This is a genomic window from Variimorphobacter sp. HTMS_6 (assembly GCF_059717775.1).
Genome location: NZ_AP046094.1, coordinates 1,592,402 through 1,707,744 on the forward strand (window position 1 = coordinate 1,592,402; position 115,343 = coordinate 1,707,744).

Consider the following 115,343-nt stretch of genomic DNA (forward strand, 5'->3'; position numbering starts at 1 on the left):
AACTAAAAGATTTATCAAAAGAGGAATCGGAATAATCAATGCATTTATTAGTCGAGAGCTTAATTTTACATTGTATTGTAATCCACAATTTTTACAAACAATAGGTTTGTAAAAAAACATACTGGATTTAAAAATTTCTATCCATTTAAACTCACTTGTACATTTTCTGCACTTTTGCATAACAAATATCCCCCTTATCAGAACGGCTAACTTACGTAACAAAGCGTATTATATCTAATTTATCTTAATTCTTGTGACGTTGTTGATAACTATTTCGAGTCAAAAATCTTCTGATTTATGTATCTCCCTAATAAACATAATGGGAAGTTCGTTTTTGCTAACGAATGAGAATTAAATTCATTCTAAGGATTGAAATTCACCTTACTACGGTCAAGCAATAAAAATCCAATTCACTTTTATAAATATCTTTTAACTTATTAACAGTCAGATTGTTTGCTTTGCACTTAATTTTCTTCATAGAAGGGATATCTCCAGAACCTAACCATACGCTCCACAGCTCTAATTCTGGTGATACTTTCATATGGTTCTGAACATATTTGAGTATGACATCTACCGTAGCATCTGAGTAATTCCATTCCAACGCAGTACAATATTGTTTTGTAGTTCCGATATCATCGTAAAAATCGTTTTTATTGATTGAAAAAATGTTTGGGTATTCCATTTGAGTTTCATCCTTACAAAACAGAATGACATTCGGCTTATCCTTATCAAAACCTTTTCCAAACATATCTAAATTGACCTCTACTCCTATATCCAAAGCTTGATTTACAGATAACAGTCTGACATAAGGATTGGGTTGTTCTTCCATAATACTATCACTGGCAAAATAATAAAGTCTACTCATATAAAAGCCTCATTAATTCAAATTTTTGATATATCTTGAGAAATCGTTCTTTCGTTATCGCTACCAACCACGAATTTCTATTACTTAAACTAGCCATCTGCCTTATAATTATAATGAGAAGTTGGATTCTTCGTTTTTGTGAAAGATTGTGTCATAGCTCCATTAGTACAAAACTATTGTCCAAATATAGTATTAAATTCTTCATTTTTACCATCTATAGAAATTAGAATAGTGTTAAATGAGGACTTAGAATTAATCTTATATACGTAATCCTGTCTGCTCCAAACCATAATATTCCTATCTTCATCTAAGCAGAAAAATGTTGAGTCTGGAACTATCCCTTCATTTATAATTTTAACTTCAATGTTCTCGCAATAACATTCAAAGTCATGATAATCTAAACGGCGAATTGCATATGGGATAATTTTTTCTTCAAAGGCATACCATTCATCTAACATCTCCGTAATCTTATATTCAACCGTAGCCTTGACCAATTTCAGTTTCATAATTCCTCCACAAATTCAAATATGTCTATTTCTCTCCTACTTTATTTCATAAATATAATGGGAAGTTTACTATTTTGATATATTGCGAATTGACAATTAATCTATATTGTATTTTGTCCAAAATGGCATTAAAATTCCTATAAGAACTTCATATATAATAAATGCATAAAAAGTAAAATATGATTGAACGTGAAATAAAAGATTTATTATCAACGGAATTGCAATAATCAATGCATTTATTATTCGAAAGCTGATTTTAACATTGTATTGTAATCCACAATTTTTACAAACAAGTGGTTTGTAAGCAAACATAATTGATTTTAAAATTTCTTTCCACTTAAATTCGCTTGTACATTTTCTGCATTTTTGCATACAAATATCCCCTTTATCAGTACTGCCACCTTACTTAACAGAGCGTATTATATCTAATGTAACTTAACTCTTGTGTCGCTGTTGATAACTATTGCAAGTCAAATACCTTCAAATCTATGTATCTCCCTAATAACATAATGGGCAGTCGACTTATTTCTCATTGTGAAAGAGCGTAAAAATCTATTTTGTAGGTAATTTATCCATGGGCAATATTTGATCTAAATCATATTCTTTATGAAAAATCGTTCTATTATAACCCAATAAGTATGTTTTTCCTACCTTGATTAAGTTCCAAACATTTTCATCGTTAACCTTAACTTCTACTTCTTTATTATCATCAGCCCTATAGTATGTTACTGTAATTTTATTATATTTTGTTTTACTCACTACTGTTGCTGGATATGTATAACCTTCAACTTTTATAAAAGATATAGTAAACCATATAGTTGTTAATACTGAGATTACAATTATGAATATTATGAATTTTTTATGATTTCGCATACAATACCCCCATGCTTTATGAATTCAATAATTAGCGATTGTATAGCTATTTATATTTTTACAGCACCGATCATTATAGTAGATAAAATTGAAAGTCAGTTTCCTAATAAATGGGTATCTATCAATTGATTCTGGCATTACTGTAAATGTAAAATAATTCTTGGCTCGGTTTGTATTCTTTTTTAAGCACTTCAAAAGTCTTATCAAATTTTTCTGCTTCTTTTTCATCAAAGCTATATGCAGAACTTTCTTTATAAATCCAACTTTTCCCTTGAAGTATGCCTTCTTTCAGCTCTTTCACAAGTAAAGGAACTGGAAAAACATCCATGTTAATTCCAACTTTATACTTCTTACAGTTTTTAAATCCTCTACTCACATAATTTTCGGGATTTCCAAAAATAACAATTGTATCATAGCCAAGCTTTACCGCCTTATGAAATGAATATTCTAATAACTGTTTACCATATCCATGGCGCTGATATTCAGGCAAAATGCTTAACGGTCCGAAAGTCAGTATCTCCTTTTCATTTCCCTTTTCATCTATCAGTTTGGACTTTACATACATAACATTTCCGATAATACAGTTATTTTCTTCAATAACCAAATCCAATTCCGATACAAAATCCCTATGACTTCTCATAATATGGGCGAGATAATGCTCATTGCATCCAGGAACATTAAGATTCCAAAATGCTTTCTTAGTTAATTCTTCAACTATTCTGTAATCTTCTATTTTCTCATTTCTGATTATTGGCATTCTGTTGTTCCTCCGCTAAAATGAATTACTATTTGTATGTATAACATCACATTCCTATTTGTCTGTTGATTGTTTTAAATAACTCAAATAAATATAATGGGAAGTTGCATTTGCTTTTCATTTTCCATATCCCTCTGTCTAATTAAGGAGAGTATTATTATGGCGCTTGGTACAGTTGAAGTAGCATCGTATGAGTACCAACATTCGTCAGGCACAATATTAGAAGTCTGTAAACATCTCAATGATTTTCTTATCTGCCTCCTTATTAACTAAGCTAACAGTTTTTTATAATGGACGATATTCCAGAAGTAAATAGCGTATCTATCAAATTTAACAATATATCTGAGGGCAAATCTTTTTGCCTGCGCAGCCAAAGACGAAGCAGTGAAAACGAAGTTGATATCTGAAACTCTAATAGATAGGGTGCTGCCGAATTATCTCTTGGGAAACAATCATTCAGCTCATCATTAAAATATTCATGTTTCAACTTTTCTATAAAACGCATATTACCGTATTCGCCTAATAAGGCATCCAAGTATGTCCCTTTTTCTTCAAAAATTAGGAGTAAATCGCGTTGTTTAGAATCAGCGCTCTCTGTATTTTTCAATTTCTCACGTATAAAACTCAATATATCGTTTTCGATAAAGCTAAGTAAATCGTAAACATCAGTAAAATACTGATAAAAAGTACTCCGATTATAGCCGGACTTATTTGCAATTTCCTGCACCGTGATTTTCTCAATGGGTTTTTGGCAATATAATTCACAAAAAATGCTGATAAATGATTGTCTTGTCTTTTCTGTAATTTCAGGCTGCTTTCTCATCTCTTACCTCTTTCATACATAACATATAATCCTACAAATCAAACGATTCTGTTGGTTGATGAATATAATACAAAGTCGTATAATCCATTATACAACACGTTGTCTTATAGTCAAGAAATAAGGAGGATAAGAATGAAAATAGCCATCAGGTATCAATCCATAGGAGGCAATACAAAATCACTCGCAGAAGCGATTGCCATTAAAGCAGGGGTCACAGCAAAGCCGATTACGGAACCACTTAAAGAGCCGGTTGACTTGTTGTTTATAGGCGGTGGTGTCTACGCGCATGGTTTAGACGATTCCCTAAAAAGTTATCTGGAGAGTCTGGATGGTTCAACAGTCAAATCTGTGGCTGCATTTTCCACTGCCGGAGCTATGGATGGAGCAAAAAGAATAGCTTCCATCGTTAATGAGAAAGGGATATCTGTACATGCCGAAACTCTGCCTATAAAACTCGGTGTGCGCAATCATGGTATGTTTGTCCATAAGGGGTCTATTGACTTGACCGACAAGCAACTTTCAGCTGTAAATGTTTTCGTAAAGAAGGTAATTGGGTAAAAGCTTTTGGATCATGACAAGAATTGAATCATTCAATAGGGGTCACGGTTATTCAATCGTGACCTTAATTATTGCCGTTTTCTAAATACTTTATTGTTTATAAACTTTTCAGGTCGCGTAATTTTAAGTACGTCGTTCATTTTATGTCTTAATTCTTTTTCAGAGCATTTTTTCCTGATATAATTTTATCTCCCCAAAACTTTCGATTTCAACCAACAATTAAGTTCACCTTTCAATATAAAAATAAATGTAGTACACATTAATAAACTATTTTGAATCATGTGTTTACTAAAATGTATCTCCCTTATAAATATAATGGGAAGTTCACTATTGCGAAATATTGAGAATCCTTAATAATATTTATTTTGACATATAATAGCCTTTTAAATCTCCGTTTTTAGTGATGACATAATCTCTATAACCCATAACACCACGAACTCGACCGTTAATAGTGACTGCTATTTTAAGACTTATTTCATAGTAGCCTCTGTAGTTCTTAATGCTTACAATGTCATTATTTTTATCAGTATAATTTGTATTGTCAATTAGCCATTCTTTAAAAATACTTAAAGCTTCTTCCTTTGAATTGATTTCCATGAGGTTATTGGTAATAACCTCATCACAATTAGCCATTCTATGCGTCGAAAAGTGGCTATTATTGTTGATGTTAAATAATATGATAATAATTATTAATACAGTAAAGAAAGAACAAAATAAAGACAGTAAGAACTTTCTCATTATATTCCCCCGGACTCTTTTTTGATTCGCAAGCGATAAGTGTTGCGAGTAAAATATCTTCTACTTTATGTATCTCCCTAATAAATAAAATGGGAAGTTCAACCCCTTTGAAAATGGAATTTGGCAAGCTTCATCATATTATGCTTATACTGTACAACTACTGATTACTTTTTTAGCAAAATCAACGGCTATCTTTTTTGAATCATCAGTTTCAAATTTGCTTACACGGTCTCCTGCATCATCTGATACAGCTGCTTTCCCAATATATTCAATTTTGAAATGCTCACAAAATCGCTTAATGCCATCTTCAAAAGGGCTTATGCCATATTCGAGATCGTACCCACATGTAGCAACTATTCCGCACTTTTTTCCTTCCAACAGACTTGGTCCACGTTGTTCCCCGTAATACTTATGTAACCCATAAAATCGGTCAAGCATTGCTTTCATTGGAGCGGTACAATACCAAATAAATATTGGAGTAGCCAAAATAAAACAATCAGCCATTAAAATCTCATCTGATATTTCGTACATATCATCATGGATTGAACAACCATATTCACCCAATCTGTTTTGGCATTGATAGCACTCGATACATGGCGAAATCTTTCTATCATACAGCGAAATTGTTTTAACTTCTATTCCATTATTAACTAATTCTGATAAAAATGGCTTTATAAGAGTTGCTGTATCTCCGTTTTTTCTCGGACTACCCTGAAAAATTATAACTTTCATATTGTTTCCACCTCCTGCACTTTATAAAAATACGTATTTTTTCTTAACAAATAACTTATTTGAACGATGATTAATCGTTCAACCTATCTATTTCCCTAGCATTCTTCCTCTCTTTCAAATACTTAAAACCATTCCACATACAGAGAAAAATTCCCATTAATGTTAATACAATCAAAGTTAATATAAAAACAAACACTGAACATAGAGCTATGTATTTTAAATATGGCACTTTAAATATAATTGCTAAAATGGTAGAACCCAAAAAACATCCCAAAGATACAATCGTTGTTATAGCTAATCGATCAATAATTATATCCTCTCTATCTTTCGTTGATGATATTTGAAAATCAATATTCATCTCCTTTAATTTATTGTTACATTCATTCAAACAATGTTTATACTCTTTTTTATTCTTAATATACAATAACCAAGATAAAATTATCCATACCCATCCTAATACAAAGCCTATTGCATTAAATAAAACAATGCTCTCATTTTCTATCATACAATAGAAAACTGGGCCTAATATTGGTCCCAACGCTACCATCGTACTAAAAATCGGACTGATTAGCGATGGTCGTATTGCATTTACACTTTGCTGCGCTTCTTTTATTAGTTCCATATCCTCTATTACTTGTAAGTCTTCTGAACCTTGCCCTTCTTGATCCATTAATCGTCCACCCCTTGGCTGTTTTCATATTCTTTTCACACTTTTCAATCATCTTTTCAAACGCATAGGAAACACAGACAAAACAAAGGCAAATTCGTTCATTTATTTCCTACACAAACAAAATTCGTTTTAACTTCGTTTATTGCTACAATCTTGTACACCTGTTAAATATAATGGGCATTTCGACCTTGTGGACAATGGTGTATCAAATCCGTTCAACAAGTAAGGACTTATGAACTAAGAATTATGCTAATAACATGCATAAATTACACTCGTTTTTTACTCTCTTTTTTTATGTAAAATAACCTTACAATAGCCCATCCAAATGTGCTTCCGATTGCTCCAGGCAAAATCGACATATCTTGATTTATTCCCAGTTTTTTCATCAAAAGGAACAACGCACAGAAAATAACAAAAAATGCAATGGTTTGCAAAATAAAATTTATGACTTTTTCATATTTCAATTTTATACTACCTCCAATTTTATAAGCAATTTTTAATAGAAATTTCCAACCATCTCTGCAATACAATATAAATCAGTTAGCTATAGCAACCACTGTAAACATTTATACTCCTCTTCCTAATAAACATAATGGGAAGTCCAGATCCATAATGTTAATAAATGTTTGGTATACTTCCAACTATTAAAAATTTAATCTAAGGTCTTCTAGGCGTCAAATCATAGTTAGAACTTAATTCATCAATGCCTTTTACATACCGGTATATTTATCACATGAGATATTTTAACAATTCTATCCTCTATAAGTTGGCATACAGTTCATACCAATATATATTTCTTTCGGTACCGCTGATAGATAAGACAAACCCTCAGCAATTGCCCCTACCGTACACTAAAATCAATTTTCATAACACAGATCAATTATCATAATACTTATTGAACACTCGACTTATAGCATCTATTGTATATTCGAAAAAATTTTAAACTCTTCATAAATATCATGTGTTAATTTAGATAATGGTCGTTTCCCCCAGCTCTCCTTATCAATATAACTCATAAATATTGAATTAAGTATTTCATTTTTTGAGTGAAACAAGCCGGGAAACTGATCAAGTAATTCATTAATTCTACTATCATTGTAAATGACAGCATTTCTAATGATATCTTTTACGTAGTCTTTATGTTGTTTATATAATAACTCAATTTTCAAATACTTATTTATGTTCTCTACCTTATTACCATGCTTTTTATCTTTGTACATTAACTTTATATCAAAATTATTGTTATTTCCTGTCCAATATGAAAAGTCGTAGCCGGCAGAGTATGTTTGAAAGACCACATCGTCTCCAAACTCATCCTGATATGGATAATATAAGTCATTCATTGCTTCGTAAGTATTTAGTGCATGCTTACTAGAATTGCATATGCTACAGCTGGGTACTAGGTTAAATAAAGATACTGATAAATATGAAAATAAGCTTTTAGGAAAGTAGTGATCAAACTGAGGACGGATACCTTCATTTTGAAGAGTAAATGTATATTGCCTGTTGCAATATGGACAAACCCTTACACCTAACTTTTCCAACAGAGATTTTGACCAATTTCTATTTGTGAAATTATTATATAACTTGTCAAACGAATCATTTTTGTCCAGTTTTATTTCTCCAATAACATCAATAATTTTAATTAATTCATCTTTGCTTCCAGTTATTAACATTCTTAGCTTATCCTCATCGAAATCACCTGAAATATCAAATAAATAATCATATAGTTTTTTGTATTTTGCCATCCCCTTTACTTTTACAATAGTGTCCTTAGCTCTTTTCTTAATGTCCATATAATGTTCTATTTTGATGGTTTCCCGAAGATTATCTTCAATTTTAATTTTTATCATTGTGCTTGCCCTCCAAGTCATTAACATGTATTTGGAGTTTTATTATTTGCTTCTTAAGATCCTCAATTGTTTCAGAAATCTGATTCGGTTCTGAGTATTTTGCTAACTTGCTTTTCAATTTTAAGTTTTCATTATACAAATCAGTATAATTTAAAAGAAATTTTTCATTGAACATTTTTATAATTCTGTTTTTTATTAATGGTTCACCAATAGAATTAATAAAATTTAGCCAAATATTTTTTTGTATCTCAGTTATAATTCCAGCATCACTTTCATCAATAAAAGAAATAACTTCCTTTATTTTGTTTGTTGCAAACTCCCCCATTGTGGATGTCATAAAAAATCCGTCTTTTAAAAGAGTGTGGATATTCGCTCCAAAAGTGTTAATCGACTTTTTTACAGGGATACATTGGCCGAAGTCATCTTTCTCTAAATATATAATATTATTAGACGGTATATCGGATAATATAAACGGCGAGTGCGTCGATATTATTATTTGAAATTTCTTTTTATCCTGATTTAGATCTTTTAAAAATAATATTAACTCGTTTATAAAATTTCTTGTAAGCTCAGGATGCATTCTCGCCTCAGGTTCATCAAGCAGAATAATATATTTTTCTTTAGAAGAGGTAAGCAAAGATATTTGTTCATATAATGATGCAAAAAAACCCAAATATGCATTTTCACCATCACTAAGGTTTTCTATTGAATAATTAAAAAAGCCACCAAATACAGTAAACATTTCATTTAAATCACTTGTGACTTTTTCATCAATGGATACGTCAATCATTTTTATAAGTTCATTAATGTTTACCTGTTTTGTTATATTAATATTTATATAATCTTTGGAAAAAGTAATGTTTTTATTTTTAGATAACTCCTCTTCTAAAGCCATATAACATTTAAGAACATGCTGTGTTCCTTCTTTATCACTGAAAAAACAATCGGACAAAACCTTTATAATATTGTAATAATAATTCTTATATCCTTCAAAAGACTTTATTTTAATTTTAATTTTGGATAATTGTCCTTCAATGTTTTTTCTTATCTCATCAGTAGGATGATCATAAATATTCTTAAAATAATATTGCACAAACGCCTCAAGTACTTTACACACTTCTTTTTCTGATCCACTAAGGTCTTTATATGAACAACTCATAAGCAGTTTTTCTTCATTATCTGCATCATCAGATAAAAAGAGACTGTTATAACGAATTTTTAACATATATTTATCATCTTGAAACAAATGCCTTTCGGGTTTTTGTATTTGCCTAAATAACATTTCGACTTTCATAGCTAAGAACTTTGATTGAAATTTTGCGATTCTCCGAGGTACAGAAATTTTGTAATCGTCTTCTGCTTTTGTAGATCTATAGTCATAGTATTTATCATTCAGATTTTCCCGAAGGGATAAAATTACAAGTTTATCCTGCTCGCTTCTGTGGTCACCATAATACCTAAAACCATCTTCATGAGATTCTGTTCTGTATTCTCCAAGACGCGTATTTAAATCAAATTTATGTATTACCTTTCCATTGCTATAATTGCATATAAATGCAAACCAATATTTACTTCTCCAATATTCAATATCTAAGCCAGATCCTTTTTTTATAATATTTTCAAAACTATCAATATCATTCCCCTCAAAACAAAATAAATCTTGGTCATTAGCGTCCTTTCCCATATAATAAATAAAAAAATAAATGGAATTTTTAATTTCAGCCTCAATGTCTTGAGGTATGCGATAACCAAAGCCACTACTCTTTTTTTTATATTTTACTTCGTATTCAGCGTTATTTTTATTTCTATCACCATTTTTAAGTCCTAAAACATCTAATAAATTTGTTTTTCCTACACTATTTTTACCGACAATTGCATTGATATTTGTTATATGCTCTGGATAGATTGATATATAAGATTTACTTGGAGTTAAATCAATAACTTTTTTTGTATAATTATATTTTATGATGAACTTATCGCTAAAATTTAATTCCACCTTTTGATAGTTTCTAAATTTTTCTATCCATGCATAAATCATTTCCATCTTTTATCGCTCCTTCATCATTTACAGTAATTTCTTTATAAAGCCATGCACTATAAAATTTGCATTTATTTTTCCGTTTTTTATTTATACTACTTTCGCATATTTTTAATTTCTTTAATTTGCCGATCTTCTCATTATTGCTATAACCAGCAATCAATTTTCGTAAAGTTTTATATCTTTGTTTTACATTATAATACAAGCATAACCGTAAATCCATATTATTCCTTATGAATTTTATAAAACCCACACAAACCTTTAGCTCTATCAAATTTGCAAACTTTAACACCACTAATCAATAATGAGGTATAACATTAAAGTTTGAATTTATGACATTAAAGTTTATAACCTAGACAGTATTATTAACATTTTACAGATAGTAAACAATTGACATTTATGGTCTAATATGTTAGATTAATATAATAAATCTAATACATTAGACCAAAGGAAGTGAATTTATATGGATATACCTAAAATTTTTGAGAGCGAGTATCGCTTTTGCTTAATTCTATGGGCGAATGAACCGATCAAAAGTAACGATCTAGTTAAATTATGTGCTGAGAGGCTTCAGTGGAAAAAGTCAACTACCTTTACCGTAATAAAGCGGCTTGCCGACCGTGGAGTCTTAAAGAATGAAAATTCAATTGTAACCTCATTGGTATCGAAGAATGACATTCAAACTGCAGAAAGCCATGAGATAGTTGAGAAGACTTTTGATGGTTCCTTGCCACAATTTATCGCAGCCTTTACCAAAGAGAAGACTTTATCACCTGACGAAATTGTTGAAATCAAGCGTATGATTGAGTTATATGAGGAGGAATAATAATGGAAGCTCTTTTTATCAAGTTGATCAATATGAGTATCAATGCCAGTTATCTAATCACAGCTGTGATTATTATCCGCTACTTTTTTAAAAAAGCACCTAAAAATATGGTCTGTTTGCTTTGGGGACTGGTTGCAATCCGATTATTAATCCCTTTTTCATTTGAAAGTACTACAAGCTTATTACCAACCGCAACGACAATACAAGAGGATATTCTGTATCAAGATTCGACGCATATTAATAATGGATTAAGTACTGGTAACAATACCATCGATTCAGAAACTTCTCAATCTCTGAAGCCAAATCAGACAGAGAGTACAAATCCAATACAGGTGATTTTATTTGCTTCATCAATCATTTGGATTATAGGTATGATTGTACTTATATTATATAGCTTTTTTTCAATTATTCAAATAAAGCGTAAGGTGGCTACTGCCGTGCCAATGCAGGATAACATATATCAATGCGATATAATTGGAAGCCCTTTTGTATTTGGATTGTTTCGTCCGCGTATCTATTTACCCTTTTCAATTGAAGTTTCTAGTTTGAATTATGTTCTAGCTCATGAGAAAGCACATATCAAACGACGAGATCATTGGTTTAAAGCCATTGGTTTCATATTACTAACTTTACACTGGTTCAATCCACTCGTTTGGGTTGCTTACATGTTGCTTTGCAGAGATATTGAATTAGCTTGTGATGAAAAAGTGTTAATGCAAATAGGTTCCCAGGAAAAAAAATCATATTCCACTACGTTATTGGCTTGTACATTAAAACGAAGTAGCATTGCTTTATGTCCATTAGCTTTCGGAGAAATTGGTGTAAAGCATAGGGTGAAGAACATCCTTAATTTTAAAAAACCGACCTTATGGATTATGATTGTATCCGTTATTTTATGCATCATTATCATGCTTACATTTTCTTCCAATCCTTTAGGAAAAGGCATTCACATAGACAGAGTTAGATTGGATGTTTATGACTATCCAATAACAGAAGAATGCATTACAAAATTAAATTCGGGATATTTTTCGAAGGATGAGGATCTATATTCGCAACTCACAGAGGAAAAATACGATAAAAATACATCGTATGGCAACTTGATCTGTGTGGTATATATTATATCTATACCTTATTCCGTCTTATATAACTTAGAAGATTGCAATTTTAATTATACCCTAAAAGTGGATGACAACTATAAGAATAATTTCTTTATGAGCCATGGATTTCTAAGTGATGCTGAAGATGGCAAGTCAACGAGGGACTATGTTATAGCCGTTTATGGAATGTCAAAAGATAAAACGAACGATGAGCTTATAAAGATAATAAAAAAAGCTAAGATAGATTTTATCTTACACAATCCGTACAGCGGCCAGAAAATTTCTAAGAATGTTAGTTCAAGATTCGAAGATGTCAAAACAGATCACGTCACCAAACTCGATATTTCAAATAGTGGAGGAACAATTTTTGATAATTAATTTCCATTAACGGCATGAAAAGGAGCTTTTGAAAAAAGCTAACTAGCTATTTTGAAAAAGCTCCTTTTATTGTATGAGTCCATGTGTGTGAATTCTTTCTCTCTTATTCTAACCCTTTAAACATTTGTATCCGTTGCAAAAGCCTCTGTACCCATTGGTGATATTGTTACAAAAAGGCGTAAGACACCTTCACCGGTATTTATAACCTGTAAGCTTTCCTGCCCATCAACCTGCATTAACTCACCCACTTGCAATGGGGTTTCGTTGCCATCTGTGACAATTTTGGCATTACCCTCCATAACTTGTAGGAAAAGGGTTGATTCTAGATGAGTATGTCCTGGTAGTATTTCTCCTTTTGCAATATTTAGAACAAAAGCAATTACATTATCACTTTTAAAAATCATTCGCTTAGCGATTTTTCCCTCTGGCTCATGAAAATAATCATTGAAAGTATACTTGTTCATTGATAAATCCTCCTTTAAGATATGCTTAAACTTTAATATACCCTAATTGGTGCATATAATAACTGAGTTCATTTTACATAATGTTGAAATATAATTTCAACCATTCTCTGGCTGCGGAGGTAAACTGATCCGGTTGCTCAATTTGCAGATTGTGCCCTGCACGGTCAAACACCATATACGACGCTGATGTATAATTCTCAAGAAGCTTAAATTGATCCTGGTAACCGACTTCGGTATCATTTCTTCCAGTTAAAATCAAACAAGGTTTATCAAAGGGCTGATCAAGAGCATCCACATTATATGAAAATGCACCGTCAAGAACCTCATTAAGAAAATAACTATTGTGAAGTGGGAATGAATCATATATATCACTTTTGAATCTTTCCCAAACTGCTTTTGTACGGATTACGGAGATATATTCAAAAGATTTTCTCTCCTCTTCGCTTAACTGAGATAAAAAGATATCATCTGACTCCAATACTTTTAAATCCGGTACTGTACCCTTGCGATATCCTGGAATTATAAGTGGACAGATAAGCAACAGACCTAACACTTGTTCCGGTCTTTGCTTCACCATACCTCGTGAAAGATATCCTCCATAGGATTCTCCGGCTAATATGAATTTTTTATTCGGTATCACAGTATCTATAAACTGTGTTATGATTTCAAGCATATCGTCTGAATTTTTTATGTAATCGTTTACTGTTGATTTACCCATACCCGGCAAATCGATGTATATACGTTGAAAATCATGTAATCCGGATTCAAATACCGGTTCCATGCAGCCGGACATGATTTTGTGATCAACGCCCCATCCATGAATCATAATAACTGGGGTACCGGTTCCGCTAATGTGATAATGCATTTTTGTCCCATTTAAGGATATCTCCATAGTTTCATACCTTAGGATTACATAAGTAATCTGTCCTTTCTTCTAAACCTGGAAAAGTGTGAATATTGATTATTGATTTTACGTTAATCATACCTACGCACTCTCCCGTAAAACTTTTACTATATATTGCTATATTGTAACATATATCAACTTGATATTCCATACATTACCAGACTAAATTAATCTCGGATGCTATTATATCAACCCTTAATCATTAACCTCAATGATCTCCCATAACCACCCCATACAAAAAGCGGCAAAAGCATAATATTCTATACTTTTACCACTTATTCCATTCATTATATTAACTACCGAATCGACTTAAGATATCCAACCAAACGCAATATATTTTTTTCGATTTCATCTATAATATACATAAATTCTTCATCGCTCTTTCCGGTGGGATCATCGAGTCCCCAGTCGAAGCGTTCCTTGCAAGGGAGGTTGGGGCAATTCACATTGCAGCCCATTGTAATGACAACATCGACCGGAGGGATATCCGATAGAAGCTTGGAGTGCTGAGTAGCCTCCATATCGATACCATAATAATGTTTCATAAGTCTAACTGCATCCTGATTGATCTGTGGTTTGGTTTCTGTGCCGGCTGAATAACTTTCGAATATTTTGGAGCCGTAGCGTATTCCAAAGGCTTCGGCGATTTGGCTTCGACATGAATTGTGGACACAGATAAATGCTACTTTTGGCAACATGAGCACATTTCTCCTTTCGGTTCATCAGAGGGGATGCGGCGTTCCATTAACACAGTGTTGCGCCACACTCCGTATTTATCTTTACCTATTCGTTCGCGATATCCTACCATACGGTAGCCGCATTTTTCATGAAGTCGTATACTAGCGATGTTATCCTGCATGATGCCGGATTGTAATGTCCAGTAACCTGCTTTCTCTGATTCTATGGAAAGAGCATTGAGTAAAGCTTCACCAATCCCTTTTCCTCGATGCGTTTCACGGATATAGACACTGACTTCTGCTACACCACCGTAAACACATCGACTGGATACAGAGGATAAGCTACACCATCCGGTAACTACTCCATCCTGTTCCGCAACCAGGCGACAGCTTTTGATATGATTACTATCCCATTCTTCGTAGGTGGGACAATCTGCCTGAAAGGTTGCTAGATTAGTCTTTAGTCCCTCAGAGTAGATACTGGAGACCTGGTTCCAATCCGTTGATTTCATTTCCCTAATAATAAGTTCTGAGTCAATTATAGGCTTCATCTTCCTTACTCCTTGTATAATACTTTGTTTTTAAGAATAATGCAATATTTACCAATACAATCCTAACCGGAAAAACATGATGATAAAGTAAATCAATAATGGGATTGCAATTCTTAATTAGATTAACAGCATCCACTGCTATTGCTAGAACAGTCACAGCTGGGTTCGGTTCCGGTCAGCCATCCTTTTATAATTGCGCTGGCACAACCTACTCCGGGGTTAACTTCCAGCGCATTAAATGGACAATTTTTTACGCAGGCTCCGCATTCTATACAAGAATTCAGTTGCTTTATGAAAGTTTTTTTCTCTTTTATTTCAAATACTTGATGAGGACAAACCTCCACACATCCTCCACAGCCGGTGCAATTTTTTGAAGAAAGCTTAAGTGTAACCACATTTTTAAGGTATTGATGTTTCATGTAAACCTCCATCTGCCAATATTTTGGAATTCTATATCGAGTGATATATACATATCCTAAGTTTTACTTACAGCATAGTAAAACTTTAGAGTGTAACAAATGAATTAATAACTAATACGATGATACCTAAACCAATTGAAATAAGAATAGCAGGTATTGCGGTTTTCATCTCTTTTAGTACTCCTGAGTATGATGTATAGGTAGATGAACCGGTAAAATTCATTGCAAAATATGCGGACACAGAAGGTAATGTAAATAAATATCCGATTCCTCTTAATAGTTCAAAGGAATTGGAGAATGGCCATCCGTTAATCATTACAACAAATATGGTCCACAGTAATCCAAGGATCCAACCCTTCATAGCAAATGCTTTAACCGGAATCAATGGAAGTAAGACAGGTGTTAAAAAGCATCCAGCCATCACGGCACCAGCATAGGCGTAAAAATCAACGATACCGAAGCGGTTAACTGCAATTAAGTTAAGGAGAAACAGCATTCCAAATAAATAGATGGAAGGTTTTAAGGAGGATACCATCTCAATGGGCGTCAAGATAAGTCGATCTTTTGTTGTGAATAATACCTCTCTCATCTTATCATCCGCTTTTAACCCAGAATTGATATAGTCTTTTATATCCTGTGCTCGGACGGGCCCATATACAACCTGAAAGCCAGTTTGTTTCGTTACCTCATGACCAATCACTCCGGGAGCGCCAAGCTGAGGGAGGATGATTTTCTTATGTGAGATTAATTCTGAAAGCCTAGATTTAGTAATACGATTCACTAATTCCTTCGTGCCAAACGTGCCTTTTCCAGCTGCACACCATACATTTACGCCCTTTGTGTCAAGCACTAAGATCCATAAATTCAATCCGGTTAGTTCCTTTCGAAGCGCATCTAGTGTTAGCTTATAATTTGCGGTAACAAGTACATTCGAATTTTCATCGGGGGTGCCAACTGCATAGAGACCTGGATGGATACTATAACTCATTCTACCGATGCCCCATCTCACTTTCCAGGCTCCTATTTTGTCAGACAATAATAGTTTTGTAGAAACCTGCGGAATTGTACCAATCACAGTTTGCAACTCACCAACAATCCAAGGGGCATTTTTATCATATAAAGTAATTGGCTGATCTTCACATGTTGAATCACAACAACAGCAACTATCACCCGTGGTGTTATTGATAATCTTCACTGATTGGGCATTAAGTCTTTGTATACTACGTTTTCTACTAGTACTGTCTGTATCACAACATCCGTCTTGATTCATAACGAACCTCCTATTATTCGCAGCATTCGTCTTCTGCTGCCTGAACGTTATCTATTACCATTGTTAATTGAACAAGTAAATCAATGGCGTTCTGTGAACCCTGTATTGAGATGGAATAATAAGTCCACTTTCCTTCACTACGTGCATTCACTATCCCACTCTGCACAAGAATTTTCATGTGATGTGATAGAGTTGACTGTCCAATGTCTAGTTTTTCAAGTAAAACACAGGCGCATTTTTCACCGCTTTGAAGCAGTTCTAGAATCTGTAATCTATTTTCGTCGCAAAAGGCTTTGAATACCTTAGCGTGATCGATATGTTCTTTTGTCAAATGAATTCACCTCATATCTAAATATTTCGATTTGAATCAATTTTAATTCTCAAATCTAAATTTGTCAATGTGAAAATGCTATAAAATGTAAAAAATAAAAAAGTAGTCTCATAAGGTCTGCTACCTAATGATGACTACTTTTTATAAACTATGGATTGTTTTTGTTAAGGTGATATCACTTCGATACTTTTCATCTTGTTTTCAATAACCACATCCGTAAAATCTCCTCCGCTTTCACCATCGATACACCAGGCAATCGGATTCTTGGAGGTGATTTTGATATTAGACGCAGTAATTAGATGAACGAGATCTTTATCAATCTTGTTTTGCATAAGTTTGGCGAATGTCATCCGTAGAATTGAGGTCTTCTTTGGATTTTCAATTAATAGAACCTCGAACAATCCATCATCCAGGTTGATTTTCTTAGGGTCAAATTTGATTAATCCGGCTAGACTTAGCGTATTCGTGATGGCACCGAAGGCAAAGTTACCATCAATTCGATTACCATCATATTCTAGGGTTAACTCGTAGGAATTATTACGCCAGATACGTTTGATGCCTTCTATGAAATAAGCAAATTTACCAAGTACATTCTTCTTTTTTTGATCTGTAAGGTAAGCAACTTCCGTGAGAAATCCAAACGTGGCTGAATAAATGAAATTCGTGTTCTGAAAAAATCCGATATCAATTGATCGGACCTTTCCGTTTGCAATAATCTCTGCTGCTCTATTTGCATCAGTAGGTATTTTAAGATTCTTTGCAAAATCATTCGTGGTACCAGCCGGAATATATCCGAATTTGGGGCGAACAGCCTCCGGTAATGACATTAATCCAATTACTACCTCATTCAAAGTTCCGTCACCACCCATACAGACGACCAGATCATATTGGGAAGCTAAGCTTTTTGTGATGTTTGTAGCATCTTTACGACATTTTGTAGAAACTACAGTTACATCCATCCCATACTGAGAGAAAACCTTAACCACCTTATTAAAATTATATTGAGCCGCTTTACGTCCGGCTTTGGGATTTATTATCAACAAAGTATGCATACAAACCTCCTCATGTATATATGCGCTTGCTCATGTTACATAGATGCTCCTAATTACATAATACCCCAAAATCGTAATTTCGTATAGTTTTTATTTTAACAATATATGCTTTGTTTGGCAGAATATATGAGGAGCATACGGTTTATGAGCACTCCAGTATCCTACTTAAAACATTCAGTAGAATATTAGCCTGTTCGATTGTCTTACCGGATACAATATAGTTGTCGGATAAAAGTTTCTCTATGGTTAATTTTTGAACATCAACCTCCTGATTTACCCACTCAAGAGTTTCCTTTGTTAAATAATTTGAATGAATTAATAGTGACGTTAAGCTAGGGGTTAACTTCGCTTGTCTATCCTTCCGTTCCATTACACGAACCGATTTATCCAAACCCTTTATTAAATTTGATAAATCACTGTTTAGGGTATGTTTATTTGTTAACCAATCAAGTACAGATTCTTGCTTTGGGATTTGTAATATGATATCGGGGTCAATTATTCCGGTGCCTTGCATAAACAGATTTGTTTGGAGTGTTCCACGGTAATAGGCTACTTTGAATTCTTCTAATTCCTTTAAGGTAAGATGTCTAGCTGGATCTAAGTGTTCTGGGTTAGGTAAACCTTGTTTCCGCAAATCTGTTTTGTTGGAATTAAGTCGTTCAAGAATTCGGTTAATAAAGGATGGGCTTGTCGCAACGATATGAATATTACTACCGTATACTTTTTTAAGTTCCTCTAGGATACCTTCTCTTGAGAATTCACTACACGCTACCACAGGCTTACCATCTGCTCTACTACCCAAGGGTACAGCCATTAATGCCTTTGATTTGTTCTTATCCAGCTGCTGCAAATCAATATGATTAAGCTCTGCTAGGTTTTGAGTTTCATAATAATCTAGCTTACTTTGTGCAGCCAGGGTGCTAAATAGAATGGTTTCATCAATGAAGCCCAGAGCGATTAAGCTCTCACCAAGACGATATCCTATCTTATTCTGATAATAAAGAGCCATCTCCAACTGTTGTGGCTGTATTAATCCCTGCCCTAATAGAAGCCTGCCAAGCTGTTGCTTAGAATCGTTTGGGGCATATCTTCGCTTACCGTCAAATACATAGATCATATCCTCTGCCATGACATAATAGTGTACCACTCTGGAATCATAGATTACTCTTTTGTCCAAATCAATTGCCAGATCAACTAAGCCCTGAAGTGTATGAATATGGATTAAATACTGATTGGTTACCTCTACACTTCCCTCGGTTATCCAATCTTTATATTTACGATGATCAAGCAACAGCTTTGACTGTGATTTGGATTTTATCCGGAATAATATCAAAATACTGATAAGGAGTACAATTAGCATTGCAAACTGAACCAAATGATCATAAAGCATATCATATAGGTTGGTATTGTTTGAGGACTGTAGATTATCTTTGTTCAGGGTGATGTTGCTAGCCAGATCCTGGGTTTTCGATACTGTAAAATTGATCGCCTGTAAGGTGATTGGTAGCTCCTGCGCAAACGACTTCTCAAATGGAATATTATGAATCGTACCGTTTAGTTTGATGTTGGTGATTACGATTAGCTGAAATTGGCTTGTTTGAAACATAATCTCCTGCGCCATCTGAAGTGCCTGATTGTAGGCATTGGTAGGATCAAGATATATCGTTTTTGATGAATAGGACGGATTCTCTGAAGATAATTCAAAGGTTTCTTCAGAAGTCTTATTTAATAAATACGACCAATAAGCCTCGGACTTGTCATTAATCGCCCGAAGCATAATTTGAGAGGATATTATTCCGTGTATCTGAGTATTGCCGATATTATTGGCTGAAATCTTAGGTACGACCGGCATGTAGGGGTTGGAGGCATAGAAATATGCTAGCATCCCCTGTGGAAGGGCAGTTCCACTCGGCCATATCTTTAAGGGAGTTCTGGATATGATCTGATAATCATGGGAAGCTTCTGCCGTTGTCAGGTTCACCTGTGGAGTGGCATTACTTTGTGTTATATCATAATAAGTAATGACCGTAACTGCAATTATTGCCAGTACTAAAATCCCAATCATTAAGTTAATGAATGAATTTTTTGACTTCATAGTTCTCACCTTTACTTTCAAGGCTTAGTATGGCGCTTTTAGTAAGTTAAAATACGGCGAGGTGAGGAAGAAGTGTCTTGAAGCGTGAGGGAATATGTTTTTGTGTTATCGGAAGCGTTAATGGTAAATGAAGTGGTTATAAAATTGAGTTGATTATTAGTTAATCTCATCTGGACATCGATGGACTGACCCGGCATTAAGGATAAGGTTAGTTGTTGTGTAGCAGGTGAGTTTTTTTTAAATACACAGGAGGAAGAGCCGATTTTAATACCGAGATTATAGTTTTTCGTAATACCGAATACCTGAGTCGGGGTCATAATAACATCAATAATCATAACCTGATTTGAATTATTTGTAATGGAGCCAACCTTGTTAAAGCCATTGTTTAATTTGCTGTATTGCGAAGAGTTAAAGCCTTCCAACTTAACAACTGCACTGGAATCACTTGATACTACAGCTGTAGCATTCCTTGATAAATTATTAATGGTAATGGCAGCGCTCTTTGGCAAAGCAATCAAGCCAAAGGTTAAGCTGATAGATAATAAAATCAAAGGTAATTTTCTACTGATCATAGTCGCCTTCTCTCCTTTCCAATGATTTTTCCACGAACACGATGAATGCGACGCTTTGTTATCTTATCCTTTATAGCCTTTAACGGGATCCATTCTTCAAAGCCATGGATATGGTTTAATAGCTTGAACATAAGTTTTAACCACAGTCCTCCGGTGATACCGATTATCATCATAGCTAGGGTTGGCCAAATGCGATGCAGATAGATGACCAGTGGTCTCGGTAAAAAAGCAGGATAATTATAAATTTGAATATAGCCTTGATAGAGACCGGTTTTTTTCACAGGTTTCACCGAGATTATCACGGAGCCTTTAGACCTTGGGGGCAGATATGACGGTGATGATTTTATACTGAGTGGTGTAATTCCTGTTATAACAGGCCATATTGGTATTAATCCGTTATTTTGAATGTTCATGATCAGTTCGCCCGGATGATTCACTTCCACCTGATTTCCTAGGGTTCCTGGATATTCACTCACCAAATATTTTACTTGTGATACTCTTGAGCCTATGAAGATGGTAATTATAATGGATATCATTGCAAACCATACAATGGAGTTATAAACCCGTTTTAATCGTATTCTATGTCGTGGCTTCCTTCGTTTTTTTGTGTTCTTGATAAATAATAGTGACAGTAAGGATAATATTAAAAAAAGAAGTGAGAGATATTTTGCATTAAACCCTACCCCTTCTTTGATATGGGATGGTATATTACCTAAACCCGGAAATAGAATGGGCTGGTTTTGAAAGGTTAGGACCTTTCCCACGATGTGTTGGGGTTTTACCTCGGGCTCTCCAATCATTTGATCCGGATAGGGAGAGTTATCTCCTTGTGTAATGAAGCCATTCTCACCAATCTGAATAATACGATGAGTAATATAGGGTGCCTTTAAAACAACCGGTCGATACATGATAATATCACCTACCTTGGGTCTAGAAACTGGCCATACGATAAAACCATCATTTACTTTAATAAGTGGCTCCATGCTATTTGAATATACATATGTTAAAATCGGAGCACCATTGGAATAGGTGCTTGCCATTAGTATAAAAACAGCGATTACTAAACCCAATAATGCTCCATTTATCAATTTCTTCATAACTGATTCTCCTAATAGTCAACCCAACATAGGTGCTACGGAGAAATTACAATGAACAATTACTTGCCTTCTACACGTAATACTGCACTTAAAGTTTTGTTAGCGGCTTGACCACTTGTGTTAATGGAAAAGTAAAAGTCTGCAGATGATCCAACGCCAATGGTTGAACTACCATTATTTGTAGGAACTAATGACATAGAATTTCCGCTGTTCGCATCATTATTCATTGTAACAGTAATCGGTATATCGGAATTATTCTTTATCTTAATTGCACCGTTTGAGGTTGAACCGATTGAAAATAATGCTTCTGTGTTAAAACCGTTTGTGGTGTTATTGTTGATTGCTTCGTTTAAATCAAATTTGACTTTTCCGCTTGCATCTGTTTTTACAAGGTTTGTGTATTTAGAAATGTTTGTAATCTGTACTGCAACATTTTGATCGGTATCGACCATAATCTGACCTGCATTCACACTACGATTAAAGGTTACGTTGGATAACGCTGCGGAACCCACTGCTGCGATACTTAAAGCTACCAAAAGAAATAAAACACCAAATTTTAATTTGTTCATATTATTCTCCTTCATATTGATTATTATTAGGGTTTTTATAGGCGACAACAAAATTAAATCATATAACGAAAAAATTATTGTTATTAGAAATCATTTGTACTGTAGTGGAATCTCATAGAATGTATAATTTAAGTTTACGACTTGTGTAGAACACATCGCCTGTTTATAATACTACGACTATCTCATGAAAGACAATATTAAAATATTTCCAAAAAGGTGTTACTGGTTACCCCTATGTTAAAAACAAAAGAATATCAAAACATATATTCTTAAGCAACTGTATGAAGTCGTTGGTACTTAGAACATGTGCTTTATGTTCATATGTACCGCTATGTACTTCATTCAAGAGGGAGCGTGTTGCTTTGAAAATATGTTCTGATATTCTTTTGATACTTAAAGCATACATATTTACAATTTTAATTCTTCGAAGGTAGTCTTAACCAGCCAGCTGGTTTTTTGGTTGTTCCTACAACCCAATCCCCATCTTCGTTTTTTAAACTGAACTTTTCTCTTGATTTACCTTTCACATTCTGTTGAATGATTTCAACAAAATCATCTCCTACCAAGGTTACAATACCGACATGTCCATATTTTGAATCAGTAAAAATCATCAAATCATCAGGAAATGGCCTTTCGTCATTACCGTTACGGTACTGCAGTAATCCCCGGTCTTTATTAAGACCTCCTTGAGGGACATCTTTATCAAAAAAATCGATTGCATTTCCGTATAGATTTGGCATCTTATGACCAAGTGCATCTTTATAAAAGCGTTTTACGTATTCAACGCATTGCCACTTTTGACCGTAATAATAACCATCCACACAATAATTTTTTCCATGGCTTTTACTGTAATTATCGCCATTATCATAAACCGGAATATTCTTATAAGAGTCGATTTCTTTGCCGACATCACGGCTTGATGCATCTTGGAACAGCATATAACCAAATACTGATAGAATTGCTGTTATGAATAAGGCGATTAATAATTTTTTCATGGTTATTCGCCTCCTTTGTATTTTAATTTTGATAATATTTTTAATTATATACCATTGTTAGGTCGTAGAAAAGGGAATCTTACCGAATATGACATGAAAAACCATAATAATTGTTGAGAAATAATATATTTGTGACTTAGTCACTTTAGTATACGAAAGTATTGACAGAAGTTACATATGATAAACTATAAACGATTTATATGGAGGTATAGTATGGGTAATTTATTCGGTAATTTTTGTTCAAGTGATAACAGTGGTGGAAGCGGCTCAAATTCAATGATGATGATTTTATTACTACTCTTTTTATGTGGTGGGGGTAACTTTTTAGGAGGTTGTGGTAGCGATAGTAGCTCATGTGGGTGTGGTGATGGAATGAGTGGTATCTTGCCTATTATTTTACTTCTTTGTGTTTGTGGTGGTTCCTTCTAATTGATTGCAGATAGTTCTATCAATGGAAGCATGTTATTACGGTTCAATTGAGAATTGGACATTTGGTAATTAATATGCTTCCGATAGAATTATCATCATCTAGGTTTAAAGCTTTACTCTAGCGTGATATTGTTTGTGGATGATCAATTCTCGACAATAGTGCTATACTTAAAGGGTGGCTGGGTCTGGGTATAATAACCAGAGATTACTTGACTGACCCAATTTTGAAAGATGGATTTCCATTCATTTTTCTCGAAGAAAGTTTTTACCGGGTTAAGTACGGTTGAATCCCATTCGAGACTTAAGAATGGATTAATACCAAAGGACCACATTCCGTTCTTCTCCACTCCGGATTCCCTTATTAGAAGAAGCGGCAAACCAAACTGATATGCCATACCTGTTTGCACGTGTGCAAAAGGACAACCTTCCCATATAGTTTCCGTTGTATTATTAGATACGTTATTATCAGTAATATTTACACATCGCTGTTTTAAGTTTAAGGATACCATTCCATAGCTGGATGTGATTAATCTCCGAATATTATTTAGCGGAGTTATCGGATATTGATCGGTAAATGGTAAGCTTCGACAGAAAAGGTTTGCGCTTTTGATTTGACGAAGCATCTCTTCAATAAAATCCTGCTGCAATTGATTCAATGTGCTGGGATGATTTATAAATATCGGCATATGATACAATGGATTGGAGGATTCCTTTAGGAGGTTAGATGGTTCCAAGGGTAGGGGCTCTTCCTCCTCTTGTTTTGTGTCAATCGCTACCGGCTCATGTTCCGTATATGGAATTCGTGGTTCTGGATAGGATTTAAAGCTATCAATAATCATAATTATACTTCCTCCTTCCCTATATAATATGAAAAGAGAATTTACTAAGTTCTTGTTTGACGACAAAATATATTAAAATTCGATTATGTAACATCAGTACGAAAGATGTTAAAGGTGTTAAATATATCTATTATGCCATATCCCCAGTCACGATTCGGGTACAATAACTGTGGATTACGCCTCGCCCCACGAATTAAGAACTTTTTAATACCGATTGTATCAATATTGGTGTAATTATTCCTTACGATTCCCCATTCTAAAATCAAAGCTGCTATTCCTGTTGTATGAGCCGTTGCTGCACTGGTTCCGGTTAATGTTGTAAAGGTGTTATTAGGCCCCGGACATTGAACATTAACACCTGGAGCTGCCAAATCAGGATTAAGTATATTCGAGGTGGAGTATCCCTTTCCGGAATTGATATAGAGTGTTCCGTTCGCTTGATTATAAGCAACAATTGTCATTGGTACAAAACTATTACCAGGCGAAGTGAGTGTGGTATAAGGATTGGAACGTGTAAAATAGGTATCCTGTGAGATAAAATTCCCGGAAGGAAGCCATGAATGGATTGATCCATTCAAATCTCCTCTTCCAGTGATTTGAAATCGCCAGGTTCCGGGGGTTGGATTTTGAAAACGCATCAAAATTACTTGGTTTCCTGTTTCATTTTCAATTAATATGTAATCTAGATAAATCAGAGTCTGCTCAAAGATAAAGCGTATAGTTCTGGTTTCTTCCAGCTTGCCAAAGATAGTCGGCACATATTCACCCGTCGGAGTTAGTATATCAATGGAATATAGCATTGGAGGCTCACCCCATATTTCCATTGAAAACCCTGGCTCATTCTCTGCCACATTCAATTCAATTGGAACCGGAGGGGAATTTATTTGAACAGCGCTGTAAAAGTGCCTCCTTGCATTTCCTTCATTACCGCCACTTGCTGATGCGCATATTCCGGGAAAATCTCCTACTATGGAAACAGAATTGTTAAGATAACCGGCATTATTATGAGCACCTTGGGAGGTACCGACACCAATACAGATGGATATAGGTCGTCTTAATCTTCTTGCCGTTTCAACTAAATATTGAACGCCCCATATGATATCATTCTCCTGGAAGCAAGGCACTGAAGGAGGGATAAATAAGTAATCTGTTAGATTTCTTTTCGCTTGTTTTAACTTTACTACGATCAGATCGGCATCGGGCGCCACTCCGCTAAAATTATTCGCCCGGTTTTCTGTCCCTGCCGCTATTCCGGCTAACTTGGTTCCATGTCCGTTTTCATCTACCGATGGAACGATTTCATGAGGATTAGGGCTTTTTATAGCCTGGTTTATTTGCTCTTGTGTGTACTCCGTGCCATAATAGGGAGGAAAATCGAGCTTTGGGTATCCATCAATACTATCGATGGTTTGATCCCATATCGACATTATTTTTGTTGTGCCGTCCGCTCTTTGAAAAACCGAATTTGTATAGTCGATTCCGGTATCAATGATTCCCACCAATACACCGTTACCACGCAGATTAAGAGCAGGTGTATTACGAAGTCTTGTAACACCTGATTCGTCTAGGCTTTGGGTGTCTGTTAAGGAATAGCACTTAGGAATTGCGTTGTAGCCATATTCTGAGATTAACCTCGGTGTTATCTGAGCAATTGGGATATAAATAATGGCTAAGCTCACATTCATAATTTGAACAGAATATTGTTCGTATTGTCGAAGAGATTCCGGATTACCATTATAGATAAGTTGGATATCAAAATAATCATTACTTACAATTTTAAATCGGCTTTCTGAAGTCACATCCTCCAACCCCAATCGTCAAAAATTATCCACCACTTCTAATTCTGTCAAATACATTATATGCATCCAATATTCCATAACCCCAATCCGGGTTCGGATATGCAAGATCCGGACTCCTTCTTGCTCCTCGTATCATGAATATTTTAATATCCTGACAAGTCATCTTAGGATAAAATTTATTCACAATACCCCATTCAAATAAAAGAGCTGCGACACCGGCGGTGTGTGCTGCTGCCGCACTGGCTCCGGTTACTTCAACAAAACCCATTTGTAAATCAGGACTTAACACATTGACACCAGGAGCTGCAATCTCCGGTTTTACCACTTGAATTCGGGTGTAGCCTCTGCCGGCATTAATATACAGACTATCATTTTCTACATTATAAGCAGTCGCTGTAATTGGGATTGTTGCACAGCCTAGAGATAATAAGGTAGTATTGGGGTTTGACCTGATGAAATAGGTGTCAGGTAGAATCCAATTATTCATCGGCAACCAGGAATTAAAGGTAATCGGTGGTATTCCTCTCCCATATACATTAAATTTCCATATTCCTTGAGCGGGTTTTGAAAAGCGCAATAGAATCAGTTGGTCACCACTTTGTGATTCCACCAACTGATAATCTACGAATATGATAGTTGGCTCAAAGATAAAGGTAATCTCCCTGGTTTCGTTTAATCTAATATCAATACGGGGGATATACTCTCCGGATGGTGAGGTTATGTCGATACTAAATGCATTTGGACTTGTTCCCCAGATCTCCATGCTAAATCCAGGTTCGTTCGGAGCAACATTCAACTCTATCGCGTCAAATCCTTTTTCCTCATCAATTGATCCGAAATAATGCCTTCTTGCATTCCCTTCATTTCCAACAGTAATTACCATCGCCACACCGGGGATTGCACATTGTAGGGAAAGCCATCCACTTGTTGAGCCCCGCCCATCATGGGCATACTGTGAAGTGTCAATCGTAATACATAGAACAATGGGGCGATTTATCGATGCGGCATAGTTTAGCAAATATTGAAATGCAATAAAAAGATCATTCTCCTGATAGGCGATGGCATTCTCTGGAACTCGAAAAAACTGCTTTAAATATGGTTTTGACTGTTTGACCTTAACGATAACCAGCTCTGACTCCGGGGCAACACCATAAAAATTACTTTCCGGTACTTCATTACCGGCCGCAATTCCGGCTACCATGGTGCCATGGCCGATATCATCTCTGCTTGGTACTATGCTATGTGGATCGGGATTTTGCAATGCTAGATTAATTTGTTCTCTGGAATATTCCGTTCCATAAGGAACTGTATTATTAGGGGAATCATTACGAATGGTCTGATCCCATATAGAGGCAATTCTGGTGGTTCGATCAGCGTATTGAAATACTGGGTTAGTGTATTCGACTCCGGTATCAGCGAAACCGATTAATACCCCATTTCCCTTTAAATCTAAATTGGGGATACTTCTTAATCGTACGATACCCGATGCCTCAAGATTACGATCTTGTGTAAGACCAAGTAAAGAAGGTATAGCACCATAGCCCATCCGTGATATGATATCTTCCGTCATAACACTTAACGGCAGATGTACAATAGCAAAGTAATAATTTACTATATAATATCCATATTGTGCAAAGGGCTGTAAAACGGATAAATCACCATTATATTCTATAAGAAAATCAGCAAAATCATTGCTGTAGATCATATCATTGATATCCGATGTCATGGCATCCTCAATTTACATATTCTTATTCTATTATATTATAGGAAATACAGTTCATAACAACATTTCTTATAATTAATAAAGCGGTATTCGTATATTTGGCAGTACTAGGAATCATAATGTACGGTTGTGAACATTCCGCCGATAGAGGGGGTCATATTATTGCTCATATGGTGTGGTATATGACAGTGAAGTGGCCAGATTCCTTTATTATTTGCATTGAATTCAAAATCCCAGGTTTCTCCAGACGCTACATTTATGGTGTTCTTTTTTACATTGACATAGGAGGATAATTCATTTCCATCTGAAGCAGTTACTTGAAATTGATGTCCGTGTAGATGCATAGGATGGGCATCCATCATTACATTTCCAAAACGGACACGAATCTGTTCGCCGAATTTTACGGGCAATGCTTTTGCTGAAGGAAAGCATTTTCCGTTTATCGTAAAAAAGTTAAATTCGTGAGAGGAAGGATCGAGTTCATACTCTCCTGCTTTTATGGTATCATGAGGGATATCCTTTGCCTTGAATTCCTGAAGCATAAGGAAGAAGTCTTTATCCATTTTGCTATAGGGTTGTTCAATGATAAAGCCGCCCATAAGACCCATCATAATTTGTTTGTGGGATAAGAAGTGGGAATGGTACATATGTGTGCCGGGTGGATTTTTAATTTGAAAGCGATAATCAAAGAAGTATCCTGGTTTGATTTTTGGGGAAGGTTCAATGTCCGGTACGCCGTCCATCATATTAGGGACATCCAGACCGTGCCAATGTACACTGGTTGGTTCCGATAATTTGTTATAAACTCTAATATTTACATAGTCTCCTTGGTTCACTAATATGGTGGGACCCGGGGTGCTTCCATTATAACCCCAGGCCTTAATAAATAATCCGGGCAGAATTTCCTGTTTCACCTCTTCTGCTGTCAATTCAAAATACTTAACGCCTCGAATGGTTTCAAATTTTAATATATCTATATCAGGAGTTATAACCATGATATCCTCCTAAGGTGTTGCTATACTACTAAAATATGTCTGTGATTTGATATTGTTCAATGTAGCGCTAGGATTAAATTGTACTATCATTATTTCTTTGGCAGTTTGGCTCATGTGATACGATGGGAACTTTAAACAATCATAGAACATATGATATCTTGATGTTGCAACTAAGGTATTAAGGTATGTAGTAATGAATCATCCGATTTTTATTGTTTTTGAATCCATATTATTTGCAACAGCATTATCAACGGATGCGCTGATTGCAAGTCTTGCTTATGGAAGCAACAAGATAAAAATTCCGTTTGTATCCGTTCTGGTTATTTCGTTTCTTTGTACCGGAATACTAGCTCTCTCGCTTCTTGTTGGTTCTGTTCTAAAACCTTTCTTATCTACCGAAGTATTGAAAGGAATTTCATTTACAATTCTATTCTTTCTAGGTATCATGCGGCTGTTGGATAATTTGGTGAAGTCATTAATTGACCGATATAGCATAATCAATAAGCAAATTAAATTCAGCATGCTAAACCTCAATTTTATATTAAATATTTATGCTGATCCGCAGGAAGCCGATATTGACGAGTCGAAGGTATTGTCACCACGAGAGGCTTTGTCGCTGGGTATTGCATTATCCATAGACAGTCTGGCAGCAGGTGTCGGTGCAGCGATGGGTAATATTAATGTACTGGTAGTCATATTTTCATCTATCCTATTAAGCATGGGTGCAATTAAATGTGGTGAGATCTTAGGCTATAAATTAAGTGATAAGGTACCTTTTCGTCTTTCTTGGTTAAGTGGCTTTATTTTAATTGCGTTAGCGGTTGTGAGGTTGGTTAATTAAATGATTGGAAAGGTGTACTACACTCACCGAAGAAGTGTTCTGTTCATATAATTAATTGGAGCGATTAATCAATTAGGGATACATTTCTTGAATTGAACTTAGCGATAATCTGTGATACTACATCATGAAAGGATTGAATAGAAATGCATGAAAATAAAAATGTAATCTATACTCCACCTACGGTAGTGGACATTACAAGCCCTGGTTATAATGCGTTGAAAGGACGATATTTTATCGCGCAGACTGGTGAATTAGAGTTTGGCTTTTGTGATAATGCCTGGGGAGGACTGATTAATCCACATCAATCGGGTGTATATGTATATTTTGATATATTCACGATAACAAATTTTTCTGAAACCAGTTATACTGCAGAGATATGGCTTAATGCACCTGCACCCAGAGATTCATTGGTTTCCACAACGGTTACACCATCAAACCAGTCAATTAAGCCTCCGCCGAAACCGAACGCATTTATGAAATATTCGGACAGGATACAAAAGTCTTTCTCGGAAGGTGTTAATATATTTGACCGTATTGTAACACCGAATTCTACATTGGTAAGTGATTCCCACCAAGGTTCCATAATCATTGGTCCCGGAGGAACCTTCTCAGTATTGCTGAAATCGCCCGGTGATATGAAGATTACAGGAACTATCGTATTAACCTGGTGGGAAGAGAAAATTCCTTCTAACTGCTATGAATGATAAGGAGGGGTATTATGAGCAGAATATATCTTCATAATGAAAAAAATCCTCCGGAGGTAATCGTAATGCCGGAGAATGTTTATCAATCAAGTATTGGTAAGTATTTTCTTGGGCAGACAAAAAGTATCTTTTTTGGTCCTGATTCCTATGCCTGGGGTGGATTAGTAAATCCAAGTGGTTCCGGCGTTAATATGTTCTTGAATGCATATACGATATCGAATTTTTCCTCGGAAGCGATAACAGCACAAGGGTGGTTAAGTGCAGATTTGCCGGGAAGAGCGATTACATCACAGCTGGTTGCAGCAGGAAATCAGGCAATCTGCCCTCCCTCTTATCCTAAGGTTTTAATTCAGAGTGTCAGTAACACAAATCGTACACCACAGGGAGGAACCTATACCTTTGTAAGACGGGTAGAGCCCAGTCAAACGCTTACGAAACATGATTTTCAAGGAATGTATATCATACCACCGGGAAGTACCTTTGTATTATTCTTTTTACCTTCCGACAATGAAGAAATTGAAGTGAAGATTGCATTTGGATATTGGGAAGAACCAACTTTCATTAAGAATATACCTTAGTAATAATATTAACAATACGTTCTAAATCCCGATCCGTCATCTTGGTATCACTCGGTAAGCATAAACCTTTGTTATATATATCGTCGGATACTCCGTTGCCGATATAATCGTATTTTTGAAAGAAAGGTTGTAGATGCATCGGTTTCCAGATGGGTCGGGATTCAATTTGATCACTTTCTAGTGCATTGATGATTTTAGCAGGAGTCATCGCACCTCTTAGTTTAATACAACTCAGCCAACAGTTTTGATCCGTTCCTTCATTACTTGGCATCATCATGATGTCGCTATTTTCGCTAAATGATTCTTTATAATAATTATAAATATGTTTTTTCTGATTAATCCTTTGTACTAAAACCGGCAGTTGACCTCTTCCAATTCCGGCTATAATATTACTCATCCGGTAATTATACCCCAATTCATGATGTTCATAGTATGGAACTGGTTCTCGTGACTGGGTTGACCAAAACCGAACTTTTTGAATTCGTTCCTCTTGATTTGAGACCAACATACCCCCTCCTGAAGTGGTGATTATCTTGTTCCCATTGAATGAGAATGTACCATAATCTCCATAGGTACCGGTATATTTCCCTTTGTATAAACTACCCAGACTCTCTGCAGCATCTTCAATAAGGATAGTGTCGTATTTGCGACACACATTTGCAATCTCATCGATATCAGCCGGTATCCCATATAAATGCACTATAACAACCGCCTTTGGCTTGATTCCTAGCGATAAGTATTTGCGAAATGCTTCTTCTAGAAGTTTAGGATCCATATTCCAGGTTTTATAATCACTATCTATAAAAACAGGAACCGCTTTTTGATAAATAATCGGATTCGCTGAGGCTGAGAAGGTAAGTGACTGACAGAATACAAGGTCTCCCTCTCCTACCTCTGCTGCTTTTAATGCCATATGAATGGCTGAGGTGCCGGAATTTAAGGCAACAGCTGCTTTTGTGCCAATTAAGGAACAAATATCATGTTCAAAGCTTGTTACATTCGATCCAAGTGGTGCGATCCAATTCGTATCAAAGGCCTCCTCAATGTATTTCTTCTCATAACCTTCTTCGCTCATATGAGGGGAAGCTAAATAAATTTTTTTACCCATTATGATTCACCTTAATTCCTATTATCATGAATGTTATTTACCTCTTCAGGGCTCTTATAGGTTGGTACTACTTGTTTTAATGCTTCGATAATGTGCCTTTTATCCTTTGTTTTTAATGCGTTTGATAATAATTTGAGTCCTTGATCCAGCTCTTCCTGGCTCAATTCATTTTGTTGTTCTATAAATATCTTTTGATTTATCGTACTAATAAGATTCTCGCTCTTTGTTAAGAGTTCCTCATACAATTTTTCTCCGGGACGAAGGCCTATTTCAACAATCGATATATCAACATATGGAACATACCCGGATAGACGAATCAGGTTTTCTGCCAGATCAAGGATCTTAACCTGTTCCCCCATATCTAGAACATAGATTTCAGAACTGTTCGCCATAGCGCCTGCCTGTAATACTAATTCGGTTGCTTCGTTGATCGTCATAAAAAAACGTACAATACGCTTATCCGTAATGGTGACTGGCCCTCCCTGAGCAATTTGCTTTTGAAACAGAGGAATAACGGAACCATTTGAGCCTAATACATTACCAAAACGAACTGCAACAAATTCGGTCTTACTGGTTCTTTTCTTACTTTGGAGTATCATCTCGCAGAATCTTTTGCTTGCGCCCATAACACTGGTGGGATTGACTGCTTTATCCGTTGAGATAAGTACAAATTTATCAACATCATAGCGCTCTGCTGCTTGAACCACATTATAAGTCCCAAATATATTGTTTAGAATCGCTTCTTCCGGACAATCTTCCATTAATGGGACATGCTTATGCGCTGCAGCATGAAATATAATATTGGGTCGATAGCGCTCAATTAACTGATTAACTTTTGCTTTGTCACGGATGGATGCTATTTCAATCTTTAAATCCAGTTTGTCACCGTAAAACTTAATTAATTCCTGTTGAATTTCATAAGCATTATTTTCGTATATATCAAGAATAATTAATTGTTTTACCGATGCTTTGGAAATCTGTCTGCACAGCTCGGAGCCGATAGAACCGCCTCCTCCAGTAACCATTACAATCTTATCGGATAAAAACTCTTTGATTTCATCCCCCTTAAAATTTACCGTCTCTCTATCCAGAAGCTCTTCGGTGTTGATATCGTGCATCCTTTTTAATAATGTTTCATGTGTTTTGCTTTGAAGAATTGCTAATGTATTCGGTAGAATTTGAATTTTATAGGGAAGCTTGGAACAAAGCTTTAAGACTTCTCTCTGACGATTCGCAGACATAGAAGGAATCGCGATTACTATTTCCTTAACTTCTGAATTTTGTAATAGATTTTCCAAATCAGATATTGGCCCTTTTACTTCAATTCGGTGAATTTTCTTCCCGATTTTTAAGCGATCATCATCTACAAAGAAGAGTACCTTGTATTTATTATTCGGGTTGCTTTCTATTTCTTCATATAATTTTACACCAGCTTCCCCTGCTCCGATAATTACGATCGGAAGGAATGAATTTACACAGGGTTTATGAATATAATTAACATAATGACGATAGCATAACCTCATTAATAGCATTCCTAAAAGAGATATCGTTAGAGTAGAAAAGGCAATCAATATTGGTACTACACTATTTAAGATGACATAGTCAATAATCAAATAAAAGATAAATCCTACCGCTCCTCCTAAAAGCATAGTCAAATATTCTTTAGAACGTGCGTACCTCCATATAATACGGTAGTTTCCGAACAAACATTGCATTATTGTTAGAATAATGATGAATAAAATTATATGTGGTAACAAATAAGGATAGTTTAATTTGCTAGATCTATATATATCAAACATAATGAAATATGTGGAATTAATTGTCATGATTATGATGCTGATATCAAGTAGAAATAATATCATTTTTCGATACAAACGGAACATCTACTGCCCCCTCCTATACCTTAGTGATTCATATTTTTACAAAATCACATGTTAAAAACGTTATAACTTGTCGTTTTATGATTATACTTAGTTTAATATATTCTTACATGCACATTATTGTACCTAGGTTTATGAAATGATTTTTAGGAAGAATTTGTTCGACAAAGCTTAAGATGTTGTTGCCTCAAGCAGGTAAATTTGTTAAAATATTCTATGTGACAAGATTTTGTGTGTCAAATGAACCACGGAGGTCTGAAGATGAAACTAAGATATAAAAAAGCAATCTTATTATCCTTATTAAGTACGTTAGGAATGGGCGTTTTAACCCTGTCAGTCAATCCGAATCATTCTCCAAATGCCAGTACTGTTGCATCTCAAGATATATCAAAAGTTGCTGATAAAGATACAGATAAGGATTCCGATTTAACCCCTTCTCCCGCCGTGACTGAGTTGCCGGCACAGCTGCCTGTTTATGGATTTGAAAAAGATGGTAATGCAAAAATCACTGAATTAATAAATAAGTATTATAATGCAAAGCTCCACAGTGATCGCGACACAATCAAAACATTACTTACAGATACCTCGCAAGTTGCTTCCAAGGAACAATTAAAAAAGAATATTAATTTTATAGAGGGATATAAAAATATTAAATGCTATGTTAAAAAGAGCTTCCGGAAAAATGAATTTATCGTTTTTGTATATCAAAATATAAAGTTTTATAACATTACTACTATGGCTCCGGCGCTAGATGAATTTTATGTTATAAAGGATTCATCCGGCAACATGAAGATATACTCAGATGACTTCGATGAAAAGACAAAACAATACTATCGTGAACGAATCAAGGATGAAGATGTTGTTAAGTTGATAAAAGAAACAAACAATAAGATTAATAACGCAAGAAAAAAAGATAAAAAATTCAAAGGGTTTTATGACGGATTTACAAAGAAAAAAGCATCATAGACACAGAATAGATATACAAAGATAGATGAAAGACTGTTATGAAATAAATAATTTGTTAGGGATATATTTCTTGCCGAATTATTTATTTTACAACAGTCTTTTTTGTTATTTAATCACGATATTTTATCTTAAAACAATAGCTTATATATTTAAAAACTCGGAATATACATTATATAAGGGATCTCTACGTTGGGAGGTATAGAACTTGGAAGATAATTCGAAATTTCATACGGTCCGAGGATATCAATTAATGGAGCAAAATAAGAAGCTCTTAACCCCTGCTATGGAGGATTATTTGGAAATGATTTATCGCAATAGCCTGTTGGATGGGTTTTTGCGCCTTACCACCCTATCTGAGTTACTCAACGTATCGGCTCCCTCGGCCACAAATATGGTACAAAAGTTGAGTTTGGCAGGGCTTTTGGTTTATAAAAAGCATGGAATTATTCGCTTGTCAGAGAATGGGAGGGAAATTGGTAAGTTTCTACTACAACGTCATGAAATTATAGAAGAATTTTTAAAAAATCTGGATGTCAAAGAGAATTTGCTGATTGAAACAGAATTGATTGAACATGTGATATCCCCCTCTACTTTGCAGCGTTTGAGCTTATTTAATCAATTTGTGCAAAGTAATCCAGATGTACTTGAAAAATATAATCAGTTTTCGAATTATCATATCGGGTGAACGATAGCTGTAACATAATTAACCTTTCTGTCATATTGTGAGTTAGAGACTTGATTTAGGCTGGGCTAAATCTCTTAAGTACATAATTCAATTCAATATGATAGTAAAGAGGTGTAAATTGATGTTAGATGAGAATTACGTTCAACCTATCTGCCCAGTAACAGATGAGGGAGTTATACAAAAAGGAAATTCAAAGCAAGGATTTGGCACGTACAATAGACTACAATCGTTATTAAAGTTTTTAGGCCCTGCTTTTATTGTTAGTGTAGCCTACATTGACCCCGGCAACTTTGCAACAAATATCAGCGGAGGGTCAAAATTCAATTATACCCTCTTGTGGGTTATCTTATGGAGTAATTTGATGGCTATCTTCTTGCAGATTATGTCTGCAAAGCTTGGAATTGCTACTGGTCATTCCTTGCCAATGATGTGTGGCAAAGTATTTTCCCGAAAAACAAATTGGTGTTTTTGGATTGTTGCTGAGCTAGGAGCCATGGCAACGAATCTCGCAGAATTTCTCGGCGGAACCCTTGGGTTTTATCTCTTATTTCACATCCCAATGATTTATGCGGGGCTTATCACAGCAATTCTAACTTTTATCATTGTATATGTCGGGAAGTATGGCCAACGTATCGTCGAAATAATCATATCAATTCTAGTCGCTGTTATATGCGTCGCTTATTCCGTTGAATTACTATTATCAAAACCCGAATGGTCTCAGGTGGGCCTTCATGTGTTGCTCCCCTCACTACCAAATGGGGAAGCAGTCTTAATCGCAGTCGGAATGTTGGGTGCCACAGTAATGCCCCATGTGATCTATCTTCACTCCAGTCTGGTACAGGAAAGAAATATTGGATTATCAATCGAGCAAAAAAAGAAACACCTTAAGATGGAACGTTTTGATATCATCATAGCAATGAATATCGCATTCGTAATCAATGCATCCATGGTAATCGTCTCGGCAGCAGTATTTTATAGAAATGGGCTTGCGATTACTTCGATTGAGCAGGCGAAGGAAACATTAACGCCATTATTAGGGGCGGCCTCAGGAGCGGCTTTTGCAATTGCTTTGATTTCATCCGGGCTTTCCTCTTCTGCTGTCGGAACGATGGCGGGTCAAACTATTATGCAGGGATTTGTTGGACTTAAGATCAAAGATAATATAACCAGACTAGTCACAATGCTTCCGGGCATGGTGATTATAGTTATTGGAATTAATCCGATTAAGGCACTTGTCTTTAGTCAGGTAATACTGAGCTTTATTCTCCCTGTAGCAATTATTCCTATGCTGATCATTACCAGCCGCAAAGATTTGATGGGAGCCCTTAAAAATAAAAGAATTACCAATATTGCAGGCTGTCTTATATCCTCGGTGATTATCGCTGCCAATGCTCTCTTACTTTATATGACTTTTACCGGAAATGTATAGAATTAATCACGTAATAATATGAGATAAGATTTGTAATAAGGTAATGATGATTTTAGATAAATATAAAATGAAATAGGTGGCAGGATGAATCCATATTCTGTTTTGATTAATCGGGGAACGCACACCCTAACGCTGATGAAAAATGGCCAATTTGTAAAAAAATATCCGGTAGCTATCGGAAAACCTACTACTCCGACACCTACCGGTAATTATAAAATTGTTAATAAGCTTATGAATCCGGGAGGCCCATACGGCGTCCGTTGGATGGGTCTTAATATACCATATGGTGGATATGGGATCCATGGTACTAACGATCCGAGTTCCATTGGTAAAAGCGTATCACACGGATGTATCCGTATGAATAACAAAGATGTGGTTGAACTGTATCAATTGCTGCCTATCGGTACACCGGTTACAATTGCGTGATGCATGGGCATTATTAGTATTAACCAGGGTATTTATTGAACAGATCAAGTAATGTATTGTAGATGGTTTCTGCCGCGGTATCCTGTTTTGAAGCATTTGTTATCATAGCTAAATCACTGGAATTAGAGATAAAACCTAATTCGATTAGTACTGCGGGAACACTATTTCTTTTTGTCACATAAAGTGCATCTTGCTTTACTCCTCTGTTTGTGGAACCAAGTGTCTTGCAAATATTATTAACAAAGCTAGTGGCCATCATTTTACTTGTTAAACCGGATTTATTCGGTGAATTATTATTGGAGGAATAAAATACTTCGGTTCCCTTCGCACCCGGGGCGTTGATAGCGGAGTTCATATGTAAGCTAACAAATAGATCTGCACCTACTTTCGAGGCAAACGCTGCTCGATCTGCTAATGAGATGTCGTAGTCTGCAGTACGGGTATAATATACCTTTAATTTGGAAGGATCTTGATTAAAGTATTTTTTGCCAACCGTGTAAAGGATTTTGAAATTAATATCTTTCTCATAATACCCTTGATTCTTTGCTCCAACCGCAGCGCCGCCATGGCCGGGGTCTAGGACTACGATATTCTTATATATTTCGCTCGTATTTCCTACATTAATATATAAATTCTTGGTATCAGTAGCTAATTCATATCCTTGGATCTTCGTTGTTGAAAACTTAATCTCGGTATCACCATTGCTGTTTAGTGATATGGTTTTTCCTGATACTGTCTTGGAGCCTTCAGAGATTGAGTGACTCTTGTAAAAGTTTCTATAATCTCCTTCCAATCGAATAACAAAACAGTTTTTATAGTAAATGTCTTCATCGGAAATGCAGGCTATATTCAAATCAGATGATAGGGGAATTACGATTTCATATTTGCTTTTATCCTTAACAACCGGAATATGGGACTTCTGCAATATCAGCTTGAATACTTTGCCCTTTTGCTCGACACGGTAGGTATAGCCGGCTTTCATCGTAAGGAAAATCTGAGTTTTTCCATTAGATGTTGTAGATGAAACTTTGCTAATATACTTTGCATTCTTTATATCGGATGATAGATTTCCGATTCCACTTAAGCAATCTGGTAAATCGATAGTGATCTTTGTACCGGAAGCAGAAACAGATGCATGAATGTTATTGATTGATTCAATTACCATATATTCTGATTCGCTATTTGTACCGATATATCCGGATGCTAATGTGTTGGTATAAACAGTAACCTTTAACGACTTTTTATCAGAGGAAAGGGATAAATCATATTTATAATAATTCTGATGCAAGTTGAGTTCAAAAGTTGAGCTGGAGGTTGATGATTTATATGTAGTTTTAATGGAGCTGATTAGCTTTGAAGAGGTTGTTTTATAATTTTTTGTGTTATTCGAACAGCTGGTATTGGATGCCTGTAGAGTGATTTTCTTATCGGAACTGGAAGAAGAAATCTTACCAAACCCGGTGGAACTTACAAATACAAATGTCTCTTTATTCGGTTTCGTATTAGTGCTACTGAGGTTGATACTAGTTAGCTTTCCAACTTTTTTAATTGTGGAAGAAAGCGAATGAACATCCGAAGGTACGGCATAATTTTTAGTAGAAGCTTTCCATTCTTTTAAGATAATACCTGTATCCGTAACATCGCCATCATCTCCCAACTCTGGTTCCTGATTTGACCCATTGGGTGGTGTTTTTGTGACAATCACCGAGGTACGTGTTGAATTATTCCAGCTATATTTATATCCTAGGCTTGTTGTGGTAAATGTTCCAGGCACTAAAACATAGGATTTTCCGGTTTCTTTATTCGTCAAAAGGACGGGTGCAGTAGGTAGGGATTTCTTCACGTTGTTTACATGGGCTGTCTTACTGCCGATTGTCATCGTGATTACGATTTTGTTCTTTTTAATTGTAATTTTTTTCGTTTTTGAATCATAGCTATAATTTGCTTTGATGGAAGAATCAGCAAAAACTGCTTTTGCACGAAGTAACGCTGTATCATTCATGATGATATTCGGTTGAGTTGTTAAGTTGACGTTTTTCCCATCGATAGTTGTTTTTCCCTGTGTACCGCTGTACTCATATTTTTTTCCGTTGTTTATGGATATCATAATTGTTTTCTTCACAATAACTACAGTGCTTTTTGAACTATACCAGGTGTATTCAAGTCCCAGTTTGGTGGCAACAAATTTGGATGGAACTAAGATTTTAGTCTTGTTTGCAGAGACATATTTGACCTTCATCGGTGCAACTAACATGGATTCTGTTTTCCCGTTAACGGTAGCGGTCTTACTACCGACTTTCATTACAATTTTTTTGCCATACTTTGATATTGTAATAGTATTTTTCTTGGAATCGTAGGAACAGTCAGCAGCAATTCTAGCGCTTTTAAATATGTCATCATATGGCTGCATGGACACACCATTTACTAAGATACCCGGTGTGGAGGTACTACTAATCGTAGTGCCGTTACAGGTTATCTTTACCTTCTTATCGTTGTAGGTGGTTGTCTTATTCGTAGAATAATAATAGATTTTTAATCCTGAGGCTGCTTCAGCACGAGCAGAAGTGATACCGGTGATAATGAAAGCAGTAAATAACATAATACATAACTTTCTAAGAAGCTTTCTATTCGTATTCTCATTCGCTTTTAATATATTGCCCATACAATATTTTATCATTTCGTAAAAACTCCTTCCCTCCATCAAATATCTTATTAAATATTACAATAATGTTAATTCATGTTAAAAATGTGTCATATTAGAAAAAACAACAATAAATCTATAAAAATTTCATTATTTTCTATCTTGAAAATACTTTGGTTTTAGATATAACTAATGACGAATTACGTTTGATACGTAAGTACTACGTTTGTAGATTTTAAATTAAGAACACTAAAATTACATTCTAAAATAGTAGACCAAATATCTTGGGTAAACAAATAATAACCGAGCTAAATGTTACATATATAGAATTTATGTACTACGGCGATAGAACGATTATTTCGAAGATTTCACACATTACTTTTGGTTAAATTTAATTAAACTTCTATTCTACGATAGAGGATTAATAATTGTTTGTAAATCAAGAATGCTGCGCATACTATAACCAAAGGTTTTCACATTTGAAAAAATATGTTATAATGACAAATATTACAGAGCGACGAAAGGTAAGGTAACATTATCATGAAATTACAGCAGTTGCTGAGTTATACTAGAAAAGCGATTGACGAATATAATATGATTCAGGATGGTGATACGATTGCAATCGGTGTATCGGGAGGCAAAGATAGTTTGACTCTTCTATATGCATTATCCGGCTTAAGACGTTTTTATCCAAAGCAATTCGATATTGAGGCAATTACAGTTAGTATGGGATTTCAGGATATGGATTTTACTGCAGTAAAAACACTGTGTCAGGAACTCGAAATAAATTATACAGTTGTAGAAACTGATATTGCAGATATTGTATTCACTCGCAGGAAAGAAAGTAACCCGTGTTCGCTCTGTGCCAAGATGAGAAAAGGAGCTTTTAATACAAAAGCCAAGGAACTAGGATGTAATAAAGCAGCTTACGCACACCATTATGATGATGTAGTTGAGACAATGATGATGTCATTAATCTATGAGGGACGTTTCCACTGCTTCTCTCCTGTTACCTATCTTGAACGTGCTGATATTACATTGCTTCGTCCGATGATATATGTGGAGGAACGAGATATAATAGGCTTTCGTAATATCCACAACCTACCGGTAGTAAAAAATCCTTGTCCGGTGGACGGATATACAAAGCGTGAATATATCAAACAGCTCATAAAGACACTGGGATCAGAAAGTCCGGGACTGAAAGAACGGCTATTTCATGCAATCTCATGCAGTAAGATTGACGGTTGGAAATGTGAGGATGAGAATTCCGAAGTAGAACAATAAATAGTAAAATAAATAGTACAATTTATATAGCGTTGAATATAGTAGCAAATATTGCAAGAAATATAGTAATAAATATAACAATAATTATCTAGCAAATATAGCGGCAAATATTGTAATTAATATAAACATAACTAACATAATAATATTATGTAAACCAAAGTGCGAAATATATATGAACTTATAAACCTTAATAATGAAAACTATAAAAAAGGACAATATTGATAACTTTAAAAATACTATTCAAAACATGTTAATCCAAGAAACAAACCAGGAGGATTTTATGTCAGAGCGAAATTATCATGATCAAATTAATATAGACAATACAGAACGTCTTCGTAACCTACTAGAGGATTTACCTCGCTTTTGCAAGCATTTTTTCAGGGGAATTGAACCAACCACCTCCTCTCGTACCAGAATTGCTTATGCGTATGATTTAAATGTGTTCTTTGAGTTCTTGATGAAGTCAAATCCCACCTTAAATAATACTCGTATACAAGATATTAACATCGAAATCTTAGATCAAATCAAAGCCATCGATATAGAGGAATATCTGGATTACCTCAGCTACTATCGTTCAGAGAATAAGGAACGACTGAATACGGAGAATGGGAAGAAGCGCAAATTAGTATCTCTTCGCAGTTTTTATAATTACTATTTTAAAAAAGAAATGATTAATACAAATCCAGCTTCATTAATCAATGTACCTAAGCTTCATGAAAAAGCGATTGTAAGACTTGAAATTGATGAGGTAGCTAAGCTGTTAGATGAAGTGGAAACGGCTCAGAATATGACGAAGAAGCAACAATCCTTCCATGCTAAAACAAAATTACGTGATTTGGCAATGATGACTCTCCTGCTTGGAACAGGTATTCGTGTATCTGAATGTGTAGGGCTTGATATTAATGATGTGGATTTTGAAAACAATGGTGTAAAAATCAGACGAAAAGGTGGTTATGAGGTAATCGTATACTTCGGAGACGAAGTCAGAGAAGCCTTACTAGATTATCTTGACGAGCGTAATAAAATAATTCCCTGTGAAGGACATACGAATGCATTATTTCTATCCATGCAATTAAAAAGAATCAATGTCCGTTCTGTAGAAAACTTAGTTAAAAAGTACTCTTCTATTGTGACTAAGTTAAAGAATATTACCCCCCATAAGCTCCGCAGTACATATGGTACAAGCCTTTACCGTGAAACCGGTGATATCTACCTCGTCGCAGATGTATTAGGACATAAGGATGTTAACACCACAAAGAAGCACTATGCTGCGATTGAGGATCAACGAAGACGAAGTGCCGCTAAGGTTGTAAGGTTAAGGGAGAAGGAATAAACAGAATTATGTCTTTCCCCAGAAGGGGGAAAAGAAAAATAAATTTCGGAAGATTACATGCGATATTGTTTTATTTATCTTCCTCCACATACTTTGCAACTATGGCATTTCCTGTCTTATTCATATAATTCATTACTTTATTTACAGTATCATAATTCTTATCGGATTCATTTAGATCATGATATAAATCTGGTATTTGAAAAAAGCTTTCATATTCATCTTGGAAGTATATATCACAAGCAGATTTATTATCACATTCTGTGATTATAATAGCATCCATTCGTCCGTCGTTATTTATATCATGAAATGATATTTCCGTAACGGTCTGGTCCTTATTGTAACTATCATAAAAATCAGAAAATTGATATTGTATATTGTTTTTATCATCGGTTAAGAAGAATAATAATTTTCCTTGATAATCTTTACCGGATACAAATCTAAACTTGCCCCACTCTTTTAAATTCACATCAAAGCATTGATTTTCGATTTTTGTAAAATGATATAGTTCACTAATGTTCTTGTACCAATATGTACTTGATATAACACCTGATTTAATGGGTTTAAATCCTTTAAAATCTTCCCATATATTATTTGAAGAAATCATGGATTTTTTAAGATCACTATATTTCATCTCTATCATTGCAAATTCACCTTGAGAATGATCTACATCAACTATAACACCAAGTGAACTTTGTGTGAAATAAAAACTGTGATCATTTAAATAATCCACCGTTAATTCGTTTAGGCTTTGTTTAACTTCATCCATTAGAGTAGGATCATCAGGATCCATAGGCCCCGCATAGGTATAATTTTTCCGAATGCTATCCAATAGGGTCTGATCAACATGAAAAACATCCTTCAGTTTGATTTTCTTACCGGTTTTTATGTTGATATTTAAGCCGTAGTAACAGTAATTGGGATGTGGTGAATCAGGATATTCTTCGAATGCATTTTGTCCAACACTTAGTAAATTGTTACCCTTCCATTGAATTTCATATGAAAGTTCATCAGATTTGATATCCGGTTTCTTTAAAGATGACATAGAATCCTTGCGTATCAAATTATTAATCGTTTTCTGTTTGGAATAATCTTTTAAACCTTTTATTTGCGGATAACCAATTTTAAAATCCATTCCTTTGTTATAACCATCCACTATTATATCATAATCGCTAGGGATAACTTTTATTGAATTATTATTTTGCGGTGATGGAGTTATTTGCTTTGCAATGTTTGCTTTTGTAGGTTCAGGAGAAGGAGTGAGTTTCTGAATGACCATATTGGTCGGCCGGGTTGGAGTTATTGGATTATTGTTTATCGCTTCACTATCCTTTTTACAAGCACTAAGTATTAAAACGGCCATTATATATGGAATAACAAGAATTTTCTTTTTCATTTTTCTCTCCTGATTTATATTATTAATTTCTGGAATATTATAACATCTTAATATACATTATACAATATTCTGAAGTCCCAAAATCTACAAGAAATTAATAAAATCAAGAAAGAACGACTAATAGCATAAAGCTATCGTCGTTCTTTCTCTTGTGTTGAGTTATTAAAATGCCGAATAGTGCAGTAATTAGTATAATGATTTGATTATTTTAAAGCTTCCCATGTCCAGTCAACAACCTCAGGAATATCATCACCGTTTTCACGGATGAAGGAGTGATGTTTAGCAATAGTTGCGTCCATCTCAGCTACGAATGCGTCAGCTTCTTTTGCATATACAACTTCTGCTGCTTCCTTAGCCATGTGGAAACGATCCATCTCACTTAATACTCTCATGTCAAATGGAGTTGTGATGTCACCGTTCTCACGGTATCCATGGATGTATAAATTGTGGTTGTTACGATTAAAGAAGATATCTCTAATCATACCTTCGTAACCGTGGAATGCAAAGATTACTGGCTTATCTTTTGTGAAGAAGGAATCAAATTCCTCGTCTGTTAAGCCTCTTTCATCTACTTTCGGGCTACGTAACTTAAGAAGGTCTACTACGTTGATGAAACGAATCTTTAAGTTAGGGAACTGCTTATTTAAAATGGATACTGCAGCAAGTGCTTCTAAGTTTGGCTCTGTACCAGCAGCAGCGATTACTAAATCAGGCTCACCGGATTTTGCTGTGGATGCCCAGTCAATTACTTTAAGACCCTTGTTAACAAGCTCTTCTGCCTCTGCAATGCTATAGAACTGAGGACGAGGATGTTTACTGGATACAATAACGTTGATCATCTCTTCGCTTGCGAATACTTTTTCAGCAACTGCCATAAGTGAGTTCGCATCTGCAGGAAGGTATTCTCTGATGAATTCAGGTTTTTTCTCAGCTAAGTGAGTTAAGAGACCTGGATCCTGGTGAGTATAACCGTTATGATCCTGCTGGAATACAGTTGAAGTTGCAATAACATTTAATGAAGGATAGTTCTTTCTCCATTTCTGCTCTTTTGCTTTTCTTAACCATTTGAAATGCTGAGTTAACATAGAGTCAACTACTCTTAAAAATGCTTCGTAGCTTGCGAAGAATCCGTGACGGCCTGTTAATACATAACCTTCTAAGAAACCTTCTGCCTGATGCTCAGAAAGCTGGGAGTCGATTACACGACCGGAAGCTGACTGCCATTCATCAAAACGCTCTTTGATTGGGCTTAACCACTGTCTCTTAGTCGCTTCGAATACAGCATTTAAACGGTTGGACTTAGATTCATCTGGTCCAAAGATTCTAAAGTTTTTCGGATTTTCTATAACGAGATCACGAGCATAGTTACCGAATACAGCCATATCCTGTGCAATAACAGCACCTGGAACAGATGTATCTACTGCATATTCATACCAGCTAGGTAAGTTTAATTTTTCAGGATCAATTCCGCCGTTTGTGATCGGATTTGTTGCCATACGTTGGTCACCCTTAGGTGCCATCTCTTTTAATTCAGGAATGATTTTACCATCTTCTGTGAATAATTCCTGAGGTCTGTAAGACATTAACCATTTCTCTAAATCAGGAATAAATTCTGGATGATGTGCGTCTACAGGAATCGGAACCTGGTGAGCTCTAAAGGAAGCCTCGATAGGCTCGCCATCCCACTCTGCAGGACCAGTCCAGCCCTTAGGGGTACGAACGATTAATACTGGCCAGATTGGCATAACTGCTTCTTCTGCGGAGTGCTTTCTAGCTTCTTCCTGGATCGTTTTAATCTTTTCGATTGCTTTATCTAATTGCTCAGCCATTACAGGATGTACTTTATCAGGATCAGTTCCTTCTACAAATATTGGTTCCCAACCCATACCTTCGAAATATTTTGTTAATTCTTCGTTGGTTTTTCTGGATAAGATGGTAGGGTTAGAAATCTTAAATCCATTTAAGTAAAGGATTGGTAAAACAGCACCATCAGTAACAGGGTTGATAAATACATTTGAGAACCAGCCTGCTGCTAAAGGACCTGTTTCCGCTTCGCCGTCACCTACTACAGTTGCAGCGATAACATCAGGATTATCTAAGATAGCGCCTGTTGCATGAGCTAAAGAATAACCTAACTCTCCGCCTTCGTGAATGGAACCTGGTGTTTCAGGAGCTGCATGAGATGCAATACCACCTGGAAAGGAGAATTGTTTATATAATTTTTTAAGACCTTCAATATCTTCTGTAATCTCAGGATAGATTTCAGAGTAGCTACCATCAAGGTAGGAATTAGAAACCATAACCTGACCGCCGTGACCAGGTCCTTCGATATAAAACATATTTAAATCATACTTGTTAATTGCACGATTTAAGTGAGCATATATGAAGTTCTGTCCTGATATGGTACCCCAGTGTCCGATTGGATGCACTTTTAAATCAGTAACTTCTAACGGTCTTTGTAATAACGGATTATCTTTTAAATATAACTGTCCTACGGAAATAAAGTTCGCTGCTCTCCAGAACGCGTCAACTTTTTGTAAGTAGTCTGATGAATCATACATTTCAGATTTGTTCAATAATGAAATCATATTATACCTCCATAATAATGTTAGTTAGTTGTGCTAACAAACTCTTCATAATGTATTTTACATTATTGTGAAAATTCTAACAAGCACAATATTTCGCCGATTTTTCAAAACTTTTGTATAATTTGAATAAAATAAAAAGCAAAAATTCCCTAATAGGATTTTTGCTTTTAAAAAAAACTCTAATTTTATTAACTTTTATCAAATATCTTCTGTTTTCTCCTCAATTTTTGAACAAAATTTTAGGTGTTTTACTTGAAGAAAATTTTTGATATCATTGGCACATGCGCCATGAAGGATTGCTTTTGATCCAAAACTGGAATCCTTTATCATAATATTCCTACTAAAGAAGCTTTGCATAAAGTCTTGGATTTGATTTATCATCGCAGGGATTCTATAAATGATTGGACTGTTAATATATACCACATCAGGTGAATACGAAACTACAATATTATTAATAGCGATAGATAAGTATTTTGACATCTGTGTGCTAAGTGTGGTTGCTATTTTATCGCCTTCATTGTACGCCTGTTGTAACATGTCCGGTGTTGCATTCGCAATACCCGTAAGCTCTTCATATTGCTCTAATATACTTGACTCTGAACAATATAATTCCAAACATCCATGGTTGCCGCATCTGCAAGGCTTCCCATCCGGAAATAAAATAGTATGTCCTATCTCACCGGCCATTCCATTCATTCCGGTATAAAGCTCTCCGTTATTTATGATACCTACACCGATACCGGTATGAATACTTAAGCACACTAGGTTTTTATGTGTTGATGAAAAGGTGTTTTCAGCTAATGCCGTTAAATTAGCTTCATTTTCAATATATATTGGATATTTAAAACGTGCACTGATCTCCTGCTTTAAGTCGATTTTATCCAAATCATATTGTGAGGAAAATATGATTCTATTATGGAGTGTAATACCATGCACTGCAATGGTTATTCCGGTGATTCCATAGACAGAATCTGCTTTTATAGATTCTGCTTCATGTATTACATTTTCAATATGTGACACTGCATTTTGACTATTTATCTCTAGCTCTCTATGAATATTTAGATAAATTCGTGTTCCGTTCATATAAAATAATGAAACCGCGATATATGTAGCTCCAAGGTCGATGCCAATACATAATCCGGCTTTATCATTCATTTGAAGCATAGTTGGCTTTCTGCCGCCTGCACTAGTACTGTTGCCAACCCCTACTTCCTCGATCAATTCGTTATCCAATAACTCTTTGATGATCTCAGAAACAGTTGCTTTATTGATATTGGTAAGCTTAGAAAGTTCTACTCGTGATATAGGTTGGTTACTTATAATCTGCTCAATTATCACAGAACGGTTCTGCTTACGTATCGAATGTTTGTCAATTACCATCTTTGTTCTTAACCCCTCTTTTTCATTCATGTGACGATATTATTCATTCTACAGCACTTTTTAAGTTACATCAACTGAAATTATCTAGATTATACCATATGACAAAAAAGGGCTGCTGCAAAATAATAATTCTATTAATGAACAATGTTATTTGCCTCACTCATAAGTTGAAAGACAGTGATTATGGCAATATAACATTGTTCATACTAGTTATTTATTCTGCTACAGCCTCTCTAGCCTTGGGGATTTGGACTTACAAAATTATGATTAGGATTGATTTCCCCAACCTCTACTCTTTCTGGTGTAAGAATCAAATTGACCTCTGTATCAATAATTTTATTTTCTCCGGAATTATTATAAACACGTAATAATCCACTTGTTGAATTCGTATTTGGTAGCGACAGATAGATAACCTTATCCTCTTGGATCTTATAATCAATTACATTATCTGCAATCTTTTGGATTCTACCGTTTTGATAAAGCATTAACGTATAGATGCTTTTCTCTTTGTTGCTTTTCAATTGCTTGACATTTTTCGCATATAGGAAGCTGTTCGTCTTCTCAAGACGATCCGAGAACCAGGTACATACATCACTATCTACTTTCTTGTCATCGATAAATAGATCACCGGTTAAGCCCTTGTTTTTTGGGTTTTTTAAATATGCAAAATCATCATCTTTAAATGCATTGATGAAACCAATAACATCTTTGGCTTCTAGTTTACTATCAGAAACTTCATCCTTGTCTAATGTTGCATGATAAAGATTACTATTATTTTTTTTCTTATTAAGAATCGTATAAAACAATTCCTTGCCTTTTGTATCAAATGCATACATTTTAAGGTTCTTTTGCTTAATCTTCTTCAAAGCTTCAGATGGATTGCTAACTTGCATTGATTTTCCATCCGAACAGAAGTATACGGACCAATTTTCCTCCAATGACTTCGGAGACGTTTGATAATACATGTCCCCATTCTCAAATACATAAAGGATTAGTGGCTTCTCCTTGGATATCGATATTTTTTCCTGACAGTTTTTAATCTGGAACATCTCATCACCATCCAAATAATAGATCGTATTCAAATCCTTTGACACATATTTGATATCACACTTTTCTGCTAACTTTTTCGCGGCTTTTTTGCTGCTTTTCTCATATAAGGATCCATCGGTTTTGAGATAAATAACCCGATTACATTCTTGATCCGTATAGAACTTGGATACTTCTTGGTCTATCTTTTGTGTTTTACGTGCGTTAGCTATGTATAGATTGTGTTTGGAGATATAATAGAACTTATTGCCCTTTGTATTTGGTGTAAATAAATCAACATCTGAAGCAACTTTATTCTTTTCTTCTGATAAATCATTCAATCTATATTTGAAATAATCTGATTTTTCACCTACTAATGAATAAAATAACCATTTTCCATTAGCGCTTAAGCTTATAGGTTTCGGTGCGCTATTGCGATCTTTATAATAACCTTTTACGATTTCCTTCGGTTTGATTTCATTCAAAGTGGTATAATATAGCGAATCTCCCTTTATGTAAAATACATTTTGTGGTGGATGTACACTGGTGGTCGTGGATTTTTTAACGATAAATCCTACCAATAAAACAGTTGTTATTAATGCAATCGTGGTTATAATTCCATATAAAATTCTAGGTATTATTTTACTGTGGCGTTTTTGATTACTTTCCACCTTTGTTCCACAGAAATAACAAACCTTTGCGTTATCTTTTAATTCAGCACTACAATTATTACAATTCATGATTACCCCCTTTACACGGCACAATTCTATTATAAAAATAGCGAATAATTATGCATGGTAGTATTATCCATTATTAACCACATAAAGTCAATAAAAAATAAAATTTAACAATATTTCTATTAAATACCATCTAGCAAAGAGCCCTGGAAATTGAAAAGATTTGTGCAGATTATCCAACCTTCTATGCTGATTTTACGTTGCTAATATTTGTATTTTTTATATAATATAAACATCTATTATAGAAAACTCGTTGTGATTAAAGTAAAGGAGAAAATTTATGAGTTATAAAAAAATATCATACTTATTATTCGTAATACTAATTGCTACAATCTTTGTTGGATGTTCAAAGCAGGAACCTGAAAGTAAGAATTCCTCGGAGGATGTTACAACATCTCCTACCCCAACTCCGAACAAAGAAACAAAAGCCACACTGACACCAATTCCACAAGAGAGTATCGTAGATCAAGTTAACAAACTTCCGAAGTTTGCGGTTACTTCGGATCAACTCAGGGAGGACGGAAAATGGAGTTCGATTATCAGTTACACTAAGGTTGGAGAAAATAAGTCTCCCCAATTATCCTGGAGCGCATATGATGGTGCATCCTATTATGCTATCTATATGCTTGATCCGAATGCTCAAAATTGGTTACATTGGAGGGTGACGGATTTAACAAAAACAAACCTTAAACTTGGAGAAAACCTTAAAAACAGTGAATACGTTGGACCCTACCCTCCGAGTGGCACTCATACTTATATAATAACGGTGTATGCACTAAAAGAAAAACCTGATTCCTATGGTGGAGCCATGGATTCCACGAATCTAAAAGTAGATCGTATCTTAGAAAGAATGGATACATCAGGTGGAAACCCAGGTAATATCATAGCGAAAGGTGAAATATCAGGAACCTATACTTATGGTGAAAAAGTGAAATAATTAACATCAAAGGTTTAATATATATCCTAAGAATCAAAAAGTGATTGATATTCGTTCGGCGTTTTCCCATATTGTTTCTTAAACGATCGCGAAAAATATCCGACATCGGAATACCCTACTCTCATGGAAACTTCCATTATGGGTATTCCGGTATCCCTTAAAATTCCTGCAGCCAATTGCATACGCATCATAACAAAATATTTCATTACACTTATATTCATCTCTTTTTGAAATTCACTATTGATTTTATTTCGATTGCATGCAAATTCTTTTTCAAGCATCTCTAATGTCATTTTCTTACCAATATTCTGGTTAAGGTAGTGAATTATGGAATAGACTAATGTATTCGTATGTTTCTTGAACGGAACTTCTTCGTTACTAGGCTTTATCGCATCTCTTAATCCCTCAAGATAAAATAGTAGCTCAATAAAGTATGATCTGCTTCGGCAGGGCCAAAATCCGTCCTTTTGAAGTGTTAATTCGGTGTCCATCTTATCTAGAAAACTATGTAAAGCCTTTGAAGATGCAGGATCAATCATGGTGAGAATACGTTTTGAGTCAGATATGTCATAGAATGTGCTAAGTAATGTTGCATCCTGATATAATGTTGTACCACCATAGGAATCATATAATTTTTGATGAATGAATTTATAATCCAGCAAATCATTGAGTGCAATGGGACGGAAAAATAAAACTGTTATATCGAATCCACTATTCTTATCGATTCTAATTCTATCTGTATGATTTAAGCAAATAATTGAGGGGGAAGAAACCTGTAGCATACGGTTATTACACTCAATCAATCCATTTCCATTTGAGACCAAGATTAATTTGCAAGTTTGCGCATCATTCAAATATATATATGTTTCTTCTTTAAGAATCCTCAGATATACAATTCGATTCCACTCAGTATCATAACTTTTTGTATACAAATCTTGTATGTGATTCATAGGTGAAAACTCCTTCTACTCTCCGTTTATTCCATTACAGAAAAGGACAAAATCATGCATTGGTATGCATATTAATTTTGTCCTTTTGTTTATGTGTTCTGATATTTTGTTTAACTTTCGAATCGGATAAGGTCTCGCCAGATTTCAATCTCTTGTTTTGCTACTTCAACAGATTCGGAGCCATGTACTGAATTGGCTTGTACATCATCTCCGTACATATAACGAATGGTTCCGGGTCTGGCCTTTGATGGATTGGTTGCTCCGTTAATTTCTCTTACAATCTCAACAACATTTTCTCCTTCAAGAATTAGTACCTCTACTTCAGAGGATGACATGAAAGCTACCAAGCTCTCAAAGAACTCTTTCCCAATATGTGCAGAGTAATGCTTTTCTAACACTTCTCTGGTCGGTAATACCCTATGTGCGTGAATGATTTCCAGGCGATTATCTTCGTAGATTGATATGATTTTTCCCACTAACTTTTTCTTTACTGCTTCCGGTTTGATAATTACAAGAGTTCTTTCCATATCGATTACACACCTTTCGTACCTTTATTTATAATACTTCTTAATTATTACCATGATTACCAGCGTTTACTATTTTATTATAGAACATTATACTAATTTATTAAAGTGTTAAATTAACAAAAAGAACATAAGCAACGATAGCCTATGTCCTTTCAATAAAATGTGTGGTCATACGATGACTTTATTAAACATAATATACCTTTGCGTTACCAAAGCTTACATTTCCGTGAATGGTAACAACAGGAGAGCCTTCATTTACGTTTTTATTAATGATATCGGTATCGCCACATACTACGTGAACATCATTAATAATGTTCCAGGAACTTGGAATATATAATTTTGCTTCACCAAAGGATACGTCCAGATAGATGTCAGCTTTACCAGAGGGAACCTGTGCGTGATCAAAATACACCTTAGTTGTTCCGAATGAACTCTTTATATCAGCCTTTTGAAAATTTTCAGAGTTTACATATTTAATACATTCGCCGAAACTGGTACTACACTTAACCGTGTCATTATCTGGTTGATTGATTACATTTTTACCAAATGAGCTATCGTGATGGGTATGCCATCTGTGGCCGCCGAACATGTGTGATTTTCGAAAGATTAGCGAAAATCCTACACTAAGGCAGAATGCGGTGAATAATGCAGGCCACGGAGTGAATTGTTCAATATGAAGATCTTTGCTAAATAGGATTGCTATGAATGCAATCGGAAAAAAGATACCCCAAAAATCAATGTAAATCAAACTCTTTAATGTAATACCACCCAGTATTACAGCCGCCACAATTGAAAATGCATTCACATTAGATAGTGCATCTTGGAAAAAACCGAACTGGTTTAGCAAAATCAAAACGGCTGCGATAATAAACAACAAGCCCCAATAGGTTTCTCTTCTTCTCATATACTTTTCCTCTTTTCTTCTAATCTACATTTTAATGATTTATAATATAATCTGGAGACATAAACTTGTTTATGTGTTCCTAAAAACTGTACCTCGCTGGAAGCGGTAAGATTTCTGGAAATCGAATATATTTGATTTACGTTTAATATCGTTGATTTTGAGACTCTCATAAAATATCCGGGCAACTTTTCTTCTAATTCGTATAAGCGATATGTAGTCTCAAAAACATTGCTCACTGTATGTGCACTGATACAGCTATCAGCTGTCTCAAAAAACAGAATATTTTCTAGCGGCATATAATATTCTACATTTCCCTTATATAACATAAGATGCTGGGAGCCCTTTGTAATATCCATCAGGGCATCATAAACCTTCTGAGTCTTATCATCTAATATGTTACTACGAATTATTATCTCATCTTCTTTCAAATTTTCATCGATCTCTACTCTGACTTTCATTTGCTCATCTCCATAATCCTATTATAATTATTATAATGAATATGTAAATAGATATAAACCAAGAGGTAAATTAGTTAATGCAAGAGGTAAGAAATAATTCCTATTGTGTTATCTTTGAGTATCTTATAACTGTATATTCAGCTTTCTTATTGGAAAATGATGATTAAAGCATATTTTATCTCTTTCCATGATTATACATTAATTAAATTGCTTTTCCAAGAATTCTAATTTATAATAAAACTTGGAATAAAAACTCGAAATAAAAAACTTGGGGGTAATAACATGAAAAAGTATTTATCATTTTTTATGGCGGTTTGTTTAATCGCTTCAATCCTAGTATCTCCCTTCTCACCTTATCAGGGGAATACTAAGGTTGCGCAAGCGGCAACGATTTCAATTAAGGCCAGCTTAACAACACTTGAAATCGGATCATCAACAAAGCTTACCGTCAGCGGTACCAAAAAGAAAGTTACCTGGTCTTCTAGCAATAAATCCTATGTTACCGTGGATTCGAAAGGTAAAGTAACTGCTAAAAAGAAGGGTTCTGCAAAAATCTATGCATCGGTCAGCGGTAAAAAATTAAGTAAAACAATAACCGTTGTTGAGCAGACGAAACTGTCAAGCACCACGCTCCTTCTAAATGTAGGAAAAAAGGATTTTATTAAAGTTCTTGGCAAAACAACAGTAGAAACAAAAACAGCGAAATGGACAACCAGCAATGCAAAGGTTGCTACAGTGGACAACACCGGTATTATCACTGCAAATGGCATCGGAACAGCTAATATAACCGCTGCAATTCATGGAAAGAAGTATACCTGTAAGGTAACTGTAAAGGAAAAGATTGCAATCTCTGACTCTTCGATCAAGTTAATATCCGGTCAGACAAAGGCGTTAAACTTCAAAGGTATTACATACAGAGCGGTATGGTTTTCCAGTAATAAGGATGTCGCATATGTATCCTATGATGGTAAAGTAACTGCAGTAGGTAATGGAACTGCAACGATTACCGGTCGTGTGGATGGTACTGATTACAAATGTAATGTAACCGTAACAAAACCGTCAGATATCACACAAAATGCAATCTTAGCAAAAGTCGGTGACAAACCAACAAAACTCACCCTTCCTGTAACAACAACCGATCCAATTACTTGGAAATCATTTAATAATAATATTGTTACCGTTAATGCCGGAACAATAACAGTGAAATCCAAAGGGAATGTTAAAATTACAGCAACTGTAGGTACGAAACAATATTCTTATTTAATTGTTTGTGTGGATGAATTGAATCCTTATTTAAAAAATGCTCCGTTTAAAGCAAAGGAAATCACTTTTGGTAATGTACATATGGTAATGCCGGCTTATTGGAGTATGGACACTACACAGGATGAGAATTTGGGTATGCATGTATCTATGCTCTATCCTGATAATAATACGAGCGGTGTATTATATATTAATTCAAACTCTCAACCCACCGATTTTTACAAATCAAAGATTTCTATGATGAAAGACATGTCAGAAAAAATGATCATTGCATCTTATAAAGAACAATTCGGTGTACATGGTGTGGATTATACTTTTAAAAGCAGTAGCCAGGGGAATTACCTTACCAACATTGGAAACACATTAAAAACACAGCTTTCCTATCGATTGTTCGGTGAGGATTATTATGAAGTACTCTTTTCTGCTGCATTTGATAAATATAATATAATTTTTGATCTAGAAACAGTAGGTTCTTCCACTACATTACAAACACAAATGAATTATGTTATGAATTCAATCTATGTGCAAAATTAATTCATTTAAATAGCCATGTAAAAATAATAATTTGTTCTAATAAATTTTTTGGAGGTAATCATGAAAAAACATATTTCATTTTTCTTATCAGTATTATTGATTGCATCCTTGTTGGTATCACCTATTATGCCTCTACAAGGAAATATAAAAGTGGCGCAGGCCGCTACAATCGCCGTTAAAGCAAAATTAACAACACTTGAAGTGGGATCTACTACTACCCTTACCGTATCAGGTACCAAAAAGAAAGTATCCTGGACTTCCAGCAATAAAAGCTATGTGAGCGTTGATTCTAAGGGTAAAGTAAAAGCAAATAAAATTGGTTCTGCGACTATTACCGCTAAAGTCAACAATAAAAAATATACAAAAAAGATAACTGTAGTAGAACCGACTGCATTAAATACTAATACAGTTACCTTAAATGTTGGTAAAAAAGATTTTATTAAGGTTAGGGGTAAAAATACTGCTCAAACAAAAGTTGCCAAATGGGCTACCAGCAATAAAAAGGTTGCTATCGTAGATAGCACGGGTGTCATATATGCTGCAGGGGTTGGTACTGCTACAATATCAGCCTCCATTCATGGTAAAACTTATTATTGTAAGGTTACTGTAAAGGAAAAAATAGCAATATCAAACACAACTCTTGCACTTCAATCCGGCCAGACCAAACCTTTATCTTTTAAGGGAATCGCTTATCGTGCTGTTTGGAGTTCCAGTAATTCGAATGTTGCATACGTATCCTTTGACGGAAAAGTTACCGGTGTTGGTGAAGGAACAGCCGTAATCACCGGTAGAGTGGATGGTTACGATTACCATTGTACCGTAAAGGTTACAAAGCCTGCCGGTATCACCAAAAGTTGTGCACTTGTATTTGTTGGTGATAAAAAAACAAAATTACCATCTCCTATTACAACAAAGGATCCAATTACTTGGCAGTCGAGTAATACAAAGGTGGTAACTATAACTGATGGAACAATCAATGCACTCGCAGCAGGTAATGTTACGGTTAAAGCAACGGTTGGGACAACTTCTTATACTTATTATGTTGTAGTTATTGATAAATCAAACCCATATCTAAAAAAGGCACCTTTTGCAGCAAAAGAAATTACCTTCGATAAGGTTCATCTTGTTGTACCTGCTTCTTGGGATATTGACAGCTTTGCTGATGATGAAACCTTTTTATACTATATGGGTACAATATCACCATATAAAGGAAGTGATAGCAGTATAGAATTAGACATTGAGAAAACAACAAGAAAAGAGCCGGGATATTATAGAACAAAGAATTTACTAATGAGAGACATATCCGAGCCATTATTAGTCGCTGATTTAATTGACAATCAGAAGGAATATGGAGTGGATTATAAATTCTTAGGTTCTAAGCAATATACTTATACATCCTCTTTCGGTAATATACTAAGATCTGAGGTGGATTATACGTTATACGGTGATACTTATAAAGATGTAAATTATTCATTTGCGATTGATAATTACAATATTAGCTTTGATACCGAAGACATCGGAGATACCCCTAATTTCCAGAAGATTTTAGATTATATTGTTAACTCAGTTTATATTCAATAATTGTAAATTCATTAACTTACAATACAAAGACTTATAATAAAATTGATATACGGTTTAATAGAAAAAGAACCAGCTCATCCGCGAATTTGCACCTTTTTATGAGAAACAGTTTTTAGTATGTAAACTGTTTCTCATAAAGGGAATATAACATCATGGATGAGCTCTTTTTCTGTGTCCATATTAGTAACATATGAATACAATTGTATACCAAATCGATACAAATCATTGATTTTGGTAAAATAATACTTTATAATCAAATATAGTATGGGTGTCCTAGCAGTCGCTAGACAATCCATCCACTATTATATAAAAATCAGAAAATCATATGGGGGTAATAACATGAAGAAGTACATATCATACTTTTTGGCAGTTTGCTTAATCGCAACTTTACTAATCTTCCCTTCCCAGGCAAATTCAAAGGTTGCTGAGGCTGCTACAATCTCGTTAAAAGCAAAGCTTACAACACTTGAGGTGGGATCAACAACGACTCTTTCTGTATCAGGTACCAAAAAGAAAGCATCCTGGTCAAGCAGTAATAAAAGCTATGTTAAAGTTGATTCAAAAGGTAAGGTAACCGCAGTTAAAATAGGATCTGCTACTATTACAGCTTCAGTAAGAGGTAAAAAGTTAAAACGCAAAATTACCGTTGTGGAAAAAACTGCACTGAGTAGCTCATCAATCACACTGAACGTCGCTAAAAGGGACTTTATTCGAGTGAACGGGAAGGATACCGGCACTGTAAAAACAGCAAAGTGGACCTCAAGTGCTCCAAAAGTAGCTTCCGTTGACAAATATGGTATCATAACCGGTATCAAAAAAGGAAAGGCAACAATTACTGCAAGCATTCATGGTAAAAAATACAAATGTAAAGTAACAGTAAATGAAAAAATTGCAATATCTAAAAAAACTCTTACTCTTACACAGGGTCAAACACAAGCGTTATCCTTTAAAGGAGTTAAATATCGTGCGTTATGGTCATCGAATAATAAGAATATAGCTTATGTATCCTATGACGGTAAAGTAACTGCTGTTGGCAAAGGTACCGCATATATCACCGGTAGGATAGATGGAGTTAATTACACATGTAAGGTTACAGTTAACAATTCGCCAAGCATTAATCAAACTTCTCATCTGGTTTATGTCGGAGATAAAACTACAACACTTACTCTTCCAGTAAAAACGACAGCTCCGGTTACATGGACCTCAAATAACCCTACTGCTATTGCTGTTACAAACGGAACATTGAATGTAGTTAAAGCCAGCAAAGCAACAATTACCGCTACCGTAGGTACTACAAAGTATACATATTTTATTGTAGCTGTTAGCTCTTCTAATCCGTTCACAAAGGTTGGCAATGTCGCTGCGGCCGATCAAAGCTTTGGAAAATTACATTTTTCAACTCCAACAAGCTGGGATTATTCAGGGAGCGATTTTGAAGGTTCCTATTTAGGAATGGGGTCTCCATCCGAGAATGGTATGTCATATGTTATGCTTACTATCGAAGATACTGGAAAAAAAGCTCCGGATTATTATACAGTAAAGAAAAAGTTTGAAAAAGAATTTTCACTAGCTGCTATGAAGAAAGAAATGCAAGAATTATACCAAGATTCGGAATTAGATTTAAACGTAACAGTTGGTGATTTTAAACAAGTTATACTTCCTGCTAATATTGGTAACGTATTTCGAACGGACTTTACAGCGAATATGGGAGGATTGAGTATGAAAATGACTGTATACTCATTTGCCTATGATCAATATGAAGTATCTATATTAGTGTTCGATTTAGGTGGTACTCCTATCACTCAAAAATCAGTACTATCCATTGCAGATACTTTTTATGTTCAGAACTAATCTTGAAGTATTAAGGAATATAAGAATTTAGTTGGTTATATCTCTATAAATCCGGAACGTTTATTAGATTGATGCTCTGTCTATTACCAGATCTGAGTACAGGTGATATGCAGCTCTTATACCGTGTATAATCGAGTTTTACAGGCTTCAGTTTAGAAGATGAGAATGCTTGCTTACAATAAGGAGAACAACACACTAATATATAAGCAAAGAAAAGAAACACGTTAAGCGTGTTTCTTTTCTTTTATGCAGTATTAATTCTTTTATCTAGTATTAATTCGAAGCTACTTCTTTATAATAAGGAACAATGATATAATTACCAGCATGGATATCATCACTGGTTAAACCATTGGCCGACTTAATTTCTTTTATGTAGGCATTCATGTCTGCATAGTTATTACTGTAATAATCTGTAGCGATACCCCATAGAGTGTCACCCTTCTTCACTTCCACACTGGTTACTAATTTCACACTCTCCTTGTTGCTCTGAGCGGTTACTGTTTTTGCAATAAATCCAACGGATAATAAAAGTAGAATCATTAATACTACTATAGCCATACTCCAAATTCTCTTCTTATTAGCTTCATAATACTGTTGCCCTTCGGCTGTCCTATATGCTGTTCTATTCATATTACATACCTCCCGATATAATTATCGATAATTGCATCAATCATTTTCATCATTATAATATGGGTCACGGTCATTTGATGTCTCAGTAAAATATATTTTTAAATTTTCGAACGTATGATGCGAACATTTGTTTTGTTACTGCTATTATATGATACGAACATTTGTTTGTCAACAATAAATCGAACATATATTCCTTTTTACAAACATTTTTTCGGTTTTCAGAACATTCGTTTTGCATTTTCTTGGGTGTTATGTTATAATGAAGCAAATAAGGAATGGAGGCCGACATATTTATGGGGTATGGTAGAATAAGTAATAAACAGAAAGAAATACTGGATTATTTAAAATCTCAGATTATTAATAAAGGATATCCGCCGGCTGTACGAGAAATATGTGAAGCAGTAAAGTTAAAATCAACCTCATCAGTGCACTCCCATCTTGAGACTTTGGAGAAGAACGGTTACATTAGAAGAGATCCGTCTAAGCCACGTGCCATAGAGATAATCGACGATGAATTTAATTTAACCAGACGTGAACTAGTAAATGTACCGATTATTGGTACAATTACTGCAGGACAGCCAATTCTTGCTGTTGAGAATGTAGACAGCTACTTCCCGATTCCGTCCGAATATATGCCGAATGAAGATACTTTTATGCTTAAAGTCAAGGGTGAAAGCATGATTAACGCAGGCATTTATAATAGTGATAATATTCTGGTTCAGCGTCAGTCCCATGCGAAGAATGGTGATTATGTTGTTGCACTACTCGGTGAGGAAGTTACGGTTAAGACTTTTTATAAAGAGAATGGCTTTTATCGTCTTCAACCTGAGAATGATACGATGGAACCAATAATCGTATCTGATCTTAAGATTCTTGGTAAGGTTATCGGATTATTCCGTATGTATAACTAGTTTATTACATAAACAGGAATCTCAACAAGTGAATAAGATGTTTGAAGGGATATGAATATCAGTATGATATTCATATCCTTTTTGTTCGAATCGCTATGCAACTATTCTTCAAAATATAAATCTTTATATCTTAGGAGCAAAATTCAAAATTTAATGATTGCTAGACATGCTAAAAAGAGAAAAAATTTAGTTAATATGTATTATATTATGGTTGAATATATATTGAAAATGTAAAAATTATACATTACAATGTAATTGAGCAGTATCATTTGGAGTAATATTTAATATAATAATACTACAAAGGGGTGAATGATATGATAAATATAACCAATATTAAAACGGAAATAGACATTCAATCAAAACATCCGCATGTAAAAACACAAGTGAAGGGGAGTATCAAGACTTACGTTAAGGTAAATATTGAAAACGAACTATATTATCTCAAGAATGGAAAATACCCAGACAATTCGATAGAGTTTAGAATACCGGAAGAGATTAGTGAAAGGGCAATTGAAATTGAAGAAAAATTAATAAAATGAGCGATGACATAAGTTAAAGGAATACTGCTCTCCTTTTATCCCTTACTTGCTTATTACTAAATACGGCACAAAATATTCATGACCCAAATATTTTGCCTTTCATATATAATGGCTCTGCGAAATGTATGAGAATAACAATGGCGTTATTTACATCATTTCACAGAGCCATATTCTATGTCGAAATATGATTAATGTCTGTTATTCGTTATCAAGCTCTTCTTTAGAAACTGATTTACCATCTCTCCAGATACGCTCAAGGTTATAGAATAGGCGGTCTTCTTTTGAGAATACATGAACTACAATATCGCCGTAATCCATAAGAATCCAGCTGGCAGAACGAACACCTTCAATTCGCTTAGGCTCAAAGCCCTCTCTGCTTAACTTTTCCTCTACGGAGCCAACTAATGCATCTACCTGTGAGGAGTTTGTACCATTAGCGATTATGAAATAATCTGCAATAATGGAGATATCCTTGATTTCAATAATTTGAATATCCTCACCCTTCTTTTCGTCCAAGCCTTCATATGCTAATTTAACCATTTTTTTTGAAATATCCATTAATAATATACCTATACCTTTCCTGATTTCTTTGGATCAATCTATCTTTAGACAAATTATATATTTGTTATTAAATTGTTCGATCCAGTTATTCGTAACGGTGTTTATATATTCAATAACTTTTTGTAATACTGATAGGTTTCTATTGTTGTTTGATCAATTATACTTCCGGATTCCTCTAGATACTGTACTATATTCTCTAAAACCAGATACACCGCATAATCCAAATCCTGATAAGCGGTTTTTCTTATCTCCTCAATTCGAGGCAGTGGCTTGCGATACGGTTCGATGTAATCCGATACAAATATGATTTTCTCTAGTATGGTCATGTCAGGTCTTCCGGTTGTGTGGTAGGTAATTGCATCGAGTATCTCTTTCTCTTCTATGCCATACTTTGTTCTGGCATACAGTGCTCCAACCTTCGCATGAAGCAAGAAGGGACATTTGACCTCAACCTCCGTGATTGGAAGCTGATATAAGCGACATTCCTGCAATAGCTCCTCGTCCGATAAATACTTTGCACAATCGTGTAAAATCCCGGCTAGTATCGCCTGGCGCTCATTACAGCCGTATATTACAGCCAAATCATGAGCAACTTCCTCTACTCCTGTGCTGTGTAGATATCTTGAGTTTTTTAGTACACCCTTCAGGTTTTCATGGATTTGTTCCAAGTCCATATTGGCCACCTCCTATATTGCAACGTATAGTTGATGATCAGCAATGTATTGAATTACAGATTGAGGCAAATAATACCGAACCGATTGGGAATTCTCTAAACGCTCCCTGATCTTGGCTGATGCAATATCTAGCATTGGCATCGACATATACTGAATCCTGGCTTGATAAGTCTGTTTCAGATAATCCATATGCTCTGTGATTACATCATAATCCGCATTATCCCTTGCGGCAACCAGTACCGTACAAAATTCAAATACAACCTGAGGATCCTTCCAGTGTTGCATCATGAACAGAGAATCCGTCCCAACAATAAAAAAGTATTCTGTGTCCGGATTCTGCTGATTTAATATACGCAGTGTATCTGCAGTAAAAGTGAGACCCTCACGATGTAATTCCATCGTTGATAATTCAAAATGTGAATTATCTTCAATTGCAAGTTTCACCATATCCACACGCTGCTGTTCCGTCACTCGATCAGGCATTGCTTTATGCGGTGGATTTTTAGAGGGCATAAATAGAACTTTATCTAAACCAGCTTGTTCGTATGCATTTTCAGCGAGAAATAAATGACCAAAATGAATCGGATTAAAGGTTCCGCCCATAATACCAATCTTCTTCATAATAAGCTCCATTCTGTACAAACTTCATCACTTAGTACGTTAGTATTGCGGTTAGTAATTCCGTGAAACAATCATTAACTCAAATTCCCAGTAAACAATACTGCAATACTAATCCTTTGTCATTATAACTTCTTGGACTTCTTCTCTTCCGGAAGAATGATTTTTTTCTTGTCCTTTGATTCTTTATACAGAACGATTTTCTTACCAATCACTTGAACAACCTCGGAATGCGTACGCTCAGATAGTATCTGCGCTAATTGCTTTGGATCATCGATACAGTTTTTTAACACAGAGATTTTGATTAACTCTCTCGCTTCTAATGCCTCTGACACACCCTCTGTAAGTTCCGGTGTAAGTGATGATTTTCCAATTTGATAGATTGGTTCTATTGTCATTGCAAGACCCTTTAAATATGCTCTTTGCTTTGTTGTCATATGTGAACTCCTTTCTTGTACCATATTATTTATAATAATCGAAGCTTAATCCGTACATCCTTACGGTATCGCCTTCCTGAATACCAAGCTCCTCGAGCTTCTCCAGGATACCATTTTCTTTTAAGAACTTTTGGAAGAATTCAAACCCCTTCTCGGAATCGAGATTCGTATATCCAAGCATACGCTCGATACGAGGTCCTTCCACTGCGTAAAGCTTCTCATCTTCCTTCCATACCTCGTATGGTTCATTAGAATTCGCTAGATCATTGTATACAAATTCTTTCTCAAATACGATCGGTGCACTGTCAAGGTTATTCAACATCCCTTTTACATGGTATAACAATTCCTTTACACCTTTACCGCTTACTGCTGAAATCGGCAAAACTGGGATACCCTGTGGCTCAAAAGTTTCTCTTAATTTATTCAGGATAATCTCTTCATCCTCGGCAATCAAAACATCTGTTTTATTTGCTGCGATGACCTGAGGTCTCTTTTCTAAATCAGCATTGTATGCGGTAAGTTCCGCATTAATTAATTTAATATCATCGATCGGATCTCTACCCTCTGTAGCGGCAGCGTCTACAAGATGAATGATTACTTTAGTTCTTTCAATGTGTCTTAAGAATTCATGACCCAAACCAAGACCTTCTGAAGCACCTTCGATAAGTCCAGGAATATCGGCAATTACAAAACCACCGCCCTCGAGATCTACAACTCCAAGATTAGGAGTAAGTGTTGTAAAATGGTAGTTACCGATCTTAGGCTTTGCATTGGTAACACGTGATAAAAAGGTTGACTTACCCACATTCGGGAAGCCTACTAAACCAACATCCGCAATAACCTTAAGCTCAAGGAGTACGTCCATCTCCTGCGCCTTCTGGCCGGGCTGTGCATACTTTGGAACCTGCATTGTTGGAGTTGCGTAATGCTGGTTGCCCTTGCCTCCTCTGCCGCCACGAAGAACTAATTCTTTGATTTGTCCGTTAGACATATCTGCTACAACCTTACCGGTCGTTTTTTCTCTGATAACCGTGCCTGCCGGGACTTTGATGATGATATCATTACCATCCTTACCGTGGCACTTTTTTCTACCACCGTTTTCGCCGTCCTGCGCACTGTACTTTCGAATATATCGAAAATCAGATAATGTATTCAAACCTTCATCAACCACAAAGATCACATCGCCGCCTCTGCCGCCATCACCGCCGTCAGGACCGCCGGCAGGTACAAAGATTTCTTTACGAAAGCTCACATGACCGTCGCCGCCTTTGCCGGATTTGATATGAATTTCCGCTCTATCTGCAAACATAATTTCCTCCATTCTTACTAACTATGTGTTTTCATGTCATTATAAATGGTATATGAATTCAAGTGTTTCATTTATCATTTATAATGACATTATTTATCAGTGATATATTTAAACATGTAAAGCCAATATCTACATCGTATATTATTATTTCCAACTTTACGTTGCTTATTATAAACAAAATAAATGGTAAATACAACCGAGTTATTCTCTCAAATATTTCTAAATGTGCAAAGCAAAAAAGAACCCCAAATTCTTACACTTTAGAATTTGGGGTCAATACCTAATGGTTTATGACTATTTTGCTTCTACAGGGTAAACACTTGCTTGCTTTTTATCTCTACCCTTACGCTCAAATTTAAGAACGCCATCTACTAAAGCAAATAATGTATCATCGCCACCGCGTCCTACGTTAGTTCCTGGATGGATCTTCGTACCGCGCTGTCTGTAAAGAATATTTCCTGCAAGAACAAATTGACCATCTGCTCTTTTAGCGCCCAATCTCTTGGATTCGGAATCTCTACCGTTCTTGGTAGAACCCACACCCTTTTTATGAGCGAAAAATTGAAGGTTCATTCTTAACATGTTCTACACCTCCTAAATTCAATGATATCTCAGATAAATTATTCTATGAATAGATTCATCTATAACAATCTAAAGTTACTGTGAACTCTACTGAGTCAACTTAATGTATTTATCACCATATTCCTCTGCAACATTCATAAGACCGAGTGCTAAGGAACTTAATAATAAATTACCATTACTTGAAACCTCAGAAGTCACATGAAATTCTATAATTCCTTTTTTCTCGTCCTCATCATAAGTGAATTTGTCCGAGGTAAAATTCTCAATAGAATTAATGGTATTGATTACTAAGACTGAAACCGCTGCACATACAATGTCTTTCCCGAATTCGGCAAAGCCTGCATGTCCGGATAGCTTAAAGCCGGTAATCAAATTCTCCGAATTTTTAAAAATAGCTACTTCAACCATATGATTACCTATGCGTTGATCTTTTCAATCTTAACTTTGGTAAATGGCTGTCTGTGACCATTCTTCTTGTGATATCCTGATTTTCTCTTGTATCTGAAAACAATAACTTTTTTGTTTTTGCCTTCTTCAACAACAGTTGCAGAAACATTAGCGTTAGCTACAGTAGGGCTTCCTACTACTAATTCGCCGTTGTTTACAGCGAGTACTTGATCGAAAGTTACAGTTTGACCTGCTTCTACACCAAGCTTCTCTACTTTAATGATATCGCCTTCCGCTACTTTGTACTGTTTTCCACCAGTTGCAATAATTGCGTACATATTGGCACCTCCTATTATCATTACTCGCCAACTATGGTGTTCGAACTCTTCCTTATTTGATTACCAAACAATTCCAATTTCAAAACTTATACCTCGTTGTGCGGCACACTAAAATATAATAATATATATGTCACTGTTTGTCAATGAAAAATTCAATCAATCAAAAAATCACTCTGCGATGTCACATAGAGTTGCATCAATATATTCAATTAACGCTTCTCGCGGGATGGTTAATTGACACCCTCGAATGCCGGCGCTAATCGTGATTTCATCATATAGGATGGCGGTCTCATCCATATAGGTAGGGAATTTCTTCTTCATTCCGATTGGAGAACACCCACCTCGTATGTAGCCTGTTGTTGCCAGCAAATCCTTGACATGAAGCATCTCGATTTTTTTGTCTCCGATGATGGATGCCGCTTTCTTTAAGTTCAATTCAAGATTGACAGGGATACAAAAGACAACGAAGCCTTTTTTCTCACCTTTTGCTACCAGTGTCTTAAAAACCCGCTCTACCGGTATACCGATTTGAGCGGCAACATGTTCACCTGCGAGATTATTCTCGTCCACTTTATATTCAATAGAGTTATAAGAGATTTTGGCTTGGTCTAATAGCCTCATCACATTTGTTTTTATCATACGATCAGTACATGCCTGCCTTTCATGCTAATTTATGCAAAGGATTTTGCTGAAGTAAACTACGGATTTTAATTATAAATTACTTTATTTATTTTTCCTTCGAATTTCTTCTACTTGCTCATGAAGAGGTTTTCTTACTTTTTTTCGTGTGACTTCCACAAGCCCTAAGGCGGTCATATCAACCAAAGTGGTTTTAATTGGATCTTGTTTAAAATAATTCTCAAGCTCGTTCATCAACAATTCGTTATCTTTTTGTAAATCCATATCAATAAAATCAATGATGATAATTCCGGATAAATTACGAAGTCTGATTTGTCTAGCAATCTCTTTTGCAGCTTCGCGGTTTACCTTTAAGAAAGTCTCCTGAACCTTCTTCTTACCTGCAACAGCCTTACCAGTATTGACGTCAATCACGGTTAACGCTTCCGTCGGTTGAATTACGATAGTCCCACCTGATTTTAACCATACCATGGGGCGTACCGCCTCCGTTACTCTATCATGAATGCCGTACAAATTCGATAGAGTTAAGGTTGGGTCCTCATAAAGTCGTAACTTCCCCAAATCCTCTGGTTGATATTGCTCCAGATACTCCTTCATATTATCATACAAATCCTGATTATCTGTAACGAACTCATCTACATTATCCGTGTAACCGTCTCTGATATCACAGATATAATTCGGAGGTGTTTTATATAATAAGGAAAAACGGGATTTATGAATTCCGTAATTGCGAATTTTATCGTAAGCCTCGATTAATTTCTCAATCTCATCTGCAATTTTCTCTTCTGAAATAAATGCGGCATTTGTACGGATAATAAAGCCATACTCACTATTTTGATATTTTCTGGTAATAGATTTCAGCCTCTGACGCTCTTTTTCATCGTTTATCTTTGAGGATACACCGTTCGTGGTTTTACCATAGGTTAACGCAACGTATTTGCCCGTAAAATTAATATTGGAGCTTACGACAGGAGCTTTTGTTTTAACATCCTCTTTGGTCACCTGAACGATAAGCTCATCACCAACCCTGAGTTTGACTTCGGTTGACTTCTGGTTACGATCCTCAGAATTACTTTCGGCCATGATAGGTGATCGATTTTCCCCTAAGGAGTAATAGCACATTTTACCATCGGAGATCTCAACAAAGGCTGCATTGATATTTTTAATAATATTCTTTACTTTACCTAGATATATATTGCCAAGAATCGAGGAGTTTTCGCAAGAATTAAAAGAAACCTGAACCATATCCCTACCTTCAAAAAAAGCAGATATGATTTGGTTTTCTTCTTTCGTAATAATCAATTTATTATCCATGGTTCACTCCTTTGGGGCGTTTTATAATTATCTTTCCAGTTGATCCAGTGCGATTAATTTTCCTTGCTCCGCATCTTTTGTATATACCTCAATACGATGAACCTGCCATGCAAATTTTTCGAAAGGCTGTCCAACGGTATTATAAAATGCCTCCATCACAAGTTCCGGTTTAAGATTCGCTGCACTACCCGTATCTACCTGAAGATATACTTTGATACCGCTTTCATAATGATTAGCTACTGATTCTACAGGAATTGAAAAGCCTGCCACTGGATTCGTGTGAGGCAGATCCTCTTCTGGAATTATAACTTCCTTAAGCTTATTCTTGTATTCTTTTTCTTCATAAGCAACTAATGTAATCATCGGCTTAATATCAACCGATTTCTCACTGTTTTTTGTCTTTTTATCTACAATGATTTCCTTTTGGGACATAAACTTTTCAAATTTATTCTGGAATTCCTCTTGATTAGTGATACCATTTATGGAATAACCGTTTTTTAAAGATACCAGATAGTCTGCAGATCCAACGAGTGACATCGCAGTTACTACTTTCTGATTTTCAATCGGGTCTAATAATGGGTGAAACCCGGTGATTCGAAAACCTTCGGAGGAAGACGCATTTATTCTTTCGACCATCTTTTCGGCAGAATCACTGGATAAAAGCTGTACATCCAGATATTCTCCATCACTGGTAAGACCCACACCAAGCGGTGCAGCGAAGGACATAATCTGGTGAGGGCTATATCCCTTGGAATATTCATTATCAATCTCCGCTCTGCGGAATAATTTTTGAAAATATCTCATAACGTCAAGGTGTCCGATGAACTTCATCGCACCATACTTTTGAAATTTAATTCTTACTTTCATCCTGCACCTCCTCGTTGGTCTGGTTTGTTATCATGGCCGGACATGTGCCGTCTGCGAAAACTTTGGCACCGCAATTATAGCAGGCTTGTCTACAGTTTGGAGTAACATTCTCGCCTTTCGCACGCTGATATTCTTTTAATAAGAACTGTTTTGTTACACCCACGTCAATGAAATCCCAAGGGAAAATCTCATCCTCGGAACGCTCCCTGCTATTATAGAATTCAATATCGATGCCATTCATTTCAAAGGCTTGCATCCATTTTTGATAATCAAAATGTTCACTCCAAGAATCATATAGGCATCCGAGTTGATATGCATCATAAATAACCTTACTGATTCGACGATCACCTCTTGCCATAGCACCTTCTAAAACAGTTAGCTTTGCTTCGTGCCAGTTATATTTTATACTCTTACGATTTAACTGCTCATTCATTCTATCTCGTAGGAAACGTGCTTTCTCAATGAATTCCTCTCCGGTATTCATTCTTGACCATTGGAAAGGTGTGAACGGTTTAGGAACAAAGAAGGAGGTACTGGATACAATACTTACTTTTCCGTTTCTTTCTTCCTTTGGAATCGTATAATATTCTCTTGCTATCTTCTCTGATAAGGTAGCAATTCCTTCAATATCTTCATTTGTCTCAGTCGGAAGGCCAAGCATAAAGTATAATTTTACACGATTCCATCCGCCTTGGAATGCCTTTAGAGCACCACCAAGGATAATTTCTTCGGTTAAGCCTTTATTGATAACATCACGAAGTCGCTGACTTCCCGCCTCCGGCGCAAAGGTTAAACTACTCTTTCTGACATCTTGAACCTTACTCATTACATCAAGTGCAAAGGCATCAATTCGAAGAGAAGGCAAGGAGATATTAACGCCTTTAGAACCAAATTCATCAATCAAAAAATACACGAGTTCTTGAAGATGGGAATAATCACTGGAACTTAAGGAACTTAAGGAAATTTCCTCATGTCCGGTCGATTTTAACATCTCATAAGCGCATTCCTTTAGATATTCTAATTTACGTTCTCTGGTTGGTCGATAAATCATACCCGCCTGACAGAAGCGGCATCCTCTGATACATCCTCTTTGAATTTCAAGAACCACACGATCCTGTGTTGCCTTGATAAATGGCACAACCGGTTTGGTTGGATAATAAGCTTCACTTAGATGCATCTCCACCTGTTTCATAACCTTATCAGGAGCGGATGCATTATTTGGGGTATAGCTTTCAATGGTGCCGTCTTCTTTATATTTTACATCATAAAAAGCAGGCACATACATTCCTTCAATCTGTGCCACTTTTTCTAAAAATTCATATTTAGTTAGACCTAATTTCTTACATTCTTTATAGACATCTAATAGCTTATCGTACGCAGTTTCTCCTTCACCGATATAAAATATATCAAAAAAGTCAGCAATTGGCTCCGGATTATAGCTGCAGGGACCGCCACCGATTACGATTGGATACTCCTCTGTTCTGTCTTTCGCATAAAGCGGTATCTGTGATAATTCAAGTACCTGAAGAATGTTGGTATAACACATCTCATATTGCAATGTGATGCCTAAGAAGTCAAAATCCTTTATGGGGTCTTGACTTTCAAGAGCAAACAGAGGGATATTCTTCTCTCTCATTACCTTGTCCAAATCCACCCAAGGAGAATATACTCTTTCACAATAAGTATCCTCACGACGATTCAGTATATCATATAATATCTGTATTCCCAAGTGAGACATTCCGATTTCATATACATCAGGAAAACACATACAAAAACGAATGTCGACCTTTGATTTGTCTTTTTCTATTGCATTTACTTCGCCACCGATATATCTGGCTGGCTTTTCAACTGTTAATAATGCCTCATCTGATAGTGCTATTTTTCTCATTTTACCTCCATGATGCTGATTGCAGCACCTACATTAGTGCACGAAATATCCCTATAGATATTTCGCCAAACGGAATGTATTCATTCATTTTTCGTATTAATCCGTTTTTTCTATCCGATATATTATAACTGATAACCTTTGAAATTACAACGAACAATAGAATAAGTTATTCTTATTTTAACCATCCGACAATTATATTTTCCAGATCTTTTAAGGCATCATTACCGGTTACGTATTCTTTTATCACCTGATTCGAGACATCACCTACTTTTACATGAAACTTATCAATGGCAAAGATACTTAAAAATAGAATGATTGCACATACACTTCGTATCAATATGGATCGATAAGAGGCTAACTGCTGCTCCGGGTTCTTGGCATTTGTGGCGTTCTCCTGAGAATTATTATGAAATAGATTCATCGCGTTGGATTTTTTATCGCTTAGCTGCTCATTTGGAATATCAGGTTCCATATAATTAATATCATAAGGTTTGCTATAAAGCTGAACATTACTTAATTGGCGGAGACAGGATTCTCTCGCCTGTCTGATATATTCTGCTCTCGATATCATCGGAGATTCGTTTATGTAGTCATTAGAAACCAAAGGAAAATCTTCTGCGTCCTGCTTTGTCACCTTTGCTCTATCCGGTCGAAGCTGGTTTGCATCTTTTCTCGGGATCAATTGATTTGATTCGCTAATTTTACCCGTATGAAACAGATTTTCGTTCATATAATGTAAATTCTCCTCAATTTGCGGAATGGTTGCGGTGTCATCAATCTTACTATTCATATGGCGCCTCCTTTCAGATTGTTACATTGCTTGTTTTAATTCATTATATTGAGACAAAGAGCCAGTTATACCAAATAAAACAGCAAAATTCACGCTCTTTAAAATATCATATGGAACCCAAAATGAATATGTAACGTCAAATTTATATTATATTATAAACGGAAATAAGGAAGAGGATAAAATTGAAGAGATGGATAATCACAAGTCTATTTATTATCTTTACGCTAACTATGGTAATCGTAATAAATAATTCAGAAGAGAAACCTTTAAAAACTTTGGCTTAGTCACAATATATCGTTGATATTTAGTATAAATTTGAGCAGAGCGTAAATTTTGCTCTGCTCTATTGAATCTTTCATTTGGATCGCATTTGTGAAAGAATGCAAACTTACTAAACTTCATTTTTTCATATATCTATCCCTTTGGTTAAAAAACGTCATATCTGCATATCCCGCATATATTTTACCTGAATGTTTAATCCCATTAGGAATGAAATACCTGTCACCCTTTATGTAAGTATTTTTAGCACCATCAATAATCAATTCAATTTTTCCTTCAAGAACTATTCCCCATTGACTTTCGTGGGAATGTTCCAGCAAATCAACATCCTCAGAAAATTCCATGAATATAATTTGATGATTTTCTCCTTGTGAAAGATAAGCGCTTATACCTCTCAGTGGAATATCTGCCTCTGGTAAATTTAATACTGGTTCAGGGAATGTTTTTGACATATTTTCTATCCTCTCAATTACAATAAATACTATTATGGAACAATTGTATCAATATTTTTTCATTAAGCCTACCAATGAATGAAGGTAGTTTATGTAGATTCATAACCTACCCTTTGTTAACATAAAACCTAATTGGATGCATTACACCTCATCAACCATTCGGTACCCAACTCCAACCTCCGTGATGATATACTTCGGCTCGGCGGGATTTGCCTCAATCTTACGTCTGATATTTGCCATATTAACACGAAGAGTTTGATTTTCATTCACGTAAGGACCCCAGATTTCTTTAATCAAAAAATCATGTGTTAAAACCTTACCAACATTTCTGGATAACAGTACGATAATCTTATATTCGATCGGCGTCAGATGTACTTCCTTCTCCTCAACCTTCACAATTCGTTTCTCATAGTCGATACAGAGACCGCCTACTATAACTCTATCCTGCTCCGGCAGTTTGTCCTCCGGTAACTTTTGACTATGCCTAACGGCGGTACGAATTCTAGCTAATAATTCAGAGGTACCAAAAGGCTTGGTGATATAATCATCAGCACCAAGGTCAAGTGCCTCAACCTTTTCTCTTTCATGCCCTCTAGCTGAAACTACTACAACAGGGATACTGCTCCATTCGCGAATATTCTTAAGTACATCAATCCCATCCATATCCGGTAATCCAAGATCAAGCAATATAATATCAGGACAGTGGGAAGATGCTAAAGCCAATGCATCCCTTCCTGTCTCCGCTTTGATAACATTATAACTATTATGAGTAAGTATTGTGGAGATGAAGTTGCTAATCGGCAATTCGTCTTCTACTAACAAAACAACCTGATTCTTATTCATAAACTCCCTCCTTGATCATTTTCTGATTTGCGATTTTTATAAAACATTAGCATTGCTTATTGACAATAAGATTTTGAATTAGTGTTCTTGCTAATCTAATCTACTTTCAACCTTTTTTATTATTTATTGAAAACATCATAACAGTAATTCTAACATTTAACAAGATGGTAATCTTACTGTTACAAACCTACACTAGCGGGAGGGATATGCGAAATATTGCGCCGTTATTCTCACTATTAGATGCTTCGATTTTCCCCTGATGGGCATGGATAATGGACTTACAGATAGAAAGACCAATTCCCATTCCTCTGGAGGAATCCAAGGATCTTTTTCCATTTGGAATATAGCTTTCAAATAAATTCGGAAAATCCTGTTCCGAAATCCCTTCCCCGTTGTCTCTTACTTCAATCACGGCATAATTATCTTCTTTTAATAAGGATACCTCCACTAGGGTTTCGCTGGTGTGCTTAATCGCATTTTCAATCAGGTTGATAATAACCTGTTCGATCAAAGTTGCATCCATAGGAACCATTAATAACTCATCCGGTACGGTAACCTTAATTTTCTGAACGGGAAATCTTTTTCGTATACGACTAATAGCGGCTCCTACGATTTCCTCTGCTGCCTCTGGTGTTTTTGTAACATTAGCGGTATCTTCATTAATTCGAGTTACGGATAAGAGGTTTTCAACCATTCTTATTAACCACTGGGAATCATCCTTAATATGGGATATCAGCTGTTGCTTCGTCGGGGCATCCAAAGAATCCTTATTCTCAAGAATTGCAGAGCTCGCACCAAGGATTGAGGTGAGCGGTGTTCGTAGGTCATGCGATATTGCCCTAAGAAGATTACTTCTCATCTTCTCTTTCTCAGTCTCAACTAGAATAGCCCTTTGTTCGTCGGATAGCCGCTGCCTCTCTAAAGCCATCGCCACCAAAGATGCAATTCTTCTCATGAAAGAACGCCAACCCTGGTCAAATATAAAACCATTTGAGCAGGATATACCTAGAACGCCAAGAACATTTCCCTGAAAGATAAATGGCATATAATATGCCTTGGCACTGGTTAACGTATCTGTACCTGCTCCAGCCCTCTTTTGGTTTACAAATACCCAGTGTGCAACTTCAATTTCTTCCTGGGAATATAAAAAGGTTGCTTCTGCGTCTTCTACGGCATATTTTATAATACCCTCCGCTCCTTGCTCCGGATCTTTGGTATAGAAAACAACGGAACGACCAAAGAGATTAACGATATATTCGTTTGTGAGATCTATGATATTATCGAGCCCTCTTGTAACTAATAACTTCTTATTGATCTCATACAGAACTTCTGTCCTCTGCTCCCTGCTTTGAGCGAATTTAAACTGTGATTTGATTCGTACGGTCATTGTACTGGTAATCAACGCGGTAAGGAACATAACAGTTAACGTAATCGGATAATCATTTTTACCAAAATGAATGATAAATCGTGGTTCCATGAAAAAAAAGTTGTCAATAAATACGCAGAGAATGGAGGTGATAAAGCCATATATATATCCGGTTGTAATTCTTGAAACAATTAATACCGCCAGTATATACAACATAATAATATTCTCATTTTTCAAATTAAACTCAAACAAAATGATTGAGATCAAGGTAAATAAAAGGATGATACCAAACGATTTCATTAAATCCGGAAAAGTGATGGATAAGTTGGTTTTTGAATATAACTTTTGCTTTTTTTTATAATGTTTTGTGCTTGGATTATCCGGGATAATGTGAATTTCAGTATTACTTATCTGGGAAATCAGCTTATCTTCCAGATCTTTATCAAATTTATGAAATAGTTTATTTCTCTTGCTTTTTCCGATAACAATATTTGTGATTCCTGCTAATTTTGCATATTCTGCGATTGTACTAGCAATGTCTTGTCCGCTTAGGGTAGTGATTTCTGCTCCAAGCTGTTCCGCAAGCTCCACATTAGCCTGAAAGCTTTTCTTTTCTTCTTCCGAGAGTGCTTCACTTTCTCTATTCTCAACATAAACAGCAACCCAGGGCGCATGGAAGGCCTCCGCGGTTCGAGCCGTCCAGCGTATGCATCTTGCGGAGGAAGGAGAGCTACTGATACAAACCAATAGCTTCGTGCTTGTAGTCTTGTCCGCCAGTACGCCATCCGAGTTATTGCTTATACGGTCTGCTGCTTTACGCATCGCCAATTCACGCAACAAAACCAGACTTTCCTTTGTCAGAAAGTCAACACTTGAGTTTCGATCTTCCTCTATATACTTCTCTTTCTCAAATTCCAATCGTTTTAATAGTTCGTCTGGTTCAATATCAATTAGCTTTACCTTATCTGCATGATCAAATATATAATCAGGAATAGTCTCCGTCTCCACCGCATGCATAATAACCTGAACCATATCGTTTAAGCTTTCTATACTTTGTAGATTTACCGTAGTGTACACGTCAATCCCTGAATTAAGCAGCTCTTCGATATCCTGATAGCGCTTCTTATTACGAACTCCGAGCTCATTGGAATGAGCAATATCATCCACAATGATCAAATTAGGGTTTCTATTTAATGCCGCATCTAAATCGAATTCGCTTCTTGGGTTTATCGCATCTCCAACTGTTTTCTTTGGTAAAATAGGAATATCTCCAAGTAATTGAATTGTCTCCACACTGGTGGAGTGCTTGATAAAACCTGCGATAACATCTACGCCGTTCTGATATTGCTCTTGAGCATCATCTAGCATCGCATAAGTCTTACCTACGCCCGGTGCATAACCAAAAAATATTTTTAATCGCCCTCTTGTTTTCTCTTCCATTCGCTCACTACCCCAATACTATAATTTAGAGATATTATAACTGATATTATTTTTCCTAGCAACTGACTTCCTTCGCTTTTGAGTGGATGGCTATATTTTCATTGAAAAATCCATACTAATCATATATAATGTCTTTAGTTAAAAGATGGACATATCAGGAAAAGTTATATTTCTTTGAAATATAGCATTTCTTAATATATTAAGGAGGAAAACCATGTCTACTAATGTTTATGACATACTTAAAGAACGTGGGTTCATTGAACAAACCACACATGAAGAAATTCGCGAACTTTTAGGAAAGGAATCAGTTACCTTTTATATAGGCTTTGACGCAACTGCTGACAGTTTAACAGCAGGTCATTTTCTCACCGTAATGGCGATGATGCATATGCAAAGAGCCGGACACAAACCAATTGCTCTTCTTGGTGGAGGTACAACCATGATCGGTGATCCAACCGGAAAATCCGATATGCGTACACTTATGACAACTGAAACGATTCAGCATAATGCGGATTGTTTCCAAAAACAGCTATCTAAATTCATCGAATTTGAGGATGGTAAAGCAATCCTTGCAAACAACGCTGATTGGTTATTAAGTTTAAATTATGTAGAATTTTTAAGAGAAATCGGTGTTCATTTCTCTGTTAATAAAATGTTAACAGCTGAATGCTACAAACAACGTATGGAAAAAGGTCTCACATTCTTCGAATTCAATTATATGTTAATGCAGTCCTACGATTTCTGGAAGCTGAACAAATTATACGGCTGCTCTCTTCAGTTGGGCGGTAATGATCAATGGTCCAATATCCTCGGTGGTGTAGATTTAATTCGTCGTAAGGAACAAAAACCTGCATTTGGATTAACTTTTAAGCTTTTGACCACCAGCGAAGGAATTAAGATGGGCAAGACGATGAAGGGTGCTGTTTGGCTGGATCCGAATAAGACAAGCCCTTATGAATTTTATCAATACTGGAGAAATATTGAGGATGTTAAGGTAGAAGAATGTCTTGGTCTCCTTACTTTCCTTCCTATGGATGAGGTTCGTAGACTTGGTGCTCTGAAAGATGCTGAAATCAATCATGCGAAAGAAGTACTTGCATTTGAGATCACCAAGATTGTTCACGGCGAAGAAGAAGCTACAAAAGCACAGGAAGCTTCCAGAGCATTATTTGGTGGCGGCATGAAATCTGAAGATATTCCAACTACCACCTACCCTACTTCCCGTTTTGAAGAAGGAATTGATTTAATCACCTTAATGTGCGATGCAAAGCTTGCTTCTACCCGTTCTGATGCTAGACGTACTATCCAACAGGGTGGTGTTACAGCGAACGATGTAAAGGTTGATGCATTCGATCGAGTATTTACCTCCAATGATTTTGATAACAATGGAAAATTATTAATACGTAAGGGAAAGAAAGCATTCCACCGATTTATGGCAGAGTAGTTTTTCGTAATGTTTGGAAACATAAAAATACATTGAATGGAGTTGAGATTATGCCTTGGTGTCCTAATTGTAAAACCGAATATCAGGAAGGTTATACCACATGTTCTGATTGTGGTACTACCCTTGTTGATCATATTGATCAAATTGAGCAAGAGGAAGCTTCTGTTGTTATATTTTATTCTTCCGATGAACAGCTCGCAGATAAATTAGTTCGTTTTTTTGAATACTCCGACTTGAATTCACAAATACATTATGATGAAACAACTGAGCTATACACAGTATCTGTTACTTCCGAAGATGAAAAGGAAGCCCGAAGATTATATGAGGCCTTTTATTTTGTCGAAGCAAAACGTTTGATTAATGAACGAAATGGCCAAACGCCGGATGAAACAGAGGAAGTTATGGAGGAGGATGATATCTACCATAACATCGATCCAGAGGACATCGAAGAAGACACAGAGGAAGAAACGAAAGAATCTGCCAATGATGATGTGACCGAGTATAAGCGCCCTACCCATTCAAATGCATACGTGATGAAGTCCGAACAATACAAGGAACTCTCCAGTTCGGTATGGGTTTTTCTTGGATTTGGTGTGGTTGGTATTATATTTGTAGTGTTGAATATCTTAAAAATACTAACCCTATTCTCCGGTATAATTCCTAATTTAGTGATGTCGGCATTATTCCTTGGCTGTTTATACATAGGAATAACCACGAACACAAAAGCAAAACAAGTTCGATCTGAGATATACGAAGAAGAAAAGCTTACAGAGAAAATTAATAACTGGATGAAGGAGCATATCACAGAGAGCTTTCTTGCTTCTATCCATGATGATACGATTTCGGAAGAGACAAATCATATCAAGAAGATGGATATGATTAAAGATATGATTATCAAGGAATTCGGTTCCATAGATCTTGCATATGTGGATCGACTGATTGATGAATTTTATAATAACCCTTACGATTATGATGAAGAATAATTAAAGAAAAAGGATGTTTTTAAGAACTGAGCTCATCGCTTCTTAATTACATCCTTTTCAACATATGGAATTCGGGAGTTAGGGAAGGTAATATATCTATGGAGATAAAACATCAGGTATTAAAATTATTAGAGGAAAACAGAGGAAAAACGATAAACGGAGCTAAACTTGCGGAAGATTTGAACGTAACGCGCAGTGCTGTATGGAAAGCGGTAAAAACCCTACAAAAGGAAGGATATCGAATAGAGGCAGTTACGAACAAGGGTTATTCTCTCCTGCAGGGTAATGATATCGTTTCCAGTGAAAGCATCACTCCATTTCTACGAGGGGAAGCGGCTCGTTTTGAATTAGATGTCAGGCAGACAGTAACTTCTACAAATACAATCGCGAAAGAATTAGCGGCAAACGGTGCAAAGGAAGGTACTGTTGTCATCGCCAGAGAACAAACCGAAGGCCGTGGTCGAATGGGAAGAACCTTCTACTCTCCTAACTCCTCAGGTATCTACTTTACTACAATTTTGCGTCCAAAGGTCAACCTCGAAGACTCACTTTTAATTACTACCGCAACTGCAGTTGCTGTAGCAAAAGCGATTGATTCGGTTAGTGGTGTAACTTCTTCGATTAAATGGGTGAATGATATCTTTGTCAGCGAGAAAAAGGTATGTGGTATACTAACCGAGGCGTCACTAAACTTTGAATCAGGTTCTTTAGAATATGCGGTGGTTGGTATCGGAATCAATATCGCGACAAAGGATTTTCCGGAGGATATCAAACACAGCGCCGGTTCCATATTTGATAATAAGCCCGGAGATACTCCGGTAACCTCCCTTCTGGTCGCAGAGGTTTTAAATAATATAGCTGCCTGTATGAACTCATTAACCGATAAGCAATATCTGCAAGAGTATAAAGAACGCTCGTTTTTAATTGGCAAGGAGATTTTAGTACTAAAGGGAAGTCAGTCCACACCGGCGAAAGCAATCGATATTGATGATAAAGCAAGATTAGTTGTACAGTATGAGGATGGAACTACAGAAGCTCTTATATCGGGTGAAGTAAGTATCAGAGCGGTAAACGATTAACACTTGATTAATTTATATATGATTTACACAGAAACAAAAGCCCAGGAGAAGACTGTTTAGCAGAAATCTCATGGGCTTTCTCATTGTAAAAACCTTGTTGTTAAGTAATAATATTGATATATAATACTATCAAAAAAGTACTTCGATCTTACATAATGATTATTTTGTTCCAACTGTATTGGTTTGATAAATTACATCGGGGTAAAGAGTTCTACCAACTCATCCTTTGTTAATGTATTTATAAATACCTCTTTCGAGCTAATTACGGAATCAGATAAGTTCTTCTTCTTTTTCTGAAGCTTGAAGATCTTCTCTTCGATTGTTCCTTTGGTAATTAACTTCATAACATGAACCTTGTTCTGCTGACCGATACGATAAGCACGGTCGGTAGCCTGGTCTTCCACCGCAGGATTCCACCATGGATCATAATGGATTACTGTATCTGCTCCGGTGAGGTTTAATCCGGTTCCACCTGCCTTTAATGAGATTAAGAATACTTTACCCTCTCCTGCATTAAAGCGCTTAACATACTCGTTACGAACTTGCGTAGGGGTAGATCCTTCCAGATAGAAGTACGGGATATCCAAATCTTTTAATTCATTCTCAATAATTCGAAGCATGGAAGTGAACTGTGAGAACACTAATATTCTGTGATCGTTTGCAATAGCCTCCGGGATAACCTCCATCAGTAAATCCAGCTTGCCGCTTCCGCCCTGATAGTTTTCGATAAAGGTCGATGGATGGCAGCAGATCTGACGTAATCTCGTAAGCGCTGCAAGAATCTTCATACGATTCTTTTCGATTCCGCTCTCTTCAATATCACTGTTAAGCTCTCCTCGAATACTCTCCAGATAAGATAGATATACCATCTTCTGCCCTTCGGATAATTCCGTAAGCATTTTGGATTCGTACTTGTCAGGGAGTTCGGTTAAAACATCCTTCTTCATACGACGGAGAATGAACGGTTCAATATGCTGATGTAGATCTTTTAACACTTCCATATCTTCTTTTAAAATCGGCTTTTCATACGTGTCAACAAATTTCGAATGGCTGTTCAGATAGTCCGGCATGATAAAGTCAAAGATAGACCAAAGCTCGGATAAGCTATTTTCAATCGGTGTACCGGTCAATGCAAAACGATGTTGTGCACGTAAACGTTTAACAGACTTCGCATTCTGTGAAGAATCATTTTTAATAAACTGTGCCTCATCAATAAATACTGTATGGAAGTTGATTGCCTCATAGCTTACGATATCTCTTCGGATTAACGGATATGAGGTTATTAATATATCGTAATCCTTATAACGTGATATCATCTCCTGTCGCTCCGGTGGAGTGCCGGTAATCACTAGCGCCTTTAGATGAGGTGCAAAGTTCTCTATTTCATCCTGCCAGTTATAGATTAGTGACGTCGGGCATACAATCAACGTATGAGATCCTTCTTCTTTTTTAACGGTAGAGGTAATATATACGATAGATTGTAAAGTCTTACCAAGACCCATATCATCCGCTAAAATTCCTCCAAGCTCATTATCCGCAAGTGTTCTAAGCCACTTGAAACCGGTAAACTGATATGGGCGCAATTGAGCCAAGATACCATCCGGCATGGAATACTCCGTATTGGCTGGATTTGCTATCTTATCAGCCAGTGCAAGAAAATCATTATCACGGTCAAATTCAAAATCACTATTTGAAAATGCCTTATCCAAATAGGCTGCATGGTATTTCTCAACAAGAAGATTCTCATCTTGGAGTTTCTTTTCGCTAATGTTTAAAGAGTTCAGAATATGATTTACTTCATTGATTGTTTTATCCTCAAGATCAATAAAACTTCCATTCTTCAATCTGTAATACTTCTTTTTGATTTGGAAGGAATGCAGTAATTCTTTTAATTCATCCTTCGGTACTTCATCAAAGGACAAATCTAATTCCAGCATATTTAATTCAGAATTCATTCTCACGCCGGCCTTAAAACCGCCCGGTGCACGAATACCGAGTCTTCTAAAATCCTCTGAATAAAACAATAATGCTTTTCCTTCAAGTTCCATCACTCTGCCGGATAAAAACTCGTAGATCCTATTCTCATCTTTTAATAAATAAAAATTTTTATAAGGAACGAAGCCTTCCTGTAACAATTCCGTTATGATCTCATCCTCTTGTTCACGCTGCCTAACTATAATATAGGAGCCGGAAGCAGCATTCTCAAATGAGTTGAATTCATACTCACCGTATTTATATTTTAATTCTGCCTTAATCCCATTCTTATATTTATCAAAATATATCTTTGCCTCCATATCACAGGTGATATATCTGCTCTTTAATTCTTCAGGAACATCCAATACCATGGTCTCACTGATTCTAGGTAAAACATGCTCTAGGAAGCTGTTTTTATTCTCACCGCGAAAAACAAGCGCATCCTTGTCCTTCCCCAAGCTGTTATAAAACGGTTTGAAGTTACGGATAAACTTTTTATCCGGCATATAAATTGTTCCGTCATAGAACAATAATTCTCCAGTCTCGGTAAGTGGTAGTACGGGATCCTTTGCCTGATAATCGATCATGATGGAATCGTCTTCTAAGGACAGCTGATAAGCGATTCGAGGATTACCTCTCTTAAACTGGACGTGCTCATATACCTTGCCATATAGCTCGAGGACTAAATTCGTATTATGAATTAAATCCAATAACTTGATTAACATATTTTTCGTAAATGATATCTGTGACTTTGAAAAAATCTTTGAAAAATGAGCAGAATCAATTAACTCTTGTATTTCATAAATACTCAATAAATAATCCAAGATTTTAAGAGATTCCGAATCAAAGGTACTTTCTCCATTTACATATTTGAATTCCTTGCCGATCGCAAAGCTTTCATGATTATTAATATCTGCGAGAAATTTTTTGATGGTTTGGATTTTATATTTTCTACCACTACCCCCGCGAAGAGAAACCAGTGCTCTTCCGTTTTCTCCTTTCAGAATCGAAGGGATTGTGAGAATCACTTCTAAGCCGAATGTTTCTCCAACCAGCACGGAGTCCTCCTGAGCGATAAAATAATCCAGTAAGGTCATAACCTTTCGTTCCTCCGGATTACGTGTCTCCGTTAACATTGTTCGTTCCTGATACTTTAATACAAATAATAATGCTGCTACAACATGTTTACAAGCGCCCTGATCCTTAAGTCTGGACGGGCAATTGCAACTATAATCAAAGGAGCCATCCTCCTGTTCATCAACTGTTACAGAATAATTATAATTTCCTTTTACAATCAAACGGAACTGTTTGTTTGCATTCGAATAAGTCGCATTAACAATGCGATTATCCTTATAATATTGCAGACCTCTGGCATAGATTGTATCATTTGAAGCTAAATTACGTATTCCTGTACGCGAAATTTGAATCATATACGCACACCTTTCTTGCATTGTATCTTATTATTATAACACAAATTGAATCAAATGTGTAACATATTTGTATAATTTTATTTGCCTCAAATTAGGTATAAATTTAATTAGAAAAGAGATTCATTTCTATATTCATATATTGTAAGATTCCGTTAACAAATTCATTCTAATAATCAGATAAATATATTAGATATTAAGAAAATTAAATAACATAAAAAAGGAGTACCTATACGTATGATAGATACTCCCTTTATAAGTAGTTATTCATTTATACAATTGGTACGTGCCATCTTATCTTCAAAATTGCTTTGATATTTATCACAAAGCCATTGGTGATCTGTACCAACCGTTCTATTATGTATTAAGTATTTCATTATCTAACCTGTTGGTCTGTACCTTCCTTTCATAATATTGCTTGAGGTAAATCAATTCTATGTCTGGTGGTTTGTACCTTCCTTTCTTACTATTTTTATGTGGTAAATCAATTAAATTTCTGGCGGATTGTACCTTCCTTTCTTGCTAATTTTTTGTGAGGTAAATCGTTATGTTCCTGTTGGAGTGTACCTTCCTTTCTTGCTGATTTTTTTATGAGGTAAATCGTAATGTTCCTGTTGGAGTGTACCTTCCTTTCTTACTATTTATCTATATGGTAAATCAAGTATGTACCTGGTGGTTTGTACCTTCCTTTCTTAAAAATTAATCAGTATTAATTGCTTAAGTATCTGTTGGACTGTACCTTCCTTTCTGCTTTTCTTCAAGTGATAGTTAATCTTTCCTTTAAATACTTTCCTTTAAATACCTTCCTTTCAGAATTTATAACTGTAATCCTTCGAATATGAAGGGTATTACCATTGGCAAAACATCGAATTATTTCATTGGACTCAGTCCTTTCATAAATAATATTCATGTAAACATTGTAGTCAGTTATTTGTTTTCATGGTCTTATTTTATACTATAATTCGTAATTTGTCAATACTATTATCAGACTATTTGACATATAATGATATATTGCATGTTTATACACTGGGTAAAGTTGTTAATGACTGAAAATACCCTTGAAATTATAATTTATTATTTTAGTTATTTTATATTATGTATTTTTATAATAATCTGTTACATAAAATCATCAATTTATTTCAAAACTTTTTTCTCTTTATAAAAATTCAGTTTAAATTATTTATTAATTCGTAGATTATAAATTGCATTCAGTCTTAGATTGCTTGATCAAATTTTTTAGTGATTGCAGGAAATAAACCTATTAAATATATTTCAAAAATAAGGATTGTAATTTGGAAAGTTTTATATTAAAATACCTAGTTAGGATACAAAATCAATTAACTATACGGAGGTGTCTATGAAACATATTATCAGTCCAACTGACTTAACTGTTTCTGAATTGAACGAGCTTCTTAATCTATCAGAAGAAATTATTCTAAACCCCAAGAAGTTCGCCGATGTGTGCAGGGGGAAAAAGCTAGCCACTCTATTTTATGAACCAAGTACCCGAACACGACTTAGTTTTGAAGCAGCAATGCTTAATCTTGGCGGCAATATCTTAGGTTTCTCATCCGCTGATTCAAGTTCAGCATCAAAAGGTGAAAGTGTTGCTGATACAATTCGTGTTATTAATTCCTATGCTGATATCTGTGCTATCCGCCATCCTAAGGAAGGCGCCCCATTAGTTGCATCTCATTATTCTACTATTCCTGTTATCAACGCCGGTGACGGCGGTCATAATCATCCCACTCAAACCTTTACTGATTTATTAACAATTAAAAATTTAAAAGGACGTTTAAATAATTTAACCGTTGGTTTTTGTGGCGATTTAAAATTTGGCCGAACCGTACATTCATTAATTAATGCATTAGCACGCTATGAAAACATTAATTTTGTACTAATCTCACCGGAGGAGCTTCGAATTCCTACCTATTTGCGTGAAGAGGTTATTGAAGCAAATCATATTAACTATGAAGAAACAAGAAAGCTGGAAAGTGCATTACCAAATCTCGATATTCTCTATATGACACGCGTTCAGAGAGAACGCTTCTTTAATGAAGAAGATTATATTCGTTTAAAGGATACGTATATATTAGATGAAAAGAAAATGTCCGTTGCGAAAAAGGACATGCTTGTTCTTCACCCGCTCCCTCGTGTTAATGAAATCGCTACTGAAGTTGATGACGACCCTCGGGCGGTGTATTTTAAGCAAGCTGAGTATGGCGTATATGTGAGGATGGCTCTGATTATGATGTTATTGGAGGTAAACAATGCTTAATATCGGTGTATTAAATCAAGGAATTGTAATTGATCATATTAAGGCGGGCGGTGCGATGAAGATATATTCGTATCTAGATCTGGAAAATAAGGACTGTTCCGTGGCAATTATCAAAAATGCTAAGAGTAATAAGATGGATAAAAAGGATATTATAAAAATCGAAGGTACGCTTGATGATCTGGACTTAGATATTCTAGGTGCACTTGATCATCAGATAACAATTGATGTTATTGAAAACGGTAAGATTATTGAAAAGAAAAACCCCACTCTTCCTGAACGTGTTAATAACGTATTAAAATGTAAAAATCCAAGATGTATTACTTCGGTTGAGCAGGGGCTGACACATTCCTTTAAATTGACTGATAGAGAAAACGGTATTTATCGTTGTATATATTGCGAACAAGCATTTGATCGTAAATAATAAAAAGTTATGAAATAAAGGCTTTTGCAAAGAAGAAATTGCTTTGTAAGAGCCTTATTTTAACTTAGCTTAACCTGTTTCCCACTACAGCCCAATTAATATTCTTCATGAAGTTATTTATGTATTCGTTCTTATTATCGGCATACTGAAGGAAATAGGCATGCTCATACATATCTAACACAAGGATTGGAGCTGAATAAGTGATGTTACCCACATCATGTGCATCGAGACTAATATTACGAAACATTCTGCTTCTTTGATCAAAGCAAAGAACAGCCCATCCCCTGCTTGCCTTTGCGGTTGCAATAAAGTCTTCTTTCCACATATCGTAGCTGCCAAAATCCCTAGTAAGAATATCTTGAATAAAGCTCTCCGGTTCTGATTGGGTTCCGCCTATATTACTAAAATACAGCTCGTGTAAAATAACCCCATCAAGTGCAAAGGTTTCACCACGTTTCAGTTCTCTGTAATAACTGAAGGTAGTATTCGATTCGGATCTTTGCGCATCACCATGGGCTAGTATATCATCGATTTTATTGATATTTTTTACATACCCCTCATATAGTCTCAAATGAACATCATATTGCTCCTGGTTAACAACTGTAATATCATCGGTATAATGAAATTTAATCATCTCGATCATGCCCTATTCTCCTTATCTCAGAATAAACTTAACACTTGTACTACTTTCTATATCATACGAGAGCTTATCCGATTTTATGACTAAAATAATGCTCCTACCATCACTATTGCGATGATAGGAGCATTATTGTTCTATAAGAACATGAAAACATAATATTTATAAGAACAAAGAAACACTATTTTTAATAAGAACATAGAAACATATTTCTTAAGTAATACGTTTTTGTTTAATGTATCATGCAAAAGTTAACCAATGACTTCATACAGTTACTTACTTAGAATAAACCTGTGATGATTCCGTCTTCATTCACATCAATACGTTCTGCGGCAGGAACTTTAGGAAGTCCGGGCATAGTTACGACGGAACCGGTGATAGCAACGACAAAACCCGCCCCAGCGGATACATACACTTCTCGAATATTAATAGTGAAACCACTAGGTCTTCCGAGCTTCGTGGCATCATCCGATAAGGAATATTGATTTTTAGCCATACAAATAGGAAGTTCTTTGTAGCCTAAAGCTTCAATGGTTTTGATTGCATTGTTTGCAGCAGCATCATAAGTAACCCCATCTGCGCCATAGATTTCTTTTGCAATTGTTTCAATCTTCTCCTTAATTGATAAGTTAAGATCATAGATTGGATGATAATTGCTCTCCTTTTCTTTCATTGTGGCAAGTACCTTTTTCGCAAGATCGATACCGCCATCTCCTCCCTTCTCCCAAACATCACATAAGGAGAATTCGCAACCGCGGTTTTCACAGAATTCCTTTACATATGCAACCTCAGCAGGGGTATCAGTGATGAATCGGTTTAATGCGATCACAACCGGGACGTCATATTTTTGTAAGTTTTCAATATGCTTTTCGAGGTTCACGATACCGGATTTTAATGCTTCCACATTTTCACCAGACAATTCTGTTTTCGACACACCACCATTGTATTTTAATGCTCTTACTGTAGCGACTAATACGATTGCATCCGGCTTTAAACCAGCCATACGACATTTGATATCAAGGAACTTTTCGGCTCCAAGATCCGCACCAAATCCAGCTTCTGTGACTACTACGTCTGCTAATTTCAATGCTGTTTTTGTTGCTCTTACACTGTTACAGCCATGTGCAATGTTTGCAAATGGTCCGCCATGAATGATAGCAGGAGTATTCTCGAGAGTCTGTATTAAATTCGGTTTCAATGCATCCTTTAAAAGTGCAGCCATAGATCCTACTGCATTCAGATCTGCCGGTGTAACTGGCTTTCCATCATAAGTATAAGCAACCACGATTCGTCCAAGTCTTGCCTTTAAATCCTTCATATCTTCTGCGAGACAAAGTACAGCCATGATTTCTGAAGCTACTGTAATAATAAAATGATCCTCTCTTACTACACCGTCTACCTTACGACCAAGGCCTACCACGATATTACGAAGAACACGATCATTCATATCAACACAGCGCTTCCATACGATCTGGTTCGTATCGATATTTAAGGAATTGCCTTGCTGGATGTGATTATCAAGTAGCGCTGCCAGAAGGTTATTTGCGGATGTGATGGCATGAAAATCACCTGTAAAATGCAGATTCAAATCTTCCATCGGAACTACCTGTGCATTACCACCACCGGCTGCTCCCCCCTTTACACCAAAACAGGGGCCAAGAGAAGGTTCACGTAGCGCTATAACGGATTTTACATTCATCTTTCCAAATGCCTGACCCAAACCTACTGTAGTAGTAGTTTTTCCCTCACCTGCAGGAGTCGGATTGATCGCTGTCACAAGAACTAATTTACCGTCAGGGTTACCCTTTACTTTCTCCCAAAGATCATCGGAAAGCTTCGCTTTGTACTTTCCGTAGAACTCTAAGTCATCTTCAGAGATATTTAATTGCTCAGCTACTTCTCTGATATGCTTTAAATTTGCCTCCTGTGCAATTTGAATGTCTGATTTCATTAGTGTTCCTTCCTTTCCAATTATTATTTCCTATCTAGAATCATAATTAATGAAGTCTTTTCATATTAATAATCGCCAATAAAAAGTCATTCTTAAGCTCATCCATGAAATTGAAATCATTATACAAGATAAACACCACTATTTACAAGATTAAATTATAAACTAAATAAAATTTACTTGCTTTATGAATTGGGTTGTGTATATACTATCCTTAATAATTTGTCAGAATAGAAGTTATTTTGTTAAAAAGAACTTATATTATAAAGAAAGAACGTTTAAATATCTTATAATCCAAAACTTTAGCTTGAAAGGAAATCTTTATGAAATATACTACCGTTATCTTTGATTTGGATGGGACTTTATTAAATACAATTGACGATCTAAGTGATAGCTTAAATGATGTTTTGGTTCATCATGGCTTTAGCAGGATACCGGTTGATGATGTCAGACGCTTTGTTGGAAATGGAGCAAAAAACTTGGTTCGTCTCTCATTGCCGGAACAAACTAGTGACGAAGTGATTACAAAAGTTTTTGAAGAATTTAAAAAACTATATGAAAGCAATATGCAGAACAAAACCAGACCCTATAACGGAATTATGGAGTTATTGCTTGATTTAAGCCGTTACAATTATAAAATAGGAATAGTCTCTAATAAATTTGACACGGCAGTAAAGGATTTAGCAAACATTTATTTTGGCAATCTAATATCAGTAGCAATTGGAGAAACGAATGATATCAAACGAAAACCTGCTCCGGATAGTATCTATACTGCTGTAAAGGAACTTGGATCCGATCTTAACAAAACCATTCTAGTTGGTGATTCGGAAACCGATGTCCGCACTGCTAAGAATGCAGGAATTCCGTGCATCGGCGTAACCTGGGGATTTCGAAGTCGTGAAGTGCTTCGTGCAGAGGGTGCAGATTATCTAATTGATACACCTCGCGAGATATTGACGATAATATAATCTGTTTTTTTACATAGATAATATGATAATGGACTACTGGCTACTTCATGGATTGGCTGAGTTAGTGAATAATATACTTTTTTATATCATTTATTGCATGTTCTTTGCTTATCTTACAAGTAAGGTACAAAGCTTCTCTTAAACAGTTTTATCAATCAGTTTATTATATATGGAGCATATTAACATTTTAATACGTCCAACTTTCACACTAGATATCACACTATAGTACTTACACTATTGATATGTCAATCTACAGAACAAACCCGATAAATGATAATTCTTACGTATTTTTAATTCCTTTTCGTTTATTAGTTCGCAACCGTCATTTTCATCAATACGATATCGATAAACTTTGTTATTCGAATCTAAAACAATAAGATTATTAAAATTAATTAAAAACTGCATAATGTTGCTTTTAAGCATATACTTCGACGTTATTTTTTCAGTATCAAAATTGTAAACAACTATTTTCGCTTTTGCATTTTGATCATAAATATTTACACACGAAATATAAAGCAAATTACCATCTTTATACATTCCAAATGCATCCTGGTATGGGAGTTCTATTTCCTTTAATGTATAATCTACGGTTGATATTTGAAGTAAACGATCATTACACGGTAAGTATAGATAATCCCCATACGATGCAAAATAGCTTGGCTCATAATCGTTTAAACAGTATTCTGTTAGATCTAGCGCCTTTGTGAGCTTTCGATTAGTTATGTCAACTTGATACATAATGTAAGTCGTTACATCATTTACGAAAACATATAGCTTATCATTACTAAAGCACAAATCTATTCCTATTAAATCTTCAATTTTAAAAGTATCTATATTTTTGTCTTTGAATGAATATCGGTCAATATATGTTATATGATTTAAATTACTGATCGTATATATGTAATAATCTGTAACTATAAAATCTGTAATATTTACACGATATTCAAACTTATATTCATTCATAACTCCAGTCTCTAAATTCAATGCTATAATCGCACAATCATTTCGATCGTTACCATACCCTTGTGAAATTTCATACATAATATTATTTCGAATACAAGGTTTATTAAAACTATAACCTCCAACATTGCCATAGTTATAATTATTTGTATTTATCACATTTAAGTCAGCATCCAAATTTATAAAATCTGTTCCAGTCTTTTGAATAGTAGTTGCTATAGCCGAATAACCATAATCATCAGTTGGATATGAATTTTCTTTTTTACTACAAGATACACAGCTTAAAATCACTAAAATGTTTATTAATACAAGAAGCATCACTTTTTTTATATAATACATTTAATCACCTCATTAATTTTTTGAATAACTAATATATGTATATATAACCAAGAAGTTCTACTGTGTGAACAGGATTAGAATTTCATTCTTTTCCCATTTTTATCTTGTAATTAATAAATATCAGCATACTCACCCAAAAATCAACCAAGTGAACTCATAATGAATTTTAGGTAACGTTCTGCAATATTAATATCTGGGGCACATTGATATAACATTCTGGAACCCACGACATCTTCTATCTCATTAAATATCAGCTCACCCTCGTCTCCGATTATAAAATCGATTCCAACCATTCCAAAATCAAATTTACTGATAATTTTATCCACTATCTCAATGTCCTGTTTGGATAATTCATAAAGAACAACATCTCCACCAAGTGAAAAATTCGATTTAAAGCCCTGCTTTGCTGTACGCATTACAGAAGCGATGATTTCTTTACCGATTACATAGACACGTAAATCCTGACATCTACTTCCGGTTAATGGCTGAATGACAACATCCGAGCTTTTTAAGCCATCGATAACGGATTCTTGATCCGGTTTATATTCTGTAGGATCAATCAAGTATACCTGGCTTCCACCATGTCCATCCACTGCTTTAATGACTGTAGGGGAATAAATTTTATCAATTTCTGAATTAATCAAACGATTGGCACAAAAGCTAGAATCGACCATCTTAATTCCGGTAGATGCGAGATGTTGATAGGTACGAGCCTTATCGTTACAGATTTCAGACACGGTGGACTTATTAAACACCTTAATTCCCATATATTCAAGATGTTTATTCAATAGCGGATAAATAGCACGACATATTACAAAATCAGGTATATCCTGTTCTTTACCATCAATGTGTAGAAACAACCGATTATTCTTGACACCAAATTCCAGGTCCTCCACGAGAACAAGTTCAATCTCTATATTCAGCTTTTTGCCTTCTATTTGGTAGAATTCGATATATTGTTTATTATAAGCTGCACCTTCTCGGTAATAAATCATCCAAGCCTTCATATTTAGCCCACCTTAGTTCGAATATGATTAATAATTGCATCTGCAGCGTTCACACCGGTACAATCATAGATATTTTTAAAATGTGCGTTCGAATTAATCTCACATAATATCGGTTCATCCTGTTCTCCGAAGATAATATCCACCCCTGCAAAGTCCAGACCAATGAGGTCACAGCATAAAAGTGCTAATTCTATTTGCTCCTTGTTAGGAGTATATGGCTTCATCTTTCCACCAATCGTTAGATTTGCTCGGAAATCTCCATCCTCGGTGTAACGATACATACTAGCAATCACTTCGCCGCCTACCACCTGCAATCTGATATCTCTTCCGAAACTGGTCGGTATAAACTCTTGAAATATCATAGATTTCGTACCGATCCCGGTAACCCTGGTTAATAACTCGTCCTGATTCCTAACCAGATAAACCTGTTGGCCAAAAGAACCAAAACTTTCTTTGATCACGATAGGAAAACCAATCAGCGTGGTAACCTGTTTTAGAAAATCATAATTGGTATAGCCTATATTCTCAAAGGTTTTGGGGGCTACAATGGTACGAGGCATCTTAATATCGGAATTCATTAGGGTTAGATGAGTCAGTGATTTATCATCACAGATTTCAATTGCCTTAGATGAATTAAAAACCGGATAACCCAAGTGTTCCAGATAACTTGCCAGCTTCACATCCTTATCCCAAAAGAGTATAAAATCACTCATTCTAAGATAATCACCTTGATGAATATCGATTAATAGCTCTGCATTCGTTTTTAGTATCATATTGATATTTTGTTTTTGTCCTGCCTCTAAAAGCCAGGAATGTATCTCGTTAAATTTATTTGATTTAAGAAATTCATTTACTACAAGTAATCCGGTCATATTATTCCTTTATATTGTTCTAATAATTATTTCTTCAATATGTAAGTCTAATTCAAAATCTTGTACTTATTCAGAAGTGATTCATATATTTCATACTAATTCAATAATAATTCATAAATTAATACTTATTATGATAAGCGATGATTCTTTAAGTATACACTGCTGATAATTTAATATTTACTCAATCATAATAATAAACTTATTTTAGCAATAAGATGGATTGAGCAAATAATTATATATTAATTAATATTCTTCCAAGTATTGTTCGAACTGCTCTTGGGACATAATAATCTTCCTTGGCTTGGTTCCCTCTTCTGGTCCAACCACACCAGCTTCTGCCAACTGATCCATAATTCTGGCAGCACGGTTAAAGCCAATTTTGTACACACGCTGTAGCATACCGATCGAGGCCTTGTCCTTTTCGATAATAAACTTTCCGGCTTCCATAAAGTATTCATCACGGTCATCTCCGCTTCCGCCGTTAGCTCCGGAGAGTTCGCCACCCTTCGCATTATTAATCTTCTCATGAACATCGTCGTTATATACTGCTTCGTTATTGTTCTTCTTTAAGAATTCCACAACTGAGCTAACTTCTTTTTCACTGATAAACGCACCCTGAATACGAACCGGTTTCGGATATCCGGAAGGGAAGAATAACATATCACCTTTTCCTAGCAGTTTCTCAGCACCTGACCCATCAAGGATTGTTCTGGAATCGATTGCAGAGGATACCGCAAATGCGATTCTGGATGGAATATTCGCTTTAATCAAACCGGTAATTACATTTACGGATGGTCTTTGTGTAGCAATAATCAAATGAATTCCGGCAGCTCTGGCAAGCTGAGCCAAACGACAGATTGCATCTTCCACTTCTCCCGGTGCTACCATCATAAGATCCGCTAACTCATCGATGATAATTACAATCTGAGGAAGCTTCTGGCAATTCTCGTCATTCAGGTGCTCCACCTTCGCAACCTTATCGTTATACCCCTTCAAATCTCTAGCACCGACATCAGCAAACTTTTTATATCTCTCTGTCATCTCAATTACAGCCCAGTTCAGTGCTGCTGAGGCCTTCTTTGGATCAGTCACAACCGGAATTAACAGATGTGGTATTCCATTATAAACATTTAATTCTACTACCTTGGGGTCAATCATGATAAGTCGAACATCCGACGGCTTTGCTTTATATAATAAACTCATAATTAGTGTATTAATACATACAGACTTACCGGAACCAGTTGCACCAGCGATCAGTAGATGCGGCATCTTCGCAATATCCGTAACTACAGTCTGTCCACCGATGTCCTTACCAACTGCAAAGGCGAGACTGGAACTATGTTTATCAAAATCCTTGGATTCTATCATCTCACGGAAAGTTACCATGGAATTTTCTTTGTTCGGAACTTCAATACCTACCGCTGCTTTGCCCGGTATCGGTGCCTCAATTCTAACGTCGGAGGCAGCGAGATTTAACTTGATATCATCCGCAAGACTAGTAATTTTACTAACCTTAACCCCCTGCTCCGGTTGAAGCTCATATCTAGTAACTGCAGGCCCAACACTTACATTTGTTATTGTAACATGAACGCCGAAGCTATCGAGTGTGGTCTGAAGCTTCATAGCCGTTTCTTTTAAATCCTTATCCGAAGCTTGTCCCTTATTCGGCTTAAGCTTGGGCGCTGAAAGCAAATGATAGGGAGGGAAAATATACTCCTTCTGCTTTGCAGTTTGTGATATATTCAGCTCTTCTACACCGATAGAATTGTCGTTGTTCTTAGAATTATTTTTTGGTTTTGATGAAGTTGAGATTTGCTCTGAAATATGCTCTGATATTGGTTCTTCTACTTCTGTAGCCATATTATCTACACCGGTCTCGTCAATGAATTCTACGCTGTCTGACGCTTCAAAAGGTTCTTCCTTACGTCCGAATTTGCGTTTTAATTCTTCCTCATAGGTTAGCACTGGTTCCTCTTCCCCTATTCCCTCTTCTTCTGTTTTTTGATCAAAGATAGAATGAAAGTTTAGAATCGGAATAATCGGTTCCTCTGCCTCGGCCAAACTGTTCTTTGCTTTTTGTGATTTCTTTGACTTATGTTCCGGGATAACCTGTTCTTCCTCACCCGCCTCCCTCAAGGTAGATGGAGTAGTTTCATTAATAACAAATGTTTTAGCAGGTTTTCTTGTACCGTTGATAACCTTAAAATCAGCCGAAGTCGTGCGCTCCTCCTTACGAATTCGCTGGTATTCCATACGTTCTTTAATTGAATCCTTGCTTTTGCTTGCCAGCATAGTAAAAATCGCTTTGCCGGTAATCACTATAATACAGATAGCCATGATTGCCAATAGTATAACATAAGTTGCTACCTTCTCAAACAAACCGCAGAATAGCTTCGCAAAGAGGCCGCCAATAATTCCGCCTCCGCTTCTTTGTTCATAGGAGTTGATATAATAATCTCCTAATTTAATATTCGGGTCAGGATTGGTTAACATCTGGATAAAGGATGCTAATGCTACAAAGAATACATAAGCACTTAGAATCTTCGTTCCGGCTTGTTTATTCCCGTAATTGGATAGTTGAAACGCTGCCATAAAGAATATGATAAATGGCAATAGATGTGCTTCCAGTCCAATTAATCCAAATAAAAAACCACTGATGATTTTTCCCACGCTTCCGCATAAATTAATATTACTCAAAAAGAGCAGGATGGAAAGAACTAACGCGATTACCAAGATTATTTCATCTTGAATAACGCCACGCTCTTTTATATTCTGTCTTCCTCTCGTATTCTTCTTTCGTGTATTCGTTTTTTTTCTCGTTTTCTGTTTTGGAGCCATTTCTTTTTAGTCCTCCTTACGCAAAGTACCAAATTAACGCAAAGATACCGATTGCGATACAATAATATGCAAAATATTTAAATTTTTTACCTCTTACTATTACTAACATAGTTTTGATACAAATATAACCGACTACTGCAGCCACCAACATACCAACCAGATAATTCATGAGTTGATTTTGCGTAATAGACGCCATGTCAAAATCCTTCACCTTGAAGATTACCGCTCCAAGTATGGCCGGAATCGACATGATAAAGGAATATTTTACAGCGAATCCACGTTCATAACCTGCAACTAAACATGCGGTAATCGTAGAACCGGATCTAGATAGACCGGGAAGAATGGCAAGCCCTTGGGCTATACCAATGATACCAGCTTCCTGATAGGTCGCTTCTTTCTCTTTTTTATTCCCTGGCTTCATCTGGTCAGCTATCATAAGCAAGAGTCCAGATAATACAAGGCAAAGCCCAGGTACCAACAAAGATTGGTTTGCTACTTCAATCGCATTATCAAATATAACACCGATAATTCCGGTTGGAATTGTTGCGACCATAATTAATATCACAAGCTTACGATACGGTGTTGAAATCACTTTTTTATACGGTTTTTTATTCTTTGAGGCCGCGTTATGTATCATCTTGAAGAAATTATTCACACAATCTCCGATTATGCCGATCCCTTCTTTAATCAGTTCCCATATGTCATTCCAAAATGCGATAAATACAGCAATCAAAGTTCCGAAGTGCAATAGTACATCGAATAGAAGTACATCATCTGTTTTAATATTCAAAATGAATTTCATTAGTGCTAAATGACCATCGCTGCTGATAGGCAGAAACTCGGCTATTCCTTGAACAATACCCATTACAATTGACTGAATCAATCCCACCGTGGTAGCCTCCGTCGTCCTTTTTTGATATGAAATTTACTTTAATATATTAAATACTTTTGCATTTAATTATACCTTTATTAAAAATGATATGCAAGACTAAAACATAAAACAACCCTTTCCGCGATACAATTTCATAATTTTTATCATTATTATGATGTCAACTTATTATAAATAATAATTGCTACCGCTAAGATCTATGACAGATACCTAACAGCAGCATTTATTCTTATCTTTTATAATTTTGACCCGGAGAGTATTGTTCATTTAAGTAATCACTCATATCAGTAGAATTTACACCTTCAATAATATAATTTTCACCCTCTCTACGAGTGCGCAACCTACCGTTTGGTATAATCACATCTTTATACTCCGGATTATCCGTATTCTCTTCTCTCTCCTTTTTATTTTGATCAAAGACAGACGGTACGGCGTAGATTCTCTCCAACGGTCTCGCTGTATATAGCATAGGCACCTCCAAATTAATCTGTTTCATTTTTTGCATCGATCATCTCATTAATTTTTGCTAGAGCTTCCTTTATTCCACCAACTCCATCAATAATACCTTTTCTAACTGTCTCTTCTCCTACCAGGATGGATCCAACATCCTTAGCAAGCTGGTGAGTATCTAACATTAAATCTCGAAAACTGTTATAGTCGATCTTGGAATGGTTCACTACGAAATTAATAATTCGATCCTGAATTCTTTCAAAATATTCAAATGTTTGGGTAACTCCGATTACGGTACCATTCATACGTACCGGATGAATGATCATGGTAGCGCTTGGTACAATATAGCTGTAATTTGCTGAAACAGACAGAGGTACTCCTATTGAATGTGAACCACCAAGTACAAGGGATACGGTAGGTTTACTGAGTGATGCAATCATCTCAGCAATTGCTAGCCCTGCTTCAACATCTCCACCCACTGTATTAATCAAAATGAGAAGTCCATCAATGTCTGTACTGTCTTCTATCGCTGCTAATTGAGGTAGAACATGTTCATATTTTGTGGTTTTGTTATGTTGGGGCAAACATTCATGCCCTTCAATTTCACCAATTATTGATAACAGATGGATCTTGTGATCTTTCTTTCCATTTTCAAGAAGCGTCTGACCATATTCACTGATTTGCTGATCTTTTAAATCCTCGTTTTCTTTTGCTACCTTTTCTCTTTCCTGATCCTCCTGTGATCCTCGTCTTCTATCTTCCCTCATGCCTTCTTCCTTCGACATTTGTTCTCTGTTTTCTGAGTTTTTAGTATCCTTCATTTCATTGCCTTCATTATTTTGTATCGATGTATTATTTTTATAACTATTGTCTGGTAACAAATTTTTCTGCATGAATACTTCCTCATTTCCTCAATTTGATGAAATACTGCTAAAAGCAATAATTCCATATTATTATTTGAAAATGATTGATTTTTATTCTGCAAAATAAAAGTGTTATAAGTAATGTTTTGGCTTAAACCTAACATTATATATAACACTTAAATGTTTATCTATTTACTTATTACTGAATGATGTTTTTTGAGCTAAGTATTTCGTTTCAATTTCGTGAATACTTACCGGTTTTGAGAAATAATATCCTTGGCCGATATCGCATTGATTTGATTTCAAATAATCAAGCTCAATCTGACTTTCTATACCCTCAGCTACTACATTCAATTTTAAGGTTTTACAGAGATTAATAATGGCGGATACAATTGCTTCTGCCTCCTTGCTGGAACCTATATCCTGTACAAAGGATTTATCGATTTTGATGCAATCAATCGGTAAACGAACAATATAACTAAGTGATGAGTAGCCGATTCCAAAATCATCAATTGCAATACGTATTCCCATTGCTCTTAACTGATTAAGCTTATTTATACTTTCATCTACATTCTTAATCAAGATTCTTTCTGTAATCTCAAGCTGAAGAAGAACCGGATCGATTTCATAATACTGAATCAGATGTAGTAAATCAGTAATAAAATTCTTGGTTTCAAAGGTCCTTGAAGATACATTAACCGATACAACTACCCTAGGTTGTCCGCTATTCATCCATTTTTTTAACTGCTTACATACTGTTTCCATAACCCACATATCAATTTTAATAATGGAGCCAGTTCTTTCTGCAAGGTCAATAAATTTATCCGGATATAGGAGTCCTTTTTCTGGATGATCCCATCGAATCAGCGCCTCCATTTCAGCAAGACTATCATTCTCCAGATCAAATAAAGGTTGGTAAACCAAGTAGAATTGATCCTTCTTAATACCTTCATAGATATCAGTTTGTATTGATTTCATTGCTAAGATACCCTGGTATATGTTGCGGTCAAAGAATTGAACTTGATTACCTCCAAGATATTTTGCATAATTCTTAGCCTGAGTTACCGCATTAATCGGATCCTCAGAGCGTGTATTATCATCCCATATAAAAGTTCCTAAGCTAACACTGATATTGATGATTTTATTTGCAATCAGATAGCTTTCTGACAGTTCTTTATAGATTTTATTTGCAATTTTATTCGTATCTTTTATCAACTCACAGTTTTTATAGAGCAATACAAATTTATCCCCTTTATACCGATAGATCTGATTACTATCTGCAGAATAACTATCCAAACGTTTAGACATCTGCTGTAGTAATTCATCTCCCGAGGTATATCCATAAGCATCATTAATCATACTGAATTTATCTATGGAAACCATAATTAGTGAGAAATCGCTAATTGTTTCGTTTTGTATTATAGATTCTACTTCTTTCTCCAGCACATAAGTATTCAATAATCCGGTAAGTGGATCATATTGTGTTAATGTCTTAATTTTATCCATCATACGATTGAATCCAATACCTAATCTACCGATCTCATCTTTTGTCTTTGGAGTAAAACGGATGGTTAAGTCGCCCTGTGCTCCCTTGGAGAACAATGCATCAAGTTCAATAATAGGTTTTGTGAACTGACCAACAGCAAACCACGCAATGATAACACACATGATCATAAGCACTGAAATGATTGCCACCATCATATGTTGCAGTTTTGGTAGCGCAGTTAACGCATCCGATTCATAGGTTGCCACAAAAACATACCAATTCGAATTTACAATTGGCGAATAACCAATTAGTATTTTTTTATCTTTATTAATATAATTTCCATAACCAGCTTTTTTGCTCTGACTTTTTTCTACAAAGTCAGCAAAAGATTTATAATTATAATCCGTTTTGGACAGTTTATATAAATTATAGGTATCTAGCGGTTCATCTTTTAAGGTTTCAGAGATAATATCTCCTTCCGAACTGATGACATACGCCCAACCTGTTTTGCCGTAACCATGTATTACTGTAGCTAAGAAATCAACATTAATACGAGCAATTAATGCACCTTTTACTACCTTACCTTGGTAGATTGGTACTCCAACCATAATTACCGGTTCATTTGTTTTTCTACTGATAATTACATCAGAAAATGAAGTGATACCTCGTAGAGCTTTTTTTACATAATCCCGATCTCCTAAATTTAGAATTACATTATCCAGATAACGAGCTTGTCCATCTAGTCCAACAACTGCTACATTAAGATATTGAGAGTAAACTTGATCTGATATGAGTTTCTTTTGTCTCTCCCAATCCATTGATGTTATTATATCATTTTTTGATAAATGTACCAAAGGTGCTGTAAATTGATCTAAATAATGATCAATTTGATCGGATGACTCCTCTGCCTCCCGTAAAACATCCTGATTAACTTCACTAATTAACACAGATCTGAATCGATAATATAAGCTCCCACCTAAAACTAATGAAATCAATAAAATCATGAGTAGTGAGAAAATCATGCCTTTAGATTTGATATTCATTTTAATCACTATGCCTTAATAAGCACAACCCCTTCATTTGTAGTTACATTACTTCTTTTGTTATTATTTTTCAAAAGACAATTTTTATATGTATATTCAGATATTTCATATCTATTATATTTCATTGTATAAAAAGTGTCTAGCTTTAATTATAAAATAATGTCTAAATATGTAGTCTGGTATAATTATACTAATAACCCTCTTTTTGTTATGATATAGTCTATCTAAGCCAATAATAAATGAAAGTAAATGATTAATTCAAAGATCTAAGATATTAAAAAATGCATTATTTAAGGATAAAAAAAGCACAGGATAAGCTTTCAATAAACAAACCTCTATCGTTAGATTTTACGTCTGACTGTAAGGGTTCGCTGCTCAACTTCCGTGCTTTTTTGATACTAATTTTTATTGACGAAACATTCTAGAGCCTTAAACATTCTAGAAACTTATCAAATTATAATATACTTTAAATTAAAGCTAATGCTTGTTCAATATCCTCGATAATATCGCTTACATTCTCTATACCGATGGACATGCGGATCAGATCTGGTGTAATGCCTGCATCAGTTAATTGCTCATCGGATAACTGGCGATGCGTTGTGCTTGCAGGGTGCAATACGCTGGTTCTTGCATCTGCTACATGAACAACGATTGATGCTAATTTAAGAGCATCCATATATTTTACTGCCGCTTCTCTTCCGCCCTTCACGCCGTAGGATATTACACCACTGGCTCCGTTTGGCAAATACTTTTGTGCTAAATCATAGTATTTATTACTCTTTAATCCGGGATAGTTAACCCAGGAGATCTTATCATGTTTCTCAAGATACTCGGCAACCTTAAGTGCATTACTGCAATGTCGCTCCATTCTTAAATGAAGTGTTTCCATGCCTAAATTGAGTAAGAATGCATTATTTGGTGCTGGAGTTGATCCTAAGTCTCTCATTAACTGAACTCTTGCCTTAACAATAAATGCTTTCTTTCCGCAGTCTTTTGTATATACCATACCATGATACGAATCATCTGGAGTGGATAATCCAGGGAACTTACCATTATCCCAGTTGAACTTACCACTATCAACGATAACACCGCCCAGTGCAACAGCATGGCCATCCATATATTTTGAAGTAGAATGAAGTACAATATCAGCACCAAATTCAAACGGCCTACAATTGATTGGTGTAGCAAATGTATTGTCAACAAAAAGTGGAATATCATGACTATGCGCAAGCTCAGCAAATTTCTCTAAATCAGTAACAACCAGAGCAGGGTTTGCAATTGTTTCTACAAATACTAACTTTGTATTCACCTGAATACATTTATGTAATTCTTCCTCAGAAGAATCCGGATTGACAAAGGTTACTTCAATTCCCATTCTCTTCAGCGTAACTCCAAGTAGGTTTGTACTTCCACCGTATATTGCTGCAGAGGCTACAATATGATCACCAGCATTACAAATGTTAAGAACTGATAATAATAGAGCCGCCTGTCCGGAAGAGGTACAAAGTGCTCCGACTCCTCCTTCTAATTCTGCAATCTTTCGTTCCACACAATCCACGGTCGGATTTGATAATCTGGTATAGAAAAAACCGTCCTCTTCTAAATCAAATAACTTACCAACATGTTCGCTGGAATCATACTTGAAGGTAGTACTTTGATAAATTGGGAGAACACGTGCTTCTCCATTGTTCGGCTGATATCCTTCCTGGATACATTTTGTTTCAATACGATAATTACTCATTCCATTCATCCTTCCACATATTATCATATATTCCATATTTATGATATCATACCCAATTAGTATGTGATTTGTCAAGTTGTATTAATAAAGGGATGAATGACAGTTAACAACAAAAGGTAAATATATGACAAAGGGACGGATAAGTGGAAAAACAGCTCCTTCTACCATGGCCTATATTGATCTCACTTATCCTGTTCATGATAAAATATTATATACAATTAAAAATGTTTCCCTTATAAATAATAATACTGAGTAATCTCTTCCCTGTTGATAACGTGGTTACCTAAATTATATGAATCATCACCAGTCTAGTGATTTTATTCTTATCTGGAGTAATTGTTATTGTCATCGTTATTGTCTTTTAAACCAAATACTGCTCTCGCACTTTCTGCCTGTGGGTCATGTTTTATCTTCTTTGAATGAAATGTTCCGTCTTCTTTTTTATTATTTTTTGTACTTTTCATTTTATTTCCCATTAATGATACCTTCCTTTCATGAATGTATGATGACCTGAAGTTAAGTCAACAAAGGGTAATGTTTTTCTTTGAAAAAGAAAAAATATAAAAGCAAAATCAGAATAAGGTTTTAATAATTATTTTATTAACATTATTAATTTTTATATCTATGCTTAGTATAAACAGTAAGTTCAATCTCATGACTGATTATTAATGGAAAAGTAAATAACGTGTTTATGATACAAAGCATTCTTGATATGACAATAAAAAGGAATGTCATCGTAAACTTCTCTAAAAGCCCGAAAATCAAACTTCTATAAAGTAAAATCAATAACATTCCTTTTCCATAAATATTTAGTTTTGTTTGCAAAAATCCTGATATGAATCAGTTTCTTTAAAGTATATTAAGCTTTAAACAGCAAATCCCGTGCCCATGTTTTTACATTTTATTAAACCGCCGGAAAATTATTTCTCATTATTATCAGCAACTTCAACTTTTTTGATTTCTTTTATTCTGATTTCTTCACAGATATCACTGATAAAGGTAGAAAGAGATTTTTGGCCTTCATCCCCGAGGAAACGGCTTCTTACAGATACTAATCCTTCCTCCTCTTCCTTCTGTCCAACAACCAACATATAAGGAATACGGTTCAATCTGGTTTCTCTAATCTTATAACCGATTTTCTCTGCTCTTTCATCCACGGTAGCAAGTACACCGTTCTTTTGAAGCTCATTCTTTACTTTATTCGCATAATCATGATACTTCTCAGAGATTGGTAAAACTCTTACCTGTTCCGGACATAACCATGTCGGGAATAATCCTGCATATTTTTCAATCAACCATGCGAGTGTTCTCTCATAACATCCAAGGCTGGTTCTGTGAATGATATAAGGACGAACTTTTTCGCCGTTTTGATCAATATAATACATATCAAACTGCTCAGCTAAAACAGCATCCCATTGAATTGTTATCATGGTATCTTCTTTACCATATACATTCTTAGCCTGAATATCTACTTTCGGACCATAAAAAGCAGCTTCACCCTCAGCTTCTGTGAATTTGATTCCTAATTCATTGAGGATATTACGGATTCTGCTCTGAGTCTCTTCCCAAACCTCCGCGGAACCGATGTATTTTTCAGTATTATTAGGATCCCATTTGGATAAACGATAGGTTACATCCGCTTCTACTCCAAGTACCTGCAGGCAGTATCTTGCAAGGTCAAGACATCCTTTGAATTCATCATTCATCTGATCCGGTCTTACAATAAGATGACCTTCGGAGATTGTAAACTGGCGTACACGGGTTAATCCATGCATTTCACCGGAATCTTCATTTCTAAATAAGGTGGAAGTCTCACCGTAACGAAGAGGTAGATCACGATAGGATTTCTGACTGTTTTTGTATACATAATATTGGAATGGGCAGGTCATTGGACGAAGTGCGAATACTTCTTTATCCACTTTCTCATCACCGAGAACAAACATACCTTCTTTATAATGATCCCAATGTCCTGAGATACGATACAAATCACTTTTTGCCATTAACGGAGTTTTGGTTCTAACATAACCACGCATCTCTTCTTCATCTTCAATCCATCTCTGTAAGGTTTGAATCATCTTTGCACCCTTAGGCATCAACAGAGGTAAGCCCTGACCGATCACATCAACAGTGGTAAAGAGCTCCATCTCACGACCAAGTTTATTGTGGTCACGTTTTTTGATATCTTCTAAATGTGCTAAGAATTCTTCTAATTCCGCATTCTTTGTATATGCAGTTCCATATACTCTGGTAAGCATTTTATTCTTCTCAGAACCTCTCCAATAAGCACCGGAAGATGATATTAGTTTAATTGCTTTGATCGTTTTTGTACTCATTAAGTGAGGTCCTGCGCATAGATCCACAAAGTCTCCTTGCTGATAGAAGGATATTACCGCATCCTCCGGAAGATCTTCAATTAATTCAACCTTGTATGGCTCCTCTTTTTGTTTCATTAATTCAATTGCTTCTGCACGTGGAAGGGTAAAACGAACTAATTCGGCACCCTCCTTAATGATTTTTTTCATTTCCTTCTCGATTCCATCCAGTGCTGCACGATCAAAGGAAGGAATATCAAAGTCGTAGTAATAACCCGTGTCAATGGATGGACCGATTGCAAGTTTTGCATCCGGGTATAATCTTTTTACTGCCTGAGCTAGGACATGTGAAGTAGTATGACGATATGCAGCTTTACCGGCATCATCGTTAAAGGTTAATATACTTAAATTACAATCCTGATCCACTACGGTTCGAAGATCAACCACCTTACCATTTATCTCTCCGGCACAAGCCATTCTGGCTAAGCCTTCACTAATGTCACTTGCGATTTCATACACTGTCATTGCTTTGTCATACTCTTTCATAGAGCCGTCTTTTAAAATAATGTTCATAGTGTTTTCTCCCTTCAATTTCTATTATAATTTAAACACCAAAAAAGCTCGCCTCTTTCGACTTGCTTTATGGCAATTCGAAAGGGACGAGCGTAAAATCTACGTCGCGGTTCCACCCTTTTTGGTAATAAACCCACTTCATTCTGATTGATAACGGAATCACCGAACCGGATTAGGGTCACTCTGAGTTGGTATTCATATGCTTCTGACAAGTAAAACATTATCAATTACTTGTGTGAATAAGATAATTTCACCATAGTTTATCTCTCTCTGAATTCTTCCGCATATTACTCGTCTCTTCAACGCTTTTCATATTATCATACGTATTCACGAATGATTTTGATAGAATTTATTATATCATTCTGATTAAAATTGTCAAGATGTAGTTGAAATTCGCGATGAAAATCTTCTCAATTATTGTGCGGATGGGAAGAATGGTCTCAGTGTAGCTGCAACATTATTAACTGGCATAGTTTGTAATATAATCTTACCAGGACCGGTAATAACGGTATTAAAGATTCCTTCTCCACCAAATAACATATTCTTTACACCAGGTACCGTCTGTATCTCCATCGTACAACCTTCCGTCATCGCCGCAAGATAACCAGTATCAACTATCATCTTCTGCCCTGGTTGTAGAACATATTCAACTGCATAACCATCAATTTCGATAAATGCAATTCCACGGCCGGATAATCGTTGCATAATAAAGCCTTCCCCACCAAATAAGCCAGAGCCAATTTTCTTTTGAAAATGAATAGAAAGCTCTACACCGGACTCTGATGCCAAAAATGCAGATTTTTGTACAATCATTCCATTGCCCGGTGCGATCTCTAATGCACGAATCGATCCTGGAAAGCTGGATGCAAAGGCGATCATTCCGGTACCACCGATTGCAGTATACCGATTTTGAAAAATGGAATCACCAGAAAACATTCTTCCAATTGCCTTACCAATTCCTCCGTTTGTGGATGTTTCCATCTTCATGTTTGGTGACATCCAGCACATGGAACCTCTTTCCGTTATCATCGTTTCACCCATGTCCAGATTACAGGTAACTGCAGGTAACGGCTCCCCAATAATTTGATACTTCATACTTAACCTCCATTCCTGCGCATGATTTTTGCGCATATAAAGTTTGAGCCCAGGAATACACAAGAACAAACTTCGTTAATTCTCCTATTACACATTTTTTAATTAAAATCCAATTGCTTTTGTGTCCAATTCTTTCAGATTACCTACTAATGATATGGATGCGGAATCAAGATTAAAAAACGAATTTGCAAAATCAGTTACTCGTGTTCGTGTGACCTTGTTGATTTCGTCTACCAGCTCCTCAATCGTAACAATTCTTCCACGGTTCATCATTGCTTTTCCATTTGCATTCATCCTGCTCTTTGCGCTCTCATTTCCCAGTATCAGCTCTGTTTTAATCTGTTCCTTGGTCATAGACAGCTCTTCCTCAGTAACACCATTCTTCTTAATATCATTAATGATACTATGAATCTTTTTAATAACCGTATTAGTTTGAGAAGGATTCATCGCTGCGTAGATGTGAAATAATCCGGTTTCGCGGTAGGAACTGCCATAAGAATAGATGGAATAAGTCAACCCACTATTCTCTCTAATCTGTTGAAACAGCCTCGAATTGATACTTCCACCGAATATATTATTTAACACCGATAATACATACCGCTCATCGGATAGATACGATATACTGTCGAATGCGATATTACAGTGAAGCTGTTCTATGTCTTTGTTTCTCTTACAACGAACCCTGTTATACAAAGGTTTACTTAACAGAGATATCTGTTTTTCACTCTTAGCAGGAATCAAATCAAACTTTTCTTCTAATATCTTTATAATCTGGTCTTCATCAAAATTGCCAGCGATAGAGATGATAATATTCTCTCCCACATAATAGGTGCTCATAAAATCTAAAATCTCTTCTCTGGTGACTTTTCTTACAATCTTCTTTGTACCGGATATCAGATAACCAAGTGGATGGTTCTTCCATACACGTTGTTGAAGCATTTCATGAACCAAATCTTCGGGCGAATCATCATACATATCGATTTCTTCAATGATAACTCCCTTTTCTTTCTTTAGTGCTTTTTCATCAATCAATGAATTTTGAAACATATCAGATAAAATATCTATTGTAATCGGTAAATGCTCACTTAAAGTCGTGGCATAGTATGAGGTACATTCCTTGCTGGTAAATGCATTCATATTGCCTCCGATTCTTGCCATTTCATCTGCTATTTGTTTTGCGTCACGATGTTTTGTCCCTTTAAAAAGCATATGTTCAATAATATGGGCAATTCCGTTATTATTCTCATCCTCATTAGCAGAACCTACTCTGACCCAAATTCCTAAAGATGCACTTCTAAGATATGGTAATACTTCTGTTATGACGGTTATGTTATTCTTTAATTTTGTGATATTTGTCATATAGGTTCCTCCCGTTTTTTGTGACCTTTTGTATATCCCTCGCGAAAGCTGTAAAATGTTAAACGTTTTTGCAGTTATTTTATATATTCTTGATATTGTAATGGTAATATTAGTTTGAAGGATTGATAATAGTATTAACGAAATAGAGAAAAATGATTGATAACTGAAATGTGATTTTAAAATCGTAAATACGACTAAATTCTTCTACAGTATTCGATGTTACCTAATACTACCATATATATGCAGCTAATTCAACTAATAGGATAGGAATGTTTGTTTCAAACAGTTCTATCCTATTGGATAATTGATCCAACACACTCAATAAAGGTAAATCATAAAACAACCCCATACTTTCGCTTATGTGTTTACATTGAAAGCATGGGGTTATCAATCAAGATTAAATTATATTATATTATTACTGAACATCTTTGATACTGAAGCTGATTCTGCCCATCTTATCCTGACCAAGGCATACAACTGTTACGATATCGCCTAAGGTTAATACATCTTCAACATGCTCAATTCTCTGTTTAGAGATCTTTGAGATGTGTACCATGCCTTCTTTGCCAGGTGCAAATTCAATAAATGCACCGAAGTCCTTAATGCTGATTACTTTACCAGTGTATTTCTTGCCTTCTTCAAATTCGGTAACAATCATTCTTACCATCTCTAAAGCCTTATCGATGCTTTCCTTATCAACGCCACAAACAGATACTGCACCTTCATCGGTAATATCGATTTTAACGCCTGTCTGCTCGATGATTGCATTGATTGTCTTACCTCTCTGGCCAACAACTTCGCCAATCTTGGAAGGATCAATTTTAATCTGAACAATCTTTGGAGAGTAAGGACCTACTTCTGCTCTTGGTGTAGAGATTGCAGGAGCCATAACATCATCTAAGATATGAGTTCTTGCTTCTTTGGTCTGATAGATTGCTTTTTCGATGATTTCTCTGGTTAATCCATGGATTTTAATATCCATCTGGATCGCTGTGATACCTTTATGAGTACCTGCAACCTTAAAGTCCATATCACCGAAGAAATCTTCAAGACCCTGGATATCTGTTAAAATGATATAATCATCATCGCTATCACCGGTTACTAAACCTACGGAGATACCGGCTACCATTCCTTTAATCGGAACACCTGCAGCCATTAATGATAATGTAGAAGCACAAATGGAACCCTGTGAAGTAGAACCGTTAGATTCTAATACTTCGGATACAGTACGAATTGCATAAGGGAATTCTTCCTCAGTAGGAAGTACCGGAACAAGTGCTCTTTCTGCAAGTGCACCGTGACCGATTTCACGTCTACCCGGTCCTCTGGATGGTCTAGTTTCACCAACAGAATAGGACGGGAAGTTATAGTGATGCATATATCTCTTACCGGTTTCGTTTTCATCGATTCCGTCAAGTCTTTGAGTTTCAGCTAAAGCGCCTAAGGTTGTGATGGTAAGTACCTGTGTCTGTCCACGAGTGAACATACCAGAACCATGAGTTCTAGGTAATACATCAACTTCTGCAGCAAGTCTTCTGATCTGATCAATTGCTCTACCATCAGGACGTTTCTTATCTTTTAAGATCATCTTACGAACAGTCTTCTTCTGGAACTTGTAGATTGCTTCACCAAGTAAAGGAAGCCATTCCGGATGACTCTCTTCATAACGAGCAACCAGACGATCTGTAATCTCTCTGATATTTGCCTCTCTTACCTGTTTCTCATCTGTGAATACTGCTACTTCCATACCTTCCGGTGTAATGAAGTTAACCATATCTTCGTATAAATCAGCCGGTGTATCACATTTGATGTAATCATGTTTTGATTTACCAACCTCAGCTACAATGGTATCAATAAATTTGATAATCTCTTGATTTAACGCATGAGCAGCAAAAATTGCTTCAATCATCTTATCCTCAGCAAGTTCATTTGCACCTGCTTCGATCATAATAACTTTATCTCTTGTAGATGCTACAGTAAGTACTAATGTGGACTTTTCTCTCTGGGATAAAGTAGGATTGAATACTAATTCTCCATCAACCATACCTACCATAGTAGATGCGGTAGGACCGTCAAAAGGAATATCGGAAATTGCAGTTGAGATTGCAGAACCAAGCATAGCGGTTACTTCTGGGGAACAATCCTGATCAACACATAACACAAGGTTATTTAATGTTACATCATTTCTGTAATCCTTCGGGAATAACGGTCTCATCGGACGGTCAATTACACGGGAGGTAAGGATTGCATTCTCGGAAGGTTTGCTCTCTCTTTTAATAAATCCACCTGGGATTTTACCTACTGCGTATAATTTTTCCTCATATTCCACGCTTAAAGGGAAGAAATCAATTCCTTCTCTTGGTTTATCGGATGCTGTTGCTGTAGATAATACTACGGTATCACCATAATGCATTAATGCAGCACCGTTTGCCTGTGCAGCTACTCTATTTACGTCAACGGTAAGAGTTCTGCCAGCTAATTCCATGCTAAAACTTTTGTACATAGTTAGTCTCCTTTTCTTGTTACAAGCATAGCGTTATTAATCTTGCTTGTTTTCTCTAGAGTCGGAGGCACCGAAACAACTGAAAAACCTACCGAACCTCATTGATTTCGATAATCTTTTCAGAAGTCTCGGGTTGTCCTCCCGTAACTCTAACTACAATATTATACCATTATTGTTACCATTATGCTACAATTATTTTCAAGCCATTACTATTTAGAATAATTTTATGCATGAATCAGTATCTTCAATTTATGTATATATTAATCATATACGAATAAGATAACGTTAATATGCCGGAAAAAATCATTATATCTTGATTTCTTCCGGCATCTAACTAAAGGGAACTAACCTTTATTTATGAATTAGATTTATATATTACAGTGGACTTGTGTCAATAACGTAGACACAAAAAGTTTAACTTCCTATGCAGCAGCGTCATGCACTGCATGAGGAGTCATATTGTTAATTGCACCGTGAATCCTTTTTCGATTATACCAGGATTCGATATATTCAAAGATTGCCTTACTGGCATCATTGAAATCATAGTATTTTTTATGATTGACCTCTTCTTTTTTTAGTAAGGAGTGAAAGGATTCAATACATGCATTATCATAAGGATTGCCTTTCCTGCTAAAGGAATGCACCATTTCCTTTTGGGTTATTAACTCGTTAAATTTCTGACTGGTATATTGTGTTCCCAGATCGCTATGGAGAATAATTCCCTTTGTACTTTTTACATTTAGGCAGGCGTTTTCTAAAGATTTAATTACAAGCTCTGTAGTCATTGAAGTTCCATATGCATAGCCTAAAATCTTTTTGCTGTAGAGATCCATTACAGACGCAAGATAAGTCCAACCATCCTTTAACGTATGAATATAAGTTATGTCAGTACACCATTTTTGATTTATATTGGTTGCTTTAAAATCTCTATTTAAAATGTTCTCTCTTTCTACCACATTTGATTTAGAGGAATGTGGGTGGAACTTTTTAACTACGATAGAGCGGAGCCCCATGGAAGACATATAACGTTGAACTCTTTTAAGACTAATATTTTTACCTCTCATTATCAGTATCTTATGAATTTTGGGAGCTCCATAGCGGCATTTGCTTTCTGAATAAATCTTATGGATTTCTGCCTTCAACTTTTCAGCTTTAATCTGTCGGTTTGAGGGCACATGAACTAGAGCCTTATAATAGGTGCTCCTAGGGAACTTCAAGGCTTTGCATATAAGTTTAACGGTATACTTTGATTTGTATTTTTCGATGAAGGTAACGATTTCTTCTATCGTTTTCTGGCGAATATGGCGGTAGCTTTTTTTAAGATTTCATTCTCCATTTCAAGTTCAGCAATACGTCTTTTCATTTTTTCGTATTCCTTTGAAGTGATTTCTTCCTTCTCAGATACTTTAATTGGAGATGATTCTTTAATCCATTTATAAATCGTTACATTTGCCACACCATACTCACTACTAAGATAGCTAACTGAACTACCTGATTGATACAGATCGATTATCTGTTGTTTGAATTCTTCCGAATAACGGACACCGTTCTTGGACATTGAATAACACACACCTTTCTTGGAACTATTGTAATGTGTTAAACTTTTCGTGTCCACTGTTATATACTAACACCAACAGTTATTAATTTAGATATCTTAAATAAAGTTGAACGATATGCTTTCAGATGTTAGGGGAATTTCCATTTATTAATTAGATTATCTCAAATAAAATAATTAATCACCTAAAGCAAATTATCCAATTACATCATGAACCACGATATTTCTTACCCACTTCTTCTTTTTATATCTTATATATCCTACTATCAGTTTATAAAGTTCTTCCGTAAGTACCATAGCATATACAATATAGATTGGGAAATGAAACACTAAGCCACCCAGAACTGCCATTGGAATTCCAATAAACCAAACACCGGTTATATCAAGGAATAACGCCGCTAAACTGTCTCCGCCGGCTCTTAATATGGATACAATAATCTGAGTGTTTAATGCACGGATCGGTATGGAGATCGATAATACGATCATGCAATATTTAATGTAGTGAATTGCTTGAGGCGATGCCGGAAACATGGAAACTATGACATCTTTGAGTAGGAAGGTTGCTAGAGCAGCGATTAAAGATATCAGTAATTGCAGTATCATATAATTCTTTGCATGCTTTTCTGCTTTTTCCAGTTCGTTTGCACCAAGCTCGTTACCCAGAATAACTGCGGATGAATTACATAAACCCAAAAATGTTACAACGACGATGGATTCGATTACATTCGTAATCGTAATTGCCGCTGTAGCGTGCTCATTCATTCGGCCATAGACAAGTGCATACATGGTTACACCAAGTCCCCACATAAACTCATTTGCAATAACCGGTGCGGCTGTCTTTAAATATTTATTAATAAATCTACGAGTGATGAAAGGTTCATTATTTTCAACTGATCTATGATATTTCACATGGATGAAATCACCTACACCGCCATCTCCTGCTTTGCGAAGTCTTGAAATAAATAGGAGCAGTCCACATTCCAAGGTTCTGGCTATCACGGTAGCGAGTGCTGAGCCGGCTACACCAAGTTCCGGTAAACCGAACATACCAAAGATTAAACCAAAATTCAATATGACATTTACCAGGATTGCTAAACCGGTAATCAGCATTGGAACCTTCACATAATTCATACTTCGCAGTATCGAGGAATAAGATACCGTAATTGCGGTAATCGGATAACTGATTGCAATTACACCCAGATAAAGTGCTCCGACTTTTATCATATCATTATGGGTAGTAATTACTCCCATGATAATTTTAGGATTTAATAATGCAGGCAGCATAAATAATATCCCACCGATCACCCCTACTGTCATCGAGATTCTTAACACTCTCTTGATACTAAGCATATCCCTCTTTCCGTAAAACTGTGATGCTAAAACACTTGATCCACTACTAATTCCGAACATCAGCAAGGAAAATATGAAGAAATATTTATTTGCCAAACTAACCGAAGTAACAGCAGTTTCACCCAATCGTATAATTAAGAGTGAATCAATAAGATTCAACATATTACTTAAAAGATTCTGAAGTGTTACCGGTATTGCGATTGCTAGTGTTTTCTTCAAGAAACTTTTATCTTTAAAAACTTCTACTATACTATTCATTTTTCACCAAACCAATTTTATTTTATAACGTGTTATTTTTTAATTACTTTTTTCGATCATTTTTTTAAATCGTACTTTATTTTAATACTTTATTTAATATTCTTTATTTTAAGTTTAAATTTCTGTTTTATGATGCACTGATATATAACTAGATAACTATGAAGTATGAATGCCACAAGGAGTTATATATTCTATAACATCAGCAGAATTTACCACATTACAGCAAAAAGTTCTTTCGTATAGAATAATAAAACTGCCCCACACTCAGCACATACGGCTTCAAATGGGACAGTTTATGATTCAAGTGAATCAAGATTCACCTTCTTAGAATTAGAATTTTACTATTTTCTTAAACCTAAACGTTCGATAAGTCCACGATATCCTTCGATATCCGTTTTCTTTAAGTATTCAAGTAAACCTCTTCTTTGTCCAACCATCTTAAGAAGACCTCTTCTTGAGTGATGATCCTTCTTATTGATTTTCAAATGCTCTGTTAACTCTGTGATTCTTTCTGTTAAAAGTGCAATTTGAACTTCCGGTGAACCGGTATCTTCTGGTGTTCTACCAAAATTTTTGATGATTTCCTGTTTTTTCTCTTTACTGATCATAGTAAATTCTCCTTTCAATTTAAACGCCTATTACCAAGAAAAAGGTCGGAGTGTCCCAAATCCGAGTAATGGGTTTGTTTACTTTGGTATAGTAACATATAATAATTATATTGTAAACATATTTTGCTATAATTATTTCATATAAGATATGACTGACTCTCGCAGAGACTTAATAACAATAATTTAAATTAGCGATCGGTATCTTGACCCTGTGCATCTTGTTCTTCCGTGTTTCCACCTTCATCAATTTGATCGTCAACGGGATCATCTTCAGTATTGTTATTTTCAATAGGATTGTTTTCTCCGCTCTGATTTTCGTTATTTGGATTTTCACTATTTTGATTTTGATTATTCTGATTCTGGTTATTCTGATTTGTACTATCTTGATTTGTAGTCGAAGGTATGTTGGGCTTTATAACACCGGTTGATTTCGCCGGTGGCTGAACTTGGGGCATCGGAGGATAATCCTGCTGAATTGGCGGAAATAATCGTTTCATTTTTCTCGTCATCTTCTCCGGCTGTGGAACCGTTTTTTCTGGCATCGGTACCTTATCATCGATTTTATTCTGTTCTAATAGAATTGCAGTAAAGCCCAGTATAATATCCTTCCCAATTAATCCAGCAAAAATAAATACGAAAAAGATTAAAAATAGAATAATTGTCAGTCCATTAACTCCTACATGATAAAGTACAGTACTATAAGGTATCTTTAAAAATCTCCAATATCCTGAAATTTGATTAATAAGCTGAAGAATATTCAATAGACCAAAAAGCAATTGAAATGCAAAAGCAAAAATATAAGATTGTACGACTGCCACCTTCACCTTATCGTCAAAATCAAAGGAGAACACAATAACTGCGGTTAACACCGCCACAAACAATGCACTTAAGTTGCTTGATAAATAATATCCAACCAAATATGATAGAAACATCATAATGCTAACAGGAATCCCAAGATTCTTTTTATAAAAAAAATGATCCATTCAATCCTCTCCAATCACAGAACGAAGAATTCTATAATATTTTATTCGGATGGAGAAAATTAATAACTTATTGATTAAAGTATTTTTTGATATCAATACTGAATCAAATCTCAATAAATATTCTCAATAATAGTTTTAATAAAAATCATATTTATAAATTCAATATGTAGAAACTACTTAATAATTGTTTGCCTTAAGCTTTGCTTATATACCCATTCTTCAATTGCCTTCCTACTGAATAAATAATCCTCATTTATCTTAATATATGGAAAATCTTTTAATTTTCCCGATTTGATATCAGTAAGAAAGTTATTAATATTCTCGTAATTAATCATATGCATTGCTTCGTCTACTAATATTAAATTAATCGTATTTTTACTTGAGCTATTATCACTATTCTCATTCTGGTTATCGGAATTTTCGCTATCATTATTAACTAATGATAATTCTCCATTTAAATTACCGTTTAAATTACCGTTTAAATTAAATTCACTATTTTTGATTGAATAGGACAAAATAAGTGCACATATGATCATTGCTCCGGCAATAATTAATCCCCCATATATGTTTTTATAATCTTTCATAATCTCCTCCGTTTATCCATTATTTGTTATTGTATAGTAATTTAATAATATTCGCAAGAAATAACAGTAAGATTTATATGATACAATAATAGTACATTATTCATCATAAGGAGATGGCAGTTTTGTCCAATCGGTTGATTCTTGCTCATCTGGTAC

Annotated in this window: 107 protein-coding genes (2 of these 107 running past the window's edge); 25 read left to right on the forward strand and 82 right to left on the reverse strand. The window is 35.6% G+C overall.

All coding sequences use genetic code 11. From position 1 onward, the window contains the following. The 7 genes from AC6IWN_RS07150 to AC6IWN_RS07180 form a co-directional block, all read right to left on the reverse strand. On the reverse strand, positions 1-180 hold the 5' portion of the coding sequence (locus tag AC6IWN_RS07150) for a TIGR04104 family putative zinc finger protein (RefSeq protein WP_497991685.1). 96 nt of this gene lie to the left of the window's left edge; only the first 180 of its 276 coding nucleotides appear in the window; its start codon is at positions 178-180; the stop codon falls past the left edge of the window. A 196-nt stretch (positions 181-376) separates the two neighbouring features. Next, positions 377-865, reverse strand: a complete 489-nt coding sequence (locus AC6IWN_RS07155) for a hypothetical protein (RefSeq protein WP_497991686.1) — start codon at positions 863-865, stop codon at positions 377-379. Positions 866-1,038: 173 nt separating this feature from the next. Next, positions 1,039-1,371: a hypothetical protein gene (locus tag AC6IWN_RS07160; protein WP_497991687.1), complete on the reverse strand. Its 333-nt coding sequence runs from the start codon at positions 1,369-1,371 to the stop codon at positions 1,039-1,041. A 96-nt stretch (positions 1,372-1,467) separates the two neighbouring features. Further along, the gene (locus AC6IWN_RS07165; RefSeq protein WP_497991688.1) at positions 1,468-1,743 is read right to left on the reverse strand and encodes a TIGR04104 family putative zinc finger protein; all 276 of its coding nucleotides are present in this window, start codon (positions 1,741-1,743) and stop codon (positions 1,468-1,470) included. Positions 1,744-1,923: 180 nt separating this feature from the next. Next, positions 1,924-2,244, reverse strand: a complete 321-nt coding sequence (locus tag AC6IWN_RS07170) for a hypothetical protein (protein ID WP_497991689.1) — start codon at positions 2,242-2,244, stop codon at positions 1,924-1,926. A 121-nt stretch (positions 2,245-2,365) separates the two neighbouring features. Beyond that, on the reverse strand, positions 2,366-3,001 hold the full coding sequence (locus tag AC6IWN_RS07175; protein WP_497991690.1) for a GNAT family N-acetyltransferase: 636 nt from the start codon (positions 2,999-3,001) through the stop codon (positions 2,366-2,368). Positions 3,002-3,275: 274 nt separating this feature from the next. Continuing rightward, positions 3,276-3,824 carry a TetR/AcrR family transcriptional regulator gene (locus tag AC6IWN_RS07180; protein ID WP_497991691.1) on the reverse strand — a complete coding sequence of 183 codons (549 nt, stop codon included), beginning with the start codon at positions 3,822-3,824 and terminating at the stop codon, positions 3,276-3,278. A gap of 132 nt (positions 3,825-3,956) precedes the next feature. On the opposite strand from AC6IWN_RS07180, the gene AC6IWN_RS07185 reads away from it, so the two are divergent. Beyond that, entirely contained in the window at positions 3,957-4,382 is a 426-nt protein-coding gene (locus tag AC6IWN_RS07185) for a flavodoxin family protein (protein ID WP_497991692.1), read from the forward strand. A gap of 360 nt (positions 4,383-4,742) precedes the next feature. Here the strand turns inward: AC6IWN_RS07185 and AC6IWN_RS07190 are convergent, their stop codons facing one another. From AC6IWN_RS07190 to AC6IWN_RS07220, 7 genes are all read right to left on the reverse strand, one after another. Then, on the reverse strand, positions 4,743-5,120 hold the full coding sequence (locus AC6IWN_RS07190; protein WP_497991693.1) for a hypothetical protein: 378 nt from the start codon (positions 5,118-5,120) through the stop codon (positions 4,743-4,745). Between the two features lie 144 nt (positions 5,121-5,264). Continuing rightward, entirely contained in the window at positions 5,265-5,852 is a 588-nt protein-coding gene (locus AC6IWN_RS07195) for a flavodoxin family protein (RefSeq protein ID WP_497991694.1), read from the reverse strand. Between the two features lie 70 nt (positions 5,853-5,922). Next, complete coding sequence (locus AC6IWN_RS07200) at positions 5,923-6,522, reverse strand: hypothetical protein (protein WP_497991695.1); 600 nt, start codon at positions 6,520-6,522, stop codon at positions 5,923-5,925. 266 nt (positions 6,523-6,788) lie between these two features. Then, positions 6,789-6,986, reverse strand: coding sequence for a hypothetical protein (locus AC6IWN_RS07205; protein WP_497991696.1), 198 nt, complete (start codon positions 6,984-6,986; stop codon positions 6,789-6,791). A gap of 453 nt (positions 6,987-7,439) precedes the next feature. Further along, the gene (locus tag AC6IWN_RS07210; RefSeq protein WP_497991697.1) at positions 7,440-8,375 is read right to left on the reverse strand and encodes a hypothetical protein; all 936 of its coding nucleotides are present in this window, start codon (positions 8,373-8,375) and stop codon (positions 7,440-7,442) included. After that, positions 8,362-10,419 (reverse strand): AAA family ATPase, encoded by a 2,058-nt coding sequence (locus AC6IWN_RS07215; RefSeq protein WP_497991698.1) that lies wholly within the window; start codon positions 10,417-10,419, stop codon positions 8,362-8,364. Before AC6IWN_RS07215 ends, AC6IWN_RS07210 begins: the two co-directional genes overlap by 14 nt. Beyond that, positions 10,385-10,636: a hypothetical protein gene (locus AC6IWN_RS07220; RefSeq protein WP_497991699.1), complete on the reverse strand. Its 252-nt coding sequence runs from the start codon at positions 10,634-10,636 to the stop codon at positions 10,385-10,387. The genes AC6IWN_RS07215 and AC6IWN_RS07220 overlap by 35 nt, the downstream gene beginning before the upstream one ends. Before the next feature lie 240 nt (positions 10,637-10,876). On the opposite strand from AC6IWN_RS07220, the gene AC6IWN_RS07225 reads away from it, so the two are divergent. Together AC6IWN_RS07225 and AC6IWN_RS07230 are read left to right on the forward strand one after the other, a co-directional pair. After that, positions 10,877-11,239, forward strand: a complete 363-nt coding sequence (locus AC6IWN_RS07225; RefSeq protein WP_497991700.1) for a BlaI/MecI/CopY family transcriptional regulator — start codon at positions 10,877-10,879, stop codon at positions 11,237-11,239. 2 nt (positions 11,240-11,241) lie between these two features. Then, positions 11,242-12,714, forward strand: coding sequence for a M56 family metallopeptidase (locus AC6IWN_RS07230; RefSeq protein ID WP_497991701.1), 1,473 nt, complete (start codon positions 11,242-11,244; stop codon positions 12,712-12,714). Between the two features lie 116 nt (positions 12,715-12,830). On the opposite strand, the gene AC6IWN_RS07235 is transcribed toward AC6IWN_RS07230, so the two are convergent. From AC6IWN_RS07235 to AC6IWN_RS07295, 13 genes are all read right to left on the reverse strand, one after another. Next, positions 12,831-13,178 (reverse strand): cupin domain-containing protein, encoded by a 348-nt coding sequence (locus AC6IWN_RS07235; protein WP_497991702.1) that lies wholly within the window; start codon positions 13,176-13,178, stop codon positions 12,831-12,833. Positions 13,179-13,251: 73 nt separating this feature from the next. Continuing rightward, on the reverse strand, positions 13,252-14,070 hold the full coding sequence (locus AC6IWN_RS07240; protein WP_497991703.1) for an alpha/beta fold hydrolase: 819 nt from the start codon (positions 14,068-14,070) through the stop codon (positions 13,252-13,254). A gap of 308 nt (positions 14,071-14,378) precedes the next feature. Beyond that, the gene (locus tag AC6IWN_RS07245; protein ID WP_497991704.1) at positions 14,379-14,780 is read right to left on the reverse strand and encodes an arsenate reductase ArsC; all 402 of its coding nucleotides are present in this window, start codon (positions 14,778-14,780) and stop codon (positions 14,379-14,381) included. Beyond that, positions 14,765-15,310, reverse strand: a complete 546-nt coding sequence (locus AC6IWN_RS07250; protein WP_497991705.1) for a GNAT family N-acetyltransferase — start codon at positions 15,308-15,310, stop codon at positions 14,765-14,767. The genes AC6IWN_RS07245 and AC6IWN_RS07250 overlap by 16 nt, the downstream gene beginning before the upstream one ends. Before the next feature lie 122 nt (positions 15,311-15,432). Beyond that, positions 15,433-15,729: a mercury methylation ferredoxin HgcB gene (hgcB, locus tag AC6IWN_RS07255; protein ID WP_497991706.1), complete on the reverse strand. Its 297-nt coding sequence runs from the start codon at positions 15,727-15,729 to the stop codon at positions 15,433-15,435. 85 nt (positions 15,730-15,814) lie between these two features. Further along, on the reverse strand, positions 15,815-16,999 hold the full coding sequence (hgcA, locus tag AC6IWN_RS07260) for a mercury methylation corrinoid protein HgcA (RefSeq protein ID WP_497991707.1): 1,185 nt from the start codon (positions 16,997-16,999) through the stop codon (positions 15,815-15,817). Between the two features lie 13 nt (positions 17,000-17,012). Then, a complete protein-coding gene (locus AC6IWN_RS07265; protein WP_497991708.1) occupies positions 17,013-17,330 on the reverse strand; it encodes an ArsR/SmtB family transcription factor in 318 nt (105 codons plus the stop codon). Positions 17,331-17,494: 164 nt separating this feature from the next. Beyond that, positions 17,495-18,382 (reverse strand): diacylglycerol/lipid kinase family protein, encoded by an 888-nt coding sequence (locus tag AC6IWN_RS07270; RefSeq protein WP_497991709.1) that lies wholly within the window; start codon positions 18,380-18,382, stop codon positions 17,495-17,497. A gap of 142 nt (positions 18,383-18,524) precedes the next feature. Continuing rightward, entirely contained in the window at positions 18,525-20,477 is a 1,953-nt protein-coding gene (locus AC6IWN_RS07275; protein ID WP_497991710.1) for a DUF5305 family protein, read from the reverse strand. A gap of 38 nt (positions 20,478-20,515) precedes the next feature. Then, a complete protein-coding gene (locus AC6IWN_RS07280) occupies positions 20,516-21,049 on the reverse strand; it encodes a hypothetical protein (RefSeq protein ID WP_497991711.1) in 534 nt (177 codons plus the stop codon). Continuing rightward, positions 21,046-22,146 carry a signal peptidase I gene (locus AC6IWN_RS07285; protein ID WP_497991712.1) on the reverse strand — a complete coding sequence of 367 codons (1,101 nt, stop codon included), beginning with the start codon at positions 22,144-22,146 and terminating at the stop codon, positions 21,046-21,048. Before AC6IWN_RS07285 ends, AC6IWN_RS07280 begins: the two co-directional genes overlap by 4 nt. A 59-nt stretch (positions 22,147-22,205) precedes the next feature. Beyond that, a complete protein-coding gene (locus tag AC6IWN_RS07290; RefSeq protein WP_497991713.1) occupies positions 22,206-22,715 on the reverse strand; it encodes a hypothetical protein in 510 nt (169 codons plus the stop codon). Between the two features lie 416 nt (positions 22,716-23,131). Beyond that, positions 23,132-23,710: a CHAP domain-containing protein gene (locus AC6IWN_RS07295; RefSeq protein WP_497991714.1), complete on the reverse strand. Its 579-nt coding sequence runs from the start codon at positions 23,708-23,710 to the stop codon at positions 23,132-23,134. A 213-nt stretch (positions 23,711-23,923) separates the two neighbouring features. On the opposite strand from AC6IWN_RS07295, the gene AC6IWN_RS07300 reads away from it, so the two are divergent. Next, on the forward strand, positions 23,924-24,139 hold the full coding sequence (locus tag AC6IWN_RS07300; RefSeq protein ID WP_497991715.1) for a chorion class high-cysteine HCB protein 13: 216 nt from the start codon (positions 23,924-23,926) through the stop codon (positions 24,137-24,139). A 143-nt stretch (positions 24,140-24,282) separates the two neighbouring features. Here AC6IWN_RS07300 and AC6IWN_RS07305 read toward each other — a convergent pair whose 3' ends face one another. The 4 genes from AC6IWN_RS07305 to AC6IWN_RS07320 form a co-directional block, all read right to left on the reverse strand. Beyond that, positions 24,283-24,978 (reverse strand): hypothetical protein, encoded by a 696-nt coding sequence (locus AC6IWN_RS07305; protein ID WP_497991716.1) that lies wholly within the window; start codon positions 24,976-24,978, stop codon positions 24,283-24,285. Positions 24,979-25,061: 83 nt separating this feature from the next. Then, positions 25,062-26,777, reverse strand: coding sequence for a S8 family peptidase (locus tag AC6IWN_RS07310; protein WP_497991717.1), 1,716 nt, complete (start codon positions 26,775-26,777; stop codon positions 25,062-25,064). Positions 26,778-26,802: 25 nt separating this feature from the next. After that, the gene (locus tag AC6IWN_RS07315) at positions 26,803-28,503 is read right to left on the reverse strand and encodes a S8 family peptidase (RefSeq protein ID WP_497991718.1); all 1,701 of its coding nucleotides are present in this window, start codon (positions 28,501-28,503) and stop codon (positions 26,803-26,805) included. Between the two features lie 104 nt (positions 28,504-28,607). Beyond that, positions 28,608-29,495, reverse strand: a complete 888-nt coding sequence (locus AC6IWN_RS07320; RefSeq protein ID WP_497991719.1) for a multicopper oxidase family protein — start codon at positions 29,493-29,495, stop codon at positions 28,608-28,610. A gap of 193 nt (positions 29,496-29,688) precedes the next feature. Here AC6IWN_RS07320 and ytaF point away from each other — a divergent pair, with 193 nt between their 5' ends. The 3 genes from ytaF (at position 29,689) to AC6IWN_RS07335 (ending at position 31,618) form a co-directional block, all read left to right on the forward strand. Next, positions 29,689-30,336 carry a sporulation membrane protein YtaF gene (gene ytaF, locus AC6IWN_RS07325; RefSeq protein WP_497991720.1) on the forward strand — a complete coding sequence of 216 codons (648 nt, stop codon included), beginning with the start codon at positions 29,689-29,691 and terminating at the stop codon, positions 30,334-30,336. 143 nt (positions 30,337-30,479) lie between these two features. Further along, entirely contained in the window at positions 30,480-31,040 is a 561-nt protein-coding gene (locus AC6IWN_RS07330; RefSeq protein WP_497991721.1) for a DUF6143 family protein, read from the forward strand. Between the two features lie 14 nt (positions 31,041-31,054). Continuing rightward, positions 31,055-31,618, forward strand: coding sequence for a DUF6143 family protein (locus AC6IWN_RS07335; protein ID WP_497991722.1), 564 nt, complete (start codon positions 31,055-31,057; stop codon positions 31,616-31,618). Here AC6IWN_RS07335 and AC6IWN_RS07340 read toward each other — a convergent pair. Continuing rightward, entirely contained in the window at positions 31,602-32,726 is a 1,125-nt protein-coding gene (locus tag AC6IWN_RS07340) for a DegT/DnrJ/EryC1/StrS family aminotransferase (RefSeq protein ID WP_497991723.1), read from the reverse strand. The genes AC6IWN_RS07335 and AC6IWN_RS07340 overlap by 17 nt on opposite strands. Positions 32,727-32,737: 11 nt before the next feature. Further along, positions 32,738-34,609 carry a polysaccharide biosynthesis protein gene (locus AC6IWN_RS07345; RefSeq protein ID WP_497991724.1) on the reverse strand — a complete coding sequence of 624 codons (1,872 nt, stop codon included), beginning with the start codon at positions 34,607-34,609 and terminating at the stop codon, positions 32,738-32,740. A gap of 258 nt (positions 34,610-34,867) precedes the next feature. Here AC6IWN_RS07345 and AC6IWN_RS07350 point away from each other — a divergent pair, with 258 nt between their 5' ends. From AC6IWN_RS07350 to AC6IWN_RS07365, 4 genes are all read left to right on the forward strand, one after another. Beyond that, positions 34,868-35,572, forward strand: coding sequence for a hypothetical protein (locus AC6IWN_RS07350; RefSeq protein ID WP_497991725.1), 705 nt, complete (start codon positions 34,868-34,870; stop codon positions 35,570-35,572). 205 nt (positions 35,573-35,777) lie between these two features. Then, a complete protein-coding gene (locus AC6IWN_RS07355; protein ID WP_497991726.1) occupies positions 35,778-36,257 on the forward strand; it encodes a metal-dependent transcriptional regulator in 480 nt (159 codons plus the stop codon). Between the two features lie 121 nt (positions 36,258-36,378). Next, positions 36,379-37,686, forward strand: coding sequence for an Nramp family divalent metal transporter (locus AC6IWN_RS07360; protein ID WP_497991727.1), 1,308 nt, complete (start codon positions 36,379-36,381; stop codon positions 37,684-37,686). An 84-nt stretch (positions 37,687-37,770) separates the two neighbouring features. Continuing rightward, entirely contained in the window at positions 37,771-38,112 is a 342-nt protein-coding gene (locus tag AC6IWN_RS07365) for a L,D-transpeptidase (protein ID WP_497991728.1), read from the forward strand. A 19-nt stretch (positions 38,113-38,131) separates the two neighbouring features. Here AC6IWN_RS07365 and AC6IWN_RS07370 read toward each other — a convergent pair whose 3' ends face one another. After that, on the reverse strand, positions 38,132-40,789 hold the full coding sequence (locus AC6IWN_RS07370) for an N-acetylmuramoyl-L-alanine amidase (protein ID WP_497991729.1): 2,658 nt from the start codon (positions 40,787-40,789) through the stop codon (positions 38,132-38,134). A gap of 504 nt (positions 40,790-41,293) precedes the next feature. Between AC6IWN_RS07370 and AC6IWN_RS07375 the strand changes: the two genes are divergently transcribed. Then, positions 41,294-42,037: a tRNA 2-thiocytidine biosynthesis TtcA family protein gene (locus AC6IWN_RS07375; protein WP_497991730.1), complete on the forward strand. Its 744-nt coding sequence runs from the start codon at positions 41,294-41,296 to the stop codon at positions 42,035-42,037. A gap of 280 nt (positions 42,038-42,317) precedes the next feature. Next, the gene (locus tag AC6IWN_RS07380) at positions 42,318-43,370 is read left to right on the forward strand and encodes a tyrosine-type recombinase/integrase (protein WP_497991731.1); all 1,053 of its coding nucleotides are present in this window, start codon (positions 42,318-42,320) and stop codon (positions 43,368-43,370) included. 70 nt (positions 43,371-43,440) lie between these two features. Here AC6IWN_RS07380 and AC6IWN_RS07385 read toward each other — a convergent pair whose 3' ends face one another. The 4 genes from AC6IWN_RS07385 to AC6IWN_RS07400 form a co-directional block, all read right to left on the reverse strand. Next, positions 43,441-44,763: a polysaccharide deacetylase family protein gene (locus tag AC6IWN_RS07385; RefSeq protein ID WP_497991732.1), complete on the reverse strand. Its 1,323-nt coding sequence runs from the start codon at positions 44,761-44,763 to the stop codon at positions 43,441-43,443. A gap of 203 nt (positions 44,764-44,966) precedes the next feature. After that, on the reverse strand, positions 44,967-47,351 hold the full coding sequence (locus AC6IWN_RS07390) for a phosphoketolase family protein (protein ID WP_497991733.1): 2,385 nt from the start codon (positions 47,349-47,351) through the stop codon (positions 44,967-44,969). A gap of 198 nt (positions 47,352-47,549) precedes the next feature. Then, entirely contained in the window at positions 47,550-48,761 is a 1,212-nt protein-coding gene (locus tag AC6IWN_RS07395) for an ROK family protein (RefSeq protein WP_497991734.1), read from the reverse strand. Positions 48,762-48,964: 203 nt separating this feature from the next. Then, positions 48,965-50,497: a hypothetical protein gene (locus AC6IWN_RS07400; RefSeq protein ID WP_497991735.1), complete on the reverse strand. Its 1,533-nt coding sequence runs from the start codon at positions 50,495-50,497 to the stop codon at positions 48,965-48,967. Between the two features lie 277 nt (positions 50,498-50,774). Between AC6IWN_RS07400 and AC6IWN_RS07405 the strand changes: the two genes are divergently transcribed. Next, positions 50,775-51,431 (forward strand): YbhB/YbcL family Raf kinase inhibitor-like protein, encoded by a 657-nt coding sequence (locus tag AC6IWN_RS07405; protein ID WP_497991736.1) that lies wholly within the window; start codon positions 50,775-50,777, stop codon positions 51,429-51,431. 26 nt (positions 51,432-51,457) lie between these two features. Here AC6IWN_RS07405 and AC6IWN_RS07410 read toward each other — a convergent pair whose 3' ends face one another. The 4 genes from AC6IWN_RS07410 to AC6IWN_RS07425 all read right to left on the reverse strand — a co-directional run bounded on the left by AC6IWN_RS07410 (position 51,458) and on the right by AC6IWN_RS07425 (position 54,270). Then, complete coding sequence (locus tag AC6IWN_RS07410; RefSeq protein WP_497991737.1) at positions 51,458-52,381, reverse strand: AraC family transcriptional regulator; 924 nt, start codon at positions 52,379-52,381, stop codon at positions 51,458-51,460. Positions 52,382-52,491: 110 nt separating this feature from the next. Further along, on the reverse strand, positions 52,492-52,908 hold the full coding sequence (gene ndk / locus AC6IWN_RS07415; RefSeq protein ID WP_497991738.1) for a nucleoside-diphosphate kinase: 417 nt from the start codon (positions 52,906-52,908) through the stop codon (positions 52,492-52,494). Between the two features lie 184 nt (positions 52,909-53,092). Continuing rightward, positions 53,093-53,812 carry a LiaF transmembrane domain-containing protein gene (locus AC6IWN_RS07420; protein WP_497991739.1) on the reverse strand — a complete coding sequence of 240 codons (720 nt, stop codon included), beginning with the start codon at positions 53,810-53,812 and terminating at the stop codon, positions 53,093-53,095. Continuing rightward, a complete protein-coding gene (locus tag AC6IWN_RS07425) occupies positions 53,809-54,270 on the reverse strand; it encodes a LytTR family DNA-binding domain-containing protein (RefSeq protein WP_497991740.1) in 462 nt (153 codons plus the stop codon). The genes AC6IWN_RS07420 and AC6IWN_RS07425 overlap by 4 nt, the downstream gene beginning before the upstream one ends. Positions 54,271-54,552: 282 nt before the next feature. Between AC6IWN_RS07425 and AC6IWN_RS07430 the strand changes: the two genes are divergently transcribed. The 3 genes from AC6IWN_RS07430 to AC6IWN_RS07440 all read left to right on the forward strand — a co-directional run bounded on the left by AC6IWN_RS07430 (position 54,553) and on the right by AC6IWN_RS07440 (position 59,496). Next, positions 54,553-56,064, forward strand: coding sequence for an Ig-like domain-containing protein (locus AC6IWN_RS07430; protein ID WP_497991741.1), 1,512 nt, complete (start codon positions 54,553-54,555; stop codon positions 56,062-56,064). A gap of 60 nt (positions 56,065-56,124) precedes the next feature. Beyond that, a complete protein-coding gene (locus AC6IWN_RS07435) occupies positions 56,125-57,645 on the forward strand; it encodes an Ig-like domain-containing protein (RefSeq protein WP_497991742.1) in 1,521 nt (506 codons plus the stop codon). Between the two features lie 339 nt (positions 57,646-57,984). Then, the gene (locus tag AC6IWN_RS07440; RefSeq protein ID WP_497991743.1) at positions 57,985-59,496 is read left to right on the forward strand and encodes an Ig-like domain-containing protein; all 1,512 of its coding nucleotides are present in this window, start codon (positions 57,985-57,987) and stop codon (positions 59,494-59,496) included. A 273-nt stretch (positions 59,497-59,769) separates the two neighbouring features. Here the strand turns inward: AC6IWN_RS07440 and yneA are convergent, their stop codons facing one another. Continuing rightward, on the reverse strand, positions 59,770-60,126 hold the full coding sequence (yneA, locus tag AC6IWN_RS07445) for a cell division suppressor protein YneA (protein ID WP_497991744.1): 357 nt from the start codon (positions 60,124-60,126) through the stop codon (positions 59,770-59,772). Between the two features lie 293 nt (positions 60,127-60,419). On the opposite strand from yneA, the gene lexA reads away from it, so the two are divergent. Both lexA and AC6IWN_RS07455 read left to right on the forward strand, forming a co-directional pair. Then, the gene (lexA, locus tag AC6IWN_RS07450) at positions 60,420-61,037 is read left to right on the forward strand and encodes a transcriptional repressor LexA (RefSeq protein ID WP_497991745.1); all 618 of its coding nucleotides are present in this window, start codon (positions 60,420-60,422) and stop codon (positions 61,035-61,037) included. 314 nt (positions 61,038-61,351) lie between these two features. Continuing rightward, on the forward strand, positions 61,352-61,576 hold the full coding sequence (locus AC6IWN_RS07455) for a hypothetical protein (RefSeq protein WP_497991746.1): 225 nt from the start codon (positions 61,352-61,354) through the stop codon (positions 61,574-61,576). A gap of 198 nt (positions 61,577-61,774) precedes the next feature. Here the strand turns inward: AC6IWN_RS07455 and rsfS are convergent, their stop codons facing one another. From rsfS to AC6IWN_RS07535, 16 genes are all read right to left on the reverse strand, one after another. Further along, a complete protein-coding gene (rsfS, locus tag AC6IWN_RS07460; protein WP_497991747.1) occupies positions 61,775-62,134 on the reverse strand; it encodes a ribosome silencing factor in 360 nt (119 codons plus the stop codon). Positions 62,135-62,238: 104 nt separating this feature from the next. Further along, positions 62,239-62,811 carry a bis(5'-nucleosyl)-tetraphosphatase (symmetrical) YqeK gene (yqeK, locus tag AC6IWN_RS07465; protein ID WP_497991748.1) on the reverse strand — a complete coding sequence of 191 codons (573 nt, stop codon included), beginning with the start codon at positions 62,809-62,811 and terminating at the stop codon, positions 62,239-62,241. A gap of 12 nt (positions 62,812-62,823) precedes the next feature. After that, positions 62,824-63,432, reverse strand: a complete 609-nt coding sequence (gene nadD / locus AC6IWN_RS07470) for a nicotinate-nucleotide adenylyltransferase (protein ID WP_497991749.1) — start codon at positions 63,430-63,432, stop codon at positions 62,824-62,826. A gap of 122 nt (positions 63,433-63,554) precedes the next feature. Next, a complete protein-coding gene (gene yhbY, locus AC6IWN_RS07475; protein WP_497991750.1) occupies positions 63,555-63,866 on the reverse strand; it encodes a ribosome assembly RNA-binding protein YhbY in 312 nt (103 codons plus the stop codon). Positions 63,867-63,891: 25 nt separating this feature from the next. Further along, a complete protein-coding gene (gene obgE / locus AC6IWN_RS07480; RefSeq protein WP_497991751.1) occupies positions 63,892-65,175 on the reverse strand; it encodes a GTPase ObgE in 1,284 nt (427 codons plus the stop codon). Positions 65,176-65,469: 294 nt separating this feature from the next. After that, positions 65,470-65,757, reverse strand: a complete 288-nt coding sequence (gene rpmA / locus AC6IWN_RS07485; RefSeq protein WP_497991752.1) for a 50S ribosomal protein L27 — start codon at positions 65,755-65,757, stop codon at positions 65,470-65,472. 87 nt (positions 65,758-65,844) lie between these two features. Beyond that, on the reverse strand, positions 65,845-66,165 hold the full coding sequence (locus tag AC6IWN_RS07490; protein ID WP_497991753.1) for a ribosomal-processing cysteine protease Prp: 321 nt from the start codon (positions 66,163-66,165) through the stop codon (positions 65,845-65,847). An 8-nt stretch (positions 66,166-66,173) separates the two neighbouring features. Next, a complete protein-coding gene (rplU, locus tag AC6IWN_RS07495; RefSeq protein WP_497991754.1) occupies positions 66,174-66,482 on the reverse strand; it encodes a 50S ribosomal protein L21 in 309 nt (102 codons plus the stop codon). 168 nt (positions 66,483-66,650) lie between these two features. Further along, a complete protein-coding gene (ybaK, locus tag AC6IWN_RS07500) occupies positions 66,651-67,121 on the reverse strand; it encodes a Cys-tRNA(Pro) deacylase (RefSeq protein ID WP_497991755.1) in 471 nt (156 codons plus the stop codon). Between the two features lie 84 nt (positions 67,122-67,205). Continuing rightward, positions 67,206-68,435, reverse strand: coding sequence for a ribonuclease E/G (locus AC6IWN_RS07505; protein WP_497991756.1), 1,230 nt, complete (start codon positions 68,433-68,435; stop codon positions 67,206-67,208). A gap of 27 nt (positions 68,436-68,462) precedes the next feature. Then, positions 68,463-69,302, reverse strand: a complete 840-nt coding sequence (locus AC6IWN_RS07510; protein WP_497991757.1) for a TIGR03936 family radical SAM-associated protein — start codon at positions 69,300-69,302, stop codon at positions 68,463-68,465. Further along, positions 69,286-71,190 (reverse strand): TIGR03960 family B12-binding radical SAM protein, encoded by a 1,905-nt coding sequence (locus AC6IWN_RS07515; protein ID WP_497991758.1) that lies wholly within the window; start codon positions 71,188-71,190, stop codon positions 69,286-69,288. The genes AC6IWN_RS07510 and AC6IWN_RS07515 overlap by 17 nt, the downstream gene beginning before the upstream one ends. A gap of 172 nt (positions 71,191-71,362) precedes the next feature. Beyond that, positions 71,363-71,980 carry a hypothetical protein gene (locus AC6IWN_RS07520; RefSeq protein ID WP_497991759.1) on the reverse strand — a complete coding sequence of 206 codons (618 nt, stop codon included), beginning with the start codon at positions 71,978-71,980 and terminating at the stop codon, positions 71,363-71,365. A gap of 398 nt (positions 71,981-72,378) precedes the next feature. After that, positions 72,379-72,711, reverse strand: a complete 333-nt coding sequence (locus tag AC6IWN_RS07525) for a cupin domain-containing protein (RefSeq protein ID WP_497991760.1) — start codon at positions 72,709-72,711, stop codon at positions 72,379-72,381. 141 nt (positions 72,712-72,852) lie between these two features. After that, positions 72,853-73,554, reverse strand: coding sequence for a response regulator (locus AC6IWN_RS07530; RefSeq protein WP_497991761.1), 702 nt, complete (start codon positions 73,552-73,554; stop codon positions 72,853-72,855). A 187-nt stretch (positions 73,555-73,741) separates the two neighbouring features. Then, complete coding sequence (locus AC6IWN_RS07535) at positions 73,742-76,360, reverse strand: ATP-binding protein (protein WP_497991762.1); 2,619 nt, start codon at positions 76,358-76,360, stop codon at positions 73,742-73,744. Between the two features lie 214 nt (positions 76,361-76,574). Between AC6IWN_RS07535 and tyrS the strand changes: the two genes are divergently transcribed. The 3 genes from tyrS (at position 76,575) to AC6IWN_RS07550 (ending at position 79,866) form a co-directional block, all read left to right on the forward strand. After that, on the forward strand, positions 76,575-77,804 hold the full coding sequence (gene tyrS / locus AC6IWN_RS07540; RefSeq protein ID WP_497991763.1) for a tyrosine--tRNA ligase: 1,230 nt from the start codon (positions 76,575-76,577) through the stop codon (positions 77,802-77,804). A gap of 50 nt (positions 77,805-77,854) precedes the next feature. Further along, complete coding sequence (locus AC6IWN_RS07545; protein ID WP_497991764.1) at positions 77,855-78,787, forward strand: hypothetical protein; 933 nt, start codon at positions 77,855-77,857, stop codon at positions 78,785-78,787. A gap of 98 nt (positions 78,788-78,885) precedes the next feature. Beyond that, positions 78,886-79,866: a biotin--[acetyl-CoA-carboxylase] ligase gene (locus AC6IWN_RS07550; protein WP_497991765.1), complete on the forward strand. Its 981-nt coding sequence runs from the start codon at positions 78,886-78,888 to the stop codon at positions 79,864-79,866. A 191-nt stretch (positions 79,867-80,057) separates the two neighbouring features. On the opposite strand, the gene AC6IWN_RS07555 is transcribed toward AC6IWN_RS07550, so the two are convergent. Beyond that, a complete protein-coding gene (locus AC6IWN_RS07555; RefSeq protein ID WP_497991766.1) occupies positions 80,058-83,270 on the reverse strand; it encodes a DEAD/DEAH box helicase in 3,213 nt (1,070 codons plus the stop codon). Between the two features lie 1,354 nt (positions 83,271-84,624). Here AC6IWN_RS07555 and pyrB point away from each other — a divergent pair. Both pyrB and AC6IWN_RS07565 read left to right on the forward strand, forming a co-directional pair. Continuing rightward, positions 84,625-85,545 (forward strand): aspartate carbamoyltransferase, encoded by a 921-nt coding sequence (gene pyrB, locus AC6IWN_RS07560; protein ID WP_497991767.1) that lies wholly within the window; start codon positions 84,625-84,627, stop codon positions 85,543-85,545. Continuing rightward, a complete protein-coding gene (locus tag AC6IWN_RS07565) occupies positions 85,538-85,966 on the forward strand; it encodes an aspartate carbamoyltransferase regulatory subunit (RefSeq protein WP_497991768.1) in 429 nt (142 codons plus the stop codon). Before pyrB ends, AC6IWN_RS07565 begins: the two co-directional genes overlap by 8 nt. Before the next feature lie 64 nt (positions 85,967-86,030). Here the strand turns inward: AC6IWN_RS07565 and AC6IWN_RS07570 are convergent, their stop codons facing one another. Both AC6IWN_RS07570 and AC6IWN_RS07575 read right to left on the reverse strand, forming a co-directional pair. Next, the gene (locus AC6IWN_RS07570; protein WP_497991769.1) at positions 86,031-86,609 is read right to left on the reverse strand and encodes a superoxide dismutase; all 579 of its coding nucleotides are present in this window, start codon (positions 86,607-86,609) and stop codon (positions 86,031-86,033) included. Between the two features lie 274 nt (positions 86,610-86,883). Continuing rightward, positions 86,884-88,554: a formate--tetrahydrofolate ligase gene (locus AC6IWN_RS07575; protein WP_497991770.1), complete on the reverse strand. Its 1,671-nt coding sequence runs from the start codon at positions 88,552-88,554 to the stop codon at positions 86,884-86,886. Between the two features lie 320 nt (positions 88,555-88,874). Between AC6IWN_RS07575 and AC6IWN_RS07580 the strand changes: the two genes are divergently transcribed. Continuing rightward, a complete protein-coding gene (locus tag AC6IWN_RS07580; protein WP_497991771.1) occupies positions 88,875-89,519 on the forward strand; it encodes an HAD family hydrolase in 645 nt (214 codons plus the stop codon). A gap of 234 nt (positions 89,520-89,753) precedes the next feature. Here AC6IWN_RS07580 and AC6IWN_RS07585 read toward each other — a convergent pair whose 3' ends face one another. The 20 genes from AC6IWN_RS07585 to AC6IWN_RS07680 form a co-directional block, all read right to left on the reverse strand. Continuing rightward, a complete protein-coding gene (locus AC6IWN_RS07585) occupies positions 89,754-90,818 on the reverse strand; it encodes a hypothetical protein (RefSeq protein WP_497991772.1) in 1,065 nt (354 codons plus the stop codon). A gap of 140 nt (positions 90,819-90,958) precedes the next feature. Continuing rightward, positions 90,959-91,825: an ATP-grasp domain-containing protein gene (locus tag AC6IWN_RS07590; protein ID WP_497991773.1), complete on the reverse strand. Its 867-nt coding sequence runs from the start codon at positions 91,823-91,825 to the stop codon at positions 90,959-90,961. A gap of 2 nt (positions 91,826-91,827) precedes the next feature. Further along, positions 91,828-92,697, reverse strand: a complete 870-nt coding sequence (locus tag AC6IWN_RS07595; protein WP_497991774.1) for an ATP-grasp domain-containing protein — start codon at positions 92,695-92,697, stop codon at positions 91,828-91,830. Positions 92,698-92,940: 243 nt separating this feature from the next. After that, positions 92,941-95,535 (reverse strand): FtsK/SpoIIIE family DNA translocase, encoded by a 2,595-nt coding sequence (locus AC6IWN_RS07600; protein ID WP_497991775.1) that lies wholly within the window; start codon positions 95,533-95,535, stop codon positions 92,941-92,943. Positions 95,536-95,551: 16 nt separating this feature from the next. After that, entirely contained in the window at positions 95,552-96,424 is an 873-nt protein-coding gene (locus AC6IWN_RS07605) for an undecaprenyl-diphosphate phosphatase (protein ID WP_497991776.1), read from the reverse strand. Between the two features lie 229 nt (positions 96,425-96,653). Next, the gene (locus AC6IWN_RS07610; protein WP_497991777.1) at positions 96,654-96,893 is read right to left on the reverse strand and encodes a YlzJ-like family protein; all 240 of its coding nucleotides are present in this window, start codon (positions 96,891-96,893) and stop codon (positions 96,654-96,656) included. Between the two features lie 13 nt (positions 96,894-96,906). Further along, positions 96,907-97,695 (reverse strand): ClpP family protease, encoded by a 789-nt coding sequence (locus tag AC6IWN_RS07615; protein ID WP_497992186.1) that lies wholly within the window; start codon positions 97,693-97,695, stop codon positions 96,907-96,909. Positions 97,696-97,929: 234 nt separating this feature from the next. Beyond that, positions 97,930-100,266, reverse strand: coding sequence for a bifunctional diguanylate cyclase/phosphodiesterase (locus AC6IWN_RS07620; protein ID WP_497991778.1), 2,337 nt, complete (start codon positions 100,264-100,266; stop codon positions 97,930-97,932). 466 nt (positions 100,267-100,732) lie between these two features. Next, entirely contained in the window at positions 100,733-102,007 is a 1,275-nt protein-coding gene (locus AC6IWN_RS07625) for an O-acetylhomoserine aminocarboxypropyltransferase/cysteine synthase family protein (protein WP_497991779.1), read from the reverse strand. Positions 102,008-102,330: 323 nt separating this feature from the next. Continuing rightward, a complete protein-coding gene (locus tag AC6IWN_RS07630; protein WP_497991780.1) occupies positions 102,331-102,483 on the reverse strand; it encodes a CPC_1213 family protein in 153 nt (50 codons plus the stop codon). 444 nt (positions 102,484-102,927) lie between these two features. Continuing rightward, positions 102,928-104,892, reverse strand: coding sequence for a threonine--tRNA ligase (gene thrS / locus AC6IWN_RS07635; protein ID WP_497991781.1), 1,965 nt, complete (start codon positions 104,890-104,892; stop codon positions 102,928-102,930). Between the two features lie 414 nt (positions 104,893-105,306). Beyond that, positions 105,307-105,987 (reverse strand): TIGR00266 family protein, encoded by a 681-nt coding sequence (locus AC6IWN_RS07640; RefSeq protein WP_497991782.1) that lies wholly within the window; start codon positions 105,985-105,987, stop codon positions 105,307-105,309. 102 nt (positions 105,988-106,089) lie between these two features. Continuing rightward, the gene (locus tag AC6IWN_RS07645; RefSeq protein WP_497991783.1) at positions 106,090-107,346 is read right to left on the reverse strand and encodes a M16 family metallopeptidase; all 1,257 of its coding nucleotides are present in this window, start codon (positions 107,344-107,346) and stop codon (positions 106,090-106,092) included. Positions 107,347-107,761: 415 nt separating this feature from the next. After that, a complete protein-coding gene (locus tag AC6IWN_RS07650) occupies positions 107,762-109,849 on the reverse strand; it encodes a polyribonucleotide nucleotidyltransferase (RefSeq protein ID WP_497991784.1) in 2,088 nt (695 codons plus the stop codon). A 422-nt stretch (positions 109,850-110,271) separates the two neighbouring features. Further along, positions 110,272-111,407 (reverse strand): IS3 family transposase gene (locus AC6IWN_RS07655; protein ID WP_497987882.1). Its coding sequence is split into 2 segments (ribosomal slippage): positions 110,272-111,161 and positions 111,161-111,407, totalling 1,137 coding nucleotides; the frame shifts between segments, so codons are not numbered across the junction. A 192-nt stretch (positions 111,408-111,599) separates the two neighbouring features. After that, positions 111,600-113,012, reverse strand: a complete 1,413-nt coding sequence (locus AC6IWN_RS07660; RefSeq protein ID WP_497991785.1) for an MATE family efflux transporter — start codon at positions 113,010-113,012, stop codon at positions 111,600-111,602. 341 nt (positions 113,013-113,353) lie between these two features. Continuing rightward, positions 113,354-113,620 (reverse strand): 30S ribosomal protein S15, encoded by a 267-nt coding sequence (gene rpsO / locus AC6IWN_RS07665; RefSeq protein WP_497991786.1) that lies wholly within the window; start codon positions 113,618-113,620, stop codon positions 113,354-113,356. A 188-nt stretch (positions 113,621-113,808) separates the two neighbouring features. Beyond that, on the reverse strand, positions 113,809-114,603 hold the full coding sequence (locus AC6IWN_RS07670) for a hypothetical protein (protein ID WP_497991787.1): 795 nt from the start codon (positions 114,601-114,603) through the stop codon (positions 113,809-113,811). Between the two features lie 173 nt (positions 114,604-114,776). Continuing rightward, positions 114,777-115,187, reverse strand: a complete 411-nt coding sequence (locus AC6IWN_RS07675) for a hypothetical protein (RefSeq protein WP_497991788.1) — start codon at positions 115,185-115,187, stop codon at positions 114,777-114,779. Between the two features lie 96 nt (positions 115,188-115,283). Continuing rightward, positions 115,284-115,343, reverse strand: the final stretch of a protein-coding gene (locus AC6IWN_RS07680; protein WP_497991789.1) for a hypothetical protein. 207 nt of this gene lie beyond the right edge of the window; only the last 60 of its 267 coding nucleotides appear in the window; the start codon falls outside the window, past its right edge; it ends in the stop codon at positions 115,284-115,286.

Excerpts from the sequence above, each read along its gene's own strand:
- AC6IWN_RS07185 (WP_497991692.1), top strand. The coding sequence starts at position 3,957 with ATGAAAATAGCCATCAGGTATCAATCCATAGGAGGCAATACAAAATCA.
- ndk (WP_497991738.1), bottom strand. The coding sequence starts at position 52,908 with ATGGAAAGAACTCTTGTAATTATCAAACCGGAAGCAGTAAAGAAAAAG.
- AC6IWN_RS07440 (WP_497991743.1), top strand. The coding sequence starts at position 57,985 with ATGAAGAAGTACATATCATACTTTTTGGCAGTTTGCTTAATCGCAACT.
- rpsO (WP_497991786.1), bottom strand. The coding sequence starts at position 113,620 with ATGATCAGTAAAGAGAAAAAACAGGAAATCATCAAAAATTTTGGTAGA.
- ybaK (WP_497991755.1), bottom strand. The coding sequence starts at position 67,121 with ATGATAAAAACAAATGTGATGAGGCTATTAGACCAAGCCAAAATCTCT.
- AC6IWN_RS07405 (WP_497991736.1), top strand. The coding sequence starts at position 50,775 with ATGAGTTATAAAAAAATATCATACTTATTATTCGTAATACTAATTGCT.
- AC6IWN_RS07505 (WP_497991756.1), bottom strand. The coding sequence starts at position 68,435 with ATGGATAATAAATTGATTATTACGAAAGAAGAAAACCAAATCATATCT.
- nadD (WP_497991749.1), bottom strand. The coding sequence starts at position 63,432 with ATGAAGAAGATTGGTATTATGGGCGGAACCTTTAATCCGATTCATTTT.
- AC6IWN_RS07660 (WP_497991785.1), bottom strand. The coding sequence starts at position 113,012 with ATGAATAGTATAGTAGAAGTTTTTAAAGATAAAAGTTTCTTGAAGAAA.
- AC6IWN_RS07350 (WP_497991725.1), top strand. The coding sequence starts at position 34,868 with ATGAAACTAAGATATAAAAAAGCAATCTTATTATCCTTATTAAGTACG.
- yqeK (WP_497991748.1), bottom strand. The coding sequence starts at position 62,811 with ATGGACTTGGAACAAATCCATGAAAACCTGAAGGGTGTACTAAAAAAC.
- AC6IWN_RS07290 (WP_497991713.1), bottom strand. The coding sequence starts at position 22,715 with ATGAACAAATTAAAATTTGGTGTTTTATTTCTTTTGGTAGCTTTAAGT.
- AC6IWN_RS07510 (WP_497991757.1), bottom strand. The coding sequence starts at position 69,302 with ATGAAAGTAAGAATTAAATTTCAAAAGTATGGTGCGATGAAGTTCATC.
- AC6IWN_RS07300 (WP_497991715.1), top strand. The coding sequence starts at position 23,924 with ATGGGTAATTTATTCGGTAATTTTTGTTCAAGTGATAACAGTGGTGGA.
- AC6IWN_RS07375 (WP_497991730.1), top strand. The coding sequence starts at position 41,294 with ATGAAATTACAGCAGTTGCTGAGTTATACTAGAAAAGCGATTGACGAA.
- AC6IWN_RS07515 (WP_497991758.1), bottom strand. The coding sequence starts at position 71,190 with ATGAGAAAAATAGCACTATCAGATGAGGCATTATTAACAGTTGAAAAG.
- AC6IWN_RS07575 (WP_497991770.1), bottom strand. The coding sequence starts at position 88,554 with ATGAAATCAGACATTCAAATTGCACAGGAGGCAAATTTAAAGCATATC.
- AC6IWN_RS07155 (WP_497991686.1), bottom strand. The coding sequence starts at position 865 with ATGAGTAGACTTTATTATTTTGCCAGTGATAGTATTATGGAAGAACAA.
- AC6IWN_RS07345 (WP_497991724.1), bottom strand. The coding sequence starts at position 34,609 with ATGTTCCGTTTGTATCGAAAAATGATATTATTTCTACTTGATATCAGC.
- AC6IWN_RS07530 (WP_497991761.1), bottom strand. The coding sequence starts at position 73,554 with ATGAATAAGAATCAGGTTGTTTTGTTAGTAGAAGACGAATTGCCGATT.
- AC6IWN_RS07590 (WP_497991773.1), bottom strand. The coding sequence starts at position 91,825 with ATGAAGGCTTGGATGATTTATTACCGAGAAGGTGCAGCTTATAATAAA.
- AC6IWN_RS07545 (WP_497991764.1), top strand. The coding sequence starts at position 77,855 with ATGCCTTGGTGTCCTAATTGTAAAACCGAATATCAGGAAGGTTATACC.
- tyrS (WP_497991763.1), top strand. The coding sequence starts at position 76,575 with ATGTCTACTAATGTTTATGACATACTTAAAGAACGTGGGTTCATTGAA.
- AC6IWN_RS07675 (WP_497991788.1), bottom strand. The coding sequence starts at position 115,187 with ATGAAAGATTATAAAAACATATATGGGGGATTAATTATTGCCGGAGCA.
- AC6IWN_RS07670 (WP_497991787.1), bottom strand. The coding sequence starts at position 114,603 with ATGGATCATTTTTTTTATAAAAAGAATCTTGGGATTCCTGTTAGCATT.
- rpmA (WP_497991752.1), bottom strand. The coding sequence starts at position 65,757 with ATGTTAAGAATGAACCTTCAATTTTTCGCTCATAAAAAGGGTGTGGGT.
- AC6IWN_RS07550 (WP_497991765.1), top strand. The coding sequence starts at position 78,886 with ATGGAGATAAAACATCAGGTATTAAAATTATTAGAGGAAAACAGAGGA.
- AC6IWN_RS07235 (WP_497991702.1), bottom strand. The coding sequence starts at position 13,178 with ATGAACAAGTATACTTTCAATGATTATTTTCATGAGCCAGAGGGAAAA.
- AC6IWN_RS07175 (WP_497991690.1), bottom strand. The coding sequence starts at position 3,001 with ATGCCAATAATCAGAAATGAGAAAATAGAAGATTACAGAATAGTTGAA.
- AC6IWN_RS07380 (WP_497991731.1), top strand. The coding sequence starts at position 42,318 with ATGTCAGAGCGAAATTATCATGATCAAATTAATATAGACAATACAGAA.
- AC6IWN_RS07625 (WP_497991779.1), bottom strand. The coding sequence starts at position 102,007 with ATGAGTAATTATCGTATTGAAACAAAATGTATCCAGGAAGGATATCAG.
- ytaF (WP_497991720.1), top strand. The coding sequence starts at position 29,689 with ATGAATCATCCGATTTTTATTGTTTTTGAATCCATATTATTTGCAACA.
- AC6IWN_RS07335 (WP_497991722.1), top strand. The coding sequence starts at position 31,055 with ATGAGCAGAATATATCTTCATAATGAAAAAAATCCTCCGGAGGTAATC.
- AC6IWN_RS07580 (WP_497991771.1), top strand. The coding sequence starts at position 88,875 with ATGAAATATACTACCGTTATCTTTGATTTGGATGGGACTTTATTAAAT.
- thrS (WP_497991781.1), bottom strand. The coding sequence starts at position 104,892 with ATGAACATTATTTTAAAAGACGGCTCTATGAAAGAGTATGACAAAGCA.
- AC6IWN_RS07340 (WP_497991723.1), bottom strand. The coding sequence starts at position 32,726 with ATGGGTAAAAAAATTTATTTAGCTTCCCCTCATATGAGCGAAGAAGGT.
- AC6IWN_RS07565 (WP_497991768.1), top strand. The coding sequence starts at position 85,538 with ATGCTTAATATCGGTGTATTAAATCAAGGAATTGTAATTGATCATATT.
- AC6IWN_RS07280 (WP_497991711.1), bottom strand. The coding sequence starts at position 21,049 with ATGATCAGTAGAAAATTACCTTTGATTTTATTATCTATCAGCTTAACC.
- rplU (WP_497991754.1), bottom strand. The coding sequence starts at position 66,482 with ATGTACGCAATTATTGCAACTGGTGGAAAACAGTACAAAGTAGCGGAA.
- AC6IWN_RS07295 (WP_497991714.1), bottom strand. The coding sequence starts at position 23,710 with ATGAAAAAATTATTAATCGCCTTATTCATAACAGCAATTCTATCAGTA.
- AC6IWN_RS07435 (WP_497991742.1), top strand. The coding sequence starts at position 56,125 with ATGAAAAAACATATTTCATTTTTCTTATCAGTATTATTGATTGCATCC.
- AC6IWN_RS07385 (WP_497991732.1), bottom strand. The coding sequence starts at position 44,763 with ATGAAAAAGAAAATTCTTGTTATTCCATATATAATGGCCGTTTTAATA.
- AC6IWN_RS07180 (WP_497991691.1), bottom strand. The coding sequence starts at position 3,824 with ATGAGAAAGCAGCCTGAAATTACAGAAAAGACAAGACAATCATTTATC.
- AC6IWN_RS07420 (WP_497991739.1), bottom strand. The coding sequence starts at position 53,812 with ATGAGAAGAAGAGAAACCTATTGGGGCTTGTTGTTTATTATCGCAGCC.
- hgcB (WP_497991706.1), bottom strand. The coding sequence starts at position 15,729 with ATGAAACATCAATACCTTAAAAATGTGGTTACACTTAAGCTTTCTTCA.
- AC6IWN_RS07365 (WP_497991728.1), top strand. The coding sequence starts at position 37,771 with ATGAATCCATATTCTGTTTTGATTAATCGGGGAACGCACACCCTAACG.
- lexA (WP_497991745.1), top strand. The coding sequence starts at position 60,420 with ATGGGGTATGGTAGAATAAGTAATAAACAGAAAGAAATACTGGATTAT.
- AC6IWN_RS07190 (WP_497991693.1), bottom strand. The coding sequence starts at position 5,120 with ATGAGAAAGTTCTTACTGTCTTTATTTTGTTCTTTCTTTACTGTATTA.
- AC6IWN_RS07250 (WP_497991705.1), bottom strand. The coding sequence starts at position 15,310 with ATGAAGCCTATAATTGACTCAGAACTTATTATTAGGGAAATGAAATCA.
- AC6IWN_RS07170 (WP_497991689.1), bottom strand. The coding sequence starts at position 2,244 with ATGCGAAATCATAAAAAATTCATAATATTCATAATTGTAATCTCAGTA.
- AC6IWN_RS07615 (WP_497992186.1), bottom strand. The coding sequence starts at position 97,695 with ATGAAGGATACTAAAAACTCAGAAAACAGAGAACAAATGTCGAAGGAA.
- AC6IWN_RS07195 (WP_497991694.1), bottom strand. The coding sequence starts at position 5,852 with ATGAAAGTTATAATTTTTCAGGGTAGTCCGAGAAAAAACGGAGATACA.
- AC6IWN_RS07585 (WP_497991772.1), bottom strand. The coding sequence starts at position 90,818 with ATGTATTATATAAAAAAAGTGATGCTTCTTGTATTAATAAACATTTTA.
- AC6IWN_RS07320 (WP_497991719.1), bottom strand. The coding sequence starts at position 29,495 with ATGGTTATAACTCCTGATATAGATATATTAAAATTTGAAACCATTCGA.
- AC6IWN_RS07305 (WP_497991716.1), bottom strand. The coding sequence starts at position 24,978 with ATGATTATTGATAGCTTTAAATCCTATCCAGAACCACGAATTCCATAT.
- AC6IWN_RS07270 (WP_497991709.1), bottom strand. The coding sequence starts at position 18,382 with ATGCATACTTTGTTGATAATAAATCCCAAAGCCGGACGTAAAGCGGCT.
- AC6IWN_RS07390 (WP_497991733.1), bottom strand. The coding sequence starts at position 47,351 with ATGATTTCATTATTGAACAAATCTGAAATGTATGATTCATCAGACTAC.
- AC6IWN_RS07315 (WP_497991718.1), bottom strand. The coding sequence starts at position 28,503 with ATGACATCGGATATCAATGATATGATCTACAGCAATGATTTTGCTGAT.
- yhbY (WP_497991750.1), bottom strand. The coding sequence starts at position 63,866 with ATGACAACAAAGCAAAGAGCATATTTAAAGGGTCTTGCAATGACAATA.
- AC6IWN_RS07160 (WP_497991687.1), bottom strand. The coding sequence starts at position 1,371 with ATGAAACTGAAATTGGTCAAGGCTACGGTTGAATATAAGATTACGGAG.
- AC6IWN_RS07275 (WP_497991710.1), bottom strand. The coding sequence starts at position 20,477 with ATGAAGTCAAAAAATTCATTCATTAACTTAATGATTGGGATTTTAGTA.
- yneA (WP_497991744.1), bottom strand. The coding sequence starts at position 60,126 with ATGAATAGAACAGCATATAGGACAGCCGAAGGGCAACAGTATTATGAA.
- AC6IWN_RS07370 (WP_497991729.1), bottom strand. The coding sequence starts at position 40,789 with ATGATAAAATATTGTATGGGCAATATATTAAAAGCGAATGAGAATACG.
- AC6IWN_RS07430 (WP_497991741.1), top strand. The coding sequence starts at position 54,553 with ATGAAAAAGTATTTATCATTTTTTATGGCGGTTTGTTTAATCGCTTCA.
- pyrB (WP_497991767.1), top strand. The coding sequence starts at position 84,625 with ATGAAACATATTATCAGTCCAACTGACTTAACTGTTTCTGAATTGAAC.
- AC6IWN_RS07535 (WP_497991762.1), bottom strand. The coding sequence starts at position 76,360 with ATGGAAGAGAAAACAAGAGGGCGATTAAAAATATTTTTTGGTTATGCA.
- AC6IWN_RS07555 (WP_497991766.1), bottom strand. The coding sequence starts at position 83,270 with ATGATTCAAATTTCGCGTACAGGAATACGTAATTTAGCTTCAAATGAT.
- rsfS (WP_497991747.1), bottom strand. The coding sequence starts at position 62,134 with ATGGATATTTCAAAAAAAATGGTTAAATTAGCATATGAAGGCTTGGAC.
- AC6IWN_RS07200 (WP_497991695.1), bottom strand. The coding sequence starts at position 6,522 with ATGGATCAAGAAGGGCAAGGTTCAGAAGACTTACAAGTAATAGAGGAT.
- AC6IWN_RS07630 (WP_497991780.1), bottom strand. The coding sequence starts at position 102,483 with ATGGGAAATAAAATGAAAAGTACAAAAAATAATAAAAAAGAAGACGGA.
- AC6IWN_RS07240 (WP_497991703.1), bottom strand. The coding sequence starts at position 14,070 with ATGGAGATATCCTTAAATGGGACAAAAATGCATTATCACATTAGCGGA.
- AC6IWN_RS07220 (WP_497991699.1), bottom strand. The coding sequence starts at position 10,636 with ATGGATTTACGGTTATGCTTGTATTATAATGTAAAACAAAGATATAAA.
- AC6IWN_RS07400 (WP_497991735.1), bottom strand. The coding sequence starts at position 50,497 with ATGAATTGTAATAATTGTAGTGCTGAATTAAAAGATAACGCAAAGGTT.
- AC6IWN_RS07225 (WP_497991700.1), top strand. The coding sequence starts at position 10,877 with ATGGATATACCTAAAATTTTTGAGAGCGAGTATCGCTTTTGCTTAATT.
- AC6IWN_RS07595 (WP_497991774.1), bottom strand. The coding sequence starts at position 92,697 with ATGACCGGATTACTTGTAGTAAATGAATTTCTTAAATCAAATAAATTT.
- AC6IWN_RS07620 (WP_497991778.1), bottom strand. The coding sequence starts at position 100,266 with ATGAATATCAAATCTAAAGGCATGATTTTCTCACTACTCATGATTTTA.
- hgcA (WP_497991707.1), bottom strand. The coding sequence starts at position 16,999 with ATGAATCAAGACGGATGTTGTGATACAGACAGTACTAGTAGAAAACGT.
- AC6IWN_RS07520 (WP_497991759.1), bottom strand. The coding sequence starts at position 71,980 with ATGAATAGTAAGATTGATGACACCGCAACCATTCCGCAAATTGAGGAG.
- AC6IWN_RS07245 (WP_497991704.1), bottom strand. The coding sequence starts at position 14,780 with ATGTTGCCAAAAGTAGCATTTATCTGTGTCCACAATTCATGTCGAAGC.
- AC6IWN_RS07165 (WP_497991688.1), bottom strand. The coding sequence starts at position 1,743 with ATGCAAAAATGCAGAAAATGTACAAGCGAATTTAAGTGGAAAGAAATT.
- obgE (WP_497991751.1), bottom strand. The coding sequence starts at position 65,175 with ATGTTTGCAGATAGAGCGGAAATTCATATCAAATCCGGCAAAGGCGGC.
- AC6IWN_RS07425 (WP_497991740.1), bottom strand. The coding sequence starts at position 54,270 with ATGAAAGTCAGAGTAGAGATCGATGAAAATTTGAAAGAAGATGAGATA.
- AC6IWN_RS07645 (WP_497991783.1), bottom strand. The coding sequence starts at position 107,346 with ATGACAAATATCACAAAATTAAAGAATAACATAACCGTCATAACAGAA.
- AC6IWN_RS07640 (WP_497991782.1), bottom strand. The coding sequence starts at position 105,987 with ATGAAGTATCAAATTATTGGGGAGCCGTTACCTGCAGTTACCTGTAAT.
- AC6IWN_RS07210 (WP_497991697.1), bottom strand. The coding sequence starts at position 8,375 with ATGATAAAAATTAAAATTGAAGATAATCTTCGGGAAACCATCAAAATA.
- AC6IWN_RS07230 (WP_497991701.1), top strand. The coding sequence starts at position 11,242 with ATGGAAGCTCTTTTTATCAAGTTGATCAATATGAGTATCAATGCCAGT.
- AC6IWN_RS07395 (WP_497991734.1), bottom strand. The coding sequence starts at position 48,761 with ATGAATGAAAAAGAGGGGTTAAGAACAAAGATGGTAATTGACAAACAT.
- AC6IWN_RS07600 (WP_497991775.1), bottom strand. The coding sequence starts at position 95,535 with ATGGCTCCAAAACAGAAAACGAGAAAAAAAACGAATACACGAAAGAAG.
- AC6IWN_RS07490 (WP_497991753.1), bottom strand. The coding sequence starts at position 66,165 with ATGGTTGAAGTAGCTATTTTTAAAAATTCGGAGAATTTGATTACCGGC.
- AC6IWN_RS07525 (WP_497991760.1), bottom strand. The coding sequence starts at position 72,711 with ATGTCAAAAACATTCCCTGAACCAGTATTAAATTTACCAGAGGCAGAT.
- AC6IWN_RS07330 (WP_497991721.1), top strand. The coding sequence starts at position 30,480 with ATGCATGAAAATAAAAATGTAATCTATACTCCACCTACGGTAGTGGAC.
- AC6IWN_RS07570 (WP_497991769.1), bottom strand. The coding sequence starts at position 86,609 with ATGATCGAGATGATTAAATTTCATTATACCGATGATATTACAGTTGTT.
- AC6IWN_RS07360 (WP_497991727.1), top strand. The coding sequence starts at position 36,379 with ATGTTAGATGAGAATTACGTTCAACCTATCTGCCCAGTAACAGATGAG.
- AC6IWN_RS07215 (WP_497991698.1), bottom strand. The coding sequence starts at position 10,419 with ATGGAAATGATTTATGCATGGATAGAAAAATTTAGAAACTATCAAAAG.
- AC6IWN_RS07650 (WP_497991784.1), bottom strand. The coding sequence starts at position 109,849 with ATGTACAAAAGTTTTAGCATGGAATTAGCTGGCAGAACTCTTACCGTT.
- AC6IWN_RS07285 (WP_497991712.1), bottom strand. The coding sequence starts at position 22,146 with ATGAAGAAATTGATAAATGGAGCATTATTGGGTTTAGTAATCGCTGTT.
- AC6IWN_RS07410 (WP_497991737.1), bottom strand. The coding sequence starts at position 52,381 with ATGAATCACATACAAGATTTGTATACAAAAAGTTATGATACTGAGTGG.
- AC6IWN_RS07610 (WP_497991777.1), bottom strand. The coding sequence starts at position 96,893 with ATGCTATATACAGCGAGACCGTTGGAGAGAATCTACGCCGTACCGTCT.
- AC6IWN_RS07455 (WP_497991746.1), top strand. The coding sequence starts at position 61,352 with ATGATAAATATAACCAATATTAAAACGGAAATAGACATTCAATCAAAA.